This is a genomic window from Reichenbachiella sp., from assembly GCF_965223055.1.
Lineage (GTDB): Bacteria > Bacteroidota > Bacteroidia > Cytophagales > Cyclobacteriaceae > Reichenbachiella.
On record NZ_CBDCVM010000011.1, the window covers coordinates 628,347 to 743,689 of the forward strand.

The 115,343-nt window shown below is 40.7% G+C and carries 88 protein-coding genes, 2 tRNA genes and 1 pseudogene (2 of these 91 cut by a window edge); 44 read left to right on the forward strand and 47 right to left on the reverse strand.

Translation table 11 applies throughout. The features are described from left to right. The 6 genes and pseudogenes from ACOQO5_RS14060 to ACOQO5_RS14085 all read right to left on the reverse strand — a co-directional run. Positions 1-1,154, reverse strand: a pseudogene (locus ACOQO5_RS14060) (putative Ig domain-containing protein) (its annotated part extends 1,897 nt beyond the left edge of the window); the annotation flags it as partial. Positions 1,155-1,476: 322 nt separating this feature from the next. Next, complete coding sequence (locus ACOQO5_RS14065) at positions 1,477-3,228, reverse strand: hypothetical protein (protein WP_420582321.1); 1,752 nt, start codon at positions 3,226-3,228, stop codon at positions 1,477-1,479. Positions 3,229-3,250: 22 nt separating this feature from the next. Beyond that, positions 3,251-4,930 (reverse strand): SusD/RagB family nutrient-binding outer membrane lipoprotein, encoded by a 1,680-nt coding sequence (locus ACOQO5_RS14070; protein WP_420582322.1) that lies wholly within the window; start codon positions 4,928-4,930, stop codon positions 3,251-3,253. Positions 4,931-4,934: 4 nt separating this feature from the next. Further along, positions 4,935-8,168: a SusC/RagA family TonB-linked outer membrane protein gene (locus ACOQO5_RS14075; protein ID WP_420582323.1), complete on the reverse strand. Its 3,234-nt coding sequence runs from the start codon at positions 8,166-8,168 to the stop codon at positions 4,935-4,937. Between the two features lie 365 nt (positions 8,169-8,533). Then, entirely contained in the window at positions 8,534-9,223 is a 690-nt protein-coding gene (locus tag ACOQO5_RS14080) for an SGNH/GDSL hydrolase family protein (protein ID WP_420582324.1), read from the reverse strand. 96 nt (positions 9,224-9,319) lie between these two features. Next, positions 9,320-10,009 carry an SGNH/GDSL hydrolase family protein gene (locus tag ACOQO5_RS14085; RefSeq protein WP_420582325.1) on the reverse strand — a complete coding sequence of 230 codons (690 nt, stop codon included), beginning with the start codon at positions 10,007-10,009 and terminating at the stop codon, positions 9,320-9,322. Positions 10,010-10,249: 240 nt separating this feature from the next. On the opposite strand from ACOQO5_RS14085, the gene ACOQO5_RS14090 reads away from it, so the two are divergent. The 5 genes from ACOQO5_RS14090 (at position 10,250) to ACOQO5_RS14110 (ending at position 16,731) form a co-directional block, all read left to right on the forward strand. Then, positions 10,250-12,661, forward strand: a complete 2,412-nt coding sequence (locus ACOQO5_RS14090; protein WP_420582326.1) for an ABC transporter permease — start codon at positions 10,250-10,252, stop codon at positions 12,659-12,661. A 51-nt stretch (positions 12,662-12,712) separates the two neighbouring features. After that, positions 12,713-14,293: a sensor histidine kinase gene (locus ACOQO5_RS14095; protein WP_420582327.1), complete on the forward strand. Its 1,581-nt coding sequence runs from the start codon at positions 12,713-12,715 to the stop codon at positions 14,291-14,293. Then, positions 14,286-14,969: a response regulator transcription factor gene (locus ACOQO5_RS14100; RefSeq protein ID WP_420582328.1), complete on the forward strand. Its 684-nt coding sequence runs from the start codon at positions 14,286-14,288 to the stop codon at positions 14,967-14,969. The genes ACOQO5_RS14095 and ACOQO5_RS14100 overlap by 8 nt, the downstream gene beginning before the upstream one ends. Positions 14,970-15,067: 98 nt before the next feature. Beyond that, positions 15,068-15,616, forward strand: coding sequence for an aspartyl protease family protein (locus ACOQO5_RS14105; protein ID WP_420582329.1), 549 nt, complete (start codon positions 15,068-15,070; stop codon positions 15,614-15,616). Further along, positions 15,613-16,731 (forward strand): beta galactosidase jelly roll domain-containing protein, encoded by a 1,119-nt coding sequence (locus ACOQO5_RS14110; protein WP_420582330.1) that lies wholly within the window; start codon positions 15,613-15,615, stop codon positions 16,729-16,731. Before ACOQO5_RS14105 ends, ACOQO5_RS14110 begins: the two co-directional genes overlap by 4 nt. A 5-nt stretch (positions 16,732-16,736) precedes the next feature. Here ACOQO5_RS14110 and ACOQO5_RS14115 read toward each other — a convergent pair whose 3' ends face one another. Then, on the reverse strand, positions 16,737-17,711 hold the full coding sequence (locus ACOQO5_RS14115; RefSeq protein ID WP_420582331.1) for a DUF6090 family protein: 975 nt from the start codon (positions 17,709-17,711) through the stop codon (positions 16,737-16,739). Positions 17,712-17,890: 179 nt separating this feature from the next. On the opposite strand from ACOQO5_RS14115, the gene ACOQO5_RS14120 reads away from it, so the two are divergent. After that, positions 17,891-21,226 carry a CHAT domain-containing protein gene (locus ACOQO5_RS14120; protein ID WP_420582332.1) on the forward strand — a complete coding sequence of 1,112 codons (3,336 nt, stop codon included), beginning with the start codon at positions 17,891-17,893 and terminating at the stop codon, positions 21,224-21,226. Between the two features lie 13 nt (positions 21,227-21,239). Here ACOQO5_RS14120 and ACOQO5_RS14125 read toward each other — a convergent pair whose 3' ends face one another. Then, complete coding sequence (locus tag ACOQO5_RS14125; RefSeq protein WP_420582333.1) at positions 21,240-21,695, reverse strand: hypothetical protein; 456 nt, start codon at positions 21,693-21,695, stop codon at positions 21,240-21,242. Positions 21,696-21,771: 76 nt separating this feature from the next. Then, the gene (locus ACOQO5_RS14130; RefSeq protein ID WP_420582334.1) at positions 21,772-22,134 is read right to left on the reverse strand and encodes a response regulator; all 363 of its coding nucleotides are present in this window, start codon (positions 22,132-22,134) and stop codon (positions 21,772-21,774) included. Between the two features lie 178 nt (positions 22,135-22,312). On the opposite strand from ACOQO5_RS14130, the gene ACOQO5_RS14135 reads away from it, so the two are divergent. Continuing rightward, positions 22,313-22,948: a response regulator transcription factor gene (locus ACOQO5_RS14135; RefSeq protein WP_420582335.1), complete on the forward strand. Its 636-nt coding sequence runs from the start codon at positions 22,313-22,315 to the stop codon at positions 22,946-22,948. A gap of 1 nt (position 22,949) precedes the next feature. On the opposite strand, the gene ACOQO5_RS14140 is transcribed toward ACOQO5_RS14135, so the two are convergent. From ACOQO5_RS14140 to ACOQO5_RS14155, 4 genes are read right to left on the reverse strand one after another with little or no spacing between them, the layout of a single operon-like run. After that, a complete protein-coding gene (locus ACOQO5_RS14140; protein ID WP_420582336.1) occupies positions 22,950-24,344 on the reverse strand; it encodes a TolC family protein in 1,395 nt (464 codons plus the stop codon). Then, positions 24,337-25,698 carry an HlyD family secretion protein gene (locus tag ACOQO5_RS14145; RefSeq protein WP_420582337.1) on the reverse strand — a complete coding sequence of 454 codons (1,362 nt, stop codon included), beginning with the start codon at positions 25,696-25,698 and terminating at the stop codon, positions 24,337-24,339. The genes ACOQO5_RS14140 and ACOQO5_RS14145 overlap by 8 nt, the downstream gene beginning before the upstream one ends. A gap of 2 nt (positions 25,699-25,700) precedes the next feature. Further along, complete coding sequence (locus ACOQO5_RS14150) at positions 25,701-27,425, reverse strand: peptidase domain-containing ABC transporter (RefSeq protein ID WP_420582338.1); 1,725 nt, start codon at positions 27,423-27,425, stop codon at positions 25,701-25,703. A 15-nt stretch (positions 27,426-27,440) separates the two neighbouring features. Continuing rightward, positions 27,441-28,127: a TetR/AcrR family transcriptional regulator gene (locus tag ACOQO5_RS14155; protein WP_420582339.1), complete on the reverse strand. Its 687-nt coding sequence runs from the start codon at positions 28,125-28,127 to the stop codon at positions 27,441-27,443. Between the two features lie 203 nt (positions 28,128-28,330). Between ACOQO5_RS14155 and ACOQO5_RS14160 the strand changes: the two genes are divergently transcribed. Further along, complete coding sequence (locus ACOQO5_RS14160; RefSeq protein ID WP_420582340.1) at positions 28,331-28,645, forward strand: Yae1 family protein; 315 nt, start codon at positions 28,331-28,333, stop codon at positions 28,643-28,645. A 4-nt stretch (positions 28,646-28,649) separates the two neighbouring features. On the opposite strand, the gene ACOQO5_RS14165 is transcribed toward ACOQO5_RS14160, so the two are convergent. Genes ACOQO5_RS14165 through nadA form a run of 3 tightly spaced genes read right to left on the reverse strand, consistent with a single transcriptional unit; the run spans position 28,650 to position 32,777 of the window. Beyond that, a complete protein-coding gene (locus ACOQO5_RS14165; RefSeq protein ID WP_420582341.1) occupies positions 28,650-30,200 on the reverse strand; it encodes a peptidase in 1,551 nt (516 codons plus the stop codon). Between the two features lie 60 nt (positions 30,201-30,260). Continuing rightward, complete coding sequence (gene nadB / locus ACOQO5_RS14170; RefSeq protein WP_420582342.1) at positions 30,261-31,814, reverse strand: L-aspartate oxidase; 1,554 nt, start codon at positions 31,812-31,814, stop codon at positions 30,261-30,263. Between the two features lie 3 nt (positions 31,815-31,817). After that, positions 31,818-32,777, reverse strand: coding sequence for a quinolinate synthase NadA (gene nadA / locus ACOQO5_RS14175; protein WP_420582343.1), 960 nt, complete (start codon positions 32,775-32,777; stop codon positions 31,818-31,820). A 221-nt stretch (positions 32,778-32,998) separates the two neighbouring features. Here nadA and ACOQO5_RS14180 point away from each other — a divergent pair, with 221 nt between their 5' ends. The 3 genes from ACOQO5_RS14180 (at position 32,999) to ACOQO5_RS14190 (ending at position 37,868) form a co-directional block, all read left to right on the forward strand. Next, on the forward strand, positions 32,999-34,102 hold the full coding sequence (locus tag ACOQO5_RS14180) for an AI-2E family transporter (RefSeq protein WP_420582344.1): 1,104 nt from the start codon (positions 32,999-33,001) through the stop codon (positions 34,100-34,102). 75 nt (positions 34,103-34,177) lie between these two features. Next, positions 34,178-35,149, forward strand: coding sequence for a hypothetical protein (locus ACOQO5_RS14185; protein WP_420582345.1), 972 nt, complete (start codon positions 34,178-34,180; stop codon positions 35,147-35,149). A gap of 4 nt (positions 35,150-35,153) precedes the next feature. Next, complete coding sequence (locus tag ACOQO5_RS14190; RefSeq protein ID WP_420582346.1) at positions 35,154-37,868, forward strand: CHAT domain-containing protein; 2,715 nt, start codon at positions 35,154-35,156, stop codon at positions 37,866-37,868. Between the two features lie 67 nt (positions 37,869-37,935). Here the strand turns inward: ACOQO5_RS14190 and ACOQO5_RS14195 are convergent, their stop codons facing one another. The 3 genes from ACOQO5_RS14195 to glpX all read right to left on the reverse strand — a co-directional run bounded on the left by ACOQO5_RS14195 (position 37,936) and on the right by glpX (position 45,988). After that, positions 37,936-38,583, reverse strand: a complete 648-nt coding sequence (locus ACOQO5_RS14195; protein ID WP_420582347.1) for an MBG domain-containing protein — start codon at positions 38,581-38,583, stop codon at positions 37,936-37,938. Then, entirely contained in the window at positions 38,558-44,821 is a 6,264-nt protein-coding gene (locus tag ACOQO5_RS14200) for an MBG domain-containing protein (RefSeq protein WP_420582348.1), read from the reverse strand. The genes ACOQO5_RS14195 and ACOQO5_RS14200 overlap by 26 nt, the downstream gene beginning before the upstream one ends. A 216-nt stretch (positions 44,822-45,037) precedes the next feature. After that, the gene (glpX, locus tag ACOQO5_RS14205) at positions 45,038-45,988 is read right to left on the reverse strand and encodes a class II fructose-bisphosphatase (protein WP_420582349.1); all 951 of its coding nucleotides are present in this window, start codon (positions 45,986-45,988) and stop codon (positions 45,038-45,040) included. Between the two features lie 157 nt (positions 45,989-46,145). Here glpX and ACOQO5_RS14210 point away from each other — a divergent pair, with 157 nt between their 5' ends. From ACOQO5_RS14210 to corA, 3 genes are read left to right on the forward strand one after another with little or no spacing between them, the layout of a single operon-like run. Then, positions 46,146-47,468, forward strand: coding sequence for an aminotransferase class V-fold PLP-dependent enzyme (locus tag ACOQO5_RS14210; protein WP_420582350.1), 1,323 nt, complete (start codon positions 46,146-46,148; stop codon positions 47,466-47,468). Continuing rightward, positions 47,446-48,333 (forward strand): crotonase/enoyl-CoA hydratase family protein, encoded by an 888-nt coding sequence (locus ACOQO5_RS14215; protein ID WP_420582351.1) that lies wholly within the window; start codon positions 47,446-47,448, stop codon positions 48,331-48,333. The genes ACOQO5_RS14210 and ACOQO5_RS14215 overlap by 23 nt, the downstream gene beginning before the upstream one ends. Before the next feature lies 1 nt (position 48,334). Next, positions 48,335-49,459 carry a magnesium/cobalt transporter CorA gene (corA, locus tag ACOQO5_RS14220; protein WP_420582352.1) on the forward strand — a complete coding sequence of 375 codons (1,125 nt, stop codon included), beginning with the start codon at positions 48,335-48,337 and terminating at the stop codon, positions 49,457-49,459. Between the two features lie 46 nt (positions 49,460-49,505). On the opposite strand, the gene ACOQO5_RS14225 is transcribed toward corA, so the two are convergent. The 4 genes from ACOQO5_RS14225 to ACOQO5_RS14240 all read right to left on the reverse strand — a co-directional run bounded on the left by ACOQO5_RS14225 (position 49,506) and on the right by ACOQO5_RS14240 (position 50,890). Next, positions 49,506-49,589 (reverse strand) — tRNA-Leu (locus tag ACOQO5_RS14225). Positions 49,590-49,677: 88 nt separating this feature from the next. Continuing rightward, positions 49,678-49,753 (reverse strand) — tRNA-Gly (locus ACOQO5_RS14230). 90 nt (positions 49,754-49,843) lie between these two features. Further along, positions 49,844-50,281, reverse strand: coding sequence for a hypothetical protein (locus ACOQO5_RS14235; protein ID WP_420582353.1), 438 nt, complete (start codon positions 50,279-50,281; stop codon positions 49,844-49,846). 33 nt (positions 50,282-50,314) lie between these two features. Continuing rightward, positions 50,315-50,890: an RNA polymerase sigma factor gene (locus ACOQO5_RS14240; protein WP_420582354.1), complete on the reverse strand. Its 576-nt coding sequence runs from the start codon at positions 50,888-50,890 to the stop codon at positions 50,315-50,317. A 202-nt stretch (positions 50,891-51,092) separates the two neighbouring features. On the opposite strand from ACOQO5_RS14240, the gene ACOQO5_RS14245 reads away from it, so the two are divergent. Next, on the forward strand, positions 51,093-51,440 hold the full coding sequence (locus ACOQO5_RS14245; protein WP_420582355.1) for a DUF6249 domain-containing protein: 348 nt from the start codon (positions 51,093-51,095) through the stop codon (positions 51,438-51,440). 135 nt (positions 51,441-51,575) lie between these two features. Here the strand turns inward: ACOQO5_RS14245 and ACOQO5_RS14250 are convergent, their stop codons facing one another. Then, on the reverse strand, positions 51,576-52,070 hold the full coding sequence (locus tag ACOQO5_RS14250) for a PaaI family thioesterase (RefSeq protein ID WP_420582356.1): 495 nt from the start codon (positions 52,068-52,070) through the stop codon (positions 51,576-51,578). A gap of 29 nt (positions 52,071-52,099) precedes the next feature. Between ACOQO5_RS14250 and ACOQO5_RS14255 the strand changes: the two genes are divergently transcribed. Continuing rightward, positions 52,100-52,249, forward strand: coding sequence for a hypothetical protein (locus ACOQO5_RS14255; protein ID WP_420582357.1), 150 nt, complete (start codon positions 52,100-52,102; stop codon positions 52,247-52,249). Between the two features lie 372 nt (positions 52,250-52,621). On the opposite strand, the gene ACOQO5_RS14260 is transcribed toward ACOQO5_RS14255, so the two are convergent. Next, positions 52,622-53,134 carry a hypothetical protein gene (locus ACOQO5_RS14260; RefSeq protein ID WP_420582358.1) on the reverse strand — a complete coding sequence of 171 codons (513 nt, stop codon included), beginning with the start codon at positions 53,132-53,134 and terminating at the stop codon, positions 52,622-52,624. An 82-nt stretch (positions 53,135-53,216) separates the two neighbouring features. Next, positions 53,217-55,625: a bifunctional UDP-N-acetylmuramoyl-tripeptide:D-alanyl-D-alanine ligase/alanine racemase gene (locus ACOQO5_RS14265; protein WP_420582359.1), complete on the reverse strand. Its 2,409-nt coding sequence runs from the start codon at positions 55,623-55,625 to the stop codon at positions 53,217-53,219. Between the two features lie 197 nt (positions 55,626-55,822). Here ACOQO5_RS14265 and ACOQO5_RS14270 point away from each other — a divergent pair, with 197 nt between their 5' ends. Continuing rightward, on the forward strand, positions 55,823-58,750 hold the full coding sequence (locus ACOQO5_RS14270) for a DEAD/DEAH box helicase (RefSeq protein WP_420582360.1): 2,928 nt from the start codon (positions 55,823-55,825) through the stop codon (positions 58,748-58,750). Here ACOQO5_RS14270 and ACOQO5_RS14275 read toward each other — a convergent pair. After that, complete coding sequence (locus ACOQO5_RS14275) at positions 58,747-59,532, reverse strand: hypothetical protein (protein WP_420582361.1); 786 nt, start codon at positions 59,530-59,532, stop codon at positions 58,747-58,749. The two genes, ACOQO5_RS14270 and ACOQO5_RS14275, sit on opposite strands and share 4 nt — an antisense overlap. 189 nt (positions 59,533-59,721) lie before the next feature. On the opposite strand from ACOQO5_RS14275, the gene ACOQO5_RS14280 reads away from it, so the two are divergent. Next, positions 59,722-61,131: an aldehyde dehydrogenase family protein gene (locus ACOQO5_RS14280; protein WP_420582362.1), complete on the forward strand. Its 1,410-nt coding sequence runs from the start codon at positions 59,722-59,724 to the stop codon at positions 61,129-61,131. 74 nt (positions 61,132-61,205) lie between these two features. Continuing rightward, positions 61,206-62,606, forward strand: a complete 1,401-nt coding sequence (locus ACOQO5_RS14285) for an MBL fold metallo-hydrolase RNA specificity domain-containing protein (RefSeq protein ID WP_420582363.1) — start codon at positions 61,206-61,208, stop codon at positions 62,604-62,606. Between the two features lie 340 nt (positions 62,607-62,946). Here ACOQO5_RS14285 and ACOQO5_RS14290 read toward each other — a convergent pair whose 3' ends face one another. From ACOQO5_RS14290 to folP, 6 genes are all read right to left on the reverse strand, one after another. Further along, positions 62,947-63,411: a GNAT family N-acetyltransferase gene (locus ACOQO5_RS14290; RefSeq protein ID WP_420582364.1), complete on the reverse strand. Its 465-nt coding sequence runs from the start codon at positions 63,409-63,411 to the stop codon at positions 62,947-62,949. 47 nt (positions 63,412-63,458) lie between these two features. Continuing rightward, positions 63,459-64,280, reverse strand: a complete 822-nt coding sequence (locus ACOQO5_RS14295) for a toxin-antitoxin system YwqK family antitoxin (RefSeq protein ID WP_420582365.1) — start codon at positions 64,278-64,280, stop codon at positions 63,459-63,461. Between the two features lie 129 nt (positions 64,281-64,409). Continuing rightward, positions 64,410-66,302, reverse strand: coding sequence for a molecular chaperone HtpG (htpG, locus tag ACOQO5_RS14300; protein ID WP_420582366.1), 1,893 nt, complete (start codon positions 66,300-66,302; stop codon positions 64,410-64,412). 188 nt (positions 66,303-66,490) lie between these two features. Then, complete coding sequence (locus tag ACOQO5_RS14305) at positions 66,491-66,982, reverse strand: DUF4293 domain-containing protein (RefSeq protein WP_420582367.1); 492 nt, start codon at positions 66,980-66,982, stop codon at positions 66,491-66,493. A 68-nt stretch (positions 66,983-67,050) separates the two neighbouring features. After that, positions 67,051-67,956: a diadenylate cyclase CdaA gene (gene cdaA / locus ACOQO5_RS14310; protein ID WP_420582368.1), complete on the reverse strand. Its 906-nt coding sequence runs from the start codon at positions 67,954-67,956 to the stop codon at positions 67,051-67,053. Beyond that, positions 67,953-68,798 (reverse strand): dihydropteroate synthase, encoded by an 846-nt coding sequence (folP, locus tag ACOQO5_RS14315; RefSeq protein ID WP_420582369.1) that lies wholly within the window; start codon positions 68,796-68,798, stop codon positions 67,953-67,955. The genes cdaA and folP overlap by 4 nt, the downstream gene beginning before the upstream one ends. 77 nt (positions 68,799-68,875) lie before the next feature. Between folP and ACOQO5_RS14320 the strand changes: the two genes are divergently transcribed. The 3 genes from ACOQO5_RS14320 (at position 68,876) to ACOQO5_RS14330 (ending at position 71,386) form a co-directional block, all read left to right on the forward strand. Then, positions 68,876-69,427 carry a DUF1599 domain-containing protein gene (locus tag ACOQO5_RS14320; protein ID WP_420582370.1) on the forward strand — a complete coding sequence of 184 codons (552 nt, stop codon included), beginning with the start codon at positions 68,876-68,878 and terminating at the stop codon, positions 69,425-69,427. Positions 69,428-69,516: 89 nt separating this feature from the next. Continuing rightward, positions 69,517-70,608, forward strand: a complete 1,092-nt coding sequence (locus tag ACOQO5_RS14325; protein WP_420582371.1) for a BT_3928 family protein — start codon at positions 69,517-69,519, stop codon at positions 70,606-70,608. A 22-nt stretch (positions 70,609-70,630) separates the two neighbouring features. Next, on the forward strand, positions 70,631-71,386 hold the full coding sequence (locus tag ACOQO5_RS14330; RefSeq protein ID WP_420582372.1) for a toxin-antitoxin system YwqK family antitoxin: 756 nt from the start codon (positions 70,631-70,633) through the stop codon (positions 71,384-71,386). On the opposite strand, the gene ACOQO5_RS14335 is transcribed toward ACOQO5_RS14330, so the two are convergent. Together ACOQO5_RS14335 and ACOQO5_RS14340 are read right to left on the reverse strand one after the other, a co-directional pair. Next, positions 71,383-72,780, reverse strand: a complete 1,398-nt coding sequence (locus ACOQO5_RS14335) for a hypothetical protein (protein ID WP_420582373.1) — start codon at positions 72,778-72,780, stop codon at positions 71,383-71,385. The two genes, ACOQO5_RS14330 and ACOQO5_RS14335, sit on opposite strands and share 4 nt — an antisense overlap. 258 nt (positions 72,781-73,038) lie before the next feature. Further along, a complete protein-coding gene (locus tag ACOQO5_RS14340) occupies positions 73,039-77,088 on the reverse strand; it encodes a T9SS type A sorting domain-containing protein (protein ID WP_420582374.1) in 4,050 nt (1,349 codons plus the stop codon). Between the two features lie 134 nt (positions 77,089-77,222). On the opposite strand from ACOQO5_RS14340, the gene ACOQO5_RS14345 reads away from it, so the two are divergent. Continuing rightward, on the forward strand, positions 77,223-77,573 hold the full coding sequence (locus tag ACOQO5_RS14345; protein ID WP_420582375.1) for a DoxX family protein: 351 nt from the start codon (positions 77,223-77,225) through the stop codon (positions 77,571-77,573). A gap of 50 nt (positions 77,574-77,623) precedes the next feature. On the opposite strand, the gene lpdA is transcribed toward ACOQO5_RS14345, so the two are convergent. The 4 genes from lpdA to ACOQO5_RS14365 all read right to left on the reverse strand — a co-directional run bounded on the left by lpdA (position 77,624) and on the right by ACOQO5_RS14365 (position 83,777). Further along, positions 77,624-79,018: a dihydrolipoyl dehydrogenase gene (lpdA, locus tag ACOQO5_RS14350; protein WP_420582376.1), complete on the reverse strand. Its 1,395-nt coding sequence runs from the start codon at positions 79,016-79,018 to the stop codon at positions 77,624-77,626. A gap of 50 nt (positions 79,019-79,068) precedes the next feature. Continuing rightward, positions 79,069-79,419: a four helix bundle protein gene (locus ACOQO5_RS14355; protein WP_420582377.1), complete on the reverse strand. Its 351-nt coding sequence runs from the start codon at positions 79,417-79,419 to the stop codon at positions 79,069-79,071. A gap of 74 nt (positions 79,420-79,493) precedes the next feature. Beyond that, the gene (odhB, locus tag ACOQO5_RS14360) at positions 79,494-81,023 is read right to left on the reverse strand and encodes a 2-oxoglutarate dehydrogenase complex dihydrolipoyllysine-residue succinyltransferase (RefSeq protein WP_420582378.1); all 1,530 of its coding nucleotides are present in this window, start codon (positions 81,021-81,023) and stop codon (positions 79,494-79,496) included. A gap of 36 nt (positions 81,024-81,059) precedes the next feature. Further along, positions 81,060-83,777 carry a 2-oxoglutarate dehydrogenase E1 component gene (locus ACOQO5_RS14365; protein WP_420582379.1) on the reverse strand — a complete coding sequence of 906 codons (2,718 nt, stop codon included), beginning with the start codon at positions 83,775-83,777 and terminating at the stop codon, positions 81,060-81,062. A 228-nt stretch (positions 83,778-84,005) separates the two neighbouring features. On the opposite strand from ACOQO5_RS14365, the gene ACOQO5_RS14370 reads away from it, so the two are divergent. The 12 genes from ACOQO5_RS14370 to ACOQO5_RS14425 all read left to right on the forward strand — a co-directional run bounded on the left by ACOQO5_RS14370 (position 84,006) and on the right by ACOQO5_RS14425 (position 95,546). Beyond that, complete coding sequence (locus tag ACOQO5_RS14370; RefSeq protein ID WP_420582380.1) at positions 84,006-84,692, forward strand: 30S ribosomal protein S16; 687 nt, start codon at positions 84,006-84,008, stop codon at positions 84,690-84,692. 6 nt (positions 84,693-84,698) lie between these two features. Then, positions 84,699-85,229: a ribosome maturation factor RimM gene (gene rimM / locus ACOQO5_RS14375; protein ID WP_420582381.1), complete on the forward strand. Its 531-nt coding sequence runs from the start codon at positions 84,699-84,701 to the stop codon at positions 85,227-85,229. Continuing rightward, entirely contained in the window at positions 85,219-85,911 is a 693-nt protein-coding gene (gene trmD / locus ACOQO5_RS14380; RefSeq protein ID WP_420582382.1) for a tRNA (guanosine(37)-N1)-methyltransferase TrmD, read from the forward strand. The genes rimM and trmD overlap by 11 nt, the downstream gene beginning before the upstream one ends. Before the next feature lie 102 nt (positions 85,912-86,013). After that, a complete protein-coding gene (gene rplS, locus ACOQO5_RS14385; protein ID WP_420582383.1) occupies positions 86,014-86,367 on the forward strand; it encodes a 50S ribosomal protein L19 in 354 nt (117 codons plus the stop codon). Positions 86,368-86,483: 116 nt separating this feature from the next. Further along, positions 86,484-87,254, forward strand: a complete 771-nt coding sequence (dapF, locus tag ACOQO5_RS14390; protein WP_420582384.1) for a diaminopimelate epimerase — start codon at positions 86,484-86,486, stop codon at positions 87,252-87,254. 98 nt (positions 87,255-87,352) lie between these two features. After that, positions 87,353-90,700 (forward strand): preprotein translocase subunit SecA, encoded by a 3,348-nt coding sequence (secA, locus tag ACOQO5_RS14395; protein ID WP_420582385.1) that lies wholly within the window; start codon positions 87,353-87,355, stop codon positions 90,698-90,700. 51 nt (positions 90,701-90,751) lie between these two features. Further along, positions 90,752-91,288 (forward strand): SPOR domain-containing protein, encoded by a 537-nt coding sequence (locus ACOQO5_RS14400; RefSeq protein ID WP_420582386.1) that lies wholly within the window; start codon positions 90,752-90,754, stop codon positions 91,286-91,288. Positions 91,289-91,408: 120 nt separating this feature from the next. Further along, positions 91,409-92,599: a M20 metallopeptidase family protein gene (locus tag ACOQO5_RS14405; protein ID WP_420582387.1), complete on the forward strand. Its 1,191-nt coding sequence runs from the start codon at positions 91,409-91,411 to the stop codon at positions 92,597-92,599. Then, complete coding sequence (locus ACOQO5_RS14410) at positions 92,599-94,038, forward strand: SLC13 family permease (RefSeq protein WP_420582388.1); 1,440 nt, start codon at positions 92,599-92,601, stop codon at positions 94,036-94,038. The genes ACOQO5_RS14405 and ACOQO5_RS14410 overlap by 1 nt, the downstream gene beginning before the upstream one ends. A 54-nt stretch (positions 94,039-94,092) precedes the next feature. Continuing rightward, on the forward strand, positions 94,093-94,455 hold the full coding sequence (locus ACOQO5_RS14415; protein ID WP_420582389.1) for a phage holin family protein: 363 nt from the start codon (positions 94,093-94,095) through the stop codon (positions 94,453-94,455). After that, complete coding sequence (locus ACOQO5_RS14420) at positions 94,439-94,813, forward strand: hypothetical protein (protein ID WP_420582390.1); 375 nt, start codon at positions 94,439-94,441, stop codon at positions 94,811-94,813. Before ACOQO5_RS14415 ends, ACOQO5_RS14420 begins: the two co-directional genes overlap by 17 nt. Beyond that, positions 94,782-95,546 (forward strand): geranylgeranylglyceryl/heptaprenylglyceryl phosphate synthase, encoded by a 765-nt coding sequence (locus ACOQO5_RS14425; protein ID WP_420582391.1) that lies wholly within the window; start codon positions 94,782-94,784, stop codon positions 95,544-95,546. The genes ACOQO5_RS14420 and ACOQO5_RS14425 overlap by 32 nt, the downstream gene beginning before the upstream one ends. Here the strand turns inward: ACOQO5_RS14425 and ACOQO5_RS14430 are convergent. From ACOQO5_RS14430 to panC, 5 genes are all read right to left on the reverse strand, one after another. Then, entirely contained in the window at positions 95,532-96,452 is a 921-nt protein-coding gene (locus ACOQO5_RS14430; RefSeq protein ID WP_420582392.1) for a helix-turn-helix domain-containing protein, read from the reverse strand. The two genes, ACOQO5_RS14425 and ACOQO5_RS14430, sit on opposite strands and share 15 nt — an antisense overlap. A gap of 123 nt (positions 96,453-96,575) precedes the next feature. Continuing rightward, positions 96,576-97,715: an acyl-CoA dehydrogenase gene (locus tag ACOQO5_RS14435; protein ID WP_420582393.1), complete on the reverse strand. Its 1,140-nt coding sequence runs from the start codon at positions 97,713-97,715 to the stop codon at positions 96,576-96,578. Between the two features lie 193 nt (positions 97,716-97,908). Beyond that, the gene (locus ACOQO5_RS14440) at positions 97,909-98,595 is read right to left on the reverse strand and encodes a zinc metallopeptidase (RefSeq protein WP_420582394.1); all 687 of its coding nucleotides are present in this window, start codon (positions 98,593-98,595) and stop codon (positions 97,909-97,911) included. A 45-nt stretch (positions 98,596-98,640) separates the two neighbouring features. Further along, positions 98,641-99,648: a lysylphosphatidylglycerol synthase transmembrane domain-containing protein gene (locus ACOQO5_RS14445; RefSeq protein WP_420582395.1), complete on the reverse strand. Its 1,008-nt coding sequence runs from the start codon at positions 99,646-99,648 to the stop codon at positions 98,641-98,643. Further along, on the reverse strand, positions 99,645-100,502 hold the full coding sequence (panC, locus tag ACOQO5_RS14450; RefSeq protein WP_420582396.1) for a pantoate--beta-alanine ligase: 858 nt from the start codon (positions 100,500-100,502) through the stop codon (positions 99,645-99,647). The genes ACOQO5_RS14445 and panC overlap by 4 nt, the downstream gene beginning before the upstream one ends. A 117-nt stretch (positions 100,503-100,619) precedes the next feature. On the opposite strand from panC, the gene ACOQO5_RS14455 reads away from it, so the two are divergent. From ACOQO5_RS14455 to accD, 9 genes are all read left to right on the forward strand, one after another. Beyond that, entirely contained in the window at positions 100,620-101,432 is an 813-nt protein-coding gene (locus ACOQO5_RS14455; RefSeq protein ID WP_420582397.1) for a glycogen/starch synthase, read from the forward strand. Then, positions 101,416-102,819 (forward strand): DUF4270 family protein, encoded by a 1,404-nt coding sequence (locus tag ACOQO5_RS14460; RefSeq protein WP_420582398.1) that lies wholly within the window; start codon positions 101,416-101,418, stop codon positions 102,817-102,819. The genes ACOQO5_RS14455 and ACOQO5_RS14460 overlap by 17 nt, the downstream gene beginning before the upstream one ends. 5 nt (positions 102,820-102,824) lie before the next feature. Next, entirely contained in the window at positions 102,825-104,660 is a 1,836-nt protein-coding gene (glmS, locus tag ACOQO5_RS14465) for a glutamine--fructose-6-phosphate transaminase (isomerizing) (RefSeq protein WP_420582399.1), read from the forward strand. A gap of 2 nt (positions 104,661-104,662) precedes the next feature. After that, entirely contained in the window at positions 104,663-105,040 is a 378-nt protein-coding gene (locus tag ACOQO5_RS14470) for a RidA family protein (RefSeq protein WP_420582400.1), read from the forward strand. Between the two features lie 72 nt (positions 105,041-105,112). Beyond that, the gene (gltX, locus tag ACOQO5_RS14475; RefSeq protein WP_420582401.1) at positions 105,113-106,654 is read left to right on the forward strand and encodes a glutamate--tRNA ligase; all 1,542 of its coding nucleotides are present in this window, start codon (positions 105,113-105,115) and stop codon (positions 106,652-106,654) included. Then, positions 106,647-106,835 carry a hypothetical protein gene (locus tag ACOQO5_RS14480; protein ID WP_420582402.1) on the forward strand — a complete coding sequence of 63 codons (189 nt, stop codon included), beginning with the start codon at positions 106,647-106,649 and terminating at the stop codon, positions 106,833-106,835. Before gltX ends, ACOQO5_RS14480 begins: the two co-directional genes overlap by 8 nt. 25 nt (positions 106,836-106,860) lie before the next feature. Continuing rightward, positions 106,861-107,628: a TIGR00266 family protein gene (locus ACOQO5_RS14485; protein WP_420582403.1), complete on the forward strand. Its 768-nt coding sequence runs from the start codon at positions 106,861-106,863 to the stop codon at positions 107,626-107,628. A gap of 257 nt (positions 107,629-107,885) precedes the next feature. Next, positions 107,886-109,097: an NAD(P)-dependent oxidoreductase gene (locus tag ACOQO5_RS14490; RefSeq protein ID WP_420582404.1), complete on the forward strand. Its 1,212-nt coding sequence runs from the start codon at positions 107,886-107,888 to the stop codon at positions 109,095-109,097. An 80-nt stretch (positions 109,098-109,177) separates the two neighbouring features. After that, entirely contained in the window at positions 109,178-110,020 is an 843-nt protein-coding gene (accD, locus tag ACOQO5_RS14495; protein WP_420582405.1) for an acetyl-CoA carboxylase, carboxyltransferase subunit beta, read from the forward strand. 70 nt (positions 110,021-110,090) lie between these two features. Here accD and ACOQO5_RS14500 read toward each other — a convergent pair whose 3' ends face one another. The 3 genes in view from ACOQO5_RS14500 to ACOQO5_RS14510 are tightly spaced (at most 51 nt apart) and all read right to left on the reverse strand, a layout consistent with a single transcriptional unit that may run on beyond the window. Then, positions 110,091-110,726: a lipoprotein signal peptidase gene (locus ACOQO5_RS14500; RefSeq protein ID WP_420582406.1), complete on the reverse strand. Its 636-nt coding sequence runs from the start codon at positions 110,724-110,726 to the stop codon at positions 110,091-110,093. Positions 110,727-110,738: 12 nt separating this feature from the next. Then, complete coding sequence (gene ileS, locus ACOQO5_RS14505; RefSeq protein ID WP_420582407.1) at positions 110,739-114,113, reverse strand: isoleucine--tRNA ligase; 3,375 nt, start codon at positions 114,111-114,113, stop codon at positions 110,739-110,741. Positions 114,114-114,164: 51 nt separating this feature from the next. Then, on the reverse strand, positions 114,165-115,343 hold the end of the coding sequence (locus ACOQO5_RS14510; protein ID WP_420582408.1) for an efflux RND transporter permease subunit. The gene runs 1,230 nt beyond the window's last position; 1,179 of the gene's 2,409 nt are visible here — the last part of the coding sequence; the start codon falls outside the window, past its right edge; its stop codon occupies positions 114,165-114,167.

Consider the following 115,343-nt stretch of genomic DNA (forward strand, 5'->3'; position numbering starts at 1 on the left):
CCTGCAGTACCGGTTCCAGGGTTTATAGAGATGGTACCAGTCCCATTGCCATTGTCCGTCAAGGAAGCAAAGGCAGGCAGATTAGATGCTGAAAGTGTAATGGCATCGCCATCCGCATCGGTAGCTGATAGGTTTACTGTTAGGCTACTACCTTCATTTACATTCTGATTACCTATCGCTGCTAATACCGGAGCGGAATTGGAAGGTGCAGATGTAACCGTCAATGTGAAGTTTTGGCTGTCTGTAGTTGTACCATCATTGGCAGTAATGGTGATGTTGGCATACGTACCAGCATCACCTGCTGCTGGTTGAAAAGAAACTTGTCCAGTGCCATCTCCATTGTCTGTCAATGAAGCAAATGAAGGTAAATTGGATGCAGATAAGGTAAGTGCGTCTCCATCAGCATCGGTAGCTGAGATATTTACATTACTGCTAGCTCCCTCTTGTATCGACTGATCAGCAATAGCTGCCATTGCTGGCGCCGTATTACTAGATGATTGAACATCTATCGTGAGATATGGTCGCTGTGAACTGGTTGTTCCATTTTGTGAAGCGATGTCCCAATAGTTGTAATTAGAACCTGCATTGCCATCCATATTTAGTCGGATGAAAATATACTCTCCACCAACTGCTCCATTGGCATATTGTGCATTTAGGAAAGTGGCAAGCGCAGTATTGGCTGCTGCATCCGTGGTGGTAGATCCTGTAGAACTACTGGTTGTGAAAAAGGCCTGTTGAATAGCTGTGGCTCCAGCGTCACTTCCATAAGTACCTCCAAAATAATCAGTCCCTGAAACAGCTGATGAGGCTTGATAAGGAACAGCATATACATCTACTTCGTCCGAAAGATTTCCTGATTTTCCAACCAAATAGGTGGTAAAAGAGGCTGTGGCAATCTGTTCTCCAGCTGCTAATACAGGCAATTGAAAAGGTATGATGGCACAAGTGTATTTGTTGGTACCCAGACGATGCGTAGCATAACCGACCCACTGCATGGATCCGTTGTTATTCACCGAATTATCATCGGCGCTTGCCGCAATTTGTGAAGTCCCAGTAAGGACTAAATTTGAAAGTTTGGTACTACTTGCGATGCTATTGGCATTGGTCCCAATAATCATCGAAATACCCAAAATTAACTGTAGTAATTTCCTCATATCATGCGTTTTTGTAAAACATTAATTTTTCTCGTTAGTGGGCATTGTGAAGTGAATGGGTCGGGTTGTTTAATATTTATTCACAGATTTGACTGATGCTACTGGCCATTTGCATACGAGTCCAATTTCCACTTTAACAAATATTCTCTAATCAGATGATTTGCGGAATAGACATTTTGATGAGACTTTTAAACAAAATGATGGAAACACCTAATATCTGGCACAGGCTAACCAAGCAATTTGCCCTAAAAACAAAAAGCCATTCCGATGATTATCGGAATGGCTTAACCACTTCACTAAATAGTCTAATTATTTATCTCAATTAATTAATATCATACAGCAGTCTTGGTGCCTTCGAAGCCACATCTGAGCTCCACATGATTATTCTACCAAAAGTAGGTGCATCATCAACGCTTACGCTAATTCTGAAAAACACGAAGTCTCCTGGTTGGGCACCTGCAACTAGCTGCGCATTGAGATAGTCTAGTACGGCCTGACTTCCTTCTGTACTAGTAAATAATGTGGCATCGCTGGCTGTTTTCTCGTTAGCAAATCGCTGTTGGAGTGCGGTTGCATTTGGATCTCCATTATAGGTTCCTTGATAGTAGTCTGTACCTAGTACGAATTCACTCGTACGGTAAGGCAAGCCATATAAGTCGTATTCTTGAACAGCCCAAGGAGATATATCTTTCACAAACATATTTAATGCTGCAAAAGTAAATCGCTCTCCTGGCTGCATATCAGGAATTTCAAATGGGAATACGCCAGTAAGATCATAAATATCATTGTCAGGATCTTGCCAGTTTGAGCCTCCACCAATAATTATTTGAGTATCGTTTCTCCAAGGATTTACATTGGCTGGATCATTGGCATACTCTCCAAACCAAACTTCTGCATCTCCTATATGGCCCATCAATATTTCAGCTTTAATGACACTTACTTTCACAATTTGTGAATTACTTGCTGAAAGACTGGATGCAACTATTTCGATCTCAACATCACCAACATCGCATTCCGAACAATCCTGATAAGGATTTAAGGTCAATAACCCTTGTCCATTACCTAAATCTTCGAACGATGCATATCTTGGTAAAAATTTGGCCTCCAGAGTCACTGCTCCTCCAAATGGATCCGACGTTTCCACCAATACTTGCTGAAACGCTCCCTCGACCATCAATACATCTTCGATGTTTTTGATAGAAGGTTTAAGGTTTTGAGTATGAGAGGTCAGTTGAGTATTAAATACTCTGTGTGTACCTGGGTCATCCAACTGCCAATCACCTGCGACCAGGGCCATGGCCGTCAGGTTGGCCGCTTTGTTTCTAAATGTATAGTTCTCCGCTACTTTAAATTCATTCAGATTCTTATCGGTAACATATACACTATATAATTTTTGAAATACGTCAACTTCCATTCTCACATGATATGTCGCCCCAGCGGTATAATTCACCTCTGCTTCATGATCATAAAATCCATCGTTATATGCATCAATCACTCCCGAACGGTCAAATCTCACAATGGCCGACAGGGCAGAATAATTTGTCACTGCCGACGAATTGGTCAAACCGACTACCGCATCGATATTGTCTTTGCTAGCTATCATATCAAATTCAAATGTGAAAGTACCCGTTTGCATTTCGTCAAACGCTAAGGTCTGCCAGTCATTAAACTTACTGGTAAAAGTACCGGGCTTATTGGCGATGAAATTGATGGCCACGGTATCAGCTACAGTGCCACGATCAGCAATGAAGTAGGTCAACTGCGTACCTTCCTCTTCAGCGTAGAAAATGTATCGCAACTCTGTGCTTAAAACCTCTTCGTTTCCATCATCATCCAACAAGATGTAGCGTACATCTGTGCCTTCCTTTGGACTCACCTGAAGATCCAATATCAAAGAATCTCCAATATCAGCCTCATATCCATTCCAAGCTTTGCTTTTTAAATTTCCGCCATAACCTAATTCGTATATGACCAAATCGGAATCGTCCAAGGAAGGGTTTTCGAAATCCTCTGCGCACCCTAACAACAATAAGCCGAAGCCAACAAACGCGATAAATATATTTTTAACTTTCATAATTTTTTACGTTTTCTCTTAATCAATCGATCAACACTCCCCTGTCTCGACTCGCATCCCACCATACTGGTGCACCCCAGTCGTTCAAGCCTTCACTTAAGTGAGGAGTCACATGCTCTGCATTGAAGTTTATTTCTGTAGCAGGATAAGGCATTCTCCTTGGTATGAGCCCATTCAAAGCAGGGTCCGTCAACGGGTGATCTGCTGGCTCCAATAGCGGATATCCTGTCCTTCTCCAATTGGAGTAGGCTTCCGTAGGGTTGTAGAAATTCACCACATACTGCTGTAGGTTGATGACTTCTAGTTCATTAGGCACTCCACCGGTAGGCCATATTTCCAGGATATAGCTTTGTATATCACCAGCAATTGGTCTGGCTCCCATCACTTCTACTAATTCGGCTGCATTGGCCAACACTGCCTCACTAAAATGTTCGCGTGCAGTGAGAATACCAGTGCCTCCCCATCCTCTGGCGGCCATTTCTGCTTTATACAATGCTACTTCAGCATAAGACATATACATAGCTGGCAAATCCAGTGCCGTGAGTTCTCTATTGATCTGCAGACATTTGAATCTTTTTTCCATGTAAATATCCTGTCCATTTTTAGTGACAACCAAATCCGAATGAGCCAGATCATAATCGTCGGTATTGTTGTACCATTGAAGACCAGGAGGAAATGCTCTTAGCTTGCCTTCCGAAGCAATGTATTCATCGGTGACCTCCACACTTGTTTCCAAAGTTGATTTGGATTTATCCGGAGTTGTTTTCCCATTGGCCTCGCCATAGATGCCAAACATACTTCGTAGTCTTGGGTCCCTCACTTCGTCGGTAGTGCCTACTGTATCCTTCATATAGTCCACATAGGTTTTACAAGCCAACGTGTAGTTGGTCGTAAAGTGCTGGACTTGTGAAAAGGCATTTCCTCTGATTTCCTGAGTACTGCTAGTAGAAACACCAAAGTCCCCATGATCCACATAGGCTGCGTCAGAATAATCTTCCATGACGCCGGCATCTAGTGCCAGCTGTGCTTCTTGCTGAGCTTTAGCTGCATCTACATTGACCAACCGTAAGGCATATCTCAACCTCAAGGAGTTGGCGAATTTTGCCCATCGGTTCACATCTCCTTCAAAAATCAAATCCCCACGCAACGGCTTATTTGCATCAAGTAAGCTAACAGCAGTATCCAATTGCACAAAAAAGTCGTTGTATATGTCTTGCTGTGTATCGTATTGAGGTTTGATGATACCTTCGGAATAACCTTTGGAAGCCTCGAAGTAAGGAACGTCTCCGTACGAATCTGTGAGCTGTGCAAAAATCATTACCTTCAGTATTTTGGCCATCGCCAGATAATTGACATTCGACTCATCACCTGATGTTGCCTCAATCACAATTTCCAAATCATTCAGATTCTTGTAAGAGGCATTCCACAAATATTCGAAATAGAAAGGTGTGTGTATATAGATCTGACCTCTATCAGCTTCTCCGCCGGTCACCATTTGCATGATCCCCATGTGGTAGGCGTAAGTCGATCGCCAGGTCACTTCTCGCTCACCAGAATGTCTGATTTGCACCGTGGAAATCAGCGAAGCTGGGTCAGCCACTGTAGAGCTGGTAGGATTTTGATTCAAGTCATCAAAATCATCACAGCTTGAAAAACTAACCACCAATAGCAATAAGACTAAAAAATTATAATTCGTCTTCATATTCTTAAAATTTAATATTGAGGTTGAAACCTAAACTTCTTCTTTGAGGCAGAGAAGCATATTCATAGCCCTGACCATTACTGATAGTATAGGTCGATTCAGGATCGATATTGGGTACATTGGACCAAATAGTCCAAACATTTCTCGCAATGAGCGAAATGGTGGCTGACGTAATAAATCCGGTCGATTGGATCAATTTGGCAGGAAATGCATAAGATAGAGACACCTCTCTTAGTTTTACATAAGAAGCATCATAGATAAAAGGTGACAGGATACTGCTATTTGCAATTCTTCCATAATAGTCTACTGGATTGGCATAACGATCGTTTGGCCGATACGTAAAGGTCTGCTCACCGTTCTCATCTAAAATCGGGGCTCCGTTTTCGTCTGTCGCCAATTCTTCAATCACTCCTTCAGCCAGAAGTCCATTTGTAGGTATCCACTGATCTATTGGCACATTAGCTTTTAGTCTTTCGGCTTCTGACTGTGACCAACCTTCGCGACCTTCGATTGAATTAATATGACGGCCGTATTGGTAAAGCTTCATGTTAGTCATGGACAACAAATCAGCGCCGTACTTCATATCGATGTGAGCTTTCAATCCGAATCCTTTATAACTTAATTTATTAGTAAAACCTCCGGTCCAATCATACTGTCCATTGCCTAGCACCACTTGCTCATTACCTACAACTGGAAGCCCTCTTTCATCCATGATCGGCTCACCTGAAGGAGATCGTTTGAAATCGAACCCTACGATATCGCCATACGCACCTCCTTCTTCAGCTCTGATTAAAGAATTGATCCAAGAAGCTCGAGAAATCTCCTGAGTAGTCGCATCTGGATGGAGCTTTACAATTGAATTTCTATTTCGAGCCCAATTTAAAGTGACATCCCAAAGAAAGTCATTCGTCTTGATGGGCTCTATGTTCAGCATCACTTCCCAACCGCTGTTGTTGATCTCTCCAGCATTGATACGCTTATAAGCTTTCCCTCCACTTGCCAATGATACCGGTAAATTCACAATTTCATTGAAAGTAGTCTGGTTGTAGTAAGTAACATCTACTCCCACACGGTATTGGAAAAATTTGGACTCCAGTCCAAACTCATACCCCTTGGTTAGTGCTGCCACTAAGTCTGGGTTTGGTATCACCGTACCAGACTCAGTCGAAAAAGTAGTTCCATCCAAAGTATATGGATATGGGGAATAAGCTCTATCCAATCCGTAAGGTTCGGTACCATTTCCAACTTCTGCATATGAAGCTCTGAACTTACCATATGACAAAAGGTTAGACTTGAGATTCAAGGCATTTGTAAAGACAAAAGACCCTGTAAACGATGGATACAACACACTGTTGTTGTTGTCTGGCAGCGTAGAATCCCAATCCTTTCGGGCGGTCACATCCAGGAAGGCAAAATCTTTGTATCCCACATTTGCAAATGCATAGAAAGAGTTGATTTTACCTCTCGGATTAGTTTTTGAAACGGAATATTCACCATAGTTGTTGATGGATATGATACCGTGCGATACCTGACCCCTACCATTGGTTTGAACTGTAGAAATATCGTAATGTCTACTATTGCCTCCCAAACTCAGTGAACCGTCAAAATTGCCAATTGCGTGCTTGGCAGTTAATAGAAAATCAACGTTAGTTTCGGTTGTTCTTGAATTGATTTCTGACATTTCTCCAGACTCTTGTAACGGGGTAGAATAAGGAGCATAATTGTAATAATTATAAGCATATGTATCTCCCCCGGCTTTTACTCTCAAGTTCAACCAGTCTGTAAAATCATAGGCCAATGATAAATAACCCAAGACTCGATTTTTATCAGAGTTGTTCTTCATATTATACAGCGCATAATATGGGTTGATAATTCTTGAATCTGAATGCCAGTAGACATACTCACCCGATTCGTCCACTCTACTTTCATTGAGCCATTTTTGATCAATATTAAGTGGCAACTGCATCAAAGGCAGGGCTGCGTTTGAGCCAGAGCGCCCTAAAAACGGTCTGTTATCCACACTTTCTTTAGTGTAAGTCAACTTGGTATCGACCGTAAATTTTTTCCACATTTTCATATTTCCTCGTAGTGTGAAAGAATTTCTGACCAAACCACTATTGGGTACTACATCTTCCATTCTCATATCAGAACCAGAAAAACGAAAGTTGGCAAATTCATTTCCTCCGGAAAAGGCAATGGTATTGCTCAGGGTAGTACCTGTTTGGAAAAATGATTTGATGTTGTCTTGCTTGATGCCATAATCTCTCAATTGACCATCGAATTGAATAAAATTCAAATCAGGATTTAATTTTTCTCCCCAGCTATACATACTGGTAGCTTCACCCTGGTCTCTCGGAGGCGTGTTAATACCTTGACCATAGATTTTTTGGGTGTCCTCGTATTGTCCCACCACCTGCTCTGCGGTAAAATATGAGGAAAAATCAACGCTAAAATTATTGCCTCCTGACTCTTTCCATTTTTTGGTAGTAATCATGATTACACCATTTCCAGCTCTCGAACCATAGAGCGCAGCCGCAGCGGGTCCCTTTAGTACTGAGATCGATTCGATGTCATCAGGGTTAATTGAAGAAATACCGTCTCCCTGATCAATTCCACCCCATTCTCCGGCTTCTCCAAAGTTGCTGTTGTCCATTGGCACTCCGTCGATCACATACAATGGCTGGTTTGTACCTGTTATTTTAGAATTACCACGGATAACCACTTTCGACGAACCACCAGCGCCTGTATTGGGCTGACTGATGTCTACCCCAGCTACTTTTCCTGAAAGGGAATTGACCGGATTGATGGTCTTTATTTGTGCTAATTCTTTTCCATCCACTTCGGTCACAGAATATCCCAACGACTCTTTTTCCCTAGATATCCCTAGTGCGGTTACGACCACATCTTCCAAAACTTCTATATCTGGCTTAAGTGTAACATTGATGACCTGCTGGTTTCCGATTTCTACTTGTTGTGTCAAAAAACCGACATAAGAAAACTGCAAACTCTTGGTTTCGGCTCCTACTTCAATAGAAAAAGCGCCGTCTATGTCAGTGACAGTTCCAGCTCCTCCTTCTGCTGCAAGGATGGTTACTCCAGGTAAAGTTGCACCCGAACCAGACTCAACTACACTCCCTTTAATCACTCTACTCTGGCTATAGACTGAAGCCATAGGCAATAAGAGGACAACTATGAGTCCAATTATTTTCTGAAATTTAATTACGTATTGTCTCTTCATACTTTGATCATTCTGCTTAGAATTTGCACTAAATTAAATTCGCGCAAAAAAACAACTATGCTGTGCTGTCCTGCTTCTTGAAGACAGTCTTATAAAAAAGTTAGGTGTGGGAGTTTAAATAGATTGGAAGGGTATCTCCAGAAAGGCAGCTATGAAAACATCTGATAGCACCAGAAGAAGTCCGGAATTTAATAATTTTTTTAGAGAATGAACATTTGCGTATGACGAAATTTATTTCGTGAAAGGCCAAAGACCATTTGATCGAGCAGTTAGAATTCCAGAGAGATTCACCGACTTCTTACTTGTAGATCACACTAACAGCTTAATTTAGCCAAGAAATCTCACAAACATCCCTTTGAACAGAATCATTCAAACAATGTGGAGTAAATCACCTCCGCCGCTACTTGACTTCCTGCCAATGATGGGTGGCTTCCGTCGGGATCATAATAGGAGAAGTCTCCTGTGGCATCGATATACTCCTTCCAGGCGACCCCAACTGGACACAAAATCGCATCCAGGCCTGTGGCTACATCTCGATAATTTCGAATAACCTCATCGAATCTGTGGTAATTATTCACTGAAGGCCACGTCATGAAGAATGCCAGCTTCGAGTTATATTTATCACATTGCTCTTTAATTTTCGTGCCATATTTAATCATATTGGCCCTCCCATTTAGACTGGCCGAAGTGCCTTCTTGAATCACAACAAAATCAAAGAGTCCCGACGCAATTTCATTCTGTAGAATTCCATTGTTCCAGTGCCTTTCTAGTGTATATCCACCAGTAGTAACGGATCTAACTCCAATGTCTACCCCCTTTTTTTCACCCTCAATTACTACCAAACCTGGAAGGTCATTGTAAATAGTCTGGCTATTGCCTACAAACAAAATATTAAAGTCCGTAGCAGATAGATCAGGGCCTTCATTTACTGATATATTGGGTTTGCTGTTATTTACCGAATTTGAGATTGGTTCAGCGTCGTCCTTACACCCAGCTAAGCTTAGCAAAAACTGGAGGGCTAGGAGAATGATCCACTTTTGGTTGGTTGCTGTCATTTCCTTTTATTGTTGTCTTGATCCTAACATGATTACCATGTGAAACCCTTACTGAGAGTGAGAACAACCCCTATATCTTCAATTTCAATCATATTGTCATTGATTAAACAAACTCTCAACAATCACCTCTGCCGCCACCTGACTGCCTTTCAATGATGGGTGAAAACCATCTCCACCATAATAAGAATAATCGCCGGTGGCATCAAAGTGCTGCTTCCAAACACGGCCAACGGGGCACAGTAGCGCTTTATTGATGGCCGCTGCGTCCTCATGATTCTTGATCACGCCATCAAATGTATGGTAATAAGTTTGAGAAGGCCAAACCATGTAATAAGCCATTTTAGCTCCGTGCTTTTCACATAGATCGTTGATCAGTTTCCCATATTCAATGAGCACCTCTCGACCGAATGCTTGCGAAGATGGCCCCTGTTGCACCACGACAAAATCAAACTGCCCAGCAGCAATTTCCTTTTGAATCACACCATCATTCCAGTGATCAATCAAAGCATAGTTACCTCTGGTTACAGACTTGACACCGATATCCGCCCCATTTACTTTACCCAATTGTCTCACTAACCCAGGTAAATCATTTGTATACGTGAGGCTATTGCCGATAAACAAGATATTGGCATCTGTAAGATTTAGATCTGAATCATCTGAGTAATCAATAATAGGATTAGAAGGTGATTTGTGATTTGGAAGTTCCTCGGAATCGTCGGCACAACTGGATATGCTCGCACAGAACAATATAGCCAAAGCAGCTATAGCAAACTTGAAAATTTTCATAATTGATAATTTTGTTTGTAACTAATTTGCTCTTCGGTTGTATTCTTAACAACTGTGCCTCCTTCGCCCCTAACTCTACTGCAAAAAAGGAAACCATTACCACCATCAGGGGTCTTTGTTCTGTTGAATTGCATTATTTTCTTTGAATTGTGACATCTTTTGACATTCTCAAACAAGGATTGAAATAATTTGAACACAAGAAAAAGCAAACCATCGTTTCTTTGACCAAACGCTAAACTCATGATCAAAAACTATCTACTCATTGCTATTCGCAATCTGCTCAAAAACAAAAATTATGTGATCATCAATACGCTAGGTTTAGGCATTGCCATGGCGTGCTGCCTGACCGCTTATATACTCGTAGCTTATAATATAGAGTTTGATGACTTTCATAAAGATGAAAAGGTAAAAAACATCTTTCGTGTACACTCCCATGTGGTTCTCAACGGATCAGATTTCAGACAGGCGGTGAGCACCCCATCTCCCGTGGGTCCCATGGCAACTGAAGACATTGCCGGTATAAGAAGATTCGTACGCTTTGCTGGTAGTCAGGGAGGTGGAGCCAGTGTGAGCTACATCAACGAAGCCACCCAGACTAACAATACTTTTGGTGAGTATATCACGTATGCAGACAGTGCTTTTTTCGATTTTTTCGATTTCCCACTTATTGCTGGAGATCACAAGGCGTTTAGCAGTTTGCATAGCATTTTTCTAAGCAAGAGAAACGCAGAAAAGTACTTTGGAGATGAAGACCCAATTGGTAAAGTATTGACCTTAAGTTTTGCACGTGGGGTCGTGAAAAAAGTGACCGTAGGAGGTGTATTAGAGAAAGTTCCGGTAAATAACTCCTTGTACATACCTATGCTGATGCGCTTTGAGCACTTTGAAGAAATGCGGGCACTGGATCAGTCGCCTTGGGGGGACTGGAATGTTCCCGCCACTTTCTTAGAACTGGAAGACCCAACTAAAGCCAACGAAATCGCTTCCTATTTTGACAAATACCTTCCTCAAAGAAATGATGCATTTAAAGAACAAGTGGTTGAAAAAGTAACGTTGGAGCCTTTTAAATCCAAAATTGATCCAACTACACTGACCTGGAGTTATGTAAACAATATGATCGAAATAGAACCACTGCTAGTCTTTATCATCCTGGCGTCGATGATCATGATGATTGCCTGTTTCAATCTAACTAATACATCCATTTCGATGTTGGCCTATAGACTCAAAGAAATAGGCGTAAGAAAATCACTCGGTGCCAACAAACGCCAAATTACGACTCAATTCTTACTGGAAACAATCATCATGGCGCTACTCGCTTTATTTGCAGGTTATTTAATGTCAACGATTATCGTTCCAGAGTTTACGGCGATGTGGGATTTGCCTTATGGCATAAAGGATCTAAGTTCAGTAAACCTTACGCTGACATTGCTCCTTTTGGTTATCATTACCGCTGTCCTTGCTGGCATTTATCCAGCCATAGTCAGCTCCAAACTCAACACCACTACCCTGCTAAAAGGGAAGATTCAAATCCGAGGCTCAAATTTTATCACCCGATCTTTAGTTTCGATGCAGTTTGCCATTTCAGTGATGGTGCTCATCGGGGGCGTGGTCTTTATTCAGAATGCCAAATTTCAAGAAAACATTGATTTTGGCTACCAAAAAGATCAACTCATGCTGGTCGATATCAAAAGTGAAAAAGAATATGAAGCGCTAGCGGCCAAGGCCCGACTCCACCCCAAAGTGCAAGAAGTAGGAGCTACAGAACATCAGATAGGATATAGCACTTATCCAAACCCAATATCGTTTCAGGGAGAAGAAGTGGAAGTCAGGCATTTAGAATTTGGACAAAACTATTTCGAAAGCATGAATTTTAGCTTTATTCAAGGCAGGCCACTAGATCACAGCAAGACCAATGACTTCAACGAGGGAGCTGTAGTGAGCCGGCAGTTTTTGAAAACGCTAAACATCCAAGGAGAACCTATAGGTCAATATGTTACTGTGAGAGAGCAAAAAAGAAAGATCGTGGGAGTCATCGAGGATTTTGTTGACAATGTCTTCAGATCTAAAGAACCCGAACCTTACATCTTCTATGCCACCGTAGGAGACCGATGGAGAAATATGATCGTTAGAGCAGATGCAAAAGATCTAACTGAGATCAATGACTATCTCGAACAGCAGTGGAAACAAATGTACCCGACCAAACCATATTCCAGTCATTACCAAGAAGACATTCTACTTGCAGAGAGCAATCAAACCAATGGCAACTTGAAAAAGATCTTCCTGTTTCTCACTGTGCTCGGTGGATTACTATCAGCTTCAGGAATATACTCCTTGGCTTCGCTGAATATCGCCCGACGAACCAAAGAATTGGGAATTCGCAAGGCATTGGGCGCTACTATGCCAAGCATCCTCGTTTTACTCAACAAAGAATTTGTAAATATTTTAGTGATCGCTGCTATACTCGGCAGCGTAGGTGGCTACTATGGTACGGCCTGGATTTTGGATTTGATTTATGCCTTTCACATTCCGATAAAATTAACCCCGGTCGTGCTTAGTGCCTTTACCATATTTATCATCGGTCTGGCAACCACCAGCATTACGATCTATCGTGGTGCAAGAGCAAACCCTGTAGATACATTGCGTAATGAATAGAATAAACCTCAACAATTGTTTTACTTTTATTTGTGCAAATAATTCACGCTAATGACCAAAGAAGTTCGAGCCTTATTTCTAATTCTAATCATTACCGTAGCTCCACTTTTGGTCTATGCCTTTCTTCAGGTGCGGTCGCTCGATGAGGATGAAAAAATGGCGGCAGCAGCTTATGAAAAACAGCTCGATGTCATCTTGTTTTCTCTCAATCAATATGCCGATGACATGATGAACCGGTGGATGCGTCAACTAGCCGATCAGCAAAACACATTGGATGAGAATGTGACCCAACTCATCATCGGCAATGAGTCCATCCAGATGCTGGTATTACGAAATACTCAAACCAAGCAAGACAGTATATATGCCAATGATTACGTAGAAATAAATGACAGTACTTACCAAAAAGTCGCGGACTGGTACGATCGAAAAGACTCTGTAATCAACCGACTGTCTGAATATTTGGCTGCTGGTTTTCAAAAAATTCAACCAGCTGATGGTTGGAAAACCATATCGGGACTTCGTGCAGATCAGACAGGTGTCACCGTGATGGTATATGATGAAGATTCCATCTTATATAACGCACTTTTCATTTTAGAAAAAAAATTCTGGGTTGAGCAGGTGTTGGGTCTACAAATGCAGAAAATAGACCAAGATCAGTTCACCATAGCCGTAGGCAACTGGCACGAAGAAACCCAACAGTCTCCTAACCTATTTTATCAGACCACGCTTTTCAGCTTAAAAAAGAAGTTCATCAGAAGAAATCTATGGATTTTGCCAGACACCTATCTGTATATTCAATCCAAGGGCAAAAGCTATACAGATTTGATCCAAAACCGATCGCGTGAAAACCTTTACTTCTTACTTTTCTCGGTTATGGTGGTGTTGATAGGAGCATTCCTGATGATTCGCAATATCAAAAACACACTAAAGGTGGCGCAGTTAAAATCGGATTTTGTGTCCAATGTTTCTCACGAAATACGGACTCCCTTATCACTCATTCGCATGTATGCCGAAACGCTGATGCTGGGCAGGGTGCCTTCCGAAGAGAAGAAAAAACAATACTATTCGACCATTCATCATGAATCGGGCAGGCTAACGTTTCTTGTCAACAACATCCTGGATTTTTCCAGAATTGAGGGCAACCGAAAAACTTATAGATTAGAAAAAAGCGAACTGAATACATTGGCGAAAAGAATTCACGAAAACTTCAGTCATTATTTCATGGAGCATCAAGTAAAATGCAAACTCCATCTCTCCAAAGTCCCACTCTCTATATTAGTAGACGATCAGGCCTTCGAAGAAGCTCTGTCCAATCTGATAGAAAATGCCGTGAAATACGGCAATGGACAAAACGAGATTGAACTCTCCACGTTTGAAGTCAATGGCTTTGCTTGCTGTAGCATAAAAGACAACGGCATTGGTATTTCTAAGGCTGCCCAAAAACACATATTTGATAAATTCTATCGAGTAGAAGGAGCATTGACTCAAAAAACCAAAGGCACAGGCCTGGGTCTGAGTTTGGTCAAACATATTATGGAATCACATCAAGGAGAAGTGACCGTAGAATCTAAACCTAATCTTGGTAGTACGTTCACTTTAAAGTTTCCTCTAAATGAAAATGGTAATGAATAAGATATTGGTAGTAGATGACGAGCCTGCTATGCGAGAAGGCCTGGCCGACAATCTGGTATTCGAGGGATATGAGGTAGATCAGGCGGAAAATGGAAAAGTGGCACTCCAAAAAGTGCAAGCCCAATCCTATGACTTGATAGTATTGGATGTGATGATGCCCGAACTCTCGGGATTCGATGTATGCAAAAAATTGAGAATGGATGGCAACAAAGTACCAGTCATCTTGCTTACTGCCAAAGGTGAAGAAATTGATCGCGTGTTGGGGCTAGAGCTAGGTGCGGATGACTACATCACCAAGCCTTTTAGCCTGAGAGAACTACTGGCCAGAGTCAAAGCGGTTTTGAGACGAACCCAAGGTGCAGTAAATACCTCTCAATTCGAAAAAATAGGATTGATGGAGGTAGACTTCAAAAATTTTATTGCCAGAGTTGATCAGGAAGAGGTCAAATTGTCTCACCGTGAGTTTGAAGTATTGAAGTTCCTGAAAGACCATCAGCAGGAAATTGTGAGCAGGGACGAATTGCTCAAGAATATTTGGAAGTATGACGAATTTCCTACGACCCGAACGGTAGATAATTTTATTCTTAGACTAAGACAAAAAATAGAAACGAATCCTAATGACCCAAAAATAATCTTGACTGTACATGGAATGGGATATAAAATGATTGGAGATTGAGTGTTTGACATCTTGTGACATCTGTTTACCCACTGGTGACACACGGTAACATGAGGGAGTGTTATTTTGAATTATTCAAAAACATAAAACTCAAAACAATGAAAACGCTATTATTAATTATCACAACACTTGGATATGCCTTAGGCACAGTTCAAGCACAAGGTTCCGAAACTGTAGAAGCAAAGTTCAGAGGAAAACCAATTATTCAAATGACACTAAATAACAAGAAGACATGGGTACTGCTAGACACGGGGTCAGAATTCACAGTACTGGATACAGGGGCTCAAAAAAAGTACGGTTTTCATACTAGCTCATCAAGTACGGATCGATTTAATATATCGGGCTTAAATTCCACTAACAATAAGCTGATGTCAACTTCGCAAGCTACCTTCAAATATGGTCAAGTAAAGCTGAAAGGACCGTCGTATGCTTTCGATCTTTCCACTGTAGTCAAATCCATCCAACAACGAACGGGCAAAAAAATATCGGCGATTGTTGGCACACACATGATGAGAAATCATGGATTTGTCATTGATATGAGTACCGGGACAGCTTCAATTAAAGTAAAAACCAAGAAGAAAAAAGAAGATCGAAAGATTGAATTAGAAGAAATTATTATTGCAAAAAATGCCAATTCAAAAAGATGATCAAGTTGTTTAAAATATTTCCTGCTCTATTATCTGTATTGGCTATAATTCTGTTCGGATCAATAGATCTACATGCTCAGCAAAATGACCATCGGGATAATGAACCCAGTTTTTGGGAACTGCTATTCGATGATTTTTTTGATCACCAAGAGGAACATCCCATTCATAATAAGTTTGAAGACAACTATCGTGTCATCGATCTGGAAAAGTCCTGGAAATTTCAAATTGGTAATGACAATAAATGGGCCGACCCCTTGTACAACGACGACTCCTGGGTAAGCATTAAAGTACCCGGAGATTGGGAAAACGATGGGTTCCATGGCTATGATGGTTTTGCCTGGTATCGTGTTCATTTCGATGGCCGAGCACTGAGGCCAAACGAAGCACACTATCTCATGCTCGGCTTTATCGATGATGTGGATGAGACTTTTCTGAATGGGACCTTGGTAGGGAAAACGGGAGATTTTCCACCAAGATTTAGAACTGGTTATAATTCAGATCGTGCCTATTTTATTGGCAACGAGCTCATCAATTTTGAAGGTGACAATGTGATAGCCGTAAAGGTCTACGACGAATATCAGAATGGTGGAATTGTGAAGGGCAAACCAGGCGTATATGTTTCGGGTGGCAGCGAAGAATTACTTCAAAATCTGTATGGTCCCTGGAGGTTTACCAAATCAAACAAGAAATACTTTAGTGAGCCTGACTTTGATGACCAGGACTGGGATGTAGTTCTGGTACCCTCCTATTGGGACAACCAAGGGTACCGCTCGTTAGACGGCACAGCATGGTATCGCAAAACCTTCGAACTAAGTTTTAAACCAGAAAAGGAAGAAACCTATTACCTCACCCTTGGAAGGATTGATGATTTTGATGTCACCTATCTCAATGGACAAAAAATAGGTGAGACGTATGACGACAGAGGGTTTGGCGATAGTAGGTCCTACCAGAAGATTAGGGTCTACCCCATTCCAAAAGGGCTCTTACACAAAAACGGAAAAAATACCATAGCCGTCAAAGTAGAGGACATCGGTTTGGAGGGTGGCATCTACTCTGGGCCTGTAGGTATCGTATCGGAAAAGGACGTGACTCGGATGATTCGGGATAGGAGATAAGCCAACTAATCAACTTTAGACCAGTATTGCTTTTCACCCCGATAGGTATATTCGAAGCCCGTGATTAAAGAATCTTCATTCCTTATGAATTCGATAAGGTCGATTTCATAGAGGTACTCAGCCCGATCCGGTTCAGTAAAATAAATCCAGTTCTGCTCAGTGTGATTACCTAATTTCCCAAACTTTACTTGAAGCTCATGGCTTTTATTTCCGAAAGTATAGATGCCCTCATATTCATTTAGCACAGATTCTGGATAGTCTTTGATCCTATCGACGACTTCTGGATATGGCGTATTCAGGCCCAACTTCTTGTGAATAGCCTTGTAGACATCGATGGCTTCGTGATTGAAGTCTATCATGTTTTTTAAGAAATTTTCTCCACCAATGCCCTTCATAGATTTTACCATATTAAAATAGATCGGGTCGGACAGCATATACTCAATCTGTTGGTCCATATGTTGGGGAAGAGTATTGGAATACCAGGGGCAATTCATCGACATATGTTTGACGGCTCTGTCTACATTGTCCCCTATTTGTGCATATTCCTCTTGTACACGGTACATAGTGGTGCTGTATAGGTTCACTATCTGCTCAGTGAGGACTATGTACGTGGGATCCAGTTTTTCCTGGTGGGCCATCAGCTTTTGATATGCCGAATTGTAGAGTTCTAACCAATAATAGGAGGTGATAAGACTACGCAACTCATCACTCTCTGCATAATCTTGATAGGCCAATTTTCTATCCAGGACCTGTTTCATCAAGGAGTCTTTTTTGTTAAAACCTATAATATTGTTCACACCCGAAAGCACATTGTGCTCCAACTCGGTCAGTATTTGACCTAGAATTACTTTAGTTTTTTCGTTGTTTTCCTTTTCTTCCTTCCAGCCTTCGATCTGCAAGGCTATCAAGATACCGACCACGACGAGCAGTATTTCGCTCAGGGCGTAAATCAGGTATTTTCCTGTTTTGTTGTCAACCATCAAATTTTGTCTGACTTTTCTAAAAAAACTTATCATACTCTCATTATTTCTAAAAGCATAATTTAATGAATCTTTGATTCATTAAATTATGGCCCATACATACTAAATCAGCAATCGTACCATATTTTGATTGTTAGGTGAATCATTACATCTTGCGACCAATCATAGCAAACAAACCAATGACCTATTCACGAGTCCTGTCTACAATCTTGTTTCTTTTTATTGTTTCTACTAGTCTTATTGGTCAAACCAATAAAACAGATTCCTGGCTTGAGAAGGGTGATGAATTTTTCGAAAACCTGAAATATTCTAAAGCCATAGAGGCCTACCAAAATTCATGGGACAAAAATCAAAACCTCGATGGACTTTGGGGATTAGCGAAAGCCCACTTTGAGTTGGGAAATCAATACCAGTTTAATGGAAAGTCCGTAGAGGCTCAGGAAAAATACGTTGAAGCTCTCAGGCTTGGCGAAATCTTAACTTCTGAAGATAAAAACAGTGCAGACTACCTTCTATTTCGGGGTCTAATGTACCTATACAACCAACGAACGGAAAGCGCAAGATTAGATTTTGAAGAAGCTAAAACAAGATTTCCTAATACTGGCAGGGCTTACTATTATTTATGGATTTTAACCGCTCTGGATGCCACCAGCAAAGTAAAGCATGAATATGTTGAAAAAGCCTTCTCACTAGACTCCAATCTTTTCGAACTTCATCAGGAATTAGGCGCTTATTATTCCAGTCTCAATCAAGCTGATCAGGCCATCACTCACTACGAAAAAGCTCTCGCCATCTCTCCCAAAAACTACAAGGCCAATTTTGCCCTAGGACAGCTCTATTGGGCCTTGGGTGATTTGGATAAAATGAGAATTCACTTCCAAAAGAGCCTGGATTATTTTCCTGACTTTGGATATGCCAAGATGCTTTTAGCGGGCGTAGAACTAATGAGCTCAAATACACCCGCAGCCATTCCTTTGATCAAAGCAGCCTTGAAAGACAATCCGGCCACTGAGCAATATTTGAACTCATACATTCAAAATTATCCTGAATTGGCTAATTACAACTTTAAAGAGGTAGCTGATGAATCACCTATTGATATCCAGGGCTATCCAAAATATTATATGCAGGCAGTTGCTTTGGCCCAGGGATACGACTTTTTTAATGCGATCAATTTGCTTCATAGATCCTACGACATATATGGTCAATATGCACTAGCACAACCTGCCTGGCAGGCCTCCATTCTTTCCTGGCTTACGCACTGTTACAGAGAGATTGGCAACTATGGCGCTGCGGCACAAATTGGTAAGCAAGCGCTTGACCTGGCTATAAAAAATAATCTGGTCACAGACCAAGCTAGTCTGGCAGCAAATCTTTCTATGGTGTACTATGCTTGGGGAGATTACCCCAAGACCATATCGTATGCAAGAGCTTCATTGACCTATCTAAATAAAAACAACCAGACGGATCAATTGTATGATGCCTATATAAATATCGGCGGCTATTATCGTAAATGGGATCAGGCAGATAGCGCTGTATACTTCCACAAAAAGGCACTCGATAAAATACATAGTACTTCAGAGTTAAAATATGTACTCGCACAGAAAGAATTGGCGATATCCTTGATTGCAATTCATGAACCTGACTCGGCTAGGATAGTAATTGAGCAGATGAACGAAACCCGAGAAGCCCATTCCATTGCAGATCAGGACGCGGTACTAGACCTAGGTAGTGCCGAAGTTTATTATGCACTGGGAGAGTATGAAAAAGCCTGGAAGTTTATTTCAAAAGCTTTTGATCATTTTTCCAAAATTGAGGAAGTTTCGCCTTATCATCCATCAATAATTACCTTCCTTGAGAACTATATTGGGTTGGCCATTAAGCTAGAAAGGAACGACTTGGCTAGCGGAAATTATCAGGCACTTAACGGAAAATTAATCAATCAAATTTTGACCTATTTCCCAGCTATGAGCGAAAATGGGAAGTTGCTGTTTTATAGAGATATAAAGAAGCATTTTGAATCCTTCAATTCATATGCATTGAACCAAACGGAACTTAGCCAGGCCATGTTGGAACAGCTACTAGAAAATCAGTTATTGCTGAAAGGATTGTTGTTCAATGACCAATTGAAGATCCAAAATTCTATCATGAATTCAGATGACAAGGCACTAAAAATCACTTTTCAAGACCTCAAGGCTAAGAAAAACCTACTCGCCAGATCAGTATCCTTAACGCCTGAAGAAAAGAATAGTCGTGAATTAGATTCCAACAGAATTCAGCACGAAATTGACAGCCTTCAAATTCAATTGCAGATTATGGGCATGGCATCCTCTCATTCGGTTTATGAGCCAGAAATAATTCAAAAAGTCATGCAAGCACTAAAGCCAGGAGAGGCCGCGATTGAAATGATCAGATTCAGAACCTACGATTTTTCCTATGGAGGAAAGTTCACCGAACAGGTAAATTACTTCGCCATCATTTTGAAAGGAGGGAGCAATGAAGTCAGCTTCATCCCAATCGAAAACGGAAATGAGCTTGAAGGAAAATTCTATCAGGCATATAGCAATGCTGTATTATTTGAATTGGAAGACCGTAAATCGTACGATGCCTATTGGAAGGCCATTGCCGACGAGCTTTCGGAGATAGATCGAGTCTATCTATCGGGAGATGGTGTATACCACAAAATCAATATCAATACGCTTTTGAATCCTACCACCAATCAATTTGTCATCGATGAAATGGATGTACGCTTAGTGACAAGTACACGCGACTTACTGAAAAGCAATGACCTACTACCTACTCAAGGTGAAATTCTTTTAGTAGGTTTTCCTACCTATCACTTGGGTGCTGGAATTTCTACATCCGACTCAAACCCGGACCAAAAGACTTTTGTCACGCGTGCGTTCACCAATTTAGAGAATCTGGAGCCACTGCCAGGTACTTACTCTGAGGTCACGACCATCGAGTCCATTCTGGACCAAACTAAATGGAAAACAAAAGTCCTCACCGGTAAAGACGCACTGGAGGAAAGAATAAAGGAATTGGAGAATACGACCATTCTGCATATCGCTACGCATGGTTACTTCGAAGAAACGAGCCCTAAGGACAACCCGCTATTTTACTCGGGCCTATTTCTCAGTGGCGCTTCAAGTAAATACCAGAACGAAGATCAGGTAGGTGATGATGGAATTCTGACCGCCTTTGAGGCGATGCAACTCAATCTGAACGAGACTCAGATGGTCGTACTTTCCGCTTGCGAAACAGGCATGGGACATATAGAAAACGGCCAAGGCGTTTATGGATTGCAGCGAGCGTTTTTGATAGCTGGAAGTCAATCGGTAGTCATGAGTTTTTGGAAAGTTAACGATCAAACCACCATGGATTTGATGATTTATTTTTATCAAAACCTAAGCGCTTCGAAAGACAAACACGTTGCATTCAGAAATGCTCAACTTCAACTGAAAGAAAAGTATCCCAACCCAAAATTTTGGGGAGCATTTAATATTGTAGGGAGGTAACAGCCTAGGTGATTTAATCCCTAATTTTAATATTCAGGGTCTTTTCTACAAAGGTGTGTAATTCAATCATCTGCTTTCGTCCCATTTTCTGTCCAAAATAAGAAACCAAATAGAGGGTAAGAAAAATCACAGTTAATACCGGAACAGCCCAAAGGATTTGGGCGGATTGGCCTAAAGTCCAATTGCTATATCCAATGACTAATATCACTAAAGCCGCAAATCCAATCATGGAGTAGAACAGTACGAACATCGTCCAGACTTCTGGTCTTGGGCCGTACAACCCTCTCAAGACATTTCCATTGTCAGAAGATTCAAAACTTAAGTTTAATTGAGGCGACCAATAATGTTGATCTCTTTTAGGTAGCGAGAGTGTCGCATGGCCGTCTATCACAGTGCCATAGATTCCATGATCATTAGCCTTCAAGCCATCTTCTAGTTGGATAGCAATTTTTTCGGGTGGTTGCGGCAAGTTTACCTTAAAGCGCGGCCGAATTTGAAAATGCGGATGGTGTTCACTCATCTTTTAACTAAATAACTACTAACTTTTACATAGTAGCTAGTTTCAATACTTTATCAAGTAAATCTTGCTTTTCAAATGGTTTGACCAAATATTCTAATATGCCAATTTCCTTGGCCTCTCTTTGTGCAATATCCTGCCCTACCGCACTAATCATGATGACTTTGGCTTCAAAATCAACATCATTCAACTCGTCCATGACATCCAATCCAAACATATCTGGTAGTACATTATCCAGTGTGATGATTTCAGGCTTGAGAATTAACGCTAATTTGATGGCATCTTCACCATTGGCAGCCTCTCCTATCACCTCATATCCTCCCTCCTCTAAAATGTTCTTGATGGTCTCTCTTTGAAACTTTGAATCGTCTACTACTAGTACTGTTGTCATATTGAATATTATTTAGCTGCCGGAAGTACAACTAAATATAGTCAATGAATTGATGCCGACCCAATGCAGCTAAATAATTTCAATAAATCTCAATTCTTTATTTAGAATCGTTTCAAACAATTTGCAAAACCGAAGATTGCCATCTAATTTTGTTTAGAATTAGTCTAAATAAAAATCATTGCCAGCGACTCGCACTTTTCTTGTCAACAACAACTACGTCTCCCTGATGGGTTGGAAGCAGATTATCAGTGATTCAAATCACTTTCATTTGATAGGAACTTCTGAGTCATTAAAGGAAATTGCTCCTATGGATGGAGCATCAAACCACCTGATTCTAGCTGATTTGTCTAAAGATGGACACAAATCCCTACCTCAAATCGCACAGCTTATCCTGCAGCCAAATGTTGATGTTTTGCTAGTGGTGGAACTCACTGATCACACCTTGATACAAGAACTAAAGGAAATGGGTATCCGAGGTATACTCACCACCCACTGCGATGCCCAGGAAATCAAAACTGCCCTCGAGAGCATTCGGTTGGGGAAAAGATTTTACTGCGGCGATATACTCGACGTACTCATAAAGCCCCCCACTCAAGAAAAATCGCCAAAAGCTGATGAAATTCTGTCAAACAGAGAGATTGAAGTTTTAGAATGTGTGGTAAAAGGTTTAACTACTAATCAAATTGCTGAAGAGCTACATGTCAGCACCCATACAATCAATTCTCACAGAAAGAATATGCTTAAAAAATTAAATCTCACATCGCCTGTGGAGCTGATCGTTTATGCTGTGAAGTCAGGCATTATTGATTTGTAAATCAGAAAGCCAATTCACTAGTAAAATACCCACTCGACCAATTGACCATACCAATAGCTCTGCCATATTCAGCTTCCAGGTTGACCAATTTCATTTCGGCAGCGATCTTTTTGTTTTCTCGGCTATTCACCAAGAATACAGAACTCTCTCCATTTTGGAATTTTGTTCTTTCTCCCGCTAATAGTCTTTCGTAATTTTCAACAATTCTGCGCTGTTCTTCCAACATCTCCAGAAGGACGATGATTTTTCCATAGGATTGAAATACCTTGTTAGTCACTTTCCGCGATTTGCTAGTCAACTTTAGCCCTCCTTCTTCTAGCTTGATCTTCGCCTGTTTGAGCTTTGCACGCTCTTTTCGAATCAATAATGGAAAACTAAATTCAAATCCTCCTTTGTAATTATTACTTAGACCTGCCATGGATTCATCTGAAGAGTTTCCACTAGCCATCAGGAAATTGTAATTCAGGTTCAATACTGGCTTGATATTCTCTGCTGCTAGTTTTCGATCCAACTCCAAAGTCATCAAATCTGCTTGCATAGCATTTAGATCTGGATGATTGGACACCGCAAAATTCACATACTCATCCACCACCAATACTTCCTGTTTTTGCCAGACAGTATCAGGGTAAGCAGCAAATATTTGCGTAGAATCCCATACAAAATTCTCCATTTGTAGTGTGGCATTTTGATAATTTAGGCGAGACTTGTTCAATTCATTTTTCCAACTTTGCACCTGAATGAGGGCTTCCACAGAATCTATAGCCGCTTTATCTCCATTGATCACAGATTCTTTAATTCCCTCGTATCTCTCACCTATCAATGCTAAACTCTCCTCCGCAACTCTCATTTTTTGATACGTTTCAAACCAATTCCAGTACACATAATTAGCATCCATTAAAAGGTTATTGTAAACCGAATTGGCCTGACTTGTGAGATTCTGTTGTTCAGCTTTTCCTTTTTTCAAATTGATATTCCTACTATTGTGTATCAATCCTTGTCCAATAGGCACACTGATACCGGCATAATAAAGACCATCTGAAGGCACTGTATTTTCCGGGTTCAGATACTGCCCGCTGTTTCGTTCATAACCAGCTTTCAAATCAACATTAAAGGTTGTTGGCACTTTCACATAACTATCCCAAACATCGTAATAGTCTTTGCCTTGAAACTGCTTAGTCTCATACTCAGAAACCAATTTTGGGTCAAAAGCTCCCTGAGCCTGGCTCACCACCAATTCGCCTCTATCAAGAATTAATTGAGCCTGTTTGGCTATAGGATGATGATTGTGCACCAGGCGGTAGAAATCTGTCAAACTCAGATGACTCAGTGTATCTACTTGAGCAGAGACCTGCATCTGCCATAAGCATAAAACCCATATGATCAGGAGCCTATTCATACTTTACTCCTTTAGGTTTTTTTTCAACTACATCTCCCTTCATATAGAAATCAGGAGGAAAGCCATTTAGATTTCTCCATAATTCATACCACACCGGTACATTGTTTAACAACGCAATACCGTATGCACCACTTCCAAGCCTTAGTAAAGTAGGCCATTCTACATCTTCTTCATCTGGGGCTACGAGTACTCTAAATGTACCATCTTGCGCGACCTTATCGTAGGCCACGATTTTTCCTCCAAAAGTACCGAACGATACATCCGGCCAACCATTAAATACCAGTGCAGGCCAACCATCGAATTGCAGGCGCACTTTTCTTCCTTCTCTAATCAGCGGTAAATCCAGCGGTCGCACATGTAATTCCACGGCCATTTCAGTTCGTTCAGGAACAAATGTAAATATCTGTTCCCCTTCCTTCAATATCTCTCCTATACCTGATTTGGTGGCTTTGGTAACGTACCCATTTTGAGGAGCCAGGATATAATAGAAGCTCGATCGTTTGGCATAACTCTCCTGCTGAATCGACAGCTTATTGTACTCGCTTTCTGCTTCCATTTCGCCAGACAATGCTGACATTTTATCGGATCTTGCCTTGGCTATTTTTTCCCGATACTCATTTTCCACCGTGCTCAAACCTAACTCGGCATTTATATATTGGCTTTGACTGGCCAGCCACTTGTTTTCAGCCGATATATTTTTATTAATCGATTCTTGCAGCTTTTGTCTTTTCCCTTCAAGTTCTGTCAATGATTTTAATCCCTGGTCATATAGCTTTTGCTGTCTATTAAATTGCTTCTGAGCAATATCCAAATTCATCCTGCTGGTTTGATAATCTATGCTATCAGACATTAATTTCAATGCGGATTGCTGCAAATAGTTTTGTGCTTGGAGCTTCTTTAGTTCCGTATTGCGCAGCAGTGCTGCTATTTGCTGGTCAAGTGCCTTCCCTTTATCCGCATAGGCTTCTTTGGAGGCTTTTTTAGCACTTGCTTGATTTCTAGTTTTACCAACAAGCTCAGGGTCCAAATACTCCGTTTTCATTTCAGAGATATGTAAAATAGTATCTCCTTGGGCTACCAGTTGTCCTTCTCTCACATACCACTTTTCTATCCGACCTGATATTACAGAATTGATAGATTGTTCACGCCCGTCGGGACTTAGCGTAATGAGTGTGCCTCTGGCCCTTATGTTTTGAGTCCAGGGCAAGAAAAGGCCTATTATGATGAGCCCGAAAATTCCGCAAAGTAGAAATACAAACTTGCGGGTAGCATGAGATGACATGACTTCTTGATACGATGAAACATCTTTCAATATCTCATCTCTATCCATCGGATTGCTTGAAATATTTAACATAGTTATTTCTTCGTTTTAGATTTAATTTTTGAAGGGGATATATCCACTATTCTTCCGTATTCTAGCGTAACTATTCTGTCACAATTTTGCAATACAAGTGGGTCGTTCGTCACGGCCATCAATGTCCATTCTTGGTCTTTGCTTGTGAGAATATCACTAATTCGTTTTCTATCTTCGAAATCCAATCCCTGGAGCGCATTATCCATCACTACAATTTTTGGACTTTCCGCTAATGTTCTGGCCAATATCAATTTTTGCTTTACACTATCGGTAAGTCCCTGACCTTCTGGGCTGATCATTGTGGCAAGTCCTTTGGGTAAATTCTTTAAGAAATCACCAAGGCCGACGTGGTCTATAGCCCGGAGAATATCCTCTACAGAAACATCATCTTTTCCCACAGAAATATTCTGAGCAAGTGTACCATGAAACAAATCCTGCAAGCCCAAATTGTCTCCTACCACTGACCGAAAACTAGTGATATCAATATCGGCAAATGGAATACCATTAAATAAAACCGATCCTTCGTAATTATGATAAAGTCCAGATATTACTGAAATCAATGTGGTTTTTCCAGATTCGTTGTTTCCCGTAATGGCTATTTTTTCACCTGCTTTGACATGCAAATTGATCTTATTTAGCGCCTGTTTTCCGCCTTCTTCGAAGGTGTACGATAAGTTTGAAAGCTCAACGGATACTCCCTTGTTATTAGATATTTCAGAAAGGGACAAGCCGCCTTCTTTTTCTAATGGGATATCCGAAACTTGGCCAAGTTTTTCCAAACCGGTCAATACATCATAGACCGTTTCCATGGTTAGAATCAATTTCTCAGCCGAACTGAGTACCAACAGAATGATAATTTCAGAGGCTACAAACTGTCCCAAGTTTATTTCCTGATTGATTACCAGGATACTTCCTAGGATCAACAATCCACCGGTAATAATTGTTTTGAAAGCTACAATATTCGAAAATTGAAAGATCAATACTTTGAAGTGCTGATTCCTGTATTTCAGATAATTGGCTACATATTCATTCGTCTTCTCTACAGGCAATGAAGTTTCACCAGCTAGTTTAAATGTTCCCATTACTCTAGCCAGTTCTTCAAGCCAATGAGCCACTTGATATTTATACTTGGATTCTAAAATACTTGTTTTCAATCCTTTTGGTCCACTGAGGTAGAAAATGAGCACCATAAGGCCTACAAGTAAAAAGCCAAAAAACACGAAGAAAGGGTGATACATGGATAGAAGAATCAACCCGAATAAAATCTGTAAGGTAGAACTTGAAAAATCTATTAAAATCTTAGGTAGCCCTTTTTGAACATTCAACGTGTCAAAAAATCTATTCATTAATTCTGGTGGATAGAAGCTTGTGACAGCCTCCATTTGAAACCTGGGAATTCTATAGGCAAATTCGAATGAAGCCCTTGTGAAAATTCTCCGTTGGAGTAATTCCGTCAATGACAATTGCAAAATTTGTATGACTCCTGAAGCTGCTACACCTATTACTACTATAAAAATCAATAAGCCCCATGAAGCAGAAAACTCGGCACTAATCACAAATGCAATTATGGCCTGCACCCCCAAAGGAAGTGATAGGTTAATCAATCCATTGAAAATCGCATAGGCATAAATGATAAAAATCTCCCGCTTATCCAGAGACAGCATATTGAATAGCCGCATCAAAGGAGAGAGCTTAATTTTTTCAGCGACGAACTTACTTTCTATCATATCAATGGAATCGAATTATTTTTCTAAAATTGACTTAACCGTATGTTTTATAAATTCAGCACTTTGCTCTTCTAATACCCTGTTACTATTCACTGCCAATTCTGTCAGTGAAGGCAAATGATGAGCAAAAAATGTTTGCTGATGAGAAGCTTCCATTATTGTACTTACTAGAGCTTTTGGATATTGATAGTCGGGTTTCAACTCTTGGATTATGGAAGAAATTTTGCCGCAGAGCTCCTTATATCCCATGAAAAGACCCTTTCGATTAATCTCATCTACTTGACGGTTGAGATAAGTCTTCTCAGACTCATTGTCTATCACACGACGTAGCTTCGAAATACTAAGACCAGGTAGATCTAATACTTTCGGCAACTCATAGGAATGACAAATAATGTCTATGACTCGATCCAACTTTTCTGATGTTGCTTCTATATGATGAGTTTCAAATTCAATAACATACTCTAGCCATGACCAATAATAAGTGGACAAATACACTAAAAACTTGTGCTTATTCTTAAAATAACGATAAATAGATGCTTCAGTAGAGTCAATACTCTCTGCCAGTTTTTTGAAAGTAAATTCTTCGAAACCCAATTCATCCAACATAGTCAATCCATCATTTACGATTTTTCTACCAAGGTCGGAAGACTGCGGGTCCTTCTTAAAATACTGATCTGCAAGAACTATGGTTATACTAGACATATTAAAAGTATTACTATCAATTGCAAAAGTAAATGTATCAAATAGTAATAGGGTCAGTATTTATACTGATTATTTTCTAGCACAGGGAAAAATGGTCTGAGCATTACTGTCAAAAGGAAAAGAATATTATTAGAGATAATCCGTTTTCTTAGTATAATTATATTCTATTCATATTAAATTTATATTTTTCCAACTCAGCTAACATGAAAAGCATTATTTACATACTACTCTTCTTCGTTCTATTGACAACCTCCTGTCGATCATATGACGATGGTCTTAAAGAAGGAATAGCACAAGGCAAAACGGAAGGGCTCGCATTAGGAAGGGAGGAAGGCTTTGAAAGTGGGTTTGAAGCCGGCCAACTGCAAGGAGCCGAGGAAGGGCATGAAGAAGGACATGCCTTAGGACACGAAAAAGGTTATGAAGCCGGCTTTACGCAAGGTAAAAAGACTGGTTATCAAGCTGGATATGAGGCCGGAAAAAAAAGAGGAAATGAAGAATGTAGAATGGGCTGGTAGCCCATTACATATTCTTTGACCAAGCTTCGAATAACATTTCTTGATCAGCAGAGAGCGTGCTCATTTTGGAAAAGCTAAAATCTGATTCGTCATATTCAATGCCGATTTTATTGTAATATTCCTGAATGGGAAGTGTTTCCGTTCCTTTGATGTAATCATTGATGAAGGTCTCTATTTCCGGGTTAGTCATTTCTACCACAGTTGTGAAAAAATCTTCCTCAGAAAATGCCTTGTCAGGCCCAAATTTGTCTACCAATTCTAAAACAACCTCTCTCATACCTTTTGTTCCTCCAGACAACTCCAACAAACGAATATCCATCAAGCTCACTACAAATGCCCCTCTGTTGTATATATTTCCGAATTGACCACCACCGTAAGTAGTATAAGCTTCTGAGCCTATTTGTTGCAAACTAAAATTCGGATCGTAATTAGAATCTATAGAAAGCTTCGTTTGAAGCTGATCGAGTAATATATTCAAAAGCATCGATCCATTTCTGTATTGCATAAAATCCGAAGCCCATTCCGTTACGCCTTCATATAACCAGAGGTGCTGAGATGGCGTAGGAACTGCAAAATTGAAATCAGCTATGATCTCACTGTGGATATTTAAAGGGGTCACTACATGGAAGAATTCATGTGCAGAAATACTCTTGATACCGCTAGCATAATTTGCGCTGTACGGGGCATCTTGCAACACATATACTGAACTTTTGGAATGCTCAAGTGCACCCGCATGGACATCACCAAAATGGTACAGAAAATCATATCTATCCGTTGGCAAAACTTCCAAAAAAGCCTCTGCATCAAGCAAAATTTGATTTACATCTGACAATATTTGAGTCGCCTTCATATGTCCTCCTTCTGAGTACACATATACATTGATATCCGCTCCACCCACCTCGGTTGATGCGCTTGTCATTTGACCAACTAAGATTGGTGAATCAGCCAAGTGATCAAAATCTGTTGCTTTGTAAACATTGGTGCCCGACTCTGGCAATGCAGTGCCAACGGTCCAAGTATCGGGATAAGATAGAGACACATAATAATCACGCTCCTTCAGTCCCACAGGGTATCCAATGACCATGGGCGTATTGAGTAGCACGTGATCATTTTCGATAGAAGTGCCAGCCATCGCATAAATGGGATATTCATTAACCTCTGTGTCAAATGTTTCCTTAACCTCATAGGTGATTTTATGTGCCGAAGCAGGGTCAGCTATTTCCCATTGGTTGGTAGCCAATGGCCCACTTGCAATCTTATTACCCTCTTCATCAAAAACTTGAAGGTTTTCCACGAAACGCCCAACATTAGAAATATCATAAGTACCAGGAACTGTTGCTGCAAACTGGATAATATTATTGTCACTCGACAAATCATCTACATACATCTCCACTTTAAAAGTATCTCCAGTCCGATCATTCAGATTGAAATGAACATAAAAAGCGTCGGATAAGTCCGCATCCGTTGGCAGAACGAACCCAGGGTCAATACCATCGTCGCACGACGAAATAAACCAAAGAGAAAGCAGTGCTAAAATTCGAAGCTTTATAGTCATATCAAAATTCAGTTAATGTGTATGTAAATAAACGATATTCTAATGGAATACCCTTATCATTTAGGCCTCCTTATAAAAGCCTCCTCTATTTTCTGTTCGTGCCTGAGACTGCTTTACAATCAGGTAAGCGATAGTAATCAGGTTACGAAGTTCAGACAGTTGTGGCGAGATTTTGGTCCTTTTATACAGATCTTCTGTTTCTTCATAAAGTACTTTCAATCGATTCGATGCTCGATTGAGTCTTTCATCAGATCGTACGATTCCCACGTAGTTACTCATAATCGCCTGCACTTCTTTTTTGTTGTGTGTGATTAGAATAAGTTCTTTTGGATTCGTTGTCCCCTCTTCACTCCAGTCTGGCACCTTTGCATTTTCTAAAACATCCTCCACTTCTTCACACGATTTCTCGTAACATCGATGGGCAAAAATCAAGGCCTCTAGAAGACTATTGGAAGCCAGTCTATTCGCACCGTGTAGGCCTGTACATGCACATTCTCCACAGGCATACAGGTTGGTAATTTGGGTTTGACCAAAAACATTAGTAACTACACCTCCACATAAATAGTGAGCGGCTGGTACTACTGGAATCATATCCTTCTTCCAATCTATGCCAAGCTCTTTGCACTTCTGAATTATATTCGGAAAGTGATTTTCAAAACCAGAAGGGTCTAAATGGCGGCAATCTAAATAGACATATTCATCTCCACTTTTCTTTAGTTCGCTATCTATCGCTCGAGACACAATATCGCGAGAAGCCAACTCTTTCCTTTCATCATACTTACTCATGAAAAGTTTGCCTTCCCGATTTCGCAAAAGTGCACCAAACCCACGTACGGCTTCTGAAATCAAGAAGGTTTGTCCCGGTCTGGTGTCGTACAATGCCGTAGGATGGAACTGAACGAACTCCATGTGCTGGATCAAGGCTTTTGCCCGATAGGCCATGGCCACGCCGTCTCCAGTCGCTACTTTCGGATTGGTCGTATTTTGATAAACCTGGCCTATACCTCCACTGGCCAATAAGACAATTTTTGATAGGTAAGTTTCAATTTTTCCAGTCTCTTCGTCCAAGACATACGCGCCATAACATGTATTGTCCTCTCTTCCTTTCCATTCCTGAATATGGTGGTTGGTGATCAAGTCAACAGCAAAATGATGGCTAAGCAAATTGATATTGTCGCATTGATTGACCTGATCGAGAAGTGTTTCTTCTAGTTCGTAACCTGTAATGTCTTTATGATGCAAAATTCGATTTTGGGAATGTCCTCCTTCGCGTCCCAAATCAAAATCGCCTAGGTTGTTTTTGTCAAACTCTGCTCCCCAATTGAGCAATTCTTTCAAGCGGTCTGGCGCTTCTTTCACCACCATTTCTACAATATCACGGTCGCAGAGACCATCCCCGGCTATAAGTGTATCTTCGATATGCTGCTCATAGGAATCCGTGACTGTATCTATCACTACAGCCATGCCTCCTTGTGCATATTTGGTGTTCGATTCGTTGGCCGCTGCTTTGGTGACGATGGCAACGGTTTTTTCAGGAAATTGCTTGGCTACCTTTAAAGCATAAGTCAATCCCGCCAGGCCAGAGCCAATGATTAAAAAATCGTGTTTGACCATGAATTACTTCGACAATTCAAACATACGCTCTAATGGAACAAGCGCCTTTTTTCTTATTTCTTCTGGTACGTCGATTTCTGGGGTTTCATTTTTCAAGCAGAGGTACAATTTCTCTAAAGTATTCATTTTCATGAAATGGCATTCGCTACAAGCACAAGTGTTGTCCTCTTTGGCCGGAGCAGGGATAAGGGTTTTATTCGGCACACGTTTTTGCATCTCATGCAAGATTCCTGCTTCTGTTGCTACTATGAATTCTTCAGCTTCATCTTCTTGCACAAAGTTGAGCAGTTTCTCTGTAGAACCTACAAATGAAGCAACTCTCAACACTTGCTGCTGAGACTCCGGATGAGCTATGAATTTCGCTTGAGGGTTTTCTTTATGAAGATCCAAAATCTTGTCCATCGCAAACGCTTCATGTACCATACAAGCCCCATCCCAAAGCACCATATCGCGTCCTGTTTGATGAATCAAGTATTCGCCCAAATTCCGATCCGGAGCACAGATGATTTTTTGATCTTTGGGGATTGAATTGATAATATCTACTGCATTGGATGAAGTACAAATGATGTCGCTCATCGCCTTGATCTCAGCCGTGCAATTGATATAGGTGATCACAATGTGGTCAGGGTGTGCCTCCACAAACTCTTTAAAAGGCCCAGCCGGTGCCGATTCAGCCAAAGAACAGCCAGCATTTACATCCGGAAGAATCACCTTTTTAGTTGGGTTGATAATTTTGGCCGTTTCGGCCATGAAATGTACTCCTGCGAATACTATGATATCAGCATCTGTTTCTGCTGCTTTCCTTGAGAGGCCTAAACTATCCCCAACAAAATCCGCGATATCTTGAATGTCAGCCTCTTGATAATAGTGTGCCAACAAAACGGCATTTTTTTCTTTCTTAAGTCTGACTATTTCTTCCAGATACTCTGCTCTGGTCTTTGGTTCTAATTCCAATTGCTCCATGCTTCAAATGCTTTCTTTCCTCCATTAAAATGGCCTGAAAGCTCATTATTTACTTGATACCGCAAATTTAATGTAAATCACGGGGTTCAGCGAAAGCGACTCCGAAAATAAACTTTGCAGTCACAACGATTTTTTGCTGTGACTGGCTGATTTTTTTCAATATCTTTAGAAGTTAAATTTTCAAATCAGCGACTCAATCATAAAAAACCAAAACGTAAACAATGTCTGCGCTAAACTCTGTCAAAACACCTGACCTGGCTAAAATCACTTACCTATTACTCAGCACAGTGGCTGTAGTTATGATTCTTTCTTATTCTGAACAGTATGTTATTCCATTCATAGTGGCAATGCTGGTGTGGTTTATTATTCACGAAGCGAGAGAGTATCTGGTAAGAATACCTATAGTCAGAGACAAAGTTCCCGTTTGGGCGCAAAGCATGTTTTCCTTCTTGTTTATGAATGTGATACTCTTTGTTGTAGGAAAATTACTATATGCCAGTATGTCTCACCTTTCTGAGAATCTAGATGAATACCAGGCTAATTTGCTTTTAGCCTTAGAAGAATTGGATGGATTGGCAGGCATCAATGTTTCTTCACAACTCATTGACTATGTGACTAATGCTGACTTGACACAGTATATCAGCATGATGATTGATACAGCTACCACTCTACTCGGTGATGCTTTTTTGATTTTAATTTATATCATTTTTCTGCTCATTGAAGAAACGGTATTTGATAAAAAAATGAAGGCTTTTTTCCCGAATGATGAGACGCGTAAAAAGAAGTTTAGCTTGCTCAATAAAATGGACAGAAACATTGGTCAATATTTGTTGCTCAAGACATTTGTTAGTTTCATCACTGGTTTACTCAGTTATGTGGTGCTCTTTTTATTCGATATTGATTCCCCGTTTTTCTGGGCCATGTTGATTTTTGTATTAAACTATATCCCAACAGTAGGTTCATTGATTGCTACGATGTTTCCAGCCATCTTTGCTATTCTACAGTTTGGGGAATTGGCTCCATTCGTTTACATACTAGTTTCTGTTGGAGTAATACAGGTGATCGTTGGAAATATCATCGAACCCAAAATGATGGGAAATTCGCTGAATATGAGTTCTCTTGTTGTGGTATTATCCTTGACCATCTGGGGAGCCATTTGGGGGATCATGGGAATGATTCTAAGTATCCCCATTACAGTGATGATGATCATTGTTTGCGAAGAAATACCGAGCCTTAGATTTGTGGCGGTGGCCCTATCAGAAAGTGGGAACTTAAGTACTGACTCAGGAGTTACTGATGTTGCCGATGACTCAACCGAAGATTAGTTTCGGTTGATCGAATAAAAACCTGTGTTGAACTAAGAAATTTTAGCAATACAAAACAACCATTAATTTCGAGATATGGAAAAAAGAATTTTAGGGTTTGTGCTATTGTTGATCAATGGGCTAATGGTTGAAAATCAGGCGCTTGCTCAAGGCTGCAGTGATGCAGGTTTCTGCACCATGGGTGCCATGAAACCGGACCAAGCTTTCAACAAAAAGGTTGAGTTGAAATTGCGAAGCATAGAAGTAAGTTACTACCGAGGAGAATCAACGCTTTCTCCTATGATTAATGTTGCGAACATTGATGCTTCCTTTTCAATCACCAAAAATTTGGGAGTTCAAATCAAACTTCCCTATCAGTGGGTAACAGGTAATTTTGACAACACGCAGGGCATGGGCGATATTTCACTGAGTGCTACTCAGAGAATTATTGACAATGAGAAATTTGATCTCAACGTAACTATTGGTGGTAAAATTCCTAGTAATGATGGGAATATGAAGTCCAATGGAGAAGTCTTTAAGTGGTCGAAAGGCACCCCTCTGCCAATGTACTATCAAACAAGTCTTGGGAGCTATGATTTTGTAGCAGGCGCTTCCATAATTTCCTCCAAATGGTTATTTGCCACGGGAATTCAAATGGCATTAACAGCCAATAGCAACCAATTTGAATGGAGTCCTGACTGGGATGAATACCCTGACCCGGAATATGTCAGGAAGTATGACCATGCCAATGATTTGAAAAGAGGAACAGATATTATGTTTCGAATAGAACGCAATTTCAGATTCTCAAATTACAGTTTTAATATTGGATTACTGCCAATTTATAGAATTACGAAAGATCAAATTAAAGAACCAGAAACTGGAGAATATGAAAAAGTAGACAAAACAACAGGACTGGCTCTTACAGCGCTCACCAGTTTTACTTACAACATGGATGTAAATAATAGCATCAAGTTATCATACGGACATAAGATCACAGACAGAGAAGTAAACCCTGATGGATTGACAAGGGTTCAAGTATTTATAGTCGCTTATGGATTTAGATTTTAGAAACATGAGAAAAAAACAATTTTGTTTACTTGTCCTTATCTGTCTGACCTGTTCCCTATCGAATGCCCAGGAATTAGAATACAACGAACAATTCCAAAAAGCCGAAGCGCTTTTTGAATCTGGCGACTACAATGAAGCGCTTGGTCAATATGAAACTGTTTTTGAAGGACTATCCGGGATGTCTGCCAATCAATGCCAGTTGAGAATAGCTGAAGTCAATACTCGACTAGGCAACGCCAAAGAAGGTTTGAAAATGTGTAATGCGATAGAGTCAAAATTATCCGCAAACACATTACTCCTTGCCGAAAACTATAGTGTAAAAGGAGATGCTTATCTTCATTTAGGTCAAAACGGTGAGGCGATTGAATATTTATTGAAAGCACAAAATCTATTTGAAACTGCCGGAGTAGAAGCCTCTAAGGAAAAAGCCAATTGCTACAACGATCTGGGGATCGCCTACTGGAACAACGGCAATACAGACCTGTCTCTACAATATCTTCAAAACGCACTCAACATACGAGAAGAAATTTATGGGCAAAACCACCCTGCAGTCGCTGATACTTACAACAATATCGGTTTGGTAAACTCGGAAGTGAATGGTTTTGCTGCAGTCATCTACTTTAACAATGCACTGAAAATCTATCAGGAACTGTATGAACAAAACCATCCTAAGGTAGCTGTAGTTCTCAATAATCTCGCTTTGCAATATGATGCCCAGGAAGACTACCCTAAAGCATTGGAAAGCCTAAATCGAGTTTCTGAAATTTGGAATAGCCTACATGAAGGCGATCACCCAAGTAAGGCTTTTGTTGCATTTAGTATTGGTAATGTCTATTACCATCAGCAGGAGTTTGACGAAGCCATCAAATATCAAGATCAGGCCTTGGGCATGTATCAAAGACTTTATGGAGAGAAACATCCTGAAATCGCGAACATCTACAATCTGAAAGGTGACATCTATCAAAAACAAGGCAAATACAAAATGGCTATTGAAACTATTCAAAAAGCTATTTATGCCAACTTAGCAGATCAAGACCTTGCAGATATTTATAAGAACCCCAAACTTGAAAACTACTATAATGCAGATATTCTATTGAGCTCGTTACAGCAGAAATCTGATGCCTTTGAAACCTTCCACTACAACAAGACGCTGAAATTCAGGGATCTTACCGCAGCGCTCAACACACTAGAGAAAGCTGATGAGCTGGTCAGCCACATTCGCCAAATCAGATTGAGTGAAAAGGATAAAATTTCACTGAGTGCAAAAGCTTCTGAAATTTATGAGGCCGGTGTTTCTTTGTCCTATCAAATGAGTAAAGTAGTGCTTAAACCAAAAGTATATCTGGAAAAGGCTTTCTACTTTGCTGAGAAAAGTAAATCTGCCGTTTTGCTTTCGGCGATTCAAGATACCAATGCCAAAGAATTTTCGGGTATTCCGTCAGATTTAATTTCAAAGGAGAGTGAGCTGAAGTCTGACATCGTTTTACATGAGCAAAAATTGGCTACGAACCAGGAGCCTGATAAAGAAGCAGGTTTGAAACAAGAATTGCTTTCGCTAAATAATGAGTACAATGAATTCGTTCGCCAACTTGAAGCAGACTATCCTAACTATTACAACTTGAAATTCAACATAGAGCACATCGGACTACCCGAACTACAGGTTGCCCTTGGCTCAAAAACCGCTTTGGTGACACATTTTATAACAGACACCAGAATCTTCACATTCTATGTCACTCAAAACAAGTTTCAGGTTTTCAATGAAGCCAAAGCAGACGACTTTGACAAACAAGTGCTAGGGCTTAGAAATTCTATGAAATACGATGTTAAAAAATCATTTCTATCCACAGCTCAGCGATTGTATTCCGAACTTTTTCCTATGAAAATCAATGGTGAGATCAACCAACTTTTGATAATTCCTGAAGGCGGGCTTTCCACTATTCCTTTTGAGGCGCTGGTAACAGATGCCAAACTTGAAGGAGAAGTTGAGTACAGTGAAATGCCGTTTTTAATCAAAAAATATAATGTCAGCTACGACAACTCGGCTACACTTTTTGCACAGCGAAAAAAGGAAATAGATGCTTACCAGGGTGAGACAGAAGATATTTTATTGGTGGCACCCATCAATTTTAGTAATCAAAAGTATCAGGGATTATCCGGTAGGTTAAGTGACTTGCCAGGATCCAAAGCCGAAATAGATGAAATAAAGTACCTGTTCAAAGCCAATAGCAGAAAAGCTAATCTGCTCGTAGAAGCTGACGCCACAAAAACCAACATTACCAATGACGATATCAAACAGTATAAGTACATCCACTTTGCCACCCATGGCATGGTGAATGAATCTGAGCCTAATCTTTCAAGAATCTTCTTGCAAGACGGCAGTTTGTATTCGGGTGACATTTACAATATCGACATCAATGCTGATCTGGTTTGTTTGAGTGCCTGTGAAACAGGATTGGGTAAGATTTCAAAAGGTGAAGGGATCATTGGTTTATCCAGAGCACTGCTCTATGCAGGTGCCAAAAATCTGGTGGTTTCGCTATGGACCGTATCAGATGCTTCTACCTCTCAATTGATGATTGATTTTTACAACAACCACCTGTATTCGTCAACCTACAACACTTTTAGCGGAGCATTACGCATGGCCAAGCTTTCACTGATCAATGATGAGAAATACAGCAAGCCTTACTACTGGGCGCCGTTTGTGTTAATTGGGGAATAACTCTAGAATATCATTTGAATGGCTTATTGCTGCATTTTAGTACAACTTTCAAGCCATTCAATTTCAATTATTTTTTCTGTATTCTCTTTATGAGATTGGCTTCTGGTGTTTCAATCTTAAGTAGGTAAACTCCATTATCTAATCCTGAAATATCAAAACGTTTTTGGGGTCTATGAAATGCCAGCACTTCTTGCCCTCTCAAATCATACACCACCAAAGACCGAACTTCTACGTCCTCAGAAATCATAACATACTGCGATACCGGATTGGGGTAAATTTGTATAGAATGCGCTGGATTTTCCATGGCACTCAATACTTCATTGATCTGCAAAACTCCATTTACTAGCGTCAATTCATAATTGTTGGCAGAGCCCCCGGACAATACGATATCATAAATACCGGCGACGTCTGACTGAGCATCTGTAGATGCGGTAGGCGCTTCGATATCCGAGGCAGTATCATCTAAAACAAAACCATCATAGGTCATTGTTAACGCTGGAATATCATCTCCTAAGCTCAGTGTAATATCATCCGCAGTAATAGTCAAAGGTGCTTTAGTGACGGTCAAAGTCCCTACCCGAGGATCAAGTTCGATAGTATAGTTATTGTCTGAACCGCCTGTCAATGAAAGATCATACAAACTTACCTCACTACTGGCTGTAGCATCAGTTTCCACCTGGGGCAATACGTCAATATTCAGATTCCGTATCGCCATTCTTAAAACCCGAATAACTCACACTTAAAACTGTGAGCTCTTCTCCATATACTTTCGATTGGTCCTTGACCTGGGCAGAAAGTGAGGCTTTCCCGATAGTCAGCGAGCCTGTTTGGTAGTCAAAATCATAATTGACTGCTGCAGCCTCCGAAGCAGTGATGTCATATTCACCAACATCAGAAGTAATCGAAGCACTAGTACTCAATACCGGCATTGCAGTCAATTCCGATTCGTCTTCCTCTCCAACAAACCCAGTAATTTGCTGAGTTAAGGTAGGAATAGCACTTCCATAAATGACAGATTGATCCTCTGGTACAACGGTCAGCGTGACTTTCTCTACAGTCAGGGTTCCATCCTGATATACAATTTCATAATTATTGTCCGTCCCATCTTGATTTACAGCCAGCACATAAGCTCCTGCGTCTCCTACTGCTTCTTCCGGTGAAACACCACTAGGCTCGTTATCCAGTTCCTCGGCCGTTTCATCATTTACGAAACCTTCGTAGGCGTAAGTGTATTCCGGTTCTGGGTCTCCGTAGATCATAGATCTATTTTCAGCAGTGACGATCAATTCGGCTTTATCTATGGTCAAAGTTCCATTTTGAAGTATTAGGTTATAATTATCCGATTCGCCTCCTGTCAACTCTATCGAGTATTCACCAACACCATCTGCATCTACTACAGGGAGTGGCGGGGTGATATCTGACACTGATTCGTCATTTACAAACCCATCATAAGTCATACTCAGGTCAGGAATAGCCTCTCCATAACTAATCTCATAATCATCAGCGGTGACATTTAAGTCCGCCTGGGCTACGACCACCATCTCTTCCACATAGCCTGGCTTATAATATTCATTTTCAGGTTGCGATGCAGAGATTACTACTTCACCAGCACCAAGCACCGATGCCTCCATGCCCGACAAATCTATGATACCCGCGTCTGAAGTTGAAAGCGAAATTGGTTCGCCAGTATTTGAATTCAACTCGATATTAAACGGTCCATCTCCATAGGTTTTGGTGCCTATTTCTGTTAAGTCTATTACTTGATCCTGTCGATAGCCATAGAGGCCAGCAAAGTATTTAGTAGCAATTCCATTAACAGTTGAAAAAGCGCCTCCTGCATAGAGTCTATTTCCTACAGTCCCCAGAGCATAGACTGCACCATTTCCAGCATCTGCTTTCCAATCTGCTAAAGCTCCAGAAGACCAATCTACGGCAGCCATGCCAAATCTATTGTTTAATTGTGCACTTTGCACTCTATAGAGTTCACCTGCGATATATAGTTTTTCATTCATCACGTCAAAATCATATACACGGCCAGTAATGTTGAGATCAAAATTTATTATCTCCAGAGAGGTTGGGTCTAGCGCCACCAAATTTTTCTGATCAATGAGGTCAAAGTGTTGGAAATCTCCACCAATGAGTAGTTTATCATCAATCAGCTTTATTTTTCTCACGATTCCTCCTACGTTAGGGTTCCACGAATCCAAAGTACCTGAATGAATATCAATGGCTCCAAGATAAGGCCTAGACACTCCTCCGACCTGAGAAAACTCACCGCCTATGATTAGTCTGTCATCTACAATGTCTAAACTGTGAACAAGCTGGTTTGGAAATTCCGGCACCCAAGGGTCTAGTGCACCTGATTCTCGGCCTACGGCAGCAACTCGCTGTCTACTCTGACCTCCTACACTTGTATAGTTACCTCCTATATATATTTTATTCTCAGATTCGGCGAGGCAGGTCACTTTTGAGTTGACTTGAGCGTCCCAGGCAGTCAAATCGCCAGTGGTCAAATCAAAGGTGACCAATCCTGTTCTGCTTTCCCCTGCGATTTCACTGAAGGCTCCACCAACGAATAGCTGACCATCAAGAATCTTCATCACATAAACCGTACCTGTAACAGATGGCGCCCAATCAGTGACTAGCCCAGTACTCAACTCCAAAGCCATTAGCTTGCTGGAACTTGCTCCTCCCATGGATTTATAATTACCGCCAACAAACATTTGATCCCCGTCATCACACAAAGTATAGACATGACTGTCTGGTGATGGATCAAAAGACAACAAAGCGTCGGAAGTGGCATCTAAAGCCGCCAGGTAATTTCTAGCAGTGCCACCAACAGAAGTGAAAAACCCTCCGATATAAACAGCTGAACCGTCCACTAAAATATCTCTTACCGTACCATTAGGAGAAGGGTCCCAACTGGTCACTGTACCAGTCGTTGCACTCACACTGGCTAGTCTACTACGAGATTCTCCATCCAACAGCGAGAATTGACCGCCTACTAAAATATCAGCCCCATATTTGTTAATGGAATAAACTGTACTGTTGGCTCCTGGATTCCAGTCGCTAAGCGAATGATCCGACAACGCATATTTGGCCAATCTATTTCTGTCGGTGCCACCAATCGTGGTAAATGTTCCTCCCGCATAGAGGTCAGTCCCATCTAGCATCAAGGCATAAACGCCTGACTGATCCATGTTTGGATTCCAAGCGGTTGCCGCGCCATTTATCAGGTCTACTTCAGCCAATCCTTTCCTTGAAGAAGATCCAACATGCGAAAAGGTACCACCCAGGTACACATGAGTATCATTAGCAACTATAGCCTGCACTTGTCCATTTGGCTCAGGGTTCCAGGCTTGCACTTCTGCGGTTTCTGCGCTAAGTGCCAGGGCATATTTCTTACTTTCTCCCCCAATAGCACCAAAAGCACCGCCCACCAGCACTTCATTTTCGCTGGCGCTTAAACTATAAACTCTATTGTTTGTGACCGGATTCCAGCCTATAGACGAACCCGTTTCTAAGTCAAAAGCTACCAGATTATTGATGCTTTCAGCTCCTACTGCAGTTAACTGACCACCAATGTACATGGCATTTTCATGAAAAATGGCTGTTTCGATGGTGCCGCTCAAATTTGGCGCCCAAGCATCGAGCACACCAGTAGTAGCATCTACTGCTGCCAATCGATTTCTACTAGTACCTGATATGGTGCTAAAATTTCCATGCATATACACTTTGCCATTGTGCTCTTTGATCCAGCGCACATCGCTGTTTGCATCAGCATTCCAGCTCGTGGCCAGACCAGTAGTTCGATCTATGGCTGCTACTCGCTCACGATCGGCCCCACCAATGTTGGTGAAATGACCTCCCACATAAACCACCGATTCGGCAACATGAACAGTAGAAGTGCTGTTGTTGGCATTTGGATTCCAATCCAATAACTCTCCGGTCATCGCGTCGACCGCAGCTATTCGATTTCTGGTCATACCATCTACCACGGTAAATCCACCTGCTAAATACAACTCTCCAGCATGAATATCTATGTCCATAACATTATATGTATCCACTTGCCAAGGCAAGACCTCTCCATTCTGGACATCGAATGCCATCAGATTCTCTCGGTTATAACTTCCCCATACCGATTCGTCTGCGGCCCCTAGCAAGATATGGCCATCAAATTCAGCAAACCCATACACCGCTCCAGAACGACTGGGGTACCAATCTCCTGGTTCTCCAGAAGCAGCATCTAGTTTGGCCAGGTAAGGATGAGACTGATGACTAATTTTTTTAAATCCACCGCCTACATACAATTGATTTTCTACTAGTTTCAATTGAGTCACCGAACCATTTGGTGCAGGGTCCCAGGCCTCGGCCAAACCCGTGATTAAGTCTATTTTCGCCAAATTATTTCTATCCTCTCCCCCGATGTGGGTGAATGACCCGCCCACGTAGGCATGAGTATCAGAGCACACTACATCCACTACAGTAGCATCGGCATCTGGATTCCAGGCAGTAGCTAAACCTATAGCTTTGTCCACCGCTGCGATATAGTTTCTACTTTCACCACCGATAGAGCTAAACTGACCTGACACCAATATGGCATTGGAAGTTGATGCTATTTTTAGAGAATTCGCGGTATTCGGACTCGGATTCCAAGGTTGGAGTTCTGCGGTAATGGCATCGAATGAAGCCAAACCAATTCTAGCATTCCCGTCAACTGTAGAGAATGTACCTGCGGCATATACAATATTGTTGTCCACCTCCAGATCGTACACTGAATTGCTAAGTATACCAGCATCCCATTTACTCAATCGACCAGTCGTCAAATCAAATTTAGCCAATCGATATCTTGCATATAATCCAACATAGTTAAAACCACCGCCAAGGTAAATTTTGCCATTGTAAATCCCTAAGGCTTGAACTCCGGCATCCACTTTTGGATTCCACGAAGTAACCAGACCAGTAGATGCATCTACCGCAGCGGCATGCCTCCTTTTTTCTCCTCCAATCGTCGTGAACCCCCCGCCAAGATATACGACCCCACCGGATATTTCAATCTTGGATATTGACGAACTGGCATCTGGATCCCATGCGGTCAGAAGACCGTCGCCCAAAGTAAAAGAGGCTATTCGATTTCTTGATTGACCTGAAATGGTCGTGAATTGCCCACCTACATACAAGATCCCATTGTCAACAGTCAAATCGTTTACACGGTCATCAGGTGCAGGATTCCATGCTGTAGCTAATCCGGTAGTAGTACTAATCTCTGCTAAATGAGACCTCGACTGCCCGCCAATAGATGTGAAATATCCTCCTACAAAAGCACTTGTGTTCGATATATCGATAGAATTTATAGCTCCGTTGGGACTTGGATTCCAATCCGTGGCCAGACCTGTAGCAATATCAAGCGCCGCTGCATGCAGTCTTGATTGGCCGCCGATATTACCGTAGTTACCTACCGCGTAGACCAATGAACCTTCTAGCTTTATATCGTATATCGTTCCGCTAGCACTCGGATTCCAAGCAGTAACGGATCCGGTGGACACATTGAACGCTGCTATTCGATTTCGTGAAGTACCTCCGATAGATGTAAACGAGCCTCCTACATACAGCGTACCATCTGACAGCTCTAAGGTTTGAACCGTATTGTTTGGATTAGGATTCCAGTCGCTCAATTCTCCTGCACTAGTAAGATGTGCGAGGCGGTTTCTGGTTGTATTGCCGACTTTGGTAAATTGACCACCAATGTACCAACCGCCTTGTCCATCAGAGACTGTCGCCCAGATTGTACCATTTACTGCTGGCCAGCCCTGGCTGAGTGTGCCATCTGCATCAATTTCAGCACCTTTAGTTCCTGAGATGGTATTTTCATCGGTAATTGAAGTAAAATTTCCTCCAAGATATAACTCGTCGTTTTCCAAATACATGGTTCGAACATCACTGTTCAACCCATAGTCTTTAAAAAAATCAGTAACTGTGCCGCTAGCATCCACATGCGCCACTCTGTTTCTTTTCTTAGCACCCACCGCATTAAAACTGCCGCCTAGATACCATCCTCCCTGACCGTCAGAAATAACCGAATATACCGCTCCGTTTACTTTCGGAAAGGAAGAATTTATTTTGCCCAATTCATCCACCAAGGCTGCTCCACTTACTATGGATTCTCCACTTTCATATTCCGTAAAATCTCCTACAGCATAAAGTCTATTATTATAGATTTCTAATGACTTCACTGCATAATCGAAAGAAGCCCCAGCAAACTTTTCGGACACTTGACCTTCTGCATTGATGTGAGCAATATTTTTTCTTGGTTCACCTCCCACAGTCAAAAACTCACCACCAATAAACCAGCCGCCTTCATTGTCGCTGACTGTGGTGTAGACTGTTCCTGATACTTTTGGGAATGACCCAGTCAGCTGACCCTCATCTAAAGACAGCACAGAGGCTCTATTGGCTACTTCTCCTCCATAGGATTTGAAATTGCCACCTACATAGATGACACCGTTTTTTTCAACCAAACTATTTACAGTCCCATCCAAATTGAAGTCTTTGCCCCAATCCGATACCGTTCCGTCTGCTCGAACATGCGCCAGGTATTGCCGATCCTCACTCCCTACTTTGGTAAAGGCTCCGCCTAGGTAATATCCCCCTTCTCCATCAGACAAACTGGCATATACTATCGCATTGGGTGCGGGGAAATGGCTGGGCAACAAACCATCCGACTTATTGACGGCTGACCCATATTGGCCAATTATTCCAGCTTTGTCAAAATCACCTGCGAGATAAATTCGATCTCCGGCCTCATCGATAGCCACCACATTGACCGCTGCATTTACTTTGTTACTGTATTCGCTGATTACATTTTGTGCAAAAATTGAATGAGTCAACCCCATCAATACCATGCACAGGACTCCCCTGAAAAGGGACTCCTTTTTCTTTTTCTTTCCTTCCATTAAAATCTTTTTTTAAAATTTAATCTGGCCAAGGCAGGTCACAAAATTCCTAATAAGCCAAAGATTAAATCGGCGGTAATTTTAGCAGAGAGAACATATTAAAACAATACTCATTTCTGCGTATTTTTTAGCTATTCAGAAGTAAAATTGGAAAAGGCAACAAAACCAACCCACAGAACAAACCCTCTGAGGGTTGCAATTTTCAATTAAAATCAGCTAATCAGTCGGCACGCTGTAAAAGTCATTGTCTATTTGGCCAGACCCAGGGCCTATCATCAAATACTCGGCGAGCATTTCCTGACTGGCAGTTTCTTTAGGTCCATCCAGCAGTTCGCCAGTAGTCACTCCGGCCGCAGCAAAAACCGCCCAGTCAGTTTTGACCAAATCGTGCAACATCAAGACTTTATCAATGTCCGTGCCTTCCGACAAAAGCCCTTCTCGCTCTTCCCCCTGCTGAGGTGCCAGTTGGCCCTGCATGTCTCCACCCAATGCTAAAACGGCCGCTGCCGTAATCACCGCCTCAGGTGCACCTCCGATCCCCATCAAAGCATCTACCTCACTATCTGGCAAAAGCGCCAAAACCGAACCGATGACATCCCCCTCAGGGTGTAAATCAACAGTGGCACCGCAGGCTTCTATTTCCTTTCTGAGCTGGACATGTCTTGGTTTGTCCAAAACATATATCTTCAAGTCTGACACCTGTTGGTTTGAAGCCTTGGCAATCGCCTGTAGGTTTTCTTTTGTGGATTTATTGATATCGATCACCCCTTTCGCGGCTGCTCCTACCACAATTTTCTTCATATAATAGGCACTGCCTGCATCCCAAAAACCACCCTGATCCGTAGCAGCCACTACAGCTATAGCATTGGGTTTTCCGGCAGCCATGAGGGAGGTGCCTTCTACCGGGTCCACGGCTATATCTAATTTCAGACCTTTTTCATTTCCTAGTTTCTCTCCAACATAAAGCATGGGTGCTTCGTCCTTCTCACCTTCTCCCACTCTAACAACAGCATCCATATGAGCTTGTTCGAATGCAGTGCGCATGGCGTCTACTGCTGCCTGATCACCTGCTTCCTTTTCCCCAGTCCCCACAAAGTCCTTTGCCGCTGCCGCTGCCGTGCATACCACTTTTTTCAGGTCTTCAACCAATTGCTCTTGTTGTGTCATGCAGCAAAACTATGACTCACCATTCAATCTGGAATAAGATTTAATGATTTTATTCTAGTTGGAAATAATAACCTTGAGTAACGACTTCTAAAACAATCTATTCCATCCTGTTATACTGAAATTCAGTAACTTATGCTTCATAACAAAACTGAAAACTATGAATCGCAGAAACTTCTTATCTCAATCGAGCCTTGCCTTTGGTGCCACACTCACCGTACCTGCCTTGTCTAGCTGTGAAGCCGAATCTAAAAGCAACCCCACCGTGCCTGCCTTGGATGGCAGCTGGGAGTCGGTACGTGATCAATTTATCCTCTCTCACAAAAACGTACAGATGGCGCAAATGCTTTTTGCCTCACATCCGCTTCCAGTTCGTAAAGCTATCGAGATGCATCGCCAAAAATTTGACGAGAGCCCCGTAGAATATTGGGAAGAAAACTTTCTGACGGTAGATGATATACAATGTGAAGCTGCCGCCCAATATTTAGGCGCGGATAAAGAAGAAATCGCACTTACAGACAGTACCACCATGGGACTAGCTTTGCTATATTCAGGGTTGAAATTGAAAGAAGGTGATGAAATTTTGAGCACGACTCACGACCATTATGTGACTGATAAGGCGATTGACTATGCTGCCGCTAAAAATGGGGCATCCGTGCGGAGAATAGCCGAATACGACGACCCTGCCAACGCCACAGTCGATGAAATAACGAGCAAAATCGGCGCTGCCATTTCAGACAAAACGCGAATAGTAGCAATTACCTGGGTGCATTCTTGTGACGGACTCAAACATCCGATCAAAGAAATCGCAGAAGTGGTAAAACAGGCCAACAGCAACAGAGCTGAGTCTGATCGCATTTATCTCTGTGTAGACGGCGTACACGGGTTTGGCGTGGAAAATATTGACATCAAAGCTATGGGATGTGATTTCTTTTGTGCAGGCACACACAAATGGCTTTTCGGCCCCAGAGGAACCGGGATTATATGGGCTAAAAAAGACGCCTGGGATATGATGCTTCCTACCATTCCGGCCTTTTCTGACGATCCGTACTACATGTGGATAGGCAGCACCCCGAAAGGCCCCATCGCCTTCAATCAATTGCAGACACCCGGCGGCTTTCATACTTTCGAGCACCGATGGTCGCTCCATGAGGCCTTCAAATTTCATATGGCGATCGGCAAGGAAAAAATAGAAAGCCGTACAAGAGATTTGGCCAGAATTGTTAAGGAAGGCATCGCAGAGATGAGCAATGTGACTTCTACTACCCCGATGGATGCCAAATTGTCTTCTGGAATCAATGGATTTCGTGTGAAAGGTATGAATGCCGAAGAAGTAGTGAAAGCGTTTCATCACAAAGGTGTCATCGCCAGTGCCTCTCCTTATGCTGACAGTATCCCCAGACTCACCCCTTGTGTGATAAACACTGAAGAAGAGGTAACGTTTGCACTCAACGCGTTACGTGAAATCAGCCAGTCTGTGTAAGTTCGAAGTAGACCTGGAAATAATAGAGGCTTTCAATCCTATGAAAGCCTCTTTATTGTTAGCTTCGATTCTATTAAGAAAAAATACCATGAGCAATACCTTAGTTACCACCACGATAAAAAACCACGTCCTCCACATCGTGCTCGATAGATCCGAGAAGATGAACGCGTTTACCTACGCCATGCTCCAGCAGCTGTCTGAGGCCTACACTGAATTGGAAAACGATCCCAACATACGTTGTGGGCTGCTGTATGCCAATGGAGATCATTTTACGGCTGGTCTCGATCTAGCTGATGTGTCCAAACACATTCAGCAAGGAGCTAAACTTTTTGAGGATGGAAAAATTGACCCGCTTCAGATTTTTGATAAGAAAAGAACTAAACCAGTGGTCATTGCTGTGCAAGGCACCTGCTTAACGATTGGCATAGAAATGATTTTAGCCAATGATATCTGTGTCGCAGGCCACGACAGTAAATTTGGTCAGATAGAAGTCAAACGAGGCATCCTTGCCTTTGGCGGAGCCACCATCCGATTTCAACAACGATGTGGCTGGGGCAATGCCATGAAATATTTGTTGACCGGAGATATGTTTGATGCCGGGGAAGCTTTACGAATAGGCCTGGTACAAGAGTTAAGCGATGAACCGGTAGCCCAAGCCAAACAATTGGCTGAACGCATAGCCGCACAGGCACCGTTGGCTGTACAATCTACTTTAGATAGTGCTAAAACAGCCATTCTCGAAGGCCACGAAAAAGCAGAAGCAGGTCTCATGCCAGCCCTTCATCACCTGATGCAAACCGAAGATGCCAAGGAAGGATTGCTATCCTTTTTGGAAAGGAGGGAAGCAAATTTTAAAGGAAAATAAAATGAAAGGCATAGACATCACCAGACCCGATAAGCTATTGCTCAAAGGCATCAAAACTTTAGGAGCCCTCGGACAAAACCTATATTCAGACAAAAAATCTGAAGCCAAAGCCAAGGCTGAGCTCACTTTTATTGGCCAGAAAAAAATGGAGTCGGTACAAAGCCAACTCTTTCAATTCGACGCAAAGAATTATACGATCGAAAATGATCTGGATGATTTCAATTTCCTCCAAAAACCTCAAGGACATAATATCTCCTGGCTCAACTTTCATGGTGTACACGATGTGGAATTGCTCCAAACCGTAGGCAAAGCCATCCATCTGGATCGGCTTACCATTCGGCAAATACTGGATACAACCCAACGCCCTAAAGTAGAGGAATATGATGATCACTTGTTTTTCAGTGTAAAATCTATTGCCAAAAACAACGAAGAAATCGAAGTCGAGCAACTTTCTTTCGTGTTGGGCGATCACTATGCGATTTCTTTTCAAGAAGAAGTAGGCGATCACTTCGACGGCATCAGAAACAAACTGAAAGAAGGGTTGGGCTTTATCAGAAAACGGTCCAGCGATTACCTCCTGGCTCAACTATTGGATGCCATTCTTGACAACTATTTTGAAACTATCGATCAAACCAACGAAGCTATTTCACTCATTGAAAAAGTAGTGATAGAGGATCCGGACAAAGCCACGCTAATCGTACTGGAAAAACACAAACAAAATGCCCAAGTCATCAAAAAAGCACTCAGTCCATTCAAAGAAGCATTAACTAACCTTATGAATGGTGACAGCAAGTTTATTGATGCCAACAATCTCAAATACTACAGAGACCTGGGCAACTCGGCCGCCGCGGCCATGGAAGAAATAGAAGCCACGCTTCGCACATTAGAAGGTCTGACTAACATCTGCTTTGCCTCCCAAAGCCAGAAGATGAACGAAACCATGAAGGTTTTGACCACCGTAGCCACGATTTTCATCCCGCTGACTTTCATTGCCGGTATATACGGAATGAACTTCGACAATATGCCCGAACTGCACCACCCTTATGGATACTTCTATACCTGGGGAGTGATGGGGGTCATTTTTGTGGCGATGCTCTTTTATTTCAAGGTCAAAAAGTGGATATAACAAAAAAGCTTCCAATTCCGATAGCTATCGGGAGGAAGCTTTTATGTGCCAGAAGTGGGACTTGAACCCACACGACTCGAAAGTCACAAGATTTTAAGTCTTGCGTGTCTACCAATTCCACCATTCCGGCAGTAGACGATAAGAGTGGTTCGAAAACAAAAAAAGTGTATGCGCGATGCTTATGCACCTTCTCACTCACATACACTCTCACACTCAATTGGAGCGAAAGACGAGGTTCGAACTCGCGACCTCCACCTTGGCAAGGTGGCGCTCTACCAGCTGAGCTACTTTCGCTTTTTATCAGCCCGATTGGCTAATGGAATGCAAAGATAGATAGCCACTTTAATTTATCAACTCTTTCGTCAAAAATTTTAATAATATTTTTTAGGCCGCGTGTCGGAGGATTCTGAAGCTACTGATCAGCTTCTCTATGATCACTAAACAGATGATTCCTTCTACCACCAAAAACAGCTGTCGGAGCCTTGGATCAGCTATAATATCAAGCATCTCTAGTGAACGAGTTTTCACTTGATCCAGGTAAGTGATTTCCAATTCGGCTCCACTCGTACCAATAAAGAAATAGGATGCAGCGATAAGCATGGCAAAAAACACCATCAGCCAAATCAATAGCCTGAAATTGGCATTCCGCTTTTTGGCCAAGAGGGCTGAGGCAATTACCGTCGAGGTAAAATTGGTGCCGACTTCCTTCAGTGGAAGCGACTTCATCCACTCGTCGAGATCCTGAATGTCACTCAGTTCGTCTGGCACACTATTGTTTTCCAGTGAGTCAAAATGCTCTATATCTTTTTCATTACCCTCCATGACTTTCAAATTTAGTGTTTCTACAATACTTGATTACAGAATACTCTCTAATTCTGTGGGAAGCATTCTTTTCAATATCTCCGCCAACTTCTTTCTTGCTCGGAATATTTTCACCTTCAGATTTCCCTTATCTATTTTGGTCACTTCTACAATCTCATCCATTTCCAGTTCATCAAAATAGTACAAGGTGATCAGCAAACGTTCTTCGTCTTTCAATTGGCCGACGGCCCTATTCAAATAATAAGTCCTATCCTTAGCATTTAATCCTCCGAACTCTTCGAAACTGGAATACTCGGTAATCCCACTTGGTCGACTGTCAATGTCTTCCGTTCTGATTCTTTTTTTCCTTGTCCGGCTGATCGCCATGTTCATCACAATACGATAAAACCAGGTAGTAAACTTCGATTCACCTTTGAATTTATCGATGGAGGTCAACAGCTTAACAAAAGCATCATGAGCCACCTCTTCAGCATCCTCTTCATTTTGAAGAATTCGATCAGCTATGGTGAATGCAAAATTCTTATGCCTATTCACTAGCATTTCAAAACTGGACATATCTCCAGTTTTAATCTTCTCTATCAATTGAATATCTGAAAAATTCTCTTTCACTCACTAGTGAGGTTTAATGCATCAAGATTTACCTGTCAAATTACTATATACTGATATTAGACTTTATATTATTAATACTCATTCCAATAATCACCGATGTGACGCCATGAGTTTCATTCAAGTTACAAAGAATTAATTTTTATTTTTTTGTAACCAGCAGCAACTAGCAGGTGTCCAATGGGCAAATCAAAAATTTAAAATTATGCAAGGACCAGAATTTTTAATCCCAATTGTTTTCTTCATCTCTATAGCCGTTGTTGCTATCATTATCAGAAAATTTCAGAATGATGAGCGATTAGCACTCATAGAAAAAGGAGGCGACGCCAATATTTTCAATCGCACTTCTAAAGGTAGCTCATACCCAGCATTACGCTACGGACTTTTGCTTATAGGAGCTGGCATCGGCATCCTGGTAGGAAATCTTGTAGCAGAATCCAGAATCATAGATGATGAAGCCGCCGTGTTCTCTTGCCTTATGATATTTGGAGGAATAGGTCTTTTTGCTTCGTATTTTATTGAAAGAAAAGAAGCCGCCAAGCAGGAGGAATAGGCGATTTTATGTCGTCTCAAATGGTGCGTCATTGCGAACGAAGTGAAGCAATCTTATCATTCGATCCATATTCGAAGACTAAGATCACTTCGTTACACTCGTGATGACGTATTTAATTTTTGAGACTTCTATTTCTTATGATTTAAACACATTCGCTGCTCCCGCCTCACTGCTGTCAAAAACACGAATGCCAATGACCTCCGCTTCGGCGGTCTTCTCGCCCTGACAGAAAAAGTCACATTGCATCACCGTTTTTCGCCCTTTTACTTCTATCACTTTTGCTCTTAACTCTACCGGATGTTTGTTTGAAGTCGGCTTCAGATATTTCACATTCAACGTACCCGTAGCATATCTGTACTCAGGCATGGTGTCCAATTCCCGCCCTTCTTCCTTATAAGCATGAGCCATGGCCGTACCCATACAATGACAATCAATCAAAGTAGCCATGATCCCGCCATTCATCAAGTCCGACCAGCCATGATAGTGCTCTTCTGACTGCCAGTGACAAACCGACTCATCGCCTTCCCAGTAACTTTTGATATGTAACCCCTGGTCATTGTTAATACCACAGCCAAAGCAGACATTCTCTGGCATGTGATTTTGAAAATATTTTTTATCTGATGAATTCATTAAATTTCTATTTGGGTTGAACAACGAAGATGGAAAGAACAAACAAAAAACCGAAGCCAAAGTCTAAAAAAGGTAAATCAGAAGAAAAGTCACCTGACCCCAAAACCAAAACGACGCCTGACACTCCTCAGGAAGGAATACCAGACGTCGATTTTAAAAGATTCTTAGGTTGTGGTTGATCAGATGGTAGCATATAAAAATGCTGCCAGACCAGCCGCCCATACCAGGAAATATGCCCTGAGTATTTGGACTCTTACTTTTTCTACTGCTGTTGACATAAAATAAATTTGTGGTGAATTACAAACAATTATATGCTGCAAGATATATGTCAACCCTAGCTAAGTCAATTAGTACATTCTCCTAAAGTATTTTTGCGCTTTTTCCTAGTGGACAATTTATAAATCACTGAATAACAATAACTTAAAATTCACCTAATTGAGTTTAACTTTAAATTAGTGTAAAAATTGCAATTCAGAATCACAGAAAAATACAACTCCATTTTTCCAAGAATGCAGTAAAAAACACCTCAATCAGCAGGGAGAAAGAATGCCTTATTTGTGCTTGAGCTTTGCGCGAAGAACGTAGTTGATATCCTCCCCTGCCAGGTCCGGCACCACCAGATTGTCTTCAGTTTCAAATCGTCCTTCGATAGCATACCTGTGATCTTCTGATTCGCCATAGATGAAGTATCCAGATATGATGGACTCATTTATTCTGATCTCCGCTTTAGCCATGTATTGGTTTGCTCCCATGTGCTTACCTTCATGCGCACGCATCACAATCACCTGATCATGATATTCGTCCAAGTTGAGGTACACCCTTCTTGTCACTTCAAAAATGGGTAGTACATGAGCCGTAAACTCCAGAGATTCTAAATTTTCCTCCGCCAGTTGAAAGTCCACAAAATGCCATTGGGTAAACACCATCAACGGATCATTTTTTCGGTTAAGCGTAAGCTCTCCTGTTGGGTCTGTATTTCCAAAGCTTGCAAAACTGATGAGTAATAAAGCGGCTCCAATTAGTCCAGCAAGGGTAACTCTTAATAAGGTATGTAGATATTTCATCGCATGTAGATTTAAAGTCTACTGCAAGGTAGAATCACGCCGAACTGCCTTCAATCCGTATTTTCACGCAGCCCAAAATGCATTATTCACTTAAGAAGACCCTCTTTACACGCTGACTCACATTCGTCAAAATCTCGTACGGAATGGTCTTGATCCATTCCGCCAACTCGCTAATACTGGGTTTTTCGCCAAAAACGACTACTTCATCGCCGGATTTCACTTCCAAACCTGTGACGTCGACCATGGTCATATCCATGCAGACATTACCGATGGTGGGTACAAGTTGGTCGTTGATCATCATTCTCCCAACGCTATTGCCAAAAGCACGCAAATAGCCATCTGCATAGCCAATAGGGATGATGGCGATCGTTGTATCGGTCTTGGCAAAGCCACTTCTTCCATAGCCTATGGACTCCCCGGCTGCAATTTTTTTCACTTGTGAAACATTGCACTTGAGTGAACTGACAATTTTCAATTGACCCTGTTCGGTCTGTGTAGGATCAAAACCATGTAATCCAATCCCCAATCTTACCATATCAAAATGCAAATCTGAGTAGTTCGCAATTCCTCCGGTGTTGACCAGATGTCTCATCGGTGTGTACCACAAATTTTCCATAATGGATTGGCTCATTCGTTCGAACCGTTCTCCTTGCTGCTTGGTATAATCTTCATGTCGTGGGTCTTCGCTGCCGGCCAAGTGACTAAAAATACTTTTTACTTTCAGCTGCTTGTTGAGTTTGAGCTGCTCAATGAGCCGCTGCAAATTGCTCTCGGTAAAACCCAGTCGGTTCATACCTGTTTCCAACTTGATATGAATGGCAGGCAGATCCTGCATGTTTTCATAATAATCCAGAAAATCTATCAACTGATCCAGGCTATAAATTTCCGGTTCAAGATTATACTCTTTCAACAGCCTAAAGGAAGTCGGCGACACATTCATGATCATTATTGGAATGTGAATGCCATTTTTTCGCAGCTCAACCGCTTCATCTGCATAGGCTACGCCCAAATAATCTACTTTGTGAAACTGCAGTAAGTTGGCTATTTCAAAATTCCCCCCTCCATAGGCCAGGGCCTTCACCATCACCATTATCTTAGTTTCAGGCGCTAACTTGCTTCTGTAGTAATTGAGATTATGAATGAGGTTCTCGAGATTCACTTCCAATATGGTACCGTGGGCTTTTTGCTCCATACTGTTTACAATCAGCTCAAACTCAAAATCTCTGGCACCTTTCACTAATACGATTTCGTCATTTGGCGAATAACCCGCCTTTAAGAATTCTTCTGTAGTCTGATAGAATTTGGACGGAATGTGAAACTTGGTGCTCGACTGATTGATCTCTTTTCCAATACCTACAAACTTTTGAATATTGTGTTTTTGGAGCAATTCACTCACTCGCTGATACAAAGCATCACTCGACAAACCGGTTTGATACAAGTCTGATAGGATGACTGTTTTCTTCGATCGTTGATTTTGTCTGGCCAGAAAATCTAGCGCAACCTCCAGGCCATACAAGTCATTGTTGTAGGTATCATCTATCACATACGACCGATTGATCGCCTGTTTCATCTCCAGCCTCATCTTGATAGAGGACAGCCGATTCAATCGAAGCTGAATAAACTCCTGATCGTATCCCAAAACCACAAGCATGGCTGCACAATGCAGAATGTTCTCCACTGACGCTGGGTCATCATATTTTAAATAAAAAGTCAAAGAGCTGTTCAGCACGTCCAGTACATACTTTTTTCCTCTTTGCTCCGTAACTTTCCATGGAATGAGTTGAGTAGAACTAGAGACTGTTTCAGCAAGTGCCTTTCCTACCAATTCATGTTTGGCACAAAAGACTACTTTTTGACAATTGCTAAACAACTTGGCCTTCTCCTTTGCCTTTTCTTCTAAGTCCTTGAAGCCTGCATTGTGAGCCTCTCCAATATTGGTGAAAATCCCTAGCGTAGGTTTAATCACTTGCTCCAATCGTTGCATCTCTCCTACTTCAGAAATACCTGCTTCAAAGATTCCCAAATTGTGATGATCACCCATGGCCCAAACTGAAAGCGGCACACCCAATTGTGAGTTGAAACTTTTCGGACTTTTTACAATATCAAATTGATCGTCAAGCATCTGAGCCAGCCATTCTTTGACAATGGTTTTTCCATTACTTCCGGTGATTCCTATTACGGGATAGTTGAATTCTGCTCTATGTGTTTTTGCAAGCCCTTGCATGGCTGCAATGGCGTCCTCCACCAAAAAATAGGAGGCATCAGCTTTTAGTTTTACCTCTTTTTCAATCACGAAAAGTCTTACCCCTTTATCATACGCATCGTTGATAAACTGGTGACCATCGTGATTCCGACCGGCAATGGCAAAAAATACAACCCCAGAGCGAATAGAAATCTGACGCGAATCAAATGCTAATCCCTGAATTTGAATATCCAATGGGAGCTGTAGCATTTTCCCTTTACAACTCTGACTTAATCCACTAAACTTCATAGAAACACAAAATATTTAAATGATTATATCAACCACCATCGAGGACTCGACAAGCGACCTAATTTACGTACAATATTTTACAAAAATGGTATCGAATATTTTCATCCTTTTCGCTTTTGAGTTATTTCAATTCGATTAACTTGCAAAGTTTAGTCCATTAAGAATTATCGTTAAATTGACCTTTTGCATTCGTCAATATGAAAGTATCTCCTAGTCAACCTTTTCAAATTATTTACACCCTATTTGAGCATCAATACCTGGGGTATCTGTTCGAGTCTTTTGTGATTCAGCTCGATGGAGAAGGAAGGCTTACTTTCTCCCATCAAAACATTTCAGCGAAAAACGCAGAAGAGTTTGATAAGGGGCTTGATGAAAACGACTATGAGTTGATAAAACTGATGGATTCCATGCAACCGGACGTGGTGGCCAAGAAATATGACAGGAAGAAATCCAAACCCGATGACTTCTTTTTGAAATGTTTCGACGAACAATCGGGTGACGAACATGCGCAACAAGAAATCAAAAACTATGTAGAGCGCAGACGAGCCAAAATTATGCCTTTAATGCATGGCAAGCGCTTATTCGAAATGGGCAATGACGGAGAGCCCGCCTGGAAGGAAATTGAGGTACTCAATGAAAAAGCCACAGTGCTTTTTCACTTTAGAAGAAACGAAGAAAATACGCACTACTTCCCCACTATAAAATATGGTGACGAGAAAGTGGAATTTCAGTATAAAGGCGCCTACATCCTATGCAACGATCCTGCTTATATAGTGGTGGAAAACAAGCTCTACAGTTTTCAGAAAAATGTAGATGCCAACAAAATCAAACCATTCCTTAAGAAGAAATTTATAGCCATACCAAAGAAAATAGAAGACAATTATTACCACAAATTTGTCGCTCCTCTGGTGGCTTCTTTTGACGTATATGCAAAGGGTTTTGACATCAAAACTGAGACCTCAGAGGTTAAACCTATGCTATATTTTTCTGAACTGGCATCGAATGGCAATTCGATGGAGTTATTTGATTCCAATGGTAACGGAACAGTTGAAGTGGAATCAAAGATCCTGTTCGAATTGAAATTCAACTACGGTGATCATCACTACAGTGCTGAACACATGAAGGAAGTGAGTGTGCATGTAGAAAAAGAAGACGATAATTACACTTTCCATAGAATAAAGAGGAATCTGGATAAAGAGAAAAAATTTGTTTCCTTCCTTTCTGATACTGGACTTCCTTTGAAGCATGCCCGGTCTACCATGGAAACGGCCAAAGCATTTTCCTGGATTCAGAGCACCAAAAAACTCCTAGAAGATTCTGGTATAACGCTCCAACAAAACGGCAAAGGCGAAAAGAAATACTTCTTGGGTAAGTCTGAAATGACGGTTCAAATCAAAGAAAACATTGACTGGTTTGATATTCACGCGGTTATCAAATTTGGGGAATTCGAAATTCCATTTCACATCATCAGAAACTATATCCTCAAAAAGAAGCATGAAATAGAATTGCCTAATGGAGAAATAGCCGTTATTCCAGAAGAGTGGTTTACACAATATTCAGAACTGATGGCCTTTGCAGATGTCGGAGAGGAAGAATCTCTACAACTTCAGAAACATCACATCTCCCTAGTCAAAGACTTGGATGAGTCCAACTTGGCCCACCTCCAACTGACAAACAAACTAGAGAGGTTGAGAGATTTTGACTCTATTGAAAATTATGATATTCCAGCTGGATTCAAAGGAGAACTTAGACCTTACCAGCGTGCCGGCTTCAACTGGATGAAATTTCTGAATGAATACCGATTGGGCGGATGTTTGGCTGATGACATGGGTCTTGGTAAGACTGTACAAACCTTAGCCCTACTGCAATCCGTGCATGAAGGAGAAGACAATGGCACGAGTCTATTGGTGATGCCTACTTCGCTGATCTACAACTGGGAGAAGGAAGCTGAAAAATTTACCCCTGCATTAAAAATTCTGAATTACACTGGTGTAAAGAGAAACAAGGACACCAAACGATTCGCCAACTATGATATAGTCATTACCTCCTATGGGCTGATCAGGCAAGACATTGATTTATTGGCTGACTTTCATTTCAATTACATCATATTGGATGAATCGCAGGTAATCAAAAATCCGGAGTCTAATATTTCGAAATGTGTAAGGGACTTGAACTCGTCTTACAAATTAATTTTGACTGGTACGCCAATTGAGAACACTACCATGGATTTGTGGTCGCAGATGACTTTCCTAAATCCAGGTCTGCTGGGCGCCAAATCGTTCTTCAGAAATCAATTTCAACAACCCATAGAGAAGAAAAACGACGAAGAGAAAACCAAGAAGCTCTATACCATCATCAAACCGTTCTTACTGAGAAGGCACAAGTCTCAGGTGGCTACTGATCTTCCTGAAAAGATAGAAAACGTACGCTACTGCACGATGTCCGAGGCGCAGGAAGAAGCTTACGAAAAAGTGAAATCAGCCTACCGTGACAAAATCATGGAGGAAATCGAGACGGGTGGCATCGGCAAATCTCAGTTCATGATATTACAGGGACTGACCAAGTTGCGCCAGATTGCTAACCACCCCTATTTGGCTGACGAAGACTATAAAGAGGATTCAGGAAAGCTGGAGGATATCAGCTATATGCTGGAAAATGCCATCAATAAGAATCACAAAATTCTAGTGTTCTCACAGTTTGTGAAACATTTGAAAATTGTATCAAATTATCTGGAGGAACAAAATATCAAATACTCCTATTTGGATGGCAGTACGAAAGACAGGCAGAAAGAAGTTGAGAATTTCCAAAATGATAAGAGCATTCAGGTATTCTTGATTTCGCTGAAAGCAGGTGGTTTAGGTCTAAACCTTACCGAAGCAGAGTATGTCTTCCTACTCGATCCATGGTGGAATCCAGCCATAGAAGCTCAAGCTATAGACCGAGCGCATAGAATCGGTCAGAAAAACAAAGTATTTACCTACAGATTCATTACAAAAAATACGGTAGAAGAGAAAATTTTGAAGTTGCAACAAAGCAAGCAAAAGCTGGCTGACGATTTGATCACTACTGAAGAGAGCTTTGTGAAGACACTGACCAAAGATGATATCGCCGGACTATTGGATTAATCCTCAAAGGCAGCAGCAAACATAAATGTGCTGGCGTTTTTTATTCTTTGACTTGGGTAAATCCCCTGAGCAATTATGATCATTTTATACGCTTCCTTATGATCATTTGTGTTGAATTGTTTTAGCGCCTGATTGTAATAATGAAGACCAGCGAGCTGTCGAAGGTTTACCACGTTGTCAATATAAGTGACTCCCTGCTGAGTCTCTTCATTACTGGACAACCCAGCCATGTTCAATTCGGTATTGATTCTTAAAGATTCTTGATTTACAAAAGCTCTTCGCTCAGCTATTTCCTTCGCATCCCAGGCAAAACCAGCCAAGGCATCAGTAGACTCAAACAAGTATTCCTTACCTCCGGCAAAAGCCATCAAATACACGTGGTAATCTGTTTCGTGAACCTGGTAATCAATACCCAAATCGTCTAAGATCAAAGCATATAGTGCCGTACCTGTAACGCAATCGTATTTCTTTTCTTTCTTAAAAATATCACTGAATGTCACATATTGTTCATACTCACCGAGCATTTTTCGATGGACAGTGTAAAAAACTTGCTTTAGAAATAAGACATCAGATTTTGACGAAGCTTGCTTTTCTCTAAACTTGTTGAGCATTGTCGCATAGCGCTCCTCGTAGGATTTTACCTCCTCTGCATCCAGGTGGTCAAATTCAGATCGGATGAATAGTCCCAACTTTGTATCATTGGATAGATACTTATCTCCTGTAGCCTGCGAGATAGTCGCGTGCAAGGTGAAAAGCATCAATCCGATCAGGATTTTTTTCATCGTGTTTATTGAATTTTCTTAATGTTAATCCAATGTTACGTAATTGTTAACAAACAAACTAATGAAAATGAGCTATTGGTGATAATCAGCCAGGATTTTGGCAGAATATTCATGGTCATTGCCTAAACAAATTCTATATGTGGTTTGTCTTCATTATCTTTCTTGGCTACTTATTAAACAAACATCTCTATGTCCAATCAGTTTCAGTCCCAATTTGATAAGCAAAAATCCAGAAGTCTGGAGCTTCGAACAGAACCCATTGAGCACCGAAGAAAAAGACTGAAAGCCTTAAAAACCTGGATTTTGAACAATAAAGATATAATCCAAGAGGCCCTGCATAGAGACCTCAGAAAATCAGCAACCGACACTGACATCTCTGAGATATTTACCGTCACCACAGAAATCAACGATGCGCTGAGCCACCTCCACCAGTGGGCGCGGCCACAGCGAGTCTCTCCCGGACTCACCTATCTCGGAACCTCAGGCAAAATCCAACCGGAACCCAAAGGCGTTTGTTTAATTATTGCGCCATGGAATTTTCCTTTCAATCTGATAGGTAGCCCGCTGGCTTCTTGCCTTGCGGCAGGAAATACGGCCATTTTAAAGCCCTCGGAAAATACACCTGCCACTTCTCAACTGATCAAAGAAATGGTAGAAGAGGTATTTGAGCCGGATGTGGTAACAGTGATAGAAGGTGCCATACCTGAAACTACTGCTTTGCTTGAATTACCATTTGATCACATCTTCTTTACGGGCAGTACCAATGTAGGAAAAATCGTCATGGGCGCCGCTGCCAAGAACCTAAGTTCTGTCACGCTGGAGCTGGGTGGCAAGTCTCCGGTAATTATTGACGAAACCGCCAATGCAGACGATGCCGCTCGCAAAATTGTCTGGGGCAGATTCACCAACAACGGCCAGACTTGTATTGCTCCGGATTACATTTTCATTCATGAAAATGTAAAAGACAAGTTCGTAGCCTCGGCCAAAAAATACGTGGCCCAACTCTTTGACAGCAAAAGCGAAGGCATGGAAAATACCAGTGATTATTCCCGTTTGGTCAATGTGAAACATGCGAGCAGATTAGTAGAAATTCTGGAGGAAGCCAAAAACTCAGGCGCCAACATCGAGTTTGGTGGTCAGCACAATGCAGAAGAGAAATTTATCGAACCGACCTTACTTTCTAATATAGATGAATCCAATCGTATTTGGCAGGAAGAAATTTTTGGTCCCATCATGCCCCTGAAAGTGTATGACGACATCAATCAGGTAGTTGATCATATCAATCAAAATGACAAACCCCTATCGCTCTATCTTTTTTCCAAAAGTGGAAAAATGAAAAAGCGAATCACTCAAGCCACCTCGGCTGGCTCCATGGTCATCAATGATGTGGTGGTGCAATACGCTCATCCTAATTTACCTTTTGGTGGAGTGAATCACAGTGGCATAGGTAAGTCTCATGGCAAATACGGATTTCTGGAATTCTCCAATCAAAAGTCTGTCCTCAGTCAACGCATAGGCTTAACGAACGCCTTACTTTTCTACCCTCCATTCAATGGATTCAAAAAATGGGTGGTCAATTTTTTGATAAAGTGGTTCTAAAAGGTGACGTACATCAGTTCTAGATAGCCATATTTGTCATAGGATAGCATCCATTGATTTCACATCTTTAATACATGAATGTGAGAGTCAAATTTTTGGGAGGCGCCCGATCTGTGACCGGATCAAAATATTTGTTGGAAATCGACAAATTCAAAATACTGTTGGATTGTGGGCTTTTTCAAGGACTGAAAGAACTTCGCCTTAGAAACTGGGATAAATTCCCACTTGATCCTGCCACCATAGATGCCGTAATAATTACGCACGCCCATATTGATCATTCAGGATACTTACCGTTGCTGGTAAAGGAAGGGTTTACCGGCCCAGTATATTGCACGGCTGCAACGGCATCACTTCTCGAAATTTTACTTAAGGATGCAGCCAAACTACAAGAAGAGGAAGCTGAATTTGCTAAAAAGAAAGGATACTCCAAACACAATCCACCCAAACCTTTATTTACCATAAGGGATGCAGAACAGGCACTCGCTTTGTTAGAAAGTGTAGCATATAAAGATACTTTGTCTATCATTCCTACAATCCAGGCTACATTTTTTGATGCTGGACACATCCTGGGGTCTAGCATTGTATCTCTGGACATACTAGGACCTATTCAAAAAAAGACCATCGTTTTCTCTGGTGATTTAGGGAGATACGATCAGCCGTTGCTGTACGACCCTACCGCCATAAAACATGCTGATGTATTGTTTGTGGAGTCGACGTACGGCGATCGCATGAATGAGGAAGATTCAACTGAAACTAGGTTGGCTCAAATAGTCAATGAAGCCTTTGAACAAAAGGGTTGTTTGCTCATTCCTTCGTTTGCTGTGGGTAGAACACAACTCTTGCTTTATTATTTTCATCACTTGCTGGAAAAGAAACTTATTCCTGATTGTAAAGTGTACATAGACAGTCCCATGGCCATCAATGCCACTTACTTACACAAGAAACATAGAAAAGACCACAAGTTGAGCGTAGGTAAAAATGAACATGCATCTATTTTTGATGACGGTCATTTTCAATATTATAAATCTCAAGAATCATCCAACAATCTGAATAACATTGAAAAAGGAGCCATAATTATTTCTGCAAGCGGCATGTGTACCGGCGGTCGAATTCTTCACCATCTATTTCATCGGCTTCCAAGAAAAAATGACACTCTACTCTTTGTTGGGTATCAAGCCATAGGCTCAAGGGGTAGGAAAATCCTGGAGGGAGATGAAACATCCAGAATTTTTGGATTGGAAGTCCCAATCAAATCTCATATAAAATACTTAAATGGACTATCCGCTCATGCTGACCAATCTGAGCTCATGCAGTGGGTAAGTCAAATCAGTCGACCACCGAAATATACTTTTGTGGTTCATGGCGAACCGGATAGTGCTAAAACCTTTGCCAATAAGATAAGCAGTAGTTTGGCTTGGTCTAATGTTATAGTTCCCCAGTATCTTGAAAGCATCGAGCTCTTTCGCGGCATCTAATTATAGCAATAGGATCATGCAGGGTTGCCGCAGTTATCCTATGGTTAAATGATCACGATTTGGCCTAGTGATGGAAGAAAATACAGGAGATCTTATTGTTTTGATTTGGCCGAAATTTTCCTAACTCCTATTGCTAGGATGACTCCATAGATTATACATAAGATTGTTGCCAATTTGTACTTTTGGTCAGGATGAAAAATAAAAATATAACCGAACACGAGTCCAAAAACCAGAGACATTATCCCACACCAAGCGATAAGAATATATTTATACTTTTCTTTCATCTGTAGCATTAAACGAGGTTCGTCGGATCTAAGAGCTTGTCATACCTTCAGTGCTTCTAACCAATAGACATTCTCATTTCCACCATATGTTTTTTAAATCCGGCTTTTTCATAAGCGCGAACGGCAGGGTCATTGTCATCGTATACCTCTAATCTGATTTCGTTGATTCCTAGAGCCTTACTCCAACTTTTTAATTCATCCAATATTTGGCTGATTAGGCCTTTGCCTCTATAATCGGGCATTACAAACATAAATCCCAGATAGGCATACCTCGCATGTTTGAAAAAATCTTTGGCTTCAATAATATTGGCATAACCAGACGCGACTATCTTCCCCTGATCCTCTGCCACTACCACAGAGGCACGATCTGATTCGACCAGTTCCTTCAAATCATAATAATTAATAGGATCAGCCTTTAATGTTGGGTCGAATGGTCTTTCAGCTTTGATGATGCCTTGCTCAAATTCGTATAATATGGGTAAGTCACTTTGAGTTGCCGGTCGGATAGAAATGTTTTTCACTTTGTACTTTTTGATGTCTCTTGATTACGCCCGACAGACGATTTTAGTTATTCTTTTCTCTCGTAGATCAATTTTCCTCTTTTGTCCCATTCACGAATGATGTACGGACGAAATTCATCATCAAATGGGTCTTTGGAGTAAACGATTTCACGCTTCCTTCTATTCCTTATATCATAGTATTCTCGCCAAAGGCCAACCTTATGATCGAAGTGATACTCTCCTACAGCAGCCAGATTTCCACTTTTGTGAAAGGCATAGTAATTACCCTCCTTCTCCCCAAAATGTACTGGGATGATTTCTTCCAGTTGCTTTTTCTCTTTGTTGTGGTAAGCCACCAAAGACTCTTTTGGCCATCCTTTGTAGTACTTCTCTTTGGTCTGTAGAATGTTGTGCTTGTTCCAGGTAGACCATCGACCATGTTTGGTACCCATATAGAATATGCCTTCCTCAATCACCTGATCACCCAACATCTTTTTGTACGGCCCATGTAATATGCCAGCATTGTCTTTATTTATTTTTCGAGATCTGATGATCTTTCTTTTTCTAAAATCATACCAATAGATGTCTCTGACATACGGCAAAGGGTCTTCATAAACTTTGAGCACCGTAAATAACTCCGTGACGGTATTTCCTCCAAAGCCTTGTCTGGTAAATCCCTTTCTGGTCTTTTTCCCATAAAAGACATTCCGCTTCGGTTTCTTCTTCTTGGGCTCAAGTATACTTTCCAAGTCCGTAGCATCGAGATCTACCGTCAGTGGTTTTTCATACTGAGATTCAAAATCATCTTCAGTATAATCCTGCGACTTCGCTTTAAATGTGAATCCTGCAAGGAAAATTAAAAGACAATATGATAAGAAGCTTTTGAACATAATTTTTGAACGACAATCGATTTCATTCATTGCCAAATTCAAAGCTATAAAGATGTGTGTAAATAAAAAACCTCTGAGCTATTGACTCAGAGGTTTATATCTATCTAAAATAGGTCTAAGACCTGGAAATTATTCTGCGCTGATAGCGACAGATCGCTTGATGAAACTAGTCAAAGCAGAGCCTTCCAACAATCCTTGTGAAAGCAAGGCCAAGTCATAAGCCTGACGAGCCAATTGTTCCTTGTTTTCAGCTTTCTTGGCTTTCAAGATCTTAGAAACCAATGGATGATTAGCATTTATCGCAACGGTATACTGATCTGGCATATCACCCATCATCATCATACCGCCTCCGCCTTGCTTCTGCATATCCTTCATTCTTCTCATGAATTCAGGCATGGTCACAATTACAGGCATTTCATCCGGTGATAGTGACTCTACATTTACTGTAGAATTTTTATCGTCTATCGCCTTTTCGAAAAGATCCTTTGCAGTTTCTTTCTCCTTGTCTGAAAGCACAGACTCTACTTTTTCGTCTTTGTCAATCAGTTTATCCGCGGTTTCAGCGTCAACACGCTTAAGCTGTGTTTTCTCTAGTTTATGCTCCAAAGTGCCTATGAAGTGGCTATCCAATGGCCCATCAAATTTCAGCACGTCGTATGACTTGTTTTTCACAGACTCAATGAAGGCATGCTGCTTAGCAGGCTCAGTAGCATACAGATACACCAAATTGTCATCTTTATCTTTCTGAAGCGCTGATGTCTTCTCTTTGTATTCATCGAAAGTAAAGAACTCATCGTCTGTATTCTGCAACAAGGCGAAGTCTTTAGCTTTGTCATAAAACTTCTCATCGCTCAACATACCATACTTCACGAACAATCCAATGTTTTCCCACTTGTCTTCGAAAGCTTTTCTGTCTTTCTTGAACAATTCGTTCAATTTGTCCGCTACTTTCTTAGTGATGTAAGTATTGATTTTCTTCACCGCACCATCAGCCTGTAAGAAACTTCTCGACACGTTCAAAGGAATATCAGGTGAATCAATCACACCATGAAGCAACATCAAGAATTCAGGCACTACATCTTTTACCTCATCAGTGATAAACACTTGACGAGAATACAATTGAATTTTGTTCTTCTGCAGTTCTAGCTCATTCTTCACTTTCGGGAAGTAAAGGATTCCCGTCAAATTGAATGGGTAATCTACGTTCAGGTGAATCCAGAAAAGTGGCTCTTCTGACATCGGATATAGCTCTCTGTAGAAAGCTAAATAATCTTCATCTTTCAACTCCGATGGAGACTTCGTCCAAAGCGGCGTTGGGTTATTGATAATGTTGTCCTTCTTGACCGTCTTGTATTGAGGCTTACCATCTTTGTCTTCGCCGTCAGGTACACTTTCGTCTTTCTGTCCAAACTTGATCTCAACAGGCAAGAATTTACAATACTTTGAAAGGATGCCTTGAAGTCTGGCTTGATTCAAGAATTCTTCAGATTCTTCATTGATATGAAGAATGATATCTGTTCCTCTTTCTTTTCTTGTACCCGCAGTGATTTCGAACTCAGTACTACCATCACAAATCCAGTTGGCAGCTTCAGAACCTTCTACGTGAGAAAGCGAGTTGATCTCCACTTTATCGGCCACCATAAAGGCAGAGTAGAACCCCAACCCAAAGTGTCCAATAATTTGCTGTTCGTCTCCTTTGTCTTTGTATTTCTCTACAAACTCAGTGGCGCCTGAGAAAGCAATTTGATTGATGTACTTTTTGATGTCATCTGCGGTCATTCCAATACCTTTATCAGAAATCGTGATGGTCTTTGCCTTTTCGTCGAAGCTTACGTCAACAGTCAAATCGCCAAGCTCGCCCTTGTACTCACCCATGCCCGAAAGCTGCTTCAATTTTTGTGAAGCATCTACTGCATTGGATACTAATTCTCTTAAGAAGATCTCATGATCTGAATAAAGAAACTTCTTGATGATGGGAAAAATATTCTCGGTGTGAATCGAAATATTACCTTTCTCTTGCATGATATATTTTTATTTAATGAATTAAATTTTGATCGGATTGCTCCGGTGCTGGGGTCTAATCAAATGCCATTCCAAAGCCTATAAAAAAGAAATCCGCGACAGAATGTCAGCGGATTAGGATTTTTTGACAGTTTTCAACTGCCTAACTTTTCCAAAGTTTAGAACTTTGGAAAAGTTCATAGAGCTATTTATCGAATACGATCAGCAGACCTTACCAGTTTCTCATCCCTACGGATAAAACGATTGGAAAGTAAATTGAACAACAAAGCTGATACTCCTAGATAGAAAGCAAAGAGGTAATTGCCTTGTTGAGTCGGGGCAATCATACGCTCGGCCTGATAAACGTGATAAACTATGAGTCCCATAACTCCACCCATAAAAAGAGAGTTTAATGCACCGAGCTTCATCTGAAGTAAACGATTTTCATATTTGAAAATTGAATAAAGTGCTACTCCCGCTGCCAGGATAGCCAGGATAGCTATATAGAAAGTTTGGCCTTCAGCAATCACAGCTATTTCTCCAGTTTCGATGTCCTTTTTGGTATGTGAGAATTTCAAAACGGTCAATTCTACCAACTCATTTTTCTCACCATCTAATTTATTCCAAATCGGAAAAAACAGCATGGTAACCATACATGCCGCTACGCCAAATAGAAATATAGATTGAATTCTTTGTATCATAAGATTTTAATATTTGGGCAAAAGTAGAGAATTGTTTCTCAAATTATGGACTTGAAATTAGAATTTGCTCAGTCTATCGAAAGTTGCGATTTTGTAGATTCTTCTTTCGAAACTTGCTCTTTTTGTTCTGTTTTAATCGCTTTAGCCATCAAGCTTTCATTTTTGGCTTCATCCAAATTACTTAGATATTCATTGATTCTAGCCCGTATTTCCTGAGTAGACAAGTTATACTCAAACTCACCACTTCTGGCAGTCGTCAACTGACCTGTTTCTTCGGAAACAATGACAACCAGGGAATCTGTAGTTTCGGACATACCAAGCGCCGCTCTATGACGAAGACCAAACTGGGCTGGAATATCGTCACGCTCCGAAACTGGTAAAATACATCGTGCAGCTACAACTCTATTGTCATTGATAATAATTGCCCCATCATGAAGTGGCGACAACTTATTGAAGATTGCTAAAATCAACCTTTTGGAAATCTTGGCTTCCAATCGATCACCAGAGTCAGCAAAAAATTTCAATTCAGAGCTTCTTGAAAATACGATTAATGCTCCAGTATTAGAACCGGCCATATTCTTGATCGCATCTATAATCGGTGTTACATCCAAATGGTTTTTGTCATACTTCTCTTGCCAAAATTGCTGGACATTTTTTAGGATATTGCCTTCTTCAAAAACGGTAGTTTTTCCTAGTAGCAATAAGAATTTTCTGATTTCCTGTTGGAACAAAACGATTACAGCAATAACCCCTACTCCCATGAACTGACCAAGTATGATACTGAGGAGTTCCATATCCACAGCCTTTACCACCAGGTAAATCAAATAGAGAAACAAGAAACCAAGAAAGATCTTTATGGCCACGCTTCCTTTCATCAACTTATATACATGGTATAAGAAAAAGCTGACGAATAGGATATCGAAGACATCTACCCATCCTATTTCTAAAAACCCTATTTGAAATCCTAATATCATGCGTAACTTTTTGTCATTGCTTCGAACAGCTTAATAGTCTCTTTGGCTTCCTTTACATCGTGTACTCGCAAAATAGAAGCTCCATGCATTAAACAAGCCATATTTAGTGCTGTCGTACCATTGAGCGCTTCGTCCGGCGTGGTTCCCAATTCTTTAAATATCATCGATTTGCGAGACACACCGCACAGCATAGGCACTTCCAAAATTTTCAGTAAGTCCAACTTATTTAATAACTCAAAACTTTGCTCTTTAGTTTTTGCAAAGCCAAAACCTGGATCAATGATAATATCCTTGACACCCCGACTTCTTAAGGTTTTGAGCTTGGCATTAAAATAATCAATAATCTCCGAAACCATGCGATCATAGTCAGTAAGATTGGCCATGGTCTGTGGATTACCCTTCATATGCATCATGATATAGGGTACATTCATTTCAGCCAATAGGTCGAACATTCCCGTATCCAGATTTCCACTAGATATATCATTGACTATACATGCACCATGCTCTAGAGCCCCTTTGGCCACTGTAGCTCTAAATGTGTCTATAGAAATAATTGATTCTGGGAAATGCTTCAAAATACTATCGATACCATCGACTGCTGCCTCCCATTCCTCTTTCATGGGTATATCTGTGGCACCTGGGCGACTGGAGTAAGCCCCAACATCCAATATATCCACACCTTCCTCCACCATTTTTTCTACTTTCATCAACAAATCTTTGTCAGATTTGATTTTTCCACCATCATAAAAGGAATCAGCCGTAAGGTTTATAATTCCCATCACCCTGGGTGAGGACAAGGCCATCAAATTTCCTTTTACATTTATGAATTTAGAAGCTGTCATTAATTTCTGAAATAATTTGTTGCCAGCTATTTACGCCTTAATTTTAGCCGTTCATTACAATAAAATCAGACAAAATAGTGGAAGAAAAAACGGTAGGCGAATATACTGAAGTTATAAAGGCTTGTAAAGACATTTTTGAAAAGAAAACCAAGGACTACGGCACAGCCTGGCGGATTTTGAGAGCTTCATCTTTGACTGACCAGATTTTCATAAAAGCTAAGCGTATCCGCTCGATTCAGGAAAAAGGAGAACAAAAAATTCAGGAAGATATTGCCGGAGAATTCGTGGCTATTATCAACTACTGTATTATGGCCATTATGCAGGTAAGAATGAATGGAGATGAAGGTATGGAAATTCCGTACGAAACACTAGAACCGATGTACACTGGCATAGCAGAAGAGACCAGAGATCTTTTGGCCAACAAAAATCACGACTACGACGAAGCATGGCGTGATATGAGAGTATCGTCGATGACAGATATTATTTTAATGAAAATTTTACGAACCAAGCAGATAGAGGACAACCAAGGTAAAACTTTGATTTCTGAAGGTGTAGAAGCCAATTATCAAGATATGATTAACTATTCTGTTTTTTGTTTGATTTTAATGGGGTTTACTAACCAACAATAACTCCAATTGTTAAATACTTGTTATTGACCAAGCGCTAAAAAATAACATACAGATACTTCACTATTTTTAGGACCCAAAACAATCAGCACATGAAACTAGCATTGAACCTTGTAAGATATTTCGTTGGGGGATTATTCATTTTTTCAGGATTGATCAAAGTGAATGATCCGGTAGGAACGGCGATCAAAATGGAGGAGTACTTTGAGATATTTTCTCTTGAGATTGCCAATTTCTTCCACTTATTTGTTCCGATTGCTCTTCCGATATCCATATTTATGGTGGTCCTAGAAGTGGTACTTGGAATTGCTTTGATTATCAACTACAAACAGAATTGGACACTGAAAGCCCTATTGGCAATCATAGTATTCTTTACCTTTCTCACTGGGTGGTCGGCTATTACCAATAGCGTTACAGATTGTGGATGTTTTGGTGATGCCATCAAGCTTACCCCATGGGAGTCCTTCATCAAGGATATTGTACTGCTGGTCATGATTATATTCTTATATCTCAGCCAGCATGATCCGCAAACTGAAGCTGAGGAAAAGCGAGGCCATTTTATAGTGGGTGGGTCGCTTGCACTCTCTTTAGGGTTAGCACTTTATGCTGTAGCTCATTTGCCATTTATCGATTTCAGAGCATATAAAATTGGCAATCATATACCCACAGAAATGCAGCCATCAGCTGAATACATCTATGAATATGTAATGGAAAAGGACGGAGAAGAATTCAAATTTGAATCTTACCCTACAGACCCTGCCTACAAATTTGTCGCGATGAATCATTTGAATCCAGAGGCCGCTCCCAAAATCACGGATTTTGGCGTTTGGAATGACGACGGAGACTTCACTTCAGAAGTCTTTGAAGGCAATAAACTTTTTGTGATTTTGTATGATGTGACCAAAACAGAAAAATCCAGTTTATTAGATGTCAACAACTTAATCAAGGCACTAGGCAACAAAATAGAAATCTATGCCTTGACCGCCTCGGATGGCTCTACATTCGAAGAATTCCAGCAAGAAGTGGCGCTAAACATTCCATATTATTACACAGATGCCACGGTATTAAAAACGATCACTCGATCGAATCCCGGATTGTGGATGCTATCCAATGGAACTGTAAAAGGCAAATGGCACTATAATGATGTACCGAATTATAGTGAGGTTTTGGATTTGGTGAAGTAGAAAAATTGATTAATTTATACGAATGAAATCATCCAAAATAACTCTTTCATTGTTTGTTTTTCTCATGTCCTGTGATGGCTTTACCTGGCTGCCTAATCAGAACACAGTGCAGGTGGGTCAGCCTGTAGAAAAAAAGGACGGACTTGTAATAACTAAGCGAAAAGATGGTAGTCTCTATTCTGAAATCAACTACAAGGCTGGTCTAAAACATGGAATTTCAAAGAGCTATTCTAAAAATGGCTCGCTTCATTTAGAAATTCAATATGAAAACGGAATGAAAAACGGAACTTCAAAGTTGTTTTACGAATCTGGTAAAGTAAGAAGAGAAACCACCTATAGAGATGACAAAAAAGAAGGCCCGAGGACGTCCTTTTTTACAAATGGCAAGATCTCATCCACAATTTCTTACAAGGAGGATCTGCCCGGGGCTGACTTGAAAGAATTCTTAAAGTCAGGAAAAGAAGTTTCTTCTTATCCAGAACTAAAATACAAAGTAGTAGACCGGCTAGATACTCATGGCGAATATTTGGTGAAATTTTATTTTACAAAAGATAACAAAAGAGCCGATTTTTTTATTGGAGAATTAGTGGAAGGGAAATTTTTCAACGAATACTCCCTGAGTAAGATTCCAGAAGTCAACTATGAAGGCACTTTGATTTATCGACCATATGTTGGTGAATTTATTATGAAAAAAATCCCAGTTGTAGGGCGAGTTAAAACCAAGCGTGGGAATTACTTGTACCGGAATTTGACTTTCAACCTAGCCATTGAAGGCTAATAGTTCACAGCTCTCATTCTACTTTTTAATTCTTGATTATAAGGAGCATACGTCATTCCCTTTTTTAGTACTTTCCTGGCAGATGTATATTGACCTCTCTTAAAGTAATAAACAGCTAATTGAGAATATGCATGACCAATCAACTGATCATCAACTTGAAAAAATGGGTTTGCATCATAGAGACTTTCAAATTTTTCTTTGTGGTAATTCCCATCTCCAAACTTGTTCTCCTTGTAATACTCAGCCATACAGATAAGGTTCATATTTAAAAATAAGCCGCCAAATTTATTGTTCTCAAGAAGAGTCTCATGATTTTGCACTAAGCTATCCAGCATTGAATATGACTCTACTCGATCCCTAGAATATTGTAGATACTGACCCAGTGTAGATAGAAAAAGTGATTCAGCATCAATATTCTTTGGCTTTAACTCATAGGCACCTTCAGCATAACCAATTGCAGCTCTGTACCTACCTCGATTATGCAGTAGCCTGGCTCTCTCATAGTTATATGCAAAGCTAATTTCACTTTTTAATTTCTCTCTTTTGATTTGGTCAAGTAAGAGTTCATAACTCTTTTCATATAAAACAATATCTCTCTTTTCAACCAATTGATAGTTAGTCAATCTTAAAAATTCATTTTTTAGTTCTACATCACCAATTTCACTCTCGCTATATCGGGACAAGCCACTAATCAAAGCCACATCTTCCAAGTTTTGATAATTTGTCTTACTTGCCAGAACCCCTAAAGTGGCCAACAGCATGTCTTTTACCTTTTCGTTCGGGTACAGTAAATAACACTTCTTAAACGAATTGGCTGCTTCCTGATAAGCCTCTTCCTGAAACTTGTAAATACCATCATTCCAATATTGAACTCCAATCAATTCTTTCAAAGACAAACTCACATCCGTGAAATAATATTTTTCAAATAAATCTTCAACATCCGTACTTCTATATTCTTGTTCATCTATAAGCTTTGCCGCTTGTAGTTGCTTTATAAAATGAGATTTAAAATTCTTGCTAAACTTATTAAATCGACCACTTGGATCTGTGGTTTCTATTAAATACTGATTGCCATCAGATTCTAAGACAATGTAAACATGTGTTGGTGTTTCTTTAATGGAATAATCTATACCCAACTCGTCAAAGACCAATGCATATATCGCACATCCTGATACACAATTGTAAGTACCGTCGGTAAACACTTCATTGAAATATTGATGTAATTCATACTTTCTGAAGAATCTTTCGTGCACGTGATCATAAACCTCCTTGTAGTATTTAATTTTTCCTGATCCAGTTGGCTTATTGGTTCTTTTGAGCTGTCCTATTTCATTTGTAAACATCATTTTATCCTGAGCAACGGAACTGGGGTCTGACTCCAAGTTTATTGCCATCAATGATTCAAAATAGACCTCTTCTCCTTTAAGTAGTTTTAGGTACTGTTTTTTTTCATACTCTGAAGAAAAATTTAAATCGCTTATTAGAACTAAACTGTCAGTTTGAGAATAGAGAAAATTGCTCAATGACAATAACAAGGGAAGAAAAATTAGTAGAAAGAGATTTTTCATAAAATACGATTGCGCCAACCACAATGCTACTAATTAATATTTTCTAAACATTATTTCACTAACTAAATATCTATGAAATTAAGATTACCTTTCAATGGTCAGCCGCTGAATCACCCTTTGATGATCAATAATAATTTTTATAAAATATAGACCCGCTTTTAAATGATTTAGGTTGATCTGACCCTCTTGCCCACTTTGATCATATACAATCGTGCCTTGTAGATTCATGATCTGTACAAGATCAACCTGACCATCAGATACAATATCCAATATTCCCTGACTTGGATTTGGATAAATCACGATCTGAGTTCCTTTGTTTGATGTTACCATGAGTGTTTCCGAATACTCAAACTGACCATCGTAGTCTACTTGCTTTAGGCGATAATATGCCACACCAGCATTTGAATAATCGGTAAAACTATACGACTGCATTTCATTGGTAGTACCCACACCATCAACCTTACCAATTCTTTTCCAATCTTTATTGTCGATGGATCTCTGTACTTCAAAGTAGTCGTTATTGAGTTCGCTGGCAGTTCTCCATGAGAGGTTTACTCCATCCAGTATTGATAATGCCTCAAAAGAAATAAATTCTACTGGCAAAGGATTATTCCCATTTGTGGATGCTAGCGTAAAAAAATCAAATGCACTGACGCCAGATGCCGTTACCTCCCCAGCCGTGGTGTTACCAGAAGTTGACCCTCCCAAATTTTCCCATTGGGCTCCACCCCAATTCGTAACAATCAAACTAGACAAATCATCCACTTGACTGGCAGCGTTCCATGACAAAGTCACATCCACTGTCGGAGTGCCATTGGTTGCGCTTACATCCCAATATTCTAAGGAGCTAATATGATCTATCGTCCCAGCCTTGGTATCTGGATCATAAGTAGCTCCCGGATTCGAAGGAAAGTACTGTGCTTGTATTGCATCTGTATCTGTTCCGGCAGCAGAGATAGATAGTGGTCTATATGTAGTTCCACTTCCTATAGGAAACACGAAAGGATCTGCATCATTCCCCACTTTCTCTACAGCGCCGGTAAAAAAACTTATATCGCTAGAACCCGACACACTTGAGGCATCACCAAAAGAAAGAACCTCACCCGCTTGAGGTACAACTATACCATCAGTAAAAGTGGCCGCTCCACCAATGTTCATATTGTCATTCAATAAAAATCCCGCAGAGTTGTCCAATACTAAACCATAGGTGTCAATATCATTTCCTCCTAAATCCAAGCTTTGTGCTGCCGATCCATTAAAGGTAAAAATTCCTTGCTGGGGCTGTAGGGTAGCGGTTCCTGCTCCTGAAAGATTTCCTTGTAATGAAATGCTATAATTGTTCGTGCCATCAAAATCGAGCGTGTTGGCATCACCAATAGTAAGGTCTCCTCGAACATCAATGTTTCCATCCAGGATTTTTGTTCTCATCACTCCTGAGGCATTGGTTAAGACCAGATTGGCATAGCTCGCGTCTCCTCCACCATTCAAATCTTTGATGGTTTGATTGTCGTTCTGGCCAGAAGCGTACGTGATTGTAGAATTCGCATCGAGACTAAAGCCATCATGCCCAGTTGGAAACTGACTGGTTGTTGTTTGTGTCCCTATCGTTAGTGATGTATTGGCTTGCATGGTTATGGTTTGACCGGCTGTGCCAGTTATTTGAAATCCATTATCTGCAAAGTCATTGTAAATTTGAATTTGAAATGCTCGATTGATACCGATAGCGCCTTGTAAAGTTTTGGTTCTTGAAGTTGATCCTCCTCCACTGATAATAAGTAGGCCATAATCAAACCCTCCTGCTACATCTTGATTTATTCTTGAATTATACTCTACTCTACTGTTGTTGCCTAATGAAACATTGCCCGGTAGAAAGTTAGTTGGGAAATTGGTAGCGATTGCTGTTGTGCCCAGACGCATTCTAGTACCGTTAGCTGCTGATAACGTGCCCGTGGCATTTCCAATAATCTGAAATCCATCATCGTATAACCTTCCAGTTGTTAGCGTCAAGTTATTGTTAACAGTCAAACTTGCCAAAGGTCTAACAATACCTGTAGCCCCACTAGAAGCCCTATCTATAATCAAATCATAAAAGGCACTACTACCAGGATCTATATCCTGGTCCAAGCTCGTGTTTTGACCATCGAAAGTCACCGACCCAGTTCCAGCGTTAAATGTACCTCCAGCAGCCACGGTCCAATTGTTTTCTATGGTGATGTTATTAGCGCCTACACTCAACGTACCATTTGTAATAGTCAGGTCGGAATCATCACCATTGATATCCATATCATCAAGTAGATCCCATGTCCCTCCGCTAAAATCAAAATTGATATCACCATTGAAAGATCCGCCATTCAGGGTTAAATTATTCGTCGCTACAGATGTCATCGTGAACGTCGTTGAGCCTGTAAAGCTGTTGGTGATGTCTGAATCAAAAGTAAAGTCTCCAAAAACAATTAACTCATTATCCGCGGCTCCGGTCCATTCGGCTGCAGTATTCACAGCAGACCAGTCTATATTATTCACAAATGCCTGATCTAAATCCATATTGAATGTGGGGTCTGTACCGGAGAAAGAAATTGCATCAAAAATCACATCATCATATGGACCAGGAATACAGGAACCTGAATTTCTAGGCAGGTTTGGATCTGTGGACCAGCTGGTCACATCAGACCAGTCACCAGAATTGATCTGACGCCAATATAAAGTAGTGGGAGAATGACTACTATTGAATGTGATGCCTGCATTGTTTCCATCATCAATTCCTCCCGTTTCGGTAAGGTTTGTACTGGTCACATTGATGTCTCTGATAAAATTACTAGCAATTGATTGTGCACCAGAGAAACTTACATCGGCCTGCACTCCTGGAGCGTTAGATTTGATAATTCTCCAATCTGAACAACTGCCTGATGAATTCAGATTGCCACTAAAACTGGCAGTACCGGTACTATTAAATTCCAATATGTTAAAATCGCTCAAAGTAAGATTGGCCAGAGATACGGTCTGTGTGCCATTGTTGAAAGTGAGTTCTGCTGAAGATCCGCAGCTTATGTCCCCAAAACTAAATGGTTCGTTTGCCCCATCGCCCACCTGCAATGAAGCACTGTTGCCTAATGTAACTAAACCCGTTATATCAAAACTTCCAGAGCCTGATTTACTCAAGCTGACCTCTGCACTAGCTGCGATTGTCATGGTGCCTGTAAGGTTCGCCTGTCGGTTAAAAGAAAGGGCAGCATCTCCATTAATTTGAATATTGCTACTCATCTCTATGTTTCGTGAAAACTCTATACCGCTTCCATTAGTGCTACCTACTATAAAATCTGTGCCTGTGTACTCTGCCTCCCTATAGGTTCTAAATCGGCTGTTATTGCCTAGGTCAATATTGCCCTGAAACCAAACATAATCATCTCTAATTCTGCCCCTACATCCATTTCCTGCCGTCAGCACACCGGTAATTACTTGTCCATCTCCAACACTGAATCCCGAACCGTCTGGACCCGCTATCTCGTAATTACAATTGTTTGGCAGCGTTATGTTGCCGAAAGTTTTAACGTTGGTATTCGAGCGGCCTCCTCCTAAATTGTCCTCGATGGTCAGATCACATCCATTAGTAGAAACCGTGATATCTCCGAAAGTAACACGGTCAACTGAGTTAGCCACTTCACCAGTATTAATCGTAATCAATCCTGTCGCATTTGGAAACTGCATTTCTGGAATAGTCCTGGCCACATCGCCCAGTTCTATGTTTACATCTGCGGCACTTGTGAAATCCCACAATCCAGTAAGACTTATTGCTACGTTGGAAGTAAGCGTGAGGTCTCCGGCGATAGTCACTGTGTGTGCCGCATCCTCTCCCAAAGTAGGATTATTCGTTACTCCTGTAAAATCTATATTGGCTGCAAAGGCCGCCTCGTCTATTGTTACAGTCTGAGAACCTGTGGTAAAGGAATTAGCATCGAAATAGACATTATCAGAAATTGTGGGTGAATTGGTATGAAAAGTCGTTCCCCCAGAAGTGGTTGCCCAATGGGTAGCAAATTCGCTCCAATTGCCTGCATCTCCCACCCAATAGAAGTCTAGGGCATACGAAAATGAAGTGTATATCAAATTGAGAATTAAGAATAATAGCCTTTTCATGTAGATGCAAATTTGGCAACAATATAGAGGTTGCACTAGTTGATTTCGACTGAATCCATTATTTTATCGATATATACAGTTTATTTTAAATAAAATTGACAATTAGCGTTAGTTAAAATCAAATATTATAAAACATGAAAACTGACAAAATCATCTATTGGATTGCCACAGGACTGATCTCAGCTCTGATGCTCCTGTCAGCAGGCATGTATTTTACCAATACAGAAGAGGTCAAATCCATCTTTATTCGTCTGGATTATCCGCCATATTTAGTGACCCCTTTAGCTATTGCCAAGGTACTAGCTATAGTAGCAATCGTTACACGGAGATCAAATACGTTGAAAGAGTGGGCTTATGTGGGGTTACTGATTGATTTTACTTTGGCATTTTTTGCTCACTATCAGGCGCAAGATGGGGGCCACACCTTAGCTGCCTTTGCTATAGTAACGCTTCTGATTTCTTACTTATTTGAGAAGAGAATATAAAAAAAGACCAGTCTTTAGAACTGGTCTTCCATTCATTTTTTACCATAGGTTTACATATGAATCGGTCTAGCATCAGTAGCTGCCAGACAAGCCTCCTTCACGGCTTCCATATAGGTCGGGTGTGCATGAGACATACGTGAAACATCCTCGGCAGAAGCTCTGAACTCCATGGCCGTAACTCCTGCTGCAATCATATCAGCCGCCCTTGCTCCAATAATGTGTACGCCTAAAATTTCATCCGTAGCCTTGTCAGCCAATATCTTCACCACTCCATCAGTATCCATACTGGCTCGGGCTCTTCCCAATGCCTTATATGGGAATGATCCTACCTTATAGGCTTTACCAGCTTCTTTCAATTGCTCTTCTGTTTGGCCAACTCCAGCTACTTCCGGCCAAGTGTACACTACGCCAGGAATCAAGTTGTAATTGATATGCGGCTTTTGCCCAGCCAACTGCTCAGCAACCAACACACCTTCTTCTTCAGCCTTATGCGCCAGCATAGCACCTTTCACCACATCTCCAATAGCATATATATTGTCAACTGAAGTTTTCAAATGATCATCTGTTTCGACTCTTCCAGCTTTGTCGGTAGAAATTCCCACGTTCTCCAGGCCAAGTCCATCAGTATAAGCTCTTCGACCAATAGATACAAGGCAGTAATCACCCTTCAATTCTAAAACCTCTCCTTTAGGTGTGTCAGCTTTCACAGTAACATTTTTTCCTTTGGATTCTACACCTGTCACCTTATGCTTCAAGTAGAATTTCACACCCAGTTTTTTCAATGACTTGGTCAGCTCCTTAGACATGGTACCGTCCATGCCAGGAATGATTCTGTCGAAGAACTCCACGACTGAAACTTCAGCGCCTAATCTCTTATACACAGAACCAAGTTCCAAACCAATTACACCACCACCGATGATGATCATGTGCTTGGGAATTTCTTTCAATTCCAAGGCCTCGGTACTGGTGATCACTCTTTTCTTGTCAATATTGATGAACGGCAATGAAGAGGGCTTCGAACCTGTGGCGATGATCACTTTATCGGTAGAAATGGTTTCTTCTTTTTCACCAGCAACTTTGATGGTGTTTTTGTCCACGAAAGATCCGTGACCATGAAAAACATCTATCTTGTTTTTCTTCATCAAAAACTGAATGCCGTCTGTATTGGCCTTCACCACATCCCCCTTTCTGGCAATCATTTGTTTGAAGTTGACCTTTGGAGCTGGAATATCGATCCCATGTTCCTTGAAGCTATGCTCTGCATCATGGAAGTGATGCGACGAGTCCAACAAAGCCTTGGACGGAATACAGCCTACATTCAGACAGGTACCACCCAGTGTATTATATTTTTCAACTATCGCGACCTTCATTCCCAGTTGTGCGCATCGTATCGCTGCCACATATCCACCGGGGCCAGATCCTATTACTGTTACGTCGTATTTCATATTATTGTATAATTAGATTTGAGTAATGGGTATTGAGACCCATACCCGCACTATTTTAATGAGTTCCTCAGGCTAAAAAGCATTTTTTGGATGTCTTGAATATCATTATTTAAGTCATTAAACTTTTTCCCTTCAATAAGGCCAACTTTGTTTGAAATAATCAGTTGGGTTTCCAATTCGCATGAGCTTCCATATGAATACCCTAGAAAATTGTTAAAGTCTTTATTCGTCGATCTACCAGATCCTTCAGCAATATTTGAAGGTATAGAAACTGAACATCTCCTGATTTGGCTTATCAATCCAAATTTCTCTTCAGACGGAAATGAATCAGTTTCTTCATAGATCTTTACTGCTAAATCCAACGACTTCTTCCAGACATTGAGCTCTTTGTAATTGTGCATAAGATTAGATATTTAGTTCAAAATTGAAGATACAAAAATCTAAAGTCACAATTCTCAGTACTCAAAACAAACTACTAGATGCCAAGCATCAACCTAGCCGGATCCTCAAGCAGCTCTTTAATTCTCACCAAGAAACTCACAGATTCACGTCCGTCAATAATTCTATGATCATAAGAAAGCGCTAAGTACATAATCGGCCTGATCTCCACTTGTCCGTAGATCGCCACAGGTCTTTCGACAATATTATGCATGCCCAATATTGCAGATTGTGGAGCGTTTATGATTGGAGTAGAAAGCATCGATCCAAAGATTCCGCCGTTGGTCACTGTGAACGTGCCACCTTGCATCTCATCAATGCTCAACTTATTATCTCTTGCCTTTTTAGCTAATCTTACCACTTCACTCTCCACCTGATTGAAGGAAAGCGATTCAGCATTTCTTATCACTGGCACTACCAGACCTTTCGGTGCTGATACCGCAATCGACACATCGCAGAAATCATTGTACACGATTTCATTTCCGTCAATCTGGGCATTTACTGCCGGCCATTCTTGCAAGGCTTGGCAAGCCGCTTTGATAAAGAAAGACATAAATCCAAGACCTACCTCATATTTGTCTTTGAAGGCATCCTTGTATTTCTTTCTAAGATCCATCACAGGCTTCATATCTACCTCATTGAAAGTAGTTAGCATTGCGGTTTCGTTCTTTACGGAAACCAAACGCTTCGCTACCGTTTTTCTCAATGGAGTTAATTTCTTTCTGGTCTGCTCTCTACCACCACCAAATGCAGGAGTAGCAGGAGCTGCTTCTTTCGCAGATGCAGAAGTTGCTGCTGGCGAAGATTTTTGTGCCGCTTGTGCATCTTCTTTTGTAATTCGCCCACCGACACCTGATCCGGTTAACTCACTTGCAGGGATTCCTTTTTCGGCTAATATTTTCGAAGCCGCCGGAGACGGATGACCAGCCGCATAACCTGGAGCCCCAGTAGGAGTTTCAGCTGTAGCTTCCGGTGTAGCAGAAACAGAAGGAGCAGGTGCTGCCGCACCGTCCATTACTTCGATTTTACAAATCAAAGCACCAATCTCGATGGTGTCGCCTTCCTGAGCGACGATCTTTAGTACACCTCGTGCTTCAGCGGCCAGTTCGAATGTTGCCTTGTCTGATTCGATTTCTGCTATAGGCTCATCAAGTTCAACTACATCTCCGTCTTGCTTCATCCAGGTACCAATCGTCACCTCTGTGATCGACTCACCGACTGTAGGTACCTTCATTTCTAACGTCTCACCCGTTTTTCCTCCAGATGAAGCTGGTGCAGCAGCTGGAGCTGCTTCGGCCTCAGCTTGCGGTGCAGCCGATGACGCACCTGCAGAAGCAGTTTCATCGATTGTACAAACTACTGTACCAATTTCGATAGTCTCACCCTCTTCCACTTTGATGGTAAGGATACCTGCTGCCTCGGCGTTAAGTTCGAATGTGGCTTTGTCAGATTCCAATTCACAGATGACTTCGTCCATTTCAACATAGTCGCCACTCTGCTTGGTCCATTGCGAAACCGTCACTTCGGTTATCGATTCACCAACGGTTGGTATTTTAACTTCAATCATTTCTTTATTGTTAAATTTTTTAAGTCTCGTTTGAATTTAAGAAAAGGCCTTGTTTACCAAGTCTTCTTGCTCTTGCTTATGTACTTTGGCATATCCAGTAGCTGGAGATGCAGCCGCTTTTCGCGAAATCACATCTTTAGTCACCTCTCTAAATACTCTAAGAATGAATGACCATGCTCCCATGTTTTCTGGCTCTTCTTGAACCCAATGTACGGTATCCACTTTGTACTTTTTGAGTTCAGCCATTACCTGCTTTTTAGGGAATGGATGCAATTGCTCCACTCTGATAATAGCTACATCTTTTCTCTTATCTGCTTGTTGTTTTTCGAGCAAATCGAAATACACTTTACCATTACACAACAAGACCTTCTTCACTTTCTTCGGGTCTGCATAATCGTCCCCAATCACTTCTCTAAATTTACCTTTAGTAAATTCATCCAGTTTAGAAACTACCTGAGGGTGTCTAAACAATGATTTGGGTGACATTAAAATACACGGCATTCTGAATGGCATGGCCAACTGCCTTCTGATCATGTGGAAGTAGTTGGCTGGTGAAGTCAAATTGCAGATATACATGTTGTTGCCCGAAGCCAACTGTAAATAACGCTCTGGTCGAGCATTTGAGTGCTCTGGTCCTTGACCTTCATAGCCATGAGGTAATAACAACACCAATCCATTCATCCTCCTCCACTTCGTATAAGAACAGGAAATAAACTGATCCACCATCACTTGAGCGCCATTGGCAAAGTCACCAAACTGAGCTTCCCATATAACCACTGCATTTGGATCCGCCATAGCGTACCCAAACTCAAACCCCATACAGCCGAACTCAGAAAGTAGTGAGTTGTATATTTTGAAATCTTTTTCACACCCGTCGATATGATCCAGGAAGCTATATGGCTCATTGGTATTCATATCTCGAACCACCGCATGACGATGTGAGAATGTTCCTCTCTTTGTATCCTGACCAGAAATTCTTACCGTTTTATTATCAAGCAACAAGGACCCATAAGCCAACATCTCGGCTGCAGCCCAGTTCAGTTCCTTTTTATCAAAAAACATCTCTTTTCGCTGCTTCAACACCTTGTCAATTTGCTTCAAAGGTTTGAATCCCTTAGGCACTTGCATCATTGCCTCTCCTACAGCCTTCACTGCTTTGCTAGAAATCGATGTATCAGGAGACTCATCAAAATCTTCCGGTCTGGATAGCCTCATCTCAGAGAATTCCTTCTCACTTTGTTGCAAAGTGTATGGCAATTTATCCTGCTTCACCTGGTTCAATCGGTCCTGAAGCATGGCCTTAAATTCTTTATCCATTGACTTGGCCAAGCCTGCGTCAATGTCACCCCTATCAATTAATGACTTATTATAAACCTCTCGTGGGTTGGCATGCTTTGATATTTTATTATAAAGAGATGGCTGAGTAAACTTCGGCTCATCAGACTCATTGTGTCCGTGACGTCTATAACAAACCATATCCACGAAAATATCTCTCTTGAATTTCTGACGATACTCAACAGCCATTTTCATACAAAATACTACTGCCTCTGGATTGTCGCCATTTACGTGTAATACTGGCGCATCCACCGTTTTGGCTAAGTCAGTACAGTAAATACTAGATCTTGCTTCATCAAAATCCGTTGTAAATCCTACTTGGTTGTTGATCACAAAATGGATGGTCCCTCCTGTAGAATAGGCCTCAAGCTTAGACATCTGAACCAATTCATATCCAATACCCTGACCAGCAATAGCCGCATCTCCATGGATTAGAATAGGCATGATTTTCGAATTGTCATTTTCATACAACCCATCAATTTTTGCTCTCGCAAAACCTTCAACCACTGGATTGACAGCTTCCAAGTGAGATGGATTAGGAGCCAACTTTAAATCAACCGTATTTCCTGAAGGCGTAACTACTTGGGATGAGAATCCCATATGATATTTTACGTCACCATCACCCATGGTTTGGTCTGGTACATATCCACCTTCGAATTCATTGAAGACTTGCTCGTAGGTCTTACCCATGATGTTTACCAACACATTGAGTCGACCTCTGTGTGCCATACCCATCACTACTTCTTGTACACCTAATTCGGCTCCCTTATTGATGGCTGCATCTAGGGCAGGAATAGTTGTTTCTCCTCCTTCAAGTGAAAATCTTTTTTGGCCTAGATATTTTGTGTGTAAGAAGTTTTCAAAAACCACAGCTTCATTCAGCTTTGAAAGGATTTGCTTCTTCTCTTCTACTGGTGGATTAAAATTGAGTGCCTCTCGCTCTACTTTCTCTTTGAACCATTCTAGTATATCTGGCTTACGGATATACATGTATTCAAAACCAACAGTTCCTTCATAAATATCCTTTAAGGAATCAACAATCTTCTTTAAGGAAGCCTTTCCAATACCGATTATATTTCCGCACTCAAATTCTGTTTCCAGATCTTCTTTTGACAATCCAAAATCTTCGATTTCTAGTAAAGCCCTTCTGTCCTTTCTTTGTCGTACAGGATTGGTGTTAGATTTTAAATGACCGCGAGAGCGGTAAGCATGAATCAAGTCACGAACAGCAAGCTCTTTGCTTGAAACTCCACCTGCTGCGTCACCCCCCTCTTCTCCATACTTTTGGAGAGAAAACTCAAAGCCTTCAAAAAATCGTTGCCATGAAACATCAACCGAATTGGGGTCAGTTTTATAAGATTGGTACATATCATCAATCACACCACTATGTGCATTGGCGATATAAGAATATTTATCCATTGGTTCTTTTATCTTTGCTGGCACAAATATAACACCCTCATCAAACAATTGAAAACCGTATAATCGTGTATCCAGTTATATTAGATATTATGAGTTATTCAAGCATTATGAAGAATTGTAATTTCATTGTTTAGTACTTTTTTAATTAATTCTAAAAAAAGCACTACATTTGCGGACTTTTTAATATACGTGGACGCGATCCACAACATTTAAACTATACCATATAAAATGGCAGTAAAAATTAGACTAGCCCGAAGAGGGCGAAAAAAACAGGCAATTTACGATGTAGTCGTAGCAGACGCCCGTGCGCCACGTGATGGCCGATTTATCGAGAAGTTAGGTTCGTACAACCCAAACTCTGACCCAGCATTCATCAGCATTGATGAAGAAAGAGCTTTCAAATGGGTTATGGATGGAGCACAGCCTACTGATACAGCGAGAGCAATTCTTTCATACAGAGGTGTGATGTACAAAAAACACTTACAAGTAGGTGTAAACAAAGGTGCAATCACTCAAGAAGATGCTGACAAGAAATTCGAAGCATGGATGAAGGAGAAAGAATCTAAAGTTCAGGGTAAAGTTGACACATTAGCGAAAGCTAAGGATGCAGCTAACAAAACCAAGCTAGAAGCAGAGGCTAAAGTGAATGCAGCCAGAGCAGAAGAAATTGCTAAGAAGAGATTAGCAATTGATGAAGCTGAAGCAGCAGCCAAAGCAGAAGCAGAAGCAGAAGCTCCGGCTGAAGAAGCACCTGCAGCAGAGGAAGCTCCAGCGGCAGAAGCAGCAACTGAAGCTCCAGCAGTAGAGGAGAAGAAGGAAGAGGCGCCAGCATCTGAAGCTAAAGAAGAAGCTCCAGCAGCAGAGGAAAAGCCTGCTGAAGAGGCTCCTAAGAAAGAAGACAAGGCCGCAGAATAATATAGGATGACGGTTGATGATTGCTACCAAATTGGTCATGTAATCAAGACCCACGGCTTAAAGGGAGAGGTTCAACTTTTTTTAGATGTTGACAATCCTTCTGAATATCAGGAAATGGAATCAATGCTCGTTCAACAGAACGATTCGTTGATTCCATTTTTTATTGAATATCTTCAAATCAACCCAAATAAATCAATTGCGAAGTTTGAAGAAGTGGATGATATAGAACAAGCTAAAGCGCTAGTCTCTTGTCAACTCTATTTACCACTAGACGTATTGCCAGAACTCAAGGAAGGTGAGTACTACTTACATCAATTGGTAGGCATGGAACTATATGATAAAGGAAGACATATAGGTGCAGTAAAGGAACTGTTTGAAATTGGACCTCAAGATCTTATTTCAGTTGTTCATCAAGAAAAAGAAATTCTTATTCCAATCAAAGACGAGATTCTGAAAAAAGTAGATCTCAAGGAAAACCGAATTGACGCGGAAATCCCCGAAGGATTGATAGATATTTATCTTGAAGATGAGAATTGATATTATCACATGCGTACCGGCCACATTTAGTGGTTTGATCGACCAGAGTATATTAAAAAGAGCTGGTGACAAAGGCTTGGCACATATACATGTACATGATCTGAGGGACTACGCCATCAACAAGCACAATCAAATTGATGACTATGCTTTTGGTGGAGGCGCTGGCATGGTGCTAATGATTGAGCCAATAGACAAATGTATTGCCAATCTCAAATCCGAAAGAGAATATGACGAGGTGATATACATGAGCCCCGATGGAGAAACACTTTCGCAAGGCATTTCTAATGAATTGAGCCTTCATGAAAATATCATTCTACTTTGTGGGCATTATAAAGGAGTCGACGAACGGGTTCGTGAACATCTGGTGACCCGTGAAATCAGTATCGGTGATTATGTTTTGACTGGAGGTGAATTGGCTGCCGCTGTGGTGGCGGACTCCGTTATACGATTATTGCCAGGTGTGATGAATGACGAGACTTCAGCATTGACTGATTCTTTTCAGGACGACCTCATCGCTCCACCTGTATATACGCGACCAGCAGAATACAAAGAATGGAAAGTTCCAGAAGTCCTAACTTCTGGTCATCAAGCAAAAATTGAAGCTTGGAGATTTGACCAACAAGTGCAAAGAACTAAGGCAAAAAGACCTGATTTACTTAAAAATTCAGATTCTGAAGATTGATTAAAGGAATTTCAATTTTATTTTGAATGCCTTTGAATTATTTAAAAAATAAATTTCTATATTTGCAGTCCGATTTTTGGAAGGGCATATAAAGCTAATAAAATGAGCGACTTAATTAAATTAATCGAAGACGAGTACAAAGAGAAGAGAGCAGCAATGCCTTCTTTTAACCCAGGCGATACTGTGAATGTTCACGTAAAGATCAAAGAGGGTAATAAAGAAAGAATTCAGCAGTTTCAGGGCACTGTTTTACAGATCAAAAACCCTAGCTCTAATGGCGAGACCTTCACTGTAAGAAAAATCTCTAGCGGTATCGCCGTAGAGAGAATTTTCCCAATGCTTTCTCCTAACATCGAGAAAATCGAAGTGTTGAGAAAAGGTAAAGTAAGAAGAGCGAAATTGTATTACCTAAGAGGTAGAAAAGGGAAAGCAGCTAGAATTAAAGAAAGAGTTTAATTCGGCCCTTTTGCCAAAAGATTTTGAGGTCCCGTTCCGGTAATTATCGGGACGGGACTTTTTTTGTTTCTAGTTTTGTAGTCAAACAGAAACCATTCACGTATTCACTTTAGCAAATGAATATCACCTTTTATAAATACCAAGGCACTGGAAATGACTTCGTGATGATCGACAACCGCGAAGGTGTATTCCCTCATAACACTAATCTGGTGAGCAAAATGTGCGATCGCAAATTTGGTATTGGAGCCGATGGACTCATTCTGATAGAGAACCATGAGACACTTGACTTTGAAATGGTTTATTTCAATGCAGATGGAAGTCAAAGCCTTTGTGGTAATGGAAGTAGGTGTGCCGTGGCCTTTGCCAATTTTCTAGGTGTAATCAAAGAACACACGAACTTCTTGACCATAGATGGTGAATACGAAGCCGATATAAAATCTGGGCTGGTTCACTTGCACATGCGAGACCAACATAGCCCCGAACGATTCGACTCTCACTATTTCCTGAACAACGGCTCGCCACATCACATCGAATTTGTAGAAAATGCGGAAGTACAAGACGTCTTTGCAAAAGGGGCAGCCATCAGGTATTCAGATCCATATCAGCCAAGCGGCACCAATGTCAACTTTGTTGAAATTAAGCCAAGCAATACCATTTTCGTTCGCACCTACGAACGAGGTGTAGAAGACGAAACACTATCCTGCGGCACAGGCATTACGGCGTCTGCATTAGCGGCAGCCAATCAGGGCTTGAAGAGCCCCATCGCTATAGAAGCCAAAGGCGGAAAACTCGAAGTACAGTTCGAACAAAAAAGCGACAATTCCTTCATAAACATCTGCCTGATCGGGCCTGCCGAGCAGGTTTTTGTCGGACAGTATGACATATAAAAAACTATCGGTTCGTTTTTTGTTATTACCCCTTCCAGATTCACGTCTAGAACAAAAAAGAAATTAAATTTACCGATTCAATAAAAACGTAAATATTCATGTTAAATATTATTACAAAAGGCATAGCCAAAGTATTTGGTACCAAGGCGGATAGGGATTTGAAGGAGTTGTTGCCTTATGTGGATTTGATCAATGGTGAATATGAGAAATTAGCCCAGATTTCAGACGATGAACTGAGAGGCAAATCTCAGGAGTTGAAAACAGAAATTGCTGAGTACCTCAAGTCTATAGATGACGAAATGGCTGCTTTGCATCAGCAGGTAGAAGACAACCCTGATCTAGACATCGTTGAAAAAGAAAACGTTTTTAATAAAATCGATGCACTCGAAAAGCAAAGAGACGAGAAGCTTGAAGAGAAATTGCTCGACATCCTGCCGCGAGCATTTGCCATCGTAAAAGACACTGCACGACGCCTGACAGAAAATAAAAAATTGACTGTGACAGCTTCCATGATGGACAAGCAGTTGGCAGCGACTAAAGAACATATAGAAATAAATGGTGAAACTGCCACCTGGCATAATGAATGGAAAGCATTCGGCCAAGATGTAGTTTGGAATATGGTTCATTACGACGTTCAGCTACTCGGAGGTGTCGTACTGCACCAAGGCAAAATTGCCGAAATGGCTACGGGGGAAGGCAAAACTTTAGTAGCCACACTTCCAGCTTTCTTGAATGGACTTTCAGGTAGAGGGGTTCACGTCATTACTGTGAATGACTACTTAGCCAAAAGAGATGCGGAATGGAACGCACCACTTTTTGAATTCCATGGATTGAAGGTAGATTGTATAGATAAACACCAACCAAGCACACCACAGAGAAAAGCTGCTTACGAAAGTGATATCATTTACGGCACGAACAATGAATTTGGCTTTGATTATTTAAGAGACAATATGGCTCGTCATCCAGATGAGTTGATGCAAGGCAAGCACCACTTTGCTATGGTCGATGAAGTCGATTCGGTATTGATTGATGATGCCAGAACACCATTGATTATTTCAGGGCCTATTCCCAAGGGAGACGAACACGAATTTTACGAACTAAAGCCAAGAATCAGCAAATTAGTAGACGCTCAGAGAAAGACCACTTCACAATTCCTAAATGAAGCTAAAAAATTAATCGCCGAAGGCAATGAAAATGAAGGCGGATTAGCACTATTCAGAGCATTTAGAGGATTGCCGAAATACAAGCCTTTGATCAAGTTTCTGAGTGAGACTGGTATCCGTCAGGTTCTTCAAAAAACAGAAAACATTTATCTGGCTGACAATCAAAAATTGATGCCAGAAGCTGATGAGCCTTTGTACTTCACAATTGATGAAAAAACGAATGGTATAGAGCTTACTGATAAAGGTATTGACTTGATTACAGGAGAAGGAGAAGATCAGAATTTCTTCATTCTACCAGATATTGGATTAGAGATTGCACAGCTGGAGCAAGACACTTCTTTGAGTGAAAACGACATGCTCCACAAGAAAGAAGAGTTGATTCGTGACTACTCCGTAAAAGGACAAAGAATCCATTCTGTAAACCAACTGCTTAAAGCCTATACCCTTTTCGAGAAAGATACAGAATACATCGTAGTAGAAGACAAGGTAAAGATTGTAGACGAACAGACCGGTCGTGTGATGGATGGTAGAAGATATTCTGACGGACTCCATCAAGCGATCGAAGCGAAAGAAAATGTAAAAGTAGAAGACGCTACGCAAACCTACGCGACCATCACATTGCAGAACTACTTCAGAATGTACCATAAGCTCGCCGGTATGACGGGTACGGCCGAGACTGAAGCGGGTGAATTCATGGAGATCTACAAACTGGATGTGATTGTGATCCCAACCAACCGTCCGATCCAAAGAAAGGATATGGAGGACAAGGTTTACAAAACCATCCGTGAAAAATTCAATGCTGTTGCTGATGAAATTGTAGAATTGACCCAAGCTGGAAGACCGGTTCTTGTCGGTACAACTTCAGTAGAAATATCTGAATTGATTAGCCGAATGCTGACCATGAAGAACATCAAGCATCAAGTACTTAATGCAAAACAACATGCCAAAGAAGCAGATGTAGTGGCGGAAGCCGGTAAACCTGGCACCGTGACTATCGCTACTAATATGGCTGGTCGTGGTACGGATATTAAGTTGACTCCTGAGTCGAAAGAAGCAGGTGGTTTGGCGATCATTGGTACCGAAAGACATGAATCCAGGCGGGTGGATCGACAGCTTCGAGGTCGGTCTGGTCGACAAGGAGATGTGGGTTCTTCTCAGTTCTTTGTTTGTTTGGAAGACAACTTGATGAGACTATTTGGCTCTGACAGAATCGCTCGAATCATGGATAGATTAGGATTGGAAGAAGGAGAGGTCATTCAGCATAGCATGATTACTAAGTCCATTGAAAGAGCACAAACTAAAGTTGAGGAAAACAACTTTGCTACTCGTAAGAATCTTCTCGAGTATGATGATGTGATGAACTCGCAACGTGAAGTGATTTACTCAAGAAGAAAGAACGCTCTTTACGGTGAAAGACTAGATCTTGACATTCTTAACATGCTTTATGACACTGCTGATGATATCGCCATTAATGCTAAAGCATCTGGTGACTTTGACAGTCTGAAGTTGAATTGCCTGGGCATCTTAGGCATGGACACTAAAGTGGATCAAGAGAAATTTGCTGGTCAAAGTCCTGAGCAATTAGGAGAAGACCTATACCATGAAGCATTGAATGCATACCACGCCAAGAACAAAATGGTATCGGAGCGTGCCTTGCCGGTATTAAAGAATATTCAATTGACCAGAGGGGCTACTGTAAAAGAAGTTCAAATTCCATTCAGCGACGGCAAAAAACAAATCGGTGTGGTAGCTGGCTTAGAGAAATCAATCGAGACGGAAGGCCGCGAAATGATAAAAGCCATGGAAAAAATGATCGCTCTAGCTATCATTGACCAAAGCTGGAAAGAACACTTACGTGAAATGGACGACTTGAAACAGTCGGTTAGAATGGCTGTTCACGAACAAAAGGATCCACTATTGATCTATAAGTTTGAAGCCTTCGAAATGTTCAAGCAGTTTTTGGCTCGGGTAAATGAAGATACCGTATCCTTTTTGACCAAATCAGAAATAGCGGTTCAGGAACCAGATGAGGTCCAAGAAGCTCGTCAACAAAGAGCCGCTCAGAACTATAGCGAATCCAAAGCAGATAGTGGCTCAGCTCTAGCAGCTAACAACCGTACAGCACCGGTAGAAAAAACTGCACCGATCAAGTCGGAGAAAGTATATGGCCGAAACGACAGAGTGACTGCACAATATGCAGATGGCACATTAAAAGAAGATGTGAAATTCAAAAGTGTAGAGGCAGATGTTGCTCAGGGAAAATGTGTAATTGTTGAAAGTTAGATACTGACTTTGTAACTTGAGTTATTGACCAGTTATTTTAAATTTCGTATTTTGAAAACCATTGTATCAAAGTCCGCCATCGTGTTTCCAATTGTCACCATTGCTACTCTCTTGCAGTTCTGTGCGCCCACAGCCTCAACAAGTACAAGCAATGCTGTGTATGAAGAAGACTTATCTATTTACAGACCTTCTTATACACTAGAAGATGAAACTGTAGCAGCAGAAAATTCAACAGAAGAATCATACACGTCAACTGTTGAATATGTGACCCCTACCAATGACATTAAAACGGAATTGGATACGGTGCTTTATAGAATTAAAAAGTCTCGAGAAAACATCAAATACGTGGATGGCTTTTCTATTCAACTCTACTCAGGCAATAACAGAGACAAAGCCAATCAAGTGAAAGTGAAAGTCTACGAGGTGCTCGAAGAACAGCGCCCCCGTGTGAGTTATGATCAACCAAACTATAAAGTCAGAGTTGGTGAATACTATTCAAGACTTGAAGCAAACACAGATTTTGTGACGCTGCAAAATCATTTTTCGAGGGCTGTACTGGTACCTGTGAAAATAAAAATTGGAGACTAATTTGTTTATCATTCCTTCAATTAAACTCACAGTACTTTAGATAGTTTTTAAATAAATCTAAGTGTCTTATTTTGTCTTAATCAACTTGGTGAATTTCATTAAATTACCAAAAATTCATCCATGGCGCTACTAGATAAAATAAAGAACCTCTCCGAATCACTTCACAGGGAAACCATCGCCAACAGGCATCATATTCATGCAAATCCTGAGCTGTCGTTTCAAGAAACTGAAACAGCCAAATATGTTATCGCTCAACTAAAAGAATTAGGCGTAAAAATAAAGTCCGGTATTGCTGGAAATGGGATTGAGGCCATTATTGAAGGAAAGAACCCAACCAAAAAAGTTATTGCGTTGCGGGCTGATATGGACGCCCTTCCAATCTTTGAAGACAGCGACAAACCTTACAAGTCAAAAAATGAAGGGGTTATGCATGCTTGTGGCCATGATGTACATACGTCTTCACTTTTAACAACTGTCAATATTTTAAATCAAGTCAAAGAAGATTTTGAAGGCACTATTAAGTTCATTTTTCAACCCGGCGAAGAACTATTTCCTGGAGGCGCTTCATTGATGATTAAAGAGGGCATTCTAGAAAACCCCAAACCAAATGCCATCATCGGGCAACATGTTATGCCTTTAGTTCCTGTTGGGAAAGTTGGATTCCGAAAAGGTATGTATATGGCCAGCGCAGATGAATTATATGTGACCGTCACTGGCAAAGGAGGGCATGGGGCTTTGCCAGAGCATAATGTGGACCCCGTCGTCATTGCTTCACACATTATTATTGCGCTTCAGCAAGTTGTAAGCCGTATGGCTGCACCAAAAATTCCAAGTGTATTGAGTTTTGGTAAAGTGCAAGCCATGGGAGCTACTAATGTCATTCCAAATGAAGTAAAAATTGAAGGTACGTTTCGCACGCTCGACGAAGATTGGCGAAAAGAAGCGCATATCAAAATGAAAAAAATGGCCGAAGGTATGGCTGAGTCCATGGGCGGATCCTGTGATTTCAATATTCAAGTAGGCTATCCATTTTTGAAAAATGAACCTGAGTTGACGGAAAGAGCCAAACAAGCAGCCATAGCCTATATGGGCAAAGAAAATGTGGTAGAGCTTGATATATGGATGGCAGCAGAAGACTTTTCTTATTACTCACAGGAGGTGGATGCCTGTTTTTATCGACTAGGTACGCGAAACGAAGAAAAAGGCATAGTTTCAGGTGTACATACGCCTACATTTGATATTGACGAAGATGCTTTATCACATGGACCAGGTCTAATGGCTTGGTTAGCCATCAATGAGTTAAATGCTTAATGGCACCTAACAGAAAGCTTATCGGTAAAGCGCTGGGACCGGCGTCATTTTTCATTCTTTATTTCTTTTTGCCTCTCGAAGGATTGAGTCAAGAAGGAAGGGCTGTGCTTGCGACCACTGCTTGGGTCGGCATCTGGTGGATGACTGAAGCCATTCCTATTGAGGCCACCGCTCTGCTGCCTATGGTGTTATTCCCAATCACCGGAGCCATGGATATGAAAGCCACCACTTTCCCCTACGCGCACCCATTGATTTTTCTGTTTCTAGGAGGATTTATGATCGCTATAGCTATCGAAAGATGGAATCTTCACAAACGTATTGCTCTAAATATCATTGCTTTTCTGGGCTCAAATCCAAATCGGTTAATTCTGGGATTTATGATAGCCACTGGATTTCTATCCATGTGGATATCAAACACCGCTACTACATTAATGATGATTCCTATTGGTCTATCGGTCATCTCCAATTTAGATGAAGAGAAAAATTTTGCAAAAGCTCTGCCTTTGGCCATTGCCTATTCTGCTTCCATTGGTGGAATGGCCACGCTAATAGGAACTCCTCCTAACATTGTGTTTGCAGGTGTAATTAAAGACACTTTTGGCGTAGAAGTTAATTTCCTAGAATGGATGATGATTGGCCTTCCTTTTTCCATTCTGATGATAAGTATCACTTGGTTGATTCTCACTAGGTTTTCCTTTAGAATATCACCCAATATGAATCTTGCTGGGGCAGGGATCGAAGAAAAATTGGCTGAATTGGGAAAAATGAGTGTAGAAGAAAAAAGGGTACTGGCAGTTTTTTCATTTACTGCTTTCTGTTGGCTTTCAAGAACCTATTTACTCAACCCTATTATACCTGGACTAAATGATACAACCATTGGTATATTCGGAGGACTCTGTTTATTCCTCATCCCAAATATAGAGGGAGGAAAACTTCTCAACTGGCAATTGATGAGCAAGGTACCTTGGGGGATATTGGTGTTGTATGGAGGAGGTCTATCCATAGCCAATGCAGTGGCCAAAACGGATCTCGCTGCTTGGATCGGGGAATTACTCAATCATTGGGGAAATCTGGAACTGGTGCTATTGATTTTACTTATAGTAGCTGCAGTCAACTTCATGACTGAGATTACTTCCAACATTGCTACCGCAAGCATGGTATTGCCCATACTAGCAGCACTAGCTGTTTCTATTGGCGCTCACCCTTATTATTTAATGGTTGGGGCTATTCTGGCTGCCTCGTGCGCATTTATGCTGCCAGTAGCTACAGCACCAAATGCCATTGCATTTAGTGCTGGAACGATCAAAATGCAAGACATGATCAAAGCAGGCATACTCCTTAATATTCTCTCTATTCTTTTGATCACATTTGTAGTTTATGTGGTTATGCCTTTCGTCTGGACACTGGACATTTCTTCCTTCTTATCTTCATCCAACTAATCTTTTGTATCATTGATATCCTTTATATTTATGCCATAATCGATAGCATAGCAAGTGGATATATTAAAGATCAGTAAACTAAAGGAAACTTTCGCCGAATATATTCGAGTGAAGTTTGAGCTATTCAAGCTTGACCTTACAGAACACCTCTCCAATATTTTGGCACAAATGATCGCCTACCTGGTCATTCTTGTCATCTCAGGGCTGATGGTTACTTTTCTAAGTATTGCGCTTGCCCATTTCCTGAATTCCTTTTTTCAACATGAGGCGATAGGATATTTAATCGTCGCGGGTATTTATATGTTGTTTTTGCTACTTGTTTTCTTCCTGTTGAAATCAGGAAAATTGAAGGCATTTTTCGAAGCTACATTGATGGAGAATATTTCTAATGAAAAATCAAATGACGAAACAGAGTAATCAATTGATTCCATCAAAAAGAGAAGAATTATTGTCCAAGGAACGGGAATTGGTTGCCAAACTGGAAGACGAAGCCAAAGAAGTTGAGTCGAAACTGGAAAACACCTTAAAAACTTTGGCGGTTATAAGCGCAGGTGTATTGGCTGCGGCAATTCTCTACAAACTGGTTGCGCCAGAACCAAACATCAAAAAGAAAAAGAAAAAATTCAAAGCATCAGGAAACAAACCTTCGGCAATCACTGCGTCCGTGGTATCCATTGCTTTGCAAAAAATAATACCTTTAGCCATAGAAAAATTCTCTAAGTACAACAGCAAGAACGCCAAAGATGAAAAAGCTGCTGAATCAACTTCAAGATAAAAAAGCTAGCAAGGAAAGATCGCTAGCTGTTCTTATTGACCCGGACAAAGCAATTGAATTAGGCAAACTCATGCGTCTAATCAACTTGTGTGTAGAAAACAAAGTGGACTATTTATTGGTCGGAGGTAGTCTTATGACCAATGATAATTTTTCAAGGGTTGTATCAATAATCAAATCCAACTGCGAAATACCTGTGATTATTTTTCCAGGCAATCACATCCAGATTGATTCCAACGCTGATGCCATTTTTTTGCTTTCCTTAATCTCGGGCAGAAATCCTGATTTTCTTATTGGACAACATGTATTAGCTGCTCCAGTATTGAAGAAGAGCAAATTGGAAATCATCCCTATGGGATATATGCTTGTCAATTCTGGCGCGCCTACTTCTGCAAGCTATATGAGTAATACTGTCCCTCTTCCTTCAAACAAACCAACTATAGCGGCATGTACTGCTATGGCAGGCGAAATGCTTGGAATGCAAACTATTTATTTGGATGCCGGAAGTGGTGCAGAAGACCCAATTCCTCAAAAACTTATTTCTACTGTAGCCAGGTCCATTGAAGTTCCTCTGGTAGTTGGTGGCGGATTAAATTCAATCAACCGGGTAAATAAAGCACTTGAAGCTGGAGCTGATATGATTGTGATTGGAAACGCTATAGAAAAGAAAGAAGATTTCCTAATTCAGGTTTCTGATAGAATACATGCAATCAACGCAAAGTTAGACGTTCATTAGCGTCTCTCTTCTTCTCATTTTTCCTGCAGGAATGCCAAACATCATTTTGAACCTTCTACAAAAGTAGGCTGTATCTTTATACCCAACTTCTTTTCCAATTTCTCTGATACTCTTTTTGGTGGTTCGGAGCATGTTTACCGCCATTTCCATACGCTGATATTCGATATAATCCTGAGGATTAATACCAGTAAGCATTTTGAAATATTGTCCAACATAATCCTCCGAAACATTCGCCACGTTGGCTAAAACCTTATTAGACAAATCTTCTTGAAGGTTATCTTTAATAAATGAGAATATATCAATTAATCTAGGGTCTTTGAAATAAGTAGAATTAGTAGCAAGCTGTTCCACAAACAGCCCTTTATTGAGAATGTGCCTGATCAATTCTACTACCAAATGATCTGTTTCCAGATTCACCACTCTGGCTTTGCCCGGTTTGTCAGAATAGATTTCCGTAACAATTAACTTCACCAATGAAATGAGGTTGTGATTGCCTTTAATCACGAAAGCAGGAATATCCAACGAAGCAAAGAAATTCACTGTATCGAATACCTTCGCCTCAAAATTGATCATTGTGATGTTCTCATGCTCAGGCAACGGATTGAATTCCTCACTAGTTTGGAAAAATTTTTCCTTATTATTTATAAAATCATCATTGGACAAATTCATAGAATTGCCACTTCCATACGTCAATCCTACCATCTTACCCCCTGGTACAAATAGGATTTCATTCTCCTTGACAAGCTCTTTTTCCTTGCCAAATCTCACCTCTCCTTTGTGCACATAGATGAACACATTTTCTACATCATAATAGTTTTCAACCGTAAGTGGTTGTAAAATATTAATATTCTTAGCTGAGATGAATCTTACGGATAGAGATTCAATGATCTTATTGTAGTCCTCCATTGAATTATTTCGGAGTAGCCTTTCGAATCAGGCTAATTTCCATTGGTATTATTGTATAAATCTAATATAATGTATAATAAATACAAAGATTATAAATAAATTAATACCGAAGGACTATTTATACTATTTTAATATCTCTCTGGCAATTACGATTTTTTGGATCTCAGATGTGCCTTCATAAATCTGTGTAATCTTGGCATCTCGCATCAATCTTTCCACATGAAATTCCTTAACGAAACCATAGCCTCCATGCACCTGAACAGCCTCTACGGTAGTTTCCATGGCTACTTTGGAGGAAAATAATTTGGCCATAGCAGCTTCTTTTACGAAGTCCTCTTTCCGGTCCTTTTTAGCCGCAGCTTGCAAACATAAGAGTCGTGCGGCTTCAATATTCGTAGCCATTTCAGACAATTTAAATTGTATTCCTTGATGTTGACTGATCGGTTTTCCGAATGATTGACGCTCTTTGGAATACTTTATAGCCAGCTCCATCGCTCCACTAGCAATACCCAGCGCTTGAGAAGCAATGCCAATTCGTCCACCATTTAACACTTGCATCGCAAGGGAAAAACCAAAACCATCTTCTCCAATTCGATTCTCCTTAGGGATTTTCACATCTTGAAACATTAAAGAATGCGTATCCGAACCTCGAATTCCAAGTTTGTTTTCTTTAGGACCAATGGTAAATCCTTCCATTCCTTTTTCTACAATCACCGCATTAATCCCTTTATGCTTCTTGTCCACATCCGTTTGAGCCATTACAATATAAAAAGAGGCGCTGCTACCGTTGGTAATCCAGTTCTTCGTTCCATTTAGTAAGTAGTGGTCTCCTTTATCCTCAGCCGTAGTCCTTTGGGAAGTGGCGTCAGACCCTGCTTCTGGTTCAGAAAGGCAGAATGCTCCAATGCACTCGCCAGTAGCCAACTTGGTCAAATATTTTTGCTTTTGCTCTTCGGTTCCAAACTTTTCCAAGCCCCAACACACCAACGAATTATTCACAGACATGACAACAGAACACGAAGCATCTACTTTAGAAATCTCTTCCATCGCCAGCACATAGGATACTGTATCCATTCCTCCTCCATTATATTTTGGATCAACCATCATCCCCATGAATCCCAGTTCACCCATTTTTTTGATCTGCTCAGCGGGAAACTGCTGTTTTTCGTCACGCTCAATGACGCCTGGCAAAAGCTCTGTTTGAGCAAACTCTCTGGCCGCATCTCTAACCGCTAATTGTTCTTCTGTTAGTGCAAAATTCATTTTGGGAATTGTTTTAGTTGCAAAATATAATTTGTTATCAATCTGCCATGCAAATCATTATTCTGAATAACTGGCATATGACCGCATTTTCAACATATTATTCTGAAATTAAATAGTATGTATGCATACAAATATATAAAAAAAGGATTTGAACAATGTTCAAATCCTTCACAATATCTTATGTTTGACAGGTCTAGTCTCTACTGCCTAAGAAAAGCATGACAAAATACAATAACTGAGTGATAGCAGCCAAAGCAGCCACCACATAAGTCATAGCCGCCCAATGCAAAGCATCTTTAGCCATGCCATGTTCCTCGCTAGTCACTATTCCTCTCTGATCTATCCATGCCAAAGCTCGCTTACTAGCATCGAACTCAACAGGAAGGGTCACTAAAGAAAACAAAGTGATTACAAACTGAGCTGCGACAACTACCAAAAAGATGGTTTCCAGTCCAAAGGAGTGCATAGCAAATCCAAAAAAGAACATCCCAATGAGAATAAAGTTCAAAATTTTAGAACTCAAATTCTGAATAGGAACCATGGCAGACCTAAACTCCAGGAAACTATAGGCTGTAGCATGTTGCACAGCATGACCGCACTCGTGCGCTGCTACTGCAGCAGCAGCAGCACTTCTTCCTGAATATACTTCAGGGCTTAAATTCACTGTTCTATTGGCTGGATTGTAGTGATCTGACAAATGACCTTCTACAGAGATAACTTGCACATCATTGATGCCATTATCTCTCAACATCAATTCTGCGATTTCGCGCCCTGAAAGACCAGACTTTAAACCTATTTGGGAATACTTTTTAAACTTGCTTTTGAGCCTATTGCTTACATACAGCCCTACAACAAAAAAGACTAAAAATATGATCAACATTTTTATATAATTTAATTATTCAATTTACCTAATTAGACCTAACGGCTACGATGCCATTTCTGTTTTTCTCTTTCTATTGATAAACACTGTTCCCAGAACACTCAGCCCTCCAAATAACAATATGCAAATCAATTGAGAAGTATGCAGAAGAGTCGCAAAAAACAAGCCAGTTGTAGCCTCTATTCCATAAATAATTAACACCCCACTCACCAAAGTATGATAGGCTCCTATGCCGCCTTGAACCGGCATCGCCATGGCTACTCCTGCAGCAGCTAAAATCGATAACCCCGCACCAAACCCTAGTCCGGATGTTTCTCCTATAGAAAAGAAAATGACAAAACTCATCAAATAGTAAAAAACCCAAATTCCAATTGTAGAAGCTACAAACCCAAAAATATTCTGAACTTTTCTAATGGAAAGTAGGCCATTCACTATGTCCGTTAGGACTCTATGAATTTTCTGAAGCAGACTATTTTCAAACTCATGCTCTAGAATTCTTTTTAATATTAATATTCCAATAACCCCTAAAGCAACAAGAGTGGAGGAAATTAGAATAATATACATGGTATGATCTACTTGAGTATCCCACCCTACAGCTGTTATAAAGAAATCATATACTCTATCAAATTCTATGATGAAATCTAGAATTATTAGTGACAAAAGGATCAGAAAATCTATGGTTCGTTCAGTAATAACGGTTCCAAAAGAAATACTCATTGGAATCTTTTCATTCTTTTTCATTACACCGCACCTTGTCACTTCTCCTAATCTTGGAAATGCCAGATTGGCTAGATAACCAGTCATTACTGCTAAAAAAGTTCTCCCATCAGACAATCTATCATATCCTAGAGGTTTTAGCATCAAATTCCATCGATAAGCGCGTAACCAGTGACTCATCAATGAAAGTAAAATGGACAATATCACCCACCAATAATTCACCTCTGAAACTTTATCCAGAAACTCATCGACGGATACATTGCGAAAGGCAAAATAAAATAGCAACACTGCCAAAACGAGTGAAAGGCTATATTTAATAATTGATGAAATTTTCAATGCTCTTGTTTTATATACAAATTATCTATTAAGCGGACTCCGCCAATGTAAGCGGCAATGCAAATAGAGATGTTATTCGCATCTTCAAGGCTTTTTATTCTAGCCATCGTATTAGAATTCACGACCTCTACATACTCCAATTCAATACCACCTTTTCTTTCCAACTCTAGTCGGGCCGAATTTAATACAGATTCTATTGATTCGCCTTTAAGTGCTCTCTCCTTTGAGGATTTTAGTACCCGATAAAAACTAGATGCCAATAGGACCTCCTCATTGGCTAATCTTTGGTTTCTTGACGACATAGCCAATCCACTATTTTCTCTCACTGTGGGCACTGATATGACTCTAGTCCTAATATTCAAGTCATTTACAAGTTTTCTAATTACAGCCAGCTGTTGTAAATCCTTTTGGCCGAAAAACGCCATATCAGGCTGAGCAATATTTAAAAGTTTAGAAACAACTACACTGACCCCCGAAAAATGTCCTGGTCTAAATGCGCCCTCCAGTACAGATTCGAGCGCACCAAAATTCATGTCTAGAGTCTTTTCCTCGTCCGGATACATTTCCCTTACAGATGGGGTGAAAACCGCGTTGCATCCAATTGAAAGTAATAATTCCTGATCTCTTTCGACCTGTTTTGGGTATTTCAGTAAATCTTCAGGGTTGTTAAACTGCGTTGGATTCACAAAAATGCTACACAATGTAATATCACATGCTTCGACGGATCTTTTTATCAATTCCGCATGCCCGTTGTGCAAAGCTCCCATGGTAGGCACTAAACCAATGGTAAGGCCTTTGTGCCTCTTTGAATCCAAATAGTGTCGGAGTTCAGCTATACTGTCAAATATTTCCATTATTTCCTGCTACTCAGCCAACTATATCCGTTTAAACTCCATTCCTCTGTTGAAAATGATCCAAAAATAGTGTAATTTTGTGGTCATTTTGAAATTATCAAACTAAAAACACGGTTTATGTCAAAGTACAAAATACTCTATGTGGCAAGTGAAATTAATCCTTTTCTACAAACCACAGAAGTAGCCGATTTTGTGAGAGCATTGCCTCAGGCGATGCAAGAGAGGGGAATGGAAATAAGGATATTGGTTCCAAGGTTTGGATTGATCAATGAAAGAAAAAACAGATTACATGAAGTTGTAAGGCTCTCAGGCATCAACATTGCTGTAGGAGATGAGGAAAAGCCACTTATTATTAAAGTAGCTTCTATTCCAAACGCCAAGCTTCAAGTATATTTCATAGATAACGAAGACTATTTTCACAGAAAATCAGTCTTTTTTGATAAGGAAGAGAATTTTCACGCGGACAACGATGAGCGCGCTATATTCTTCTGTAAAGGAGTATTAGAAACTGTAAAGAAACTAGGATGGTCACCGGACATTGTGCATTGTAATGATTGGATGACAAGCCTAATTCCACTCTATTTAAAAACGACCTATAAAAACGACCCTATTTTCAAGGATTCTAAGTCCGTTTTTACTTTATATGACAACGAATTTGAACACAAATTCGAAGGTGATCTCATCAACAAAGTGATGATGATGGACATCGAAGAGAGTATGTTGGAGCATCTCAACACAAAAGATTTTGAAGGTTTTGTAAAGCTAGGCATCGAATATGCTGATGCTGTCATTAAGTCTAAGAATGAGACAAACAAAATCATAGATAAATTGATTTCTTCTGCTCCAAAAGACAAAAAAGTAGAAACCATTCAAAAAGATGACAACTTTTTAGACTCCTATTTTAACTTATATAATGAACTTGTTGGATAAAAACTGGTATGGGCTGTTGATAATCGCAGCTCTAACCATTTTTTCGTGTGAAGATTCCCATGACATTGGTCTTGGGCTAGACCCAGAGGGCCTAAGTGTTAAAGTTTTATATACTGAAATTCCTTTGGAAGCAACCAATGTGAGAATTGATAGTATTAGAACTAGCAATGATGTAAGGTTGTTGATTGGAAGGAATTCTGACCCAATTTTCGGGACCACAACAAGTACGGCCTATTCTCGGCTTACTTTCCTTACGGCCATTCCGAGTAGCCCAACCTATGACGATGATTTAATAGACTTTGGTAAAGATCCAGTTGTTTTTGACTCCATCGTTTTGAACATGGATATTAAAAAAGTCCATTCAAATGACATTCTTTCAAGTCAATCATTTAACATATATCAAGTTCAAGATACATTATTTGCTGGTGCATTTTATCTATCAGATTTCAATGCTCCTTATGACCCAGCGACGCCAGAAGGCTCTTTTAGCTTCAATCTAAGTGAGTCTGAAATTGGATACTTGGAAGATGATAGCACTTATCTACTTTCTTTTAGGCTCAATGACTCCATGGGAGAAAAATTAATAGGATATGTGAAAGATGAAAGTATTAGTCTCAACGCATCTACTTGGTATGATTATAAAGGAATCGCGATTGTGCCAGACCCATCCAATACTGCGCTCATTGGGATTAGTCCAAATGATTCTACTTCAATCAAAATTCATTATCACATTCAAGATTATTACGAAGAAAGTGGTATTGTGAAAGATTCTCTTTTTACAGATTCACTTACGATGGATATTACATTGGGAGGCAGTGGAATGTATTATTCAAATATTTCAACTGACAGAAGTGGGTCGTTAATGATGGCAGAAAATGGAGATTACAATGAGTTTCTTGTGAATGACGGTAACGTCTATCTACAACCAGCAAGTGGAATTTTTCCTAAACTTGATTTAGCTCCTTTGAAAGATTTTTTTGCTGACCATCCAAATATCCAAGTAAACCGAATGGAGTTCGCCTTAGAAACTCAGGAGAATTCCCAATTCTATGCGAATACACCAAATATGCGCTTTATGTTTGTTGACGCAGGGGATGGTTCTAAAATTAATGCCCAAGGATTAATAGCAAATCAGTTATTCAATACGACAATCCTAACAGACAATGGATATCTATCTGGTACTTCGGAGGTGTTAACAACTGAACTTGATAATACAACACTGATTTATCAAGGCATACCAACTTTGTTTGGTCAATTAGTGGAAAACAAATCTCTTGAAGTTGATCATGCGATTTTGATGCCCACGGATATTACAACACCAGATTTCTCAATCTTTGACGAAGAATCTGGGTTTAGAATAAAACTTTATTACACCATTCCCGATTAAAAACTATGTGTGGAATAGTTGCCTATATTGGTCATCAAGAGGCCTTTCCTTTAATTATAAAAGGCTTGAAAAGACTTGAATACAGAGGATATGATAGTACAGGAGTATCAGTACATGACAAAGGCCTCAAAATTCACAAGAAAGCAGGAAAAGTTGCAGATCTCGAATCATCTGTTGAAGGAAAAACAATAAATGGAACTATTGGGATTGGCCATACAAGATGGGCTACCCACGGAGAGCCAAATGATAGAAATGCTCATCCCCATTTTTCAGCAAATAAGTCTTTATCAATTATTCACAATGGGATCATAGAAAATTATGATACCATAAAAGAGCAGCTCCTTTCCAAAGGGTATGCTTTTGAGAGCGACACTGATACAGAAGTGCTCATTACTTTCATAGAAGATATAAAAAAACAGAACGGAGGCAATCTAGAACAAGCCGTCCGATCAGCCCTTCATGCTGTTGAGGGAGCATATGCTATTGTTATTCTGAATGAAGACAATCCGGATCAACTAATAGCGGCCCGAAAAGGGAGCCCTATGGTATTGGGCGTAGGCAACAATGAGTTTTTCATAGCCTCTGATGCTACTCCAATTATAGAATATACCAATGAAGTGGTTTACCTTAAAGATAAAGAGATAGCTATAGTCCATAGAGACAATTTCAAAATCACCAACATTGATGATGTGGAGCAAACGCCCTACATCCAGAAAGTTGAAATGAAACTCGAAGAGCTCGAGAAAGGTGGATATGAGCACTTCATGCTAAAAGAAATTTTCGAGCAACCGAATTCTATCGCTGATAGCATGCGAGGTCGGCTAGACGCAACAAACGGAACACTAACATTAGGTGGTATCTACGAATATTCACAGGCACTTATCAATGCCCGACGAATCATCATATTGGCCTGTGGCACCTCCTGGCATTCAGGTTTGGTTGCAGAATACCTGTTTGAAGAGTATTGTAGGATTCCTGTTGAAGTGGAATATGCTTCAGAATTCCGATACAGAAACCCTGTGATTCATGAGGGAGATATTGTAATTGCAATTTCTCAATCAGGAGAAACTGCAGACACTTTAGCTGCCATTGAATTGGCCAAATCGAAAGGGGCTATCATTCTGGGAATTGTGAATGTTGTAGGTTCTTCCATTTCAAGAGTAACTCATGAAGGTGCTTATCTGCATACAGGACCCGAAATAGGTGTAGCAAGCACTAAAGCATTTACTGGTCAATTGTCTGTTTTGACAATGATTGCTATAAGTGTCGCTCATAAAAAAGGAACGATCACTCAGACACGGTATAAAGAACTATTGGTTGAGCTGGCAAGTATACCAGCCAAAATAAGAGAAGTACTAGATAATAATGATGTAATCGAAGAGATTGCTGAGCGCTTCAAAGATGCAACAAATTTTATTTATTTAGGTCGAGGTTATAATTTTCCAGTTGCTTTGGAGGGAGCACTCAAGCTGAAAGAAATTTCCTACATTCATGCTGAAGGTTATCCTGCTGCTGAAATGAAGCACGGCCCAATTGCATTGATCGATGAAGAAATGCCGGTGGTTTTCATCGCCACACGTGACAGCTCTTACGACAAAGTGGTTTCAAATATCCAAGAAGTAAAAGCTCGAAAAGGGGTAGTTATAGCAGTTGTAACTAAGGGAGATGCTTTGATTCCTGCTCTTGCCGATTACATAATAGAAGTACCGCCATGTGAAGAAGCCTTGATGCCTTTAGTCTCTGTTATTCCTTTGCAATTACTATCCTATCATGTAGCAGTTATGCGAGGCTGCAACGTGGATCAACCAAGAAATTTAGCCAAATCTGTAACCGTTGAATAATCATGCACAAAATCATTAACAGCGAAAACGCCCCCGCACCGATTGGTCCTTACAGCCAATCTACTTTAGCTGGAAACACATTATATATTTCAGGACAAATTGCTTTAGTTCCTGGGACTGACAATTTGTTGCTAGATAATATTGAAGAGGAAACGCACCAGGTGATGAAAAATATGGGTGCCATTCTAAAAGAAGCAGGTGCTGATTATTCCAATGTGGTGAAATGTTCAATCTTCGTGAGTGATATGGGAAATTTTGGTAAAATCAATGGAGTCTATGGTGAGTATTTCACAATCAATCCTCCTGCAAGAGAAACAGTAGAAGTAAGCTGTTTACCAAAAAATGTGAATGTGGAAATTTCCTGCATTGCAGTATTATAAACTAGCTTGAAATATTGATAAATTTGCCGTGCCGGATATTCTCCGGCATTTTGTTTTATAACTGATTGATCGATGAGTAACGAAGTAAGAGTAAGATTTGCACCAAGTCCGACAGGCGTCCTACACATTGGAGGCGTGCGAACTGCATTATACAACTATCTATTTGCTAAAAAGAATGGAGGAAAATTTATCCTCAGAATAGAAGACACGGATCAATCTCGATTTGTTGAAGGCGCTGAACAATACATCAAAGATTCCCTGGCATGGTGTGGGATTCAAATTGATGAAGGCACAGAAGAAGGAGGGGACTACGCCCCCTACAAACAATCCGAGCGTAAGGATTTATATAAAAAATACACACAACAAATGATCGATGAAGGTACAGCCTACTATGCCTTCGATACAACTGAGGAATTGGACGATATGCGTGAGACCCTCAAAGCAGCAAAAGCCAATTCTTTGAATTACAATTCGATCACTCGAAACACCATGAAGAATTCGCTGACTCTCTCCGCGGAAGAAGTAAAGCAACGCCTGGATTCTGGTGAACCCTATGTGATCAGAATCAAAGTTCCGGCGAAGGAGGACATCCGTCTCAATGACATGATCCGTGGCTGGGTGAATGTGCATACCTCTACAATGGACGATAAAGTACTCATGAAGTCCGATGGCATGCCGACCTATCATCTGGCCAATGTTGTGGATGATTATTTAATGAAAATCACCCATGTTATTCGTGGAGAAGAGTGGTTACCTTCTGCCCCACTGCATGTGCTGCTATATAGATATCTAGGCTGGGAAAAGGATATGCCTAAATTTGCCCATCTACCTTTACTATTGAAGCCTGATGGAAACGGCAAACTCAGCAAAAGAGATGCTGCCAAACACGGATTTCCAATTTTCCCAATGGAATGGAAAGTAACCGAAGAGGATGCATCATTGAAAGGGTTTAAAGAAGAAGGTTACCTGAACGAGGCCTTTGTCAACTTCCTTGCCTTCCTCGGTTGGAATCCTGGGACAGAAAACGAGATTTTCAGTTTAGATGAATTAGTCGAAGCATTCTCTATAGAAAGAATCAGTAAGGCAGGTGCCAAATTCGACATTGATAAGGCTATCTGGTTCAACCAGCAATACATCAGAAAGATGAAACCCTCAGATTTAGCTGCACTACTGCTGGATCAAACAAAAGCAGCCGCTATAACATGCGATGATTCAAAAGCATTGGCTATTGCAGAATTGCTACAGGAACGCATCGATTTTATTCCAGAATTACTTTCAAAAGGACAATACTTCTTTTCTGCCCCTACTGAATTTGTAGATAAAGTGGTTCGTAAGAAATGGAAAGGTGAAGCAAAGGCTGTGTTTACCACTTTCGTGGAAAAAATATCTACTGTGGAAATGAAATCAGAAGACTTCCAAGCCACGTTGGAACAGTCGGCCACTGAGAATGACACCAAAGTTGGCATGGTCATGCAAATATTGAGAGTAGCCATCACTGGTGAAGCCGGCGGTCCTGACCTCATGAAGATCATGGAAGTACTCGGAACAAATGAGGTATCTGATCGTATAAAAAAGGCAACCAGTGCTTTTGATCAGGCAACCAACAATGAGTAAAAAAGAAAAAAAGAAAAAACCAATTGTCAATCCCGAATTAGAGGGATTTGAAGTCAACATTAATTCATTCGGAGAAATCAAGTCTTCATTGAAAATTGATGAGCTCAATCAATTTCTAAATAAAAATGTGGAAGACAAAAAACTAAAAGATCGGGATGATTTGGACGACATCAAAAATTAATTCCTAAACTTAAATTACACCCTACATGAGAAGTCACGAAATCGACTATGAGATCAAAGGCGAAAGCATTCAAATCGTTGAGATAGAGCTAGATCCTCGAGAAACCGTAGTAGCAGAAGCAGGTGCTATGCTATTTATGGAAGACGGCATCTCTTTCGAAACCAAAATGGGAGATGGCTCCGAACCGAATCAAGGCTTTTTAGGGAAATTGGTTTCAGCCGGCACAAGGGTTTTGACTGGTGAATCACTATTTATGACCCACTTTACCAATCATGGGGCCGGCAAGAAAAAAGTGGCCTTTTCAGCACCATATCCTGGCACAGTAATACCAATTGATCTACAACAATCACCAAATCAGGAACTAATTGTTCAAAAGGATGGATTCTTATGCGCAGCGTTAGGTACAAAAGTTTCCATTACGCTCAACAAAAGATTAGGGTCAGGTTTAATCGGTGGCGAAGGATTCATTTTACAAAAACTACAAGGTGACGGAATGGCCTTCGTGCATGCCGGCGGAACGGTCATCGAAAAGCAACTTAACAACGAAACATTAAAAATTGATACAGGTTGTGTAGTGGCATTTGAACCTACTCTTGATTTTGATATTGAGTCCGCCGGAGGCCTCAAATCTATGGTATTTGGGGGTGAAGGAATGTTTCTTGCCACTATGAAAGGAACTGGGAAAGTATGGCTCCAGTCTATGCCTATCAGAAAACTCATCCAGGCCATCGCACCGTATGGTAAAAACTCATCCAAAGAAGCCTCTTCCATTTTAGGAGATTTTCTGGAGTAGTATCGGGAATCCGTTATTGCCCGATTGATTTGGATACACGCCTACTATATAGGCTGTCATGATATCAATTCAGACAAACTGTAAGTCATAGCAGACTGCTCTCATGCACATCTGCTTAAAATAACAGATCCACCAAACACTCCTTCCTCGCATCGGAGGATGGCGATAGTTGAAATGAAGTCTTTGTAGTCATTTCAATTCGAGCAAAAATGAAGCATATTTGCGGCACAACATGATACTCAGATAACCCTTAGCAAATGACTAAAATTGGCATCCTAAAAGAAGGTAAAATTCCGATCGACCGACGTGTAGCCATCATTCCATCTCAAGCCAAACTAATTAAAGAGAATTTCTCTGGCGTTGACTTGGTTTGCCAGAAAAGTGATATCAGATGCTTTTCTGATGATGACTACAGCAGGGAAGGCGTTGAATTAGTTGATCTTGTAGATGACTGTGATGTCATATTTGGTGTCAAAGAAGTGCCTCTTGGCAAATTGATCCCAAACAAAACTTACTTCTTTTTTTCTCATACGATAAAAAAGCAAGAGTACAATCGGGAGTTGCTCAATGAAGTGCTAGATAAAAATATTAGACTCATAGATTACGAAACTTTGACTGATGCTAACGGTCAGCGCATTATTGCATTCGGGCGATATGCAGGGATCGTAGGTGCCTACAACGGTATTTGGTCTTTTGGGAAAAGATATAATCTCTTCAATATCAGACGAGCACATGAATGCTTCGATTTGGAGGATATGAAGACAGAATTCAATAAGGTGAAACTTCCCAATATTAAAATAGTGATCACAGGTGGTGGTCGTGTGGCTAAAGGGGCTATGGAAGTTTTGCTAGGATTAAACATCCGGAAGGTCACGCCTGAACGATTCGTGAATGAAGATTTCCAGGAGCCAGTGTTTACTCAATTGAATAGTAGAGACTACAACAAACACAAAGAAGATAAGGATTTTACAAGGTCTGAGTTTTTCGAGCATCCAGAAAATTTCGAATCAGATTTTTATCAATATGCAAAGTGCGCGGATCTTTTGATTGCCTGCGCCTATTGGCATCCGGCTGCACCAGTTCTTTTCACTCGAGAGGAAGCTACTCATCGTGATTTCAAAATCAACATCATCGCGGATGTAACATGCGATATCGAAGGTTCAATTCCATCCACTATTCGTCCAGCAACTATTGATGAACCGGTGTTTGACTACGACCCAACTACAGGGCGAGAGATGCCTCCATTTTCAGATGAAGGTAATATTTCTGTAATGTCCGTAGATAACCTACCTTGTGAGTTGCCTAGAAATGCCTCTGAAGACTTTGGAAAAGAATTGGTAAACAATGTTCTCCCTTGTCTATTAGGTAATGATCCTGACTTAATCATTGAAAGAGCGACAATTGCCAAGAATGGAAAACTGACCTCTTATTATGCTTATTTGCAAGATTATGCAGATGGCAAAGAGTAAAAGCTCAAATAACTAACGGCACATATTCGAAAGTCTCTCAACTAATATATCTTTGCAATCCTTCTAACAAAAGGTAATTTATGGCTTGGTTCAATAGAAAAGACAAAGGCATCCAGACGCCTACAACTGCAAAAAAAGAAGCTCCTGATGGGCTGTGGTACAAAACCCCTAGTGGTAAAATTGTTCACATGCGCGAGCTCAAAAATAACTCTTATGTAAGTCCAGAAGATGACTATCATGTAAGAATTGGCTCTAAGGAGTACTTCGAAATTTTGTTTGATAAAAATGAATTCAAAGAATTAGATGCTGATATGAGTTCGGCAGATCCTTTGAATTTTACAGACTCTAAACCTTATCCTACACGAATAGCTGCAACACAGCAAAAATCAGGATTGAAAGATGCGGTGCGAAGCGCTGTGGGTAAAATGCACAACAAAGACATCGTGATCGCCTGTATGGACTTTAGCTTCATTGGCGGGTCTATGGGATCTGTAGTTGGAGAAAAAATTGCAAGGGCGATTGATTATTCATTGAAGAACAAAATTCCATTTTTAATGATCTCCAAATCAGGTGGAGCAAGAATGATGGAAGCAGGCTTCTCTTTGATGCAGATGGCCAAGACCTCGGCGAAGTTAGCCTTATTATCTGAGGCGAAAATTCCTTACATTTCATTGCTAACCGACCCTACTACTGGTGGCGTTACAGCTTCGTATGCCATGCTTGGTGACTTCAATATAGCTGAACCAGGAGCATTGATCGGATTTGCTGGACCAAGAGTCATTAGAGAAACTATTGGCAAGGATTTACCTAAAGGTTTCCAAAGTGCAGAGTTTGTACTCGACCATGGGTTCTTAGATTTTATCGTAGATAGAAGAAGTCTGAAAAGAAAATTAACTTCGCTGCTAGAGTTGTTAGAGAATTAATTTCTGAATGGACAAGCAACAAAAAGGGCTTCAAGTTTTCACTTGAAGCCCTTTTTGTTAAAGATTGGAGTTAAGCTTCCACTTCAACCGTTTCTGTTTGAACTGCAGAGTCTTTGCTTTCCTCCTCCTCTTCTTCATGGAAAAATTTTTTCTGAAAGATAAGAATAGCAAATACTCCAACAAATATGGATGCATCAGCTACATTAAAAACAGGCCATAACGACATATACTTTCCTCCCATAAAAGGAATCCATTCTGGTATATGGCCTTCCCAAATATCGACGTAGAACATATCCACTACCTGGCCATAGAACCAAGGAGTTGGCGAGCCTACAGGTGCATTATCTAAAAACACCCCATAAAAAGTACTATCAATCACATTACCAATAGCACCGCCCAATATCAACGCAATACAAACCAACATGCCTTTGTGTACACCTTTTTCGATCAGCGTATATAAATAATAGCCAATGCCAACCATGGCAACCAAACGGAAAAGTGTTAAAAATAATTTACCATATTCAGTTCCCAGCTTCATGCCAAATGCCATCCCAGGATTGGTGAGATAATACAATTTGAAAAAATCACCTATGACTTGAATTTGGCCAGGCATTCCCATATCCATATTGAAATGCACCAATAGCTTTACTACCTGATCCAATAGAATGATCCCCAAACTCAACAAATAATACTTATAATACTTCACGCTATTTCCTTATTATTTTTCTACATCCAGCTTAACTGCCACCTCAATTTCATCCATCTCTAGAGCTTGTCCTCCTTCCAATGCTGAAACGAGGTTCAATTCATTAGCTTGTGTCTCTTGACAAATATAATCCTTAAATGAATCGACAGAAGCATTCAACAAATCATCCGAACTTTCCAGCTGAATAATGATCTTATCCTGAACTTCTAATCCGTTGTCTTTTCTCAAATTCTGAATTCTATTCACCAAATCTCTAGCCACTCCTTCTTGTTTCAATTCTTCAGACAATTGAATATCCAAAGCAACAGTTAATCCATTTTCAGAAGCCACTAACCATCCAGGAATATCCTGAGAACTGATCTCAACATCTTCTAACGTTAAATTGATCTTTTGGTCGCCCAAGTCTAACTCAAAACTGTTGTTGGCCTCTAAAGTTGCAATATCATCTTTGGTGAAAGTGCCAATTTTTTGAGAAATATCCTTCATTCTTGCCCCATGCTCCTTACCTAACTTTCTGAAATTAGGCTTGATAGACTTGACCAAAATACCAGAAGTATCATCCAAAAACTCAATCGCCTTCACATTCACTTCATTCAAGATCAATTCCTCTACCGCTTTCACGTGAGTGGCTGTGTCCTTGTTTAGCACTGGAATCATTATTCTAGATAATGGCTGACGTACTTTTAATTTTTCTTTCTTTCTCAATGAATGAACCAAAGAAGAAATCTTTTGAGCCATTTCCATTCTGATCTCCAGAGACTTGTCAATCAAACTAGTATTGGCTTCAGGGTAATTCGAAAGATGCACTGAATCATGCGACTCATGACCCGACACAGTATTCAAATCATTGTATAACCGATCCATATAAAACGGTGCAATCGGAGCTGCAAGTTTCGCAATGGTTTTCAAACAAGTATAAAGCGACTGATAGGCAGCCATTTTATCGTCGTTGTATTCGCCTTTCCAGAATCGTTTCCTGTTCAGTCGAACGTACCAGTTACTCATGTCGTCGATCACAAAATCCTGAATCATACGAGCCGCTTTCGTCGGCTCATATTCATTATAGGCTTCATCCACCTGACCAATCAGCGTATTCAACTTACTAATGATCCACCGATCACTTTCTGTCTTTTTCGTATTGTCTACCTCGCTTTCGCTAAAACTGAAATTGTCCAGATTGGCATACAAAGCGAAGAAGTTGTAGGTATTATAAAGCGTACCGAAGAATCTTCTCTGTACTTCAGCTACACCTTCGATATCAAATTTTAAGTTGTCCCAAGGATTGGCGTTGGAGATCATGTACCATCGTGTAGCATCCGGACCATATTTGGCTAAAGTCTCAAATGGATTCACTGCATTGCCCAGTCGCTTCGACATCTTGTTGCCGTTCTTGTCAAGTACCAGACCGTTGGCGATTACATTCTTAAAAGACACTTTGTCAAAAAGCATCACAGCAATGGCATGAAGAGTAAAGAACCAACCCCTTGTCTGATCTACGCCTTCAGCAATAAAGTCTGCCGGGTAGACATCACTCAACCCTCCTTCTGCTTGAGCAGCTGCTTTAGGATCGTCTCCCATAAAATGGAATTGCGCATACGGCATAGCTCCTGAATCAAACCAAACATCAATCAAATCCGGTTCACGAGACATTTTTTTACCAGAATCACTGACCAACACAATGTCGTCTACATAAGGTCTGTGCAAATCGAAATCTTCGCTCAACTCTTCCTCCATGAATCCGGCGGCGATCGATTTATTCACTTCTTCTTCCAGTTCAGCAATTGAGCCAATACATTTCTGCTCTTGACGATCTTCAGTCACCCAAATTGGCAGTGGAGTCCCCCAATATCTTGATCTGCTCAAGTTCCAGTCCACCAGATTCTCTAGCCAGTTGCCAAATCTACCGCTACCAGTCGACGCCGGCTTCCAGTTGATGGTATTATTCAACTCGACCAAACGATCCTTATAGGCAGTAGTCTTGATAAACCATGAGTCCAATGGATAGTATAAGACTGGCTTGTCAGTTCTCCAGCAATGTGGGTAGCTGTGTTCATATTTTTCGACTTTGAATGCTCTGTTGGCTTCCTTCAGATGGATCGCGATCAGTACATCAGTAGGCTTGAACCCGTCGGCTTTTCTTTCTTCGTCTGAGTAATATTCTTCCTTTACATATTTGCCAGCAAAATCCGTGACTTCTGCGATAAACTTACCCTGCTTATCTACTAAAGGAATATCATCACCCTTTTCGTCTTTGGCCACCACAGGTGGCACACCTGCTGCCTTAGACACAAAATAATCGTCTGCGCCAAAAAGTGCTGCTGCATGAACAATACCCGTACCGTCTTCAGTAGTCACATAGTCTCCGGGAATTACTTTGAAAGCATTGGCCTCCAAGTCGTCATTAGTCACATAAGGGAATAATTGCTCGTATCTGATATCGAGTAAATCAGCACCAGCATATTCCCCTTCAATACTCCATGGAATTAGCTTGTCTCCTTCTTTGTAATCTTCTAATGCAATGTCCTTTGCCTTTTCAGAAAAATACTTTTGGACCAAGTCCTTGGCAAGAATTACAGAAATAGGTTGAAAAGTATACTGATTGAAAGTTTTCACTTTCACATACTTAATTTTTTTGCCTACTACCAGCGCTCCATTCGACGGCAATGTCCAAGGTGTGGTCGTCCAGGCAAGAAAGAACAAATCCTCATCACCATCAAACAACTTAGCTGAAAAATCAGATTTTCTAACCTTGAATTGAGCCACTACTGAGGTGTCCTTTACATCTCTGTAAGTACCTGGCTGATTAAGTTCATGAGAACTTAGACCTGTTCCTGCGGCTGGAGAAAAAGGCTGTACAGTATAGCCTTTGTATAATAAACCTTTGTCGTAAAATTTCTTCAAGAGATGCCAAAGGCTTTCGATATAGTCCTTTTCGAATGTGATATAAGGATCATCTAAATCCACCCAATAGCCCATCTTTTCAGTCAAGTCGTCCCATTGGTCTTTAAACTTCATGACTGCCTCGCGGCATTTGGCATTGTATTCCTCTACGGTAATTTTCGTGCCTATGTCCTCTTTGGTAATGCCTAACTCCTTTTCTACCTGAAGTTCAACAGGCAATCCATGCGTATCCCAACCTCCTTTTCTTTTGACCTGGTAGCCTTTGAGGGTTTTATATCTACAAAAAATATCTTTGACAGCACGTGCCATGACGTGATGAATACCAGGTGTACCATTCGCAGATGGCGGGCCTTCATAAAATACAAAAGATTCAGCACCTTCCCTTTCGTCCACAGACTTCTGAAAGACATCGTTTTGTTTCCAAAACTCCAATACCTCACCTGCTACCTCAGCGTAATTGATATTCTTATATTCTTTGTAACTCAATGTTTTATTTTCTAATACGTATTAAAAAACTGATTTCTAAAAAAGTATGGGTCAATTAGATTTCTTATCCTCTACTTCGATCATTTCCAAATCGATCTCTTCATCCTCTCTCTCATCATAAAATTCAGGATACTTTTCTATAAGCGGATGGTTCTGAGTATTTCTGTTTCCTTTATCAAACCTCAATAAAAGAGCAGGCAATACAATTAGATTAGTCAACATAGCCATTAATAATGTAGTGGATGTCAAAGCACCCAAGGCTACAGTTCCTCCAAATTCGGATGCTGCGAAAATTACAAATCCGAAAAAGAGAATAATGGAAGTATAGATCATGCTTGCCCCTGTTTCCCTTAGACTTTTACTAACTGCAACTGGAACAAAAAAGTTGTTTGCAAAAAGCTCTTGCCTGTATTTTGCCAGAAAATGAATAGAATCATCCACAGAAATACCAAAAGCGATACTAAAGATCAGAGCTGTACTTGGTTTCAAAGGAATTCCAGCAAATCCCATCATACCTCCGGTGATCATCAGTGGGATGATATTAGGAATTAGGCACAAAATGATCATTTTGAAATTCCTGAACAGCACCGCCATAATCAATGCAATGATGAAAAATGCTATGATCATACTGGTGATCAAATTATCAATCAAAAACTTATTGCCTTTGATAAATAGTAAGGTCGTACCTGTGATGGAAACTTTCATTTTCGTATCTCCAAAGATTTCATCAATCTTTGGTTGTATTACATCATTGACCAGCACATCCAACTTGTTGGACCCGATGTCCGCAATCTTCAGAGATACTCTAATTTTTTGTCCAGTGCTATCTACAAAAGCCTTTGAAATTCCTTGTTGGTCGGACTCCTTTTTCAAATATCTGAAGATAAAATTCTTATCTCGGTTGTTTGGCAGGGCATATTTGCTAGGATTATCATTATAAAAAGCCTGTCTGGTAGCTTTGATAAAACTAACCACAGAGAGTGGCTGAGACACGTTGTCCAGTGAATTAAGGAAAGTCTCGAACTCATCGATCTTCTTCAAATTCTTAAGGCTTTGCACTCCTTTTTTTGTGCCCGTATCAATAATAACCTCTAAGGGCATCACGCCCGCGAAATTATCTTCGAAAAATTTGAGGTCTTGTTTTACCTGGCTCTCTTCAGGCAAATCGTCTACCATATACGATCTTGCCTCAATTTTCGAAATTCCATAACCTGATAGTACTACTATGAT

What these genes read in the sequence shown, in the direction of transcription:
- ACOQO5_RS14065 (WP_420582321.1), bottom strand. Translation starts at nt 3,228, where the DNA reads ATGAAAGTTAAAAATATATTTATCGCGTTTGTTGGCTTCGGCTTATTG.
- ACOQO5_RS14070 (WP_420582322.1), bottom strand. Translation starts at nt 4,930, where the DNA reads ATGAAGACGAATTATAATTTTTTAGTCTTATTGCTATTGGTGGTTAGT.
- ACOQO5_RS14075 (WP_420582323.1), bottom strand. Translation starts at nt 8,168, where the DNA reads ATGAAGAGACAATACGTAATTAAATTTCAGAAAATAATTGGACTCATA.
- ACOQO5_RS14080 (WP_420582324.1), bottom strand. Translation starts at nt 9,223, where the DNA reads ATGACAGCAACCAACCAAAAGTGGATCATTCTCCTAGCCCTCCAGTTT.
- ACOQO5_RS14085 (WP_420582325.1), bottom strand. Translation starts at nt 10,009, where the DNA reads ATGAAAATTTTCAAGTTTGCTATAGCTGCTTTGGCTATATTGTTCTGT.
- ACOQO5_RS14090 (WP_420582326.1), top strand. Translation starts at nt 10,250, where the DNA reads ATGATCAAAAACTATCTACTCATTGCTATTCGCAATCTGCTCAAAAAC.
- ACOQO5_RS14095 (WP_420582327.1), top strand. Translation starts at nt 12,713, where the DNA reads ATGACCAAAGAAGTTCGAGCCTTATTTCTAATTCTAATCATTACCGTA.
- ACOQO5_RS14100 (WP_420582328.1), top strand. Translation starts at nt 14,286, where the DNA reads ATGAATAAGATATTGGTAGTAGATGACGAGCCTGCTATGCGAGAAGGC.
- ACOQO5_RS14105 (WP_420582329.1), top strand. Translation starts at nt 15,068, where the DNA reads ATGAAAACGCTATTATTAATTATCACAACACTTGGATATGCCTTAGGC.
- ACOQO5_RS14110 (WP_420582330.1), top strand. Translation starts at nt 15,613, where the DNA reads ATGATCAAGTTGTTTAAAATATTTCCTGCTCTATTATCTGTATTGGCT.
- ACOQO5_RS14115 (WP_420582331.1), bottom strand. Translation starts at nt 17,711, where the DNA reads ATGGTTGACAACAAAACAGGAAAATACCTGATTTACGCCCTGAGCGAA.
- ACOQO5_RS14120 (WP_420582332.1), top strand. Translation starts at nt 17,891, where the DNA reads ATGACCTATTCACGAGTCCTGTCTACAATCTTGTTTCTTTTTATTGTT.
- ACOQO5_RS14130 (WP_420582334.1), bottom strand. Translation starts at nt 22,134, where the DNA reads ATGACAACAGTACTAGTAGTAGACGATTCAAAGTTTCAAAGAGAGACC.
- ACOQO5_RS14140 (WP_420582336.1), bottom strand. Translation starts at nt 24,344, where the DNA reads ATGAATAGGCTCCTGATCATATGGGTTTTATGCTTATGGCAGATGCAG.
- ACOQO5_RS14145 (WP_420582337.1), bottom strand. Translation starts at nt 25,698, where the DNA reads ATGTTAAATATTTCAAGCAATCCGATGGATAGAGATGAGATATTGAAA.
- ACOQO5_RS14150 (WP_420582338.1), bottom strand. Translation starts at nt 27,425, where the DNA reads ATGATAGAAAGTAAGTTCGTCGCTGAAAAAATTAAGCTCTCTCCTTTG.
- ACOQO5_RS14155 (WP_420582339.1), bottom strand. Translation starts at nt 28,127, where the DNA reads ATGTCTAGTATAACCATAGTTCTTGCAGATCAGTATTTTAAGAAGGAC.
- ACOQO5_RS14160 (WP_420582340.1), top strand. Translation starts at nt 28,331, where the DNA reads ATGAAAAGCATTATTTACATACTACTCTTCTTCGTTCTATTGACAACC.
- ACOQO5_RS14165 (WP_420582341.1), bottom strand. Translation starts at nt 30,200, where the DNA reads ATGACTATAAAGCTTCGAATTTTAGCACTGCTTTCTCTTTGGTTTATT.
- nadB (WP_420582342.1), bottom strand. Translation starts at nt 31,814, where the DNA reads ATGGTCAAACACGATTTTTTAATCATTGGCTCTGGCCTGGCGGGATTG.
- nadA (WP_420582343.1), bottom strand. Translation starts at nt 32,777, where the DNA reads ATGGAGCAATTGGAATTAGAACCAAAGACCAGAGCAGAGTATCTGGAA.
- ACOQO5_RS14180 (WP_420582344.1), top strand. Translation starts at nt 32,999, where the DNA reads ATGTCTGCGCTAAACTCTGTCAAAACACCTGACCTGGCTAAAATCACT.
- ACOQO5_RS14185 (WP_420582345.1), top strand. Translation starts at nt 34,178, where the DNA reads ATGGAAAAAAGAATTTTAGGGTTTGTGCTATTGTTGATCAATGGGCTA.
- ACOQO5_RS14190 (WP_420582346.1), top strand. Translation starts at nt 35,154, where the DNA reads ATGAGAAAAAAACAATTTTGTTTACTTGTCCTTATCTGTCTGACCTGT.
- ACOQO5_RS14195 (WP_420582347.1), bottom strand. Translation starts at nt 38,583, where the DNA reads ATGGCGATACGGAATCTGAATATTGACGTATTGCCCCAGGTGGAAACT.
- ACOQO5_RS14200 (WP_420582348.1), bottom strand. Translation starts at nt 44,821, where the DNA reads ATGGAAGGAAAGAAAAAGAAAAAGGAGTCCCTTTTCAGGGGAGTCCTG.
- glpX (WP_420582349.1), bottom strand. Translation starts at nt 45,988, where the DNA reads ATGACACAACAAGAGCAATTGGTTGAAGACCTGAAAAAAGTGGTATGC.
- ACOQO5_RS14210 (WP_420582350.1), top strand. Translation starts at nt 46,146, where the DNA reads ATGAATCGCAGAAACTTCTTATCTCAATCGAGCCTTGCCTTTGGTGCC.
- corA (WP_420582352.1), top strand. Translation starts at nt 48,335, where the DNA reads ATGAAAGGCATAGACATCACCAGACCCGATAAGCTATTGCTCAAAGGC.
- ACOQO5_RS14235 (WP_420582353.1), bottom strand. Translation starts at nt 50,281, where the DNA reads ATGGAGGGTAATGAAAAAGATATAGAGCATTTTGACTCACTGGAAAAC.
- ACOQO5_RS14245 (WP_420582355.1), top strand. Translation starts at nt 51,093, where the DNA reads ATGCAAGGACCAGAATTTTTAATCCCAATTGTTTTCTTCATCTCTATA.
- ACOQO5_RS14250 (WP_420582356.1), bottom strand. Translation starts at nt 52,070, where the DNA reads ATGAATTCATCAGATAAAAAATATTTTCAAAATCACATGCCAGAGAAT.
- ACOQO5_RS14255 (WP_420582357.1), top strand. Translation starts at nt 52,100, where the DNA reads ATGGAAAGAACAAACAAAAAACCGAAGCCAAAGTCTAAAAAAGGTAAA.
- ACOQO5_RS14260 (WP_420582358.1), bottom strand. Translation starts at nt 53,134, where the DNA reads ATGAAATATCTACATACCTTATTAAGAGTTACCCTTGCTGGACTAATT.
- ACOQO5_RS14265 (WP_420582359.1), bottom strand. Translation starts at nt 55,625, where the DNA reads ATGAAGTTTAGTGGATTAAGTCAGAGTTGTAAAGGGAAAATGCTACAG.
- ACOQO5_RS14270 (WP_420582360.1), top strand. Translation starts at nt 55,823, where the DNA reads ATGAAAGTATCTCCTAGTCAACCTTTTCAAATTATTTACACCCTATTT.
- ACOQO5_RS14275 (WP_420582361.1), bottom strand. Translation starts at nt 59,532, where the DNA reads ATGAAAAAAATCCTGATCGGATTGATGCTTTTCACCTTGCACGCGACT.
- ACOQO5_RS14280 (WP_420582362.1), top strand. Translation starts at nt 59,722, where the DNA reads ATGTCCAATCAGTTTCAGTCCCAATTTGATAAGCAAAAATCCAGAAGT.
- ACOQO5_RS14285 (WP_420582363.1), top strand. Translation starts at nt 61,206, where the DNA reads ATGAATGTGAGAGTCAAATTTTTGGGAGGCGCCCGATCTGTGACCGGA.
- ACOQO5_RS14295 (WP_420582365.1), bottom strand. Translation starts at nt 64,280, where the DNA reads ATGTTCAAAAGCTTCTTATCATATTGTCTTTTAATTTTCCTTGCAGGA.
- htpG (WP_420582366.1), bottom strand. Translation starts at nt 66,302, where the DNA reads ATGCAAGAGAAAGGTAATATTTCGATTCACACCGAGAATATTTTTCCC.
- ACOQO5_RS14305 (WP_420582367.1), bottom strand. Translation starts at nt 66,982, where the DNA reads ATGATACAAAGAATTCAATCTATATTTCTATTTGGCGTAGCGGCATGT.
- cdaA (WP_420582368.1), bottom strand. Translation starts at nt 67,956, where the DNA reads ATGATATTAGGATTTCAAATAGGGTTTTTAGAAATAGGATGGGTAGAT.
- folP (WP_420582369.1), bottom strand. Translation starts at nt 68,798, where the DNA reads ATGACAGCTTCTAAATTCATAAATGTAAAAGGAAATTTGATGGCCTTG.
- ACOQO5_RS14325 (WP_420582371.1), top strand. Translation starts at nt 69,517, where the DNA reads ATGAAACTAGCATTGAACCTTGTAAGATATTTCGTTGGGGGATTATTC.
- ACOQO5_RS14330 (WP_420582372.1), top strand. Translation starts at nt 70,631, where the DNA reads ATGAAATCATCCAAAATAACTCTTTCATTGTTTGTTTTTCTCATGTCC.
- ACOQO5_RS14335 (WP_420582373.1), bottom strand. Translation starts at nt 72,780, where the DNA reads ATGGCAATAAACTTGGAGTCAGACCCCAGTTCCGTTGCTCAGGATAAA.
- ACOQO5_RS14340 (WP_420582374.1), bottom strand. Translation starts at nt 77,088, where the DNA reads ATGAAAAGGCTATTATTCTTAATTCTCAATTTGATATACACTTCATTT.
- ACOQO5_RS14345 (WP_420582375.1), top strand. Translation starts at nt 77,223, where the DNA reads ATGAAAACTGACAAAATCATCTATTGGATTGCCACAGGACTGATCTCA.
- lpdA (WP_420582376.1), bottom strand. Translation starts at nt 79,018, where the DNA reads ATGAAATACGACGTAACAGTAATAGGATCTGGCCCCGGTGGATATGTG.
- ACOQO5_RS14355 (WP_420582377.1), bottom strand. Translation starts at nt 79,419, where the DNA reads ATGCACAATTACAAAGAGCTCAATGTCTGGAAGAAGTCGTTGGATTTA.
- odhB (WP_420582378.1), bottom strand. Translation starts at nt 81,023, where the DNA reads ATGATTGAAGTTAAAATACCAACCGTTGGTGAATCGATAACCGAAGTG.
- ACOQO5_RS14365 (WP_420582379.1), bottom strand. Translation starts at nt 83,777, where the DNA reads ATGGATAAATATTCTTATATCGCCAATGCACATAGTGGTGTGATTGAT.
- ACOQO5_RS14370 (WP_420582380.1), top strand. Translation starts at nt 84,006, where the DNA reads ATGGCAGTAAAAATTAGACTAGCCCGAAGAGGGCGAAAAAAACAGGCA.
- rimM (WP_420582381.1), top strand. Translation starts at nt 84,699, where the DNA reads ATGACGGTTGATGATTGCTACCAAATTGGTCATGTAATCAAGACCCAC.
- trmD (WP_420582382.1), top strand. Translation starts at nt 85,219, where the DNA reads ATGAGAATTGATATTATCACATGCGTACCGGCCACATTTAGTGGTTTG.
- rplS (WP_420582383.1), top strand. Translation starts at nt 86,014, where the DNA reads ATGAGCGACTTAATTAAATTAATCGAAGACGAGTACAAAGAGAAGAGA.
- dapF (WP_420582384.1), top strand. Translation starts at nt 86,484, where the DNA reads ATGAATATCACCTTTTATAAATACCAAGGCACTGGAAATGACTTCGTG.
- secA (WP_420582385.1), top strand. Translation starts at nt 87,353, where the DNA reads ATGTTAAATATTATTACAAAAGGCATAGCCAAAGTATTTGGTACCAAG.
- ACOQO5_RS14405 (WP_420582387.1), top strand. Translation starts at nt 91,409, where the DNA reads ATGGCGCTACTAGATAAAATAAAGAACCTCTCCGAATCACTTCACAGG.
- ACOQO5_RS14410 (WP_420582388.1), top strand. Translation starts at nt 92,599, where the DNA reads ATGGCACCTAACAGAAAGCTTATCGGTAAAGCGCTGGGACCGGCGTCA.
- ACOQO5_RS14420 (WP_420582390.1), top strand. Translation starts at nt 94,439, where the DNA reads ATGACGAAACAGAGTAATCAATTGATTCCATCAAAAAGAGAAGAATTA.
- ACOQO5_RS14425 (WP_420582391.1), top strand. Translation starts at nt 94,782, where the DNA reads ATGAAAAAGCTGCTGAATCAACTTCAAGATAAAAAAGCTAGCAAGGAA.
- ACOQO5_RS14430 (WP_420582392.1), bottom strand. Translation starts at nt 96,452, where the DNA reads ATGGAGGACTACAATAAGATCATTGAATCTCTATCCGTAAGATTCATC.
- ACOQO5_RS14435 (WP_420582393.1), bottom strand. Translation starts at nt 97,715, where the DNA reads ATGAATTTTGCACTAACAGAAGAACAATTAGCGGTTAGAGATGCGGCC.
- ACOQO5_RS14440 (WP_420582394.1), bottom strand. Translation starts at nt 98,595, where the DNA reads ATGTTGATCATATTTTTAGTCTTTTTTGTTGTAGGGCTGTATGTAAGC.
- panC (WP_420582396.1), bottom strand. Translation starts at nt 100,502, where the DNA reads ATGGAAATATTTGACAGTATAGCTGAACTCCGACACTATTTGGATTCA.
- ACOQO5_RS14455 (WP_420582397.1), top strand. Translation starts at nt 100,620, where the DNA reads ATGTCAAAGTACAAAATACTCTATGTGGCAAGTGAAATTAATCCTTTT.
- ACOQO5_RS14460 (WP_420582398.1), top strand. Translation starts at nt 101,416, where the DNA reads ATGAACTTGTTGGATAAAAACTGGTATGGGCTGTTGATAATCGCAGCT.
- glmS (WP_420582399.1), top strand. Translation starts at nt 102,825, where the DNA reads ATGTGTGGAATAGTTGCCTATATTGGTCATCAAGAGGCCTTTCCTTTA.
- ACOQO5_RS14470 (WP_420582400.1), top strand. Translation starts at nt 104,663, where the DNA reads ATGCACAAAATCATTAACAGCGAAAACGCCCCCGCACCGATTGGTCCT.
- gltX (WP_420582401.1), top strand. Translation starts at nt 105,113, where the DNA reads ATGAGTAACGAAGTAAGAGTAAGATTTGCACCAAGTCCGACAGGCGTC.
- ACOQO5_RS14480 (WP_420582402.1), top strand. Translation starts at nt 106,647, where the DNA reads ATGAGTAAAAAAGAAAAAAAGAAAAAACCAATTGTCAATCCCGAATTA.
- ACOQO5_RS14485 (WP_420582403.1), top strand. Translation starts at nt 106,861, where the DNA reads ATGAGAAGTCACGAAATCGACTATGAGATCAAAGGCGAAAGCATTCAA.
- ACOQO5_RS14490 (WP_420582404.1), top strand. Translation starts at nt 107,886, where the DNA reads ATGACTAAAATTGGCATCCTAAAAGAAGGTAAAATTCCGATCGACCGA.
- accD (WP_420582405.1), top strand. Translation starts at nt 109,178, where the DNA reads ATGGCTTGGTTCAATAGAAAAGACAAAGGCATCCAGACGCCTACAACT.